The sequence below is a fragment of the Pseudomonas sp. AM14(2022) genome, from assembly GCF_036346455.1.
Taxonomy (GTDB): Bacteria; Pseudomonadota; Gammaproteobacteria; order Pseudomonadales; family Pseudomonadaceae; genus Aquipseudomonas; species Aquipseudomonas putida_A.
This window is the reverse complement of sequence record NZ_JAOTNY010000017.1, coordinates 1-84,468: the sequence shown is the minus strand read 5'-3', so window position 1 is coordinate 84,468 and position 84,468 is coordinate 1. Positions and strand designations below refer to the sequence as shown.

General features: G+C 60.7%; 76 protein-coding genes, 2 tRNA genes, 4 pseudogenes and 1 riboswitch. Of the genes and pseudogenes, 44 read left to right on the top strand and 38 right to left on the bottom strand.

Going from position 1 to position 84,468, the window contains the following annotated elements:
- Positions 1-484, top strand: a pseudogene (locus V3W27_RS25055) (mannuronan epimerase); the annotation flags it as partial.
- A gap of 102 nt (positions 485-586) precedes the next feature.
- On the opposite strand, the gene V3W27_RS25050 reads toward V3W27_RS25055, so the two are convergent.
- The 5 genes from V3W27_RS25050 to V3W27_RS25030 all read right to left on the bottom strand — a co-directional run bounded on the left by V3W27_RS25050 (position 587) and on the right by V3W27_RS25030 (position 10,154).
- A complete protein-coding gene (locus V3W27_RS25050; RefSeq protein WP_330207787.1) occupies positions 587-3,319 on the bottom strand; it encodes a LuxR C-terminal-related transcriptional regulator in 2,733 nt (910 codons plus the stop codon).
- 200 nt (positions 3,320-3,519) lie between these two features.
- Positions 3,520-4,884: a DUF1329 domain-containing protein gene (locus V3W27_RS25045; protein WP_096797152.1), complete on the bottom strand. Its 1,365-nt coding sequence runs from the start codon at positions 4,882-4,884 to the stop codon at positions 3,520-3,522.
- Positions 4,885-4,912: 28 nt separating this feature from the next.
- Positions 4,913-6,802: a DUF1302 domain-containing protein gene (locus V3W27_RS25040; protein ID WP_330207786.1), complete on the bottom strand. Its 1,890-nt coding sequence runs from the start codon at positions 6,800-6,802 to the stop codon at positions 4,913-4,915.
- A 337-nt stretch (positions 6,803-7,139) separates the two neighbouring features.
- Positions 7,140-8,822 (bottom strand): fatty acid--CoA ligase, encoded by a 1,683-nt coding sequence (locus tag V3W27_RS25035; RefSeq protein WP_097086226.1) that lies wholly within the window; start codon positions 8,820-8,822, stop codon positions 7,140-7,142.
- 147 nt (positions 8,823-8,969) lie between these two features.
- Positions 8,970-10,154, bottom strand: a complete 1,185-nt coding sequence (locus V3W27_RS25030; protein ID WP_330207785.1) for an MFS transporter — start codon at positions 10,152-10,154, stop codon at positions 8,970-8,972.
- A gap of 100 nt (positions 10,155-10,254) precedes the next feature.
- Here V3W27_RS25030 and V3W27_RS25025 point away from each other — a divergent pair.
- Positions 10,255-11,019: pseudogene (locus V3W27_RS25025) on the top strand (AraC family transcriptional regulator).
- Positions 11,020-11,136: 117 nt separating this feature from the next.
- Here the strand turns inward: V3W27_RS25025 and V3W27_RS25020 are convergent.
- Positions 11,137-11,766, bottom strand: coding sequence for a LysE family translocator (locus V3W27_RS25020; RefSeq protein ID WP_027612203.1), 630 nt, complete (start codon positions 11,764-11,766; stop codon positions 11,137-11,139).
- A gap of 242 nt (positions 11,767-12,008) precedes the next feature.
- Here V3W27_RS25020 and V3W27_RS25015 point away from each other — a divergent pair, with 242 nt between their 5' ends.
- The 3 genes from V3W27_RS25015 to V3W27_RS25005 all read left to right on the top strand — a co-directional run bounded on the left by V3W27_RS25015 (position 12,009) and on the right by V3W27_RS25005 (position 14,842).
- Positions 12,009-12,974, top strand: a complete 966-nt coding sequence (locus V3W27_RS25015; protein ID WP_247268098.1) for a 2-hydroxyacid dehydrogenase — start codon at positions 12,009-12,011, stop codon at positions 12,972-12,974.
- Between the two features lie 33 nt (positions 12,975-13,007).
- A complete protein-coding gene (locus V3W27_RS25010; protein ID WP_330207784.1) occupies positions 13,008-14,006 on the top strand; it encodes a class I SAM-dependent methyltransferase in 999 nt (332 codons plus the stop codon).
- A 39-nt stretch (positions 14,007-14,045) separates the two neighbouring features.
- Positions 14,046-14,170: riboswitch (yybP-ykoY riboswitch) on the top strand.
- An 87-nt stretch (positions 14,171-14,257) separates the two neighbouring features.
- Positions 14,258-14,842 (top strand): TMEM165/GDT1 family protein, encoded by a 585-nt coding sequence (locus V3W27_RS25005; protein ID WP_330207783.1) that lies wholly within the window; start codon positions 14,258-14,260, stop codon positions 14,840-14,842.
- A 123-nt stretch (positions 14,843-14,965) separates the two neighbouring features.
- Here the strand turns inward: V3W27_RS25005 and V3W27_RS25000 are convergent, their stop codons facing one another.
- Entirely contained in the window at positions 14,966-15,784 is an 819-nt protein-coding gene (locus V3W27_RS25000) for a M48 family metallopeptidase (RefSeq protein ID WP_025109318.1), read from the bottom strand.
- 263 nt (positions 15,785-16,047) lie between these two features.
- Here V3W27_RS25000 and V3W27_RS24995 point away from each other — a divergent pair, with 263 nt between their 5' ends.
- Positions 16,048-18,189 (top strand): methyl-accepting chemotaxis protein, encoded by a 2,142-nt coding sequence (locus tag V3W27_RS24995; protein WP_330207782.1) that lies wholly within the window; start codon positions 16,048-16,050, stop codon positions 18,187-18,189.
- Positions 18,190-18,294: 105 nt separating this feature from the next.
- Here V3W27_RS24995 and V3W27_RS24990 read toward each other — a convergent pair whose 3' ends face one another.
- The 3 genes from V3W27_RS24990 to V3W27_RS24980 are packed head-to-tail and all read right to left on the bottom strand — an operon-like array spanning position 18,295 to position 19,407.
- Complete coding sequence (locus V3W27_RS24990) at positions 18,295-18,918, bottom strand: SOS response-associated peptidase (protein ID WP_007967716.1); 624 nt, start codon at positions 18,916-18,918, stop codon at positions 18,295-18,297.
- 36 nt (positions 18,919-18,954) lie between these two features.
- Positions 18,955-19,215 carry a putative signal transducing protein gene (locus V3W27_RS24985; protein ID WP_003228093.1) on the bottom strand — a complete coding sequence of 87 codons (261 nt, stop codon included), beginning with the start codon at positions 19,213-19,215 and terminating at the stop codon, positions 18,955-18,957.
- A 9-nt stretch (positions 19,216-19,224) separates the two neighbouring features.
- Complete coding sequence (locus tag V3W27_RS24980) at positions 19,225-19,407, bottom strand: CPXCG motif-containing cysteine-rich protein (RefSeq protein ID WP_096797159.1); 183 nt, start codon at positions 19,405-19,407, stop codon at positions 19,225-19,227.
- Between the two features lie 142 nt (positions 19,408-19,549).
- Between V3W27_RS24980 and V3W27_RS24975 the strand changes: the two genes are divergently transcribed.
- A complete protein-coding gene (locus V3W27_RS24975; RefSeq protein ID WP_330207781.1) occupies positions 19,550-20,713 on the top strand; it encodes a 1-acyl-sn-glycerol-3-phosphate acyltransferase in 1,164 nt (387 codons plus the stop codon).
- Positions 20,714-20,856: 143 nt separating this feature from the next.
- Here the strand turns inward: V3W27_RS24975 and V3W27_RS24970 are convergent, their stop codons facing one another.
- Complete coding sequence (locus V3W27_RS24970; protein ID WP_247268102.1) at positions 20,857-21,135, bottom strand: hypothetical protein; 279 nt, start codon at positions 21,133-21,135, stop codon at positions 20,857-20,859.
- Positions 21,136-21,329: 194 nt separating this feature from the next.
- On the opposite strand from V3W27_RS24970, the gene V3W27_RS24965 reads away from it, so the two are divergent.
- On the top strand, positions 21,330-21,536 hold the full coding sequence (locus tag V3W27_RS24965) for a hypothetical protein (protein WP_027612213.1): 207 nt from the start codon (positions 21,330-21,332) through the stop codon (positions 21,534-21,536).
- 189 nt (positions 21,537-21,725) lie between these two features.
- Here V3W27_RS24965 and V3W27_RS24960 read toward each other — a convergent pair whose 3' ends face one another.
- Positions 21,726-22,310, bottom strand: coding sequence for a YajG family lipoprotein (locus V3W27_RS24960; protein WP_003228101.1), 585 nt, complete (start codon positions 22,308-22,310; stop codon positions 21,726-21,728).
- A gap of 205 nt (positions 22,311-22,515) precedes the next feature.
- Here V3W27_RS24960 and V3W27_RS24955 point away from each other — a divergent pair, with 205 nt between their 5' ends.
- Positions 22,516-22,749, top strand: coding sequence for a hypothetical protein (locus tag V3W27_RS24955; RefSeq protein WP_007912834.1), 234 nt, complete (start codon positions 22,516-22,518; stop codon positions 22,747-22,749).
- A 709-nt stretch (positions 22,750-23,458) separates the two neighbouring features.
- The gene (gene mqo, locus V3W27_RS24950) at positions 23,459-24,967 is read left to right on the top strand and encodes a malate dehydrogenase (quinone) (protein ID WP_330207780.1); all 1,509 of its coding nucleotides are present in this window, start codon (positions 23,459-23,461) and stop codon (positions 24,965-24,967) included.
- A 182-nt stretch (positions 24,968-25,149) separates the two neighbouring features.
- On the opposite strand, the gene V3W27_RS24945 is transcribed toward mqo, so the two are convergent.
- From V3W27_RS24945 to V3W27_RS24935, 3 genes are all read right to left on the bottom strand, one after another.
- Positions 25,150-25,437 carry a PA4642 family protein gene (locus V3W27_RS24945; protein ID WP_096797272.1) on the bottom strand — a complete coding sequence of 96 codons (288 nt, stop codon included), beginning with the start codon at positions 25,435-25,437 and terminating at the stop codon, positions 25,150-25,152.
- A 63-nt stretch (positions 25,438-25,500) separates the two neighbouring features.
- Positions 25,501-25,980 carry a hypothetical protein gene (locus V3W27_RS24940; protein WP_330207779.1) on the bottom strand — a complete coding sequence of 160 codons (480 nt, stop codon included), beginning with the start codon at positions 25,978-25,980 and terminating at the stop codon, positions 25,501-25,503.
- Positions 25,981-26,157: 177 nt separating this feature from the next.
- Entirely contained in the window at positions 26,158-26,715 is a 558-nt protein-coding gene (locus tag V3W27_RS24935) for a hypoxanthine-guanine phosphoribosyltransferase (protein WP_016987197.1), read from the bottom strand.
- Positions 26,716-26,876: 161 nt separating this feature from the next.
- Here V3W27_RS24935 and upp point away from each other — a divergent pair, with 161 nt between their 5' ends.
- Together upp and V3W27_RS24925 are read left to right on the top strand one after the other, a co-directional pair.
- Positions 26,877-27,515 carry a uracil phosphoribosyltransferase gene (upp, locus tag V3W27_RS24930; RefSeq protein WP_003228118.1) on the top strand — a complete coding sequence of 213 codons (639 nt, stop codon included), beginning with the start codon at positions 26,877-26,879 and terminating at the stop codon, positions 27,513-27,515.
- A 2-nt stretch (positions 27,516-27,517) separates the two neighbouring features.
- Positions 27,518-28,792 (top strand): uracil-xanthine permease family protein, encoded by a 1,275-nt coding sequence (locus tag V3W27_RS24925; protein WP_003228120.1) that lies wholly within the window; start codon positions 27,518-27,520, stop codon positions 28,790-28,792.
- Between the two features lie 118 nt (positions 28,793-28,910).
- On the opposite strand, the gene hemH is transcribed toward V3W27_RS24925, so the two are convergent.
- Positions 28,911-29,936, bottom strand: coding sequence for a ferrochelatase (hemH, locus tag V3W27_RS24920; protein WP_330207778.1), 1,026 nt, complete (start codon positions 29,934-29,936; stop codon positions 28,911-28,913).
- A gap of 13 nt (positions 29,937-29,949) precedes the next feature.
- Positions 29,950-30,852, bottom strand: coding sequence for a TIGR01777 family oxidoreductase (locus V3W27_RS24915; protein ID WP_330207777.1), 903 nt, complete (start codon positions 30,850-30,852; stop codon positions 29,950-29,952).
- Positions 30,853-31,049: 197 nt separating this feature from the next.
- Here V3W27_RS24915 and V3W27_RS24910 point away from each other — a divergent pair, with 197 nt between their 5' ends.
- The 12 genes from V3W27_RS24910 to V3W27_RS24855 all read left to right on the top strand — a co-directional run bounded on the left by V3W27_RS24910 (position 31,050) and on the right by V3W27_RS24855 (position 41,142).
- The gene (locus V3W27_RS24910; protein WP_330207776.1) at positions 31,050-32,036 is read left to right on the top strand and encodes an NAD(P)/FAD-dependent oxidoreductase; all 987 of its coding nucleotides are present in this window, start codon (positions 31,050-31,052) and stop codon (positions 32,034-32,036) included.
- Positions 32,033-32,248 carry a TIGR02450 family Trp-rich protein gene (locus V3W27_RS24905; RefSeq protein ID WP_027612220.1) on the top strand — a complete coding sequence of 72 codons (216 nt, stop codon included), beginning with the start codon at positions 32,033-32,035 and terminating at the stop codon, positions 32,246-32,248. The genes V3W27_RS24910 and V3W27_RS24905 overlap by 4 nt, the downstream gene beginning before the upstream one ends.
- A 188-nt stretch (positions 32,249-32,436) precedes the next feature.
- Positions 32,437-33,399 (top strand): YbgA family protein, encoded by a 963-nt coding sequence (locus V3W27_RS24900; RefSeq protein WP_330207775.1) that lies wholly within the window; start codon positions 32,437-32,439, stop codon positions 33,397-33,399.
- Positions 33,399-34,340: a MerR family transcriptional regulator gene (locus V3W27_RS24895; RefSeq protein WP_096797277.1), complete on the top strand. Its 942-nt coding sequence runs from the start codon at positions 33,399-33,401 to the stop codon at positions 34,338-34,340. The genes V3W27_RS24900 and V3W27_RS24895 overlap by 1 nt, the downstream gene beginning before the upstream one ends.
- A gap of 11 nt (positions 34,341-34,351) precedes the next feature.
- Entirely contained in the window at positions 34,352-35,797 is a 1,446-nt protein-coding gene (gene phrB / locus V3W27_RS24890; RefSeq protein ID WP_247268108.1) for a deoxyribodipyrimidine photo-lyase, read from the top strand.
- Entirely contained in the window at positions 35,790-36,212 is a 423-nt protein-coding gene (locus tag V3W27_RS24885) for a nuclear transport factor 2 family protein (RefSeq protein WP_027612224.1), read from the top strand. The genes phrB and V3W27_RS24885 overlap by 8 nt, the downstream gene beginning before the upstream one ends.
- A complete protein-coding gene (locus V3W27_RS24880) occupies positions 36,209-36,991 on the top strand; it encodes an SDR family NAD(P)-dependent oxidoreductase (protein WP_027612225.1) in 783 nt (260 codons plus the stop codon). The genes V3W27_RS24885 and V3W27_RS24880 overlap by 4 nt, the downstream gene beginning before the upstream one ends.
- Entirely contained in the window at positions 36,988-38,235 is a 1,248-nt protein-coding gene (locus V3W27_RS24875; protein WP_027612226.1) for an NAD(P)/FAD-dependent oxidoreductase, read from the top strand. Before V3W27_RS24880 ends, V3W27_RS24875 begins: the two co-directional genes overlap by 4 nt.
- Entirely contained in the window at positions 38,232-39,047 is an 816-nt protein-coding gene (locus V3W27_RS24870) for a DUF1365 domain-containing protein (RefSeq protein ID WP_027612227.1), read from the top strand. Before V3W27_RS24875 ends, V3W27_RS24870 begins: the two co-directional genes overlap by 4 nt.
- Positions 39,034-40,299: an SAM-dependent methyltransferase gene (locus V3W27_RS24865; RefSeq protein ID WP_096797281.1), complete on the top strand. Its 1,266-nt coding sequence runs from the start codon at positions 39,034-39,036 to the stop codon at positions 40,297-40,299. The genes V3W27_RS24870 and V3W27_RS24865 overlap by 14 nt, the downstream gene beginning before the upstream one ends.
- The gene (locus V3W27_RS24860; RefSeq protein ID WP_330207774.1) at positions 40,292-40,783 is read left to right on the top strand and encodes a DUF2878 domain-containing protein; all 492 of its coding nucleotides are present in this window, start codon (positions 40,292-40,294) and stop codon (positions 40,781-40,783) included. Before V3W27_RS24865 ends, V3W27_RS24860 begins: the two co-directional genes overlap by 8 nt.
- 53 nt (positions 40,784-40,836) lie before the next feature.
- On the top strand, positions 40,837-41,142 hold the full coding sequence (locus V3W27_RS24855) for a YkgJ family cysteine cluster protein (RefSeq protein ID WP_007967664.1): 306 nt from the start codon (positions 40,837-40,839) through the stop codon (positions 41,140-41,142).
- Positions 41,143-41,273: 131 nt separating this feature from the next.
- On the opposite strand, the gene V3W27_RS24850 is transcribed toward V3W27_RS24855, so the two are convergent.
- From V3W27_RS24850 to hemA, 6 genes are all read right to left on the bottom strand, one after another.
- Positions 41,274-41,792 carry an acyloxyacyl hydrolase gene (locus tag V3W27_RS24850; protein WP_027612230.1) on the bottom strand — a complete coding sequence of 173 codons (519 nt, stop codon included), beginning with the start codon at positions 41,790-41,792 and terminating at the stop codon, positions 41,274-41,276.
- Between the two features lie 112 nt (positions 41,793-41,904).
- On the bottom strand, positions 41,905-42,696 hold the full coding sequence (gene murI, locus V3W27_RS24845; protein WP_330207773.1) for a glutamate racemase: 792 nt from the start codon (positions 42,694-42,696) through the stop codon (positions 41,905-41,907).
- The gene (locus V3W27_RS24840) at positions 42,689-43,444 is read right to left on the bottom strand and encodes a molybdopterin-synthase adenylyltransferase MoeB (protein ID WP_027612232.1); all 756 of its coding nucleotides are present in this window, start codon (positions 43,442-43,444) and stop codon (positions 42,689-42,691) included. The genes murI and V3W27_RS24840 overlap by 8 nt, the downstream gene beginning before the upstream one ends.
- On the bottom strand, positions 43,438-44,268 hold the full coding sequence (gene prmC, locus V3W27_RS24835; protein WP_098965581.1) for a peptide chain release factor N(5)-glutamine methyltransferase: 831 nt from the start codon (positions 44,266-44,268) through the stop codon (positions 43,438-43,440). Before prmC ends, V3W27_RS24840 begins: the two co-directional genes overlap by 7 nt.
- Complete coding sequence (prfA, locus tag V3W27_RS24830) at positions 44,269-45,351, bottom strand: peptide chain release factor 1 (protein ID WP_330207772.1); 1,083 nt, start codon at positions 45,349-45,351, stop codon at positions 44,269-44,271.
- A complete protein-coding gene (gene hemA, locus V3W27_RS24825; RefSeq protein WP_027612235.1) occupies positions 45,348-46,634 on the bottom strand; it encodes a glutamyl-tRNA reductase in 1,287 nt (428 codons plus the stop codon). Before hemA ends, prfA begins: the two co-directional genes overlap by 4 nt.
- Positions 46,635-46,816: 182 nt before the next feature.
- Between hemA and V3W27_RS24820 the strand changes: the two genes are divergently transcribed.
- From V3W27_RS24820 to ychF, 8 genes are all read left to right on the top strand, one after another.
- Entirely contained in the window at positions 46,817-48,541 is a 1,725-nt protein-coding gene (locus V3W27_RS24820; RefSeq protein WP_027612236.1) for a tetratricopeptide repeat protein, read from the top strand.
- A gap of 3 nt (positions 48,542-48,544) precedes the next feature.
- Positions 48,545-49,162 carry a lipoprotein insertase outer membrane protein LolB gene (gene lolB / locus V3W27_RS24815; protein WP_027612237.1) on the top strand — a complete coding sequence of 206 codons (618 nt, stop codon included), beginning with the start codon at positions 48,545-48,547 and terminating at the stop codon, positions 49,160-49,162.
- Positions 49,163-49,165: 3 nt separating this feature from the next.
- Positions 49,166-50,017, top strand: a complete 852-nt coding sequence (gene ispE, locus V3W27_RS24810; RefSeq protein WP_097086251.1) for a 4-(cytidine 5'-diphospho)-2-C-methyl-D-erythritol kinase — start codon at positions 49,166-49,168, stop codon at positions 50,015-50,017.
- Between the two features lie 37 nt (positions 50,018-50,054).
- Positions 50,055-50,129: transfer RNA gene (locus tag V3W27_RS24805), tRNA-Gln, on the top strand.
- 45 nt (positions 50,130-50,174) lie between these two features.
- Positions 50,175-51,116: a ribose-phosphate pyrophosphokinase gene (locus V3W27_RS24800; RefSeq protein WP_003171603.1), complete on the top strand. Its 942-nt coding sequence runs from the start codon at positions 50,175-50,177 to the stop codon at positions 51,114-51,116.
- A gap of 141 nt (positions 51,117-51,257) precedes the next feature.
- Positions 51,258-51,860 (top strand): 50S ribosomal protein L25/general stress protein Ctc, encoded by a 603-nt coding sequence (locus V3W27_RS24795; RefSeq protein WP_095136806.1) that lies wholly within the window; start codon positions 51,258-51,260, stop codon positions 51,858-51,860.
- Between the two features lie 169 nt (positions 51,861-52,029).
- On the top strand, positions 52,030-52,614 hold the full coding sequence (gene pth, locus V3W27_RS24790) for an aminoacyl-tRNA hydrolase (RefSeq protein WP_003228164.1): 585 nt from the start codon (positions 52,030-52,032) through the stop codon (positions 52,612-52,614).
- A 22-nt stretch (positions 52,615-52,636) separates the two neighbouring features.
- Entirely contained in the window at positions 52,637-53,737 is a 1,101-nt protein-coding gene (gene ychF / locus V3W27_RS24785) for a redox-regulated ATPase YchF (RefSeq protein WP_047599160.1), read from the top strand.
- 187 nt (positions 53,738-53,924) lie between these two features.
- On the opposite strand, the gene V3W27_RS24780 is transcribed toward ychF, so the two are convergent.
- Positions 53,925-55,142, bottom strand: a complete 1,218-nt coding sequence (locus V3W27_RS24780) for an MFS transporter (RefSeq protein ID WP_096797288.1) — start codon at positions 55,140-55,142, stop codon at positions 53,925-53,927.
- A gap of 333 nt (positions 55,143-55,475) precedes the next feature.
- Between V3W27_RS24780 and V3W27_RS24775 the strand changes: the two genes are divergently transcribed.
- Positions 55,476-57,533 (top strand): methyl-accepting chemotaxis protein, encoded by a 2,058-nt coding sequence (locus tag V3W27_RS24775; RefSeq protein ID WP_330207771.1) that lies wholly within the window; start codon positions 55,476-55,478, stop codon positions 57,531-57,533.
- 115 nt (positions 57,534-57,648) lie between these two features.
- A tRNA-Met gene (locus V3W27_RS24770) sits at positions 57,649-57,725 on the top strand.
- Positions 57,726-57,834: 109 nt separating this feature from the next.
- Here the strand turns inward: V3W27_RS24770 and V3W27_RS24765 are convergent.
- Positions 57,835-58,944 (bottom strand): DUF2817 domain-containing protein, encoded by a 1,110-nt coding sequence (locus tag V3W27_RS24765; protein WP_330207770.1) that lies wholly within the window; start codon positions 58,942-58,944, stop codon positions 57,835-57,837.
- A gap of 270 nt (positions 58,945-59,214) precedes the next feature.
- On the opposite strand from V3W27_RS24765, the gene ggt reads away from it, so the two are divergent.
- The gene (ggt, locus tag V3W27_RS24760; protein WP_330207789.1) at positions 59,215-61,047 is read left to right on the top strand and encodes a gamma-glutamyltransferase; all 1,833 of its coding nucleotides are present in this window, start codon (positions 59,215-59,217) and stop codon (positions 61,045-61,047) included.
- Positions 61,048-61,127: 80 nt separating this feature from the next.
- Here ggt and V3W27_RS24755 read toward each other — a convergent pair whose 3' ends face one another.
- From V3W27_RS24755 to V3W27_RS28305, 4 genes and pseudogenes are all read right to left on the bottom strand, one after another.
- Positions 61,128-61,760: a LysE family translocator gene (locus V3W27_RS24755; protein WP_103368559.1), complete on the bottom strand. Its 633-nt coding sequence runs from the start codon at positions 61,758-61,760 to the stop codon at positions 61,128-61,130.
- Positions 61,761-61,835: 75 nt separating this feature from the next.
- The gene (locus V3W27_RS24750) at positions 61,836-62,435 is read right to left on the bottom strand and encodes a flavin reductase family protein (RefSeq protein WP_330207769.1); all 600 of its coding nucleotides are present in this window, start codon (positions 62,433-62,435) and stop codon (positions 61,836-61,838) included.
- A gap of 153 nt (positions 62,436-62,588) precedes the next feature.
- A pseudogene (locus tag V3W27_RS28310) lies at positions 62,589-63,026 on the bottom strand (methyl-accepting chemotaxis protein); the annotation flags it as partial.
- Positions 63,027-63,128: 102 nt separating this feature from the next.
- Positions 63,129-63,815, bottom strand: a pseudogene (locus V3W27_RS28305) (PAS domain-containing protein); the annotation flags it as partial.
- Positions 63,816-64,143: 328 nt separating this feature from the next.
- Here V3W27_RS28305 and V3W27_RS24740 point away from each other — a divergent pair.
- Entirely contained in the window at positions 64,144-65,514 is a 1,371-nt protein-coding gene (locus tag V3W27_RS24740; protein ID WP_330207768.1) for a GntT/GntP/DsdX family permease, read from the top strand.
- 6 nt (positions 65,515-65,520) lie between these two features.
- On the opposite strand, the gene V3W27_RS24735 is transcribed toward V3W27_RS24740, so the two are convergent.
- Positions 65,521-66,834, bottom strand: coding sequence for an MFS transporter (locus V3W27_RS24735; RefSeq protein WP_330207767.1), 1,314 nt, complete (start codon positions 66,832-66,834; stop codon positions 65,521-65,523).
- Between the two features lie 310 nt (positions 66,835-67,144).
- On the opposite strand from V3W27_RS24735, the gene V3W27_RS24730 reads away from it, so the two are divergent.
- Complete coding sequence (locus tag V3W27_RS24730; RefSeq protein ID WP_330207766.1) at positions 67,145-68,563, top strand: short-chain fatty acid transporter; 1,419 nt, start codon at positions 67,145-67,147, stop codon at positions 68,561-68,563.
- A gap of 36 nt (positions 68,564-68,599) precedes the next feature.
- Here the strand turns inward: V3W27_RS24730 and V3W27_RS24725 are convergent, their stop codons facing one another.
- Positions 68,600-68,944, bottom strand: coding sequence for a HepT-like ribonuclease domain-containing protein (locus V3W27_RS24725; protein WP_095136792.1), 345 nt, complete (start codon positions 68,942-68,944; stop codon positions 68,600-68,602).
- Positions 68,941-69,231, bottom strand: coding sequence for a nucleotidyltransferase family protein (locus V3W27_RS24720; RefSeq protein WP_103368563.1), 291 nt, complete (start codon positions 69,229-69,231; stop codon positions 68,941-68,943). Before V3W27_RS24720 ends, V3W27_RS24725 begins: the two co-directional genes overlap by 4 nt.
- Positions 69,232-69,379: 148 nt before the next feature.
- Between V3W27_RS24720 and acpA the strand changes: the two genes are divergently transcribed.
- The 3 genes from acpA (at position 69,380) to V3W27_RS24705 (ending at position 73,067) form a co-directional block, all read left to right on the top strand.
- A complete protein-coding gene (acpA, locus tag V3W27_RS24715; RefSeq protein ID WP_330207765.1) occupies positions 69,380-71,074 on the top strand; it encodes an acid phosphatase in 1,695 nt (564 codons plus the stop codon).
- 118 nt (positions 71,075-71,192) lie between these two features.
- On the top strand, positions 71,193-72,374 hold the full coding sequence (locus tag V3W27_RS24710; RefSeq protein ID WP_027612252.1) for a hypothetical protein: 1,182 nt from the start codon (positions 71,193-71,195) through the stop codon (positions 72,372-72,374).
- A gap of 177 nt (positions 72,375-72,551) precedes the next feature.
- Positions 72,552-73,067: an SET domain-containing protein-lysine N-methyltransferase gene (locus V3W27_RS24705; protein WP_330207764.1), complete on the top strand. Its 516-nt coding sequence runs from the start codon at positions 72,552-72,554 to the stop codon at positions 73,065-73,067.
- A gap of 6 nt (positions 73,068-73,073) precedes the next feature.
- Here V3W27_RS24705 and can read toward each other — a convergent pair whose 3' ends face one another.
- Positions 73,074-73,718, bottom strand: coding sequence for a carbonate dehydratase (can, locus tag V3W27_RS24700; RefSeq protein WP_095190641.1), 645 nt, complete (start codon positions 73,716-73,718; stop codon positions 73,074-73,076).
- Positions 73,719-73,858: 140 nt separating this feature from the next.
- Between can and V3W27_RS24695 the strand changes: the two genes are divergently transcribed.
- The gene (locus V3W27_RS24695) at positions 73,859-74,263 is read left to right on the top strand and encodes a hypothetical protein (protein WP_027612254.1); all 405 of its coding nucleotides are present in this window, start codon (positions 73,859-73,861) and stop codon (positions 74,261-74,263) included.
- Positions 74,264-74,375: 112 nt separating this feature from the next.
- Here the strand turns inward: V3W27_RS24695 and rimI are convergent, their stop codons facing one another.
- Positions 74,376-74,828, bottom strand: a complete 453-nt coding sequence (gene rimI / locus V3W27_RS24690; protein ID WP_115987822.1) for a ribosomal protein S18-alanine N-acetyltransferase — start codon at positions 74,826-74,828, stop codon at positions 74,376-74,378.
- Entirely contained in the window at positions 74,821-75,567 is a 747-nt protein-coding gene (locus V3W27_RS24685; protein ID WP_330207788.1) for an energy transducer TonB, read from the bottom strand. The genes rimI and V3W27_RS24685 overlap by 8 nt, the downstream gene beginning before the upstream one ends.
- A 247-nt stretch (positions 75,568-75,814) precedes the next feature.
- On the opposite strand from V3W27_RS24685, the gene mksB reads away from it, so the two are divergent.
- The 3 genes from mksB to mksF are packed head-to-tail and all read left to right on the top strand — an operon-like array spanning position 75,815 to position 80,635.
- A complete protein-coding gene (mksB, locus tag V3W27_RS24680) occupies positions 75,815-77,095 on the top strand; it encodes an Mks condensin complex protein MksB (protein WP_003228202.1) in 1,281 nt (426 codons plus the stop codon).
- Complete coding sequence (gene mksE / locus V3W27_RS24675) at positions 77,085-77,798, top strand: Mks condensin complex protein MksE (RefSeq protein WP_115987819.1); 714 nt, start codon at positions 77,085-77,087, stop codon at positions 77,796-77,798. Before mksB ends, mksE begins: the two co-directional genes overlap by 11 nt.
- Positions 77,795-80,635, top strand: a complete 2,841-nt coding sequence (mksF, locus tag V3W27_RS24670; protein ID WP_150368456.1) for an Mks condensin complex protein MksF — start codon at positions 77,795-77,797, stop codon at positions 80,633-80,635. Before mksE ends, mksF begins: the two co-directional genes overlap by 4 nt.
- Positions 80,636-80,817: 182 nt before the next feature.
- Here the strand turns inward: mksF and V3W27_RS24665 are convergent, their stop codons facing one another.
- The 3 genes from V3W27_RS24665 to V3W27_RS24655 are packed head-to-tail and all read right to left on the bottom strand — an operon-like array spanning position 80,818 to position 84,383.
- Positions 80,818-83,121 carry a PqiB family protein gene (locus V3W27_RS24665; RefSeq protein WP_330207763.1) on the bottom strand — a complete coding sequence of 768 codons (2,304 nt, stop codon included), beginning with the start codon at positions 83,119-83,121 and terminating at the stop codon, positions 80,818-80,820.
- Positions 83,114-83,737: a paraquat-inducible protein A gene (locus V3W27_RS24660; RefSeq protein ID WP_027612260.1), complete on the bottom strand. Its 624-nt coding sequence runs from the start codon at positions 83,735-83,737 to the stop codon at positions 83,114-83,116. The genes V3W27_RS24665 and V3W27_RS24660 overlap by 8 nt, the downstream gene beginning before the upstream one ends.
- Positions 83,724-84,383 carry a paraquat-inducible protein A gene (locus V3W27_RS24655; RefSeq protein ID WP_027612261.1) on the bottom strand — a complete coding sequence of 220 codons (660 nt, stop codon included), beginning with the start codon at positions 84,381-84,383 and terminating at the stop codon, positions 83,724-83,726. Before V3W27_RS24655 ends, V3W27_RS24660 begins: the two co-directional genes overlap by 14 nt.
- Between the last annotated feature and the right edge of the window lie 85 nt (positions 84,384-84,468).

Sequence of the window (84,468 nt, the reverse complement as noted above, 5' to 3'; positions counted from 1 at the left end):
GGAAATCGACACCGTCTATTCCTACGTCGATTACACGCTGGGCGCCAATGTGGAGATCCTGAACCTCGTGGGAGCAGCCACCAAGGGCACCGGCAACGCATTGAACAATGCCATTTATGGCAACGCCGGCAATAACATTCTGGACGGCGGCGCGGGCACAGATACCCTCACCGGTGGTGCCGGTGCCGATACCTTTGTCTTCAGCTCACGCACGGATATGGGGCTGGGCGCCAACCGCGACGTCATCACCGACTTCAACAGCCTGCAAGGTGACAAGATCGATCTGACGAAATTCGACGCCAACCTGCTGACCGCCGGGGTCAATGCTTTCACCTTCATCGGTGGCGCCGACTTCACAGGTGCAGGCCAGTTGCGCTTTGTCGACCATATATTGTCGGGTAACGTCAGTGGCAACGCCGGTGCGGACTTCGAAATTCAGCTGGTCGGTGTCAACAGTTTCAGCGCCAACGATCTGGTGGCCTGACGCGCGCCCCCAATGACCCGGCCGGTAACACAGGCCTGGAACATAAACCCAAAACGCCCCGACTGGTTCGGGGCGTTTTTCATTGGCCGGCGGATATCGCGATCAGCTCAACACACCCAGTTCCTTGGCGCGTGCCACCGCCTGAGTACGCCGCTCAACCCCCAGCTTGCTGTTGATATGGCTGGCATGGGTTTTCACCGTATGCAGCGAAATGAACAGTTGCTCGCTGATTTCCTGATTGGAACAGCCCTGGGCAATCAAACGCAGCACCGCCAGCTCGCGACTGCTGAGTTGTTCGGCAGATCCACATTCAATGACAGGACGGGCAACCACCAGCGGAAAATGCGTCAGCAACTGCTGTCCTGCCAGTGCTGGCGAGTTTTGCAGCTGGCTGCGCAGCCAGTCCGGATGCGCTTTGATCAAGGCGTCAAATGGCTGTATCACGCCGCCCGCCGCCGCTTCCAGCGCCTGGTTCAATGCTTTGCGTGCCTCGGATTCGCGACCACTGCTCAGCAGCAAATTCACTTTCTGCGCCAGCGCCATCACACACAGCAACTGGCGCCCGGTTTGCTGACCGTTTTCCAGCAACACATTCAACCGCCCTTCGGCGAGCATCGGCTGGCCCTTGATCACGTCGAGCAACGCTTGTTGCAATTCCACATGCAGCGGCAGCTGTGGATGAAATTCCGGTGGTGCGGCTGCACGTTCGCCGGTGTAGGTCTGGCCCAGTCGCGCCAGCCAGGCTTCGGCCAGATCGGTACGGCCCTGCGCCAGCCACAGTTCGCATTTGACCAGGGTGATCATTGCCAGATAGTAGATCGGTGGCACATCCCAGATGTGCATCAGGCGCTCGGCTTCGGCGAGTTCGGCAAAGGCCTTGGCAAACTCGCCTGAGCTGCCGTCCAGACGAGCGATCACGCAGTGGCCGATCAACACGCTGATATCACGACAGGCCCGCGCTTCGGCCACACCGCTCAGCAATCGAGTCCGGGCCTGCTGGGGTTGCAAGCGCATCGACAGCAGAAAACCTTCATACAGCGTCAGCCGCGCACGCACCGCGTACAGACGTTGCGCCGACAACCCGCGCAGACGATCAAGACCCTGATGCACCTCATCCAGGGCGCGCAGAATTTCCCCGCGCGATTGCAGGACCCGCGCCCGGTCGTAATGCGCCAAGGCTTCGAACAACGGATTGCCGACCCGCTGCGCCAGCTCGAGGGATTCTCGATTCAAGCCCCGCGCACGCCACAGGTCACCGTCGGCAATCGCCAGATTGGACAAAGTCGACAGGCACATCAGGCGTTGCCCGTAACGTTTCACCGGCAGGCTTTCCAGCGCTTCGCTGCAATAGCGCTGGGTCAGCTCACGATGCCCGCGCCCGCGGGCGATGATGCCGCTGAGCGCCAGCCATTGCGCGAGCATCGACTTCTGCGCAGAGGCCGAAGGCGCCGGCAGGAAACGACTTAAATGACTGGCCAGCTCTTCAGCGGCATCCAGCTGACAGGCCAGCCCGAGCGCCCAGCTATAGAGCACGATCAAGCGTGGCGTGCTGATCAGCAGACTGTCGGGCAAGTCCATTTTCCAGCGCAGCAGCATGCCCACGTTCTGCTCGGCGAGCAGTTGTTCCTCGGACAGGTTCTGCACCAGATTCGCTGCGACATCCAGATGGCCGGCGCGCAAGGCCTGCTCCACCGCTTCGTCGAGCAGCCCTTGAGCATTGAACCAGCGACAGGCGCGCAGGTGCAGGGTCGCCGCCGGCACCAGCGTCTGGGTCACGGGACGGCTGCGCAGCAGATCGGAAAACAAATGGTGATAGCGATACCAGTGACCGTGTTCGTCCAGCGGCACCAGAAATACCTGATGCGCCAACAGAAACCGCAGGATTTCGGCGCTGTCGTGGGCTTCGCGCACCGCGTCGCACAGCTCGCTGCAAAAGCGCTCTTGAGGGGCGGTGTCGTAGAGAAACGCCTGCACCTCGGCCGGCAGGCAATCGATCACTTCTTCCAGCAGGTAATCGCGGATCAGCCCTTCCCCGCCGTTCAGCGCGGGTGGCAACGGAGCCCCGCTGCCAGCCTCGGAGACCGCAAGCAACCAGAAACGCAGTCCGGCCACCCAGCCTTCGCTGCGCTGGATCAGGTTTTCCAGCGCTTCGCCGCGCAATGAACTGCTGTGTCGATCGAGCAGCGTCAGGGCTTCATCGTGGGTCAGGCGCAAGTCCTGCTCATGCAGTTCGAGCAACTGGCGCGACAGGCGCAGACGCGCCAGATGCCAGTCCGGGCGCTGCCGACTGGTGACCATGACCAGCAAGCCATCGGGAAGATGATTGAGGAAAAACTGCAGGCAACGGTCGAGTACCGGGCCTTGGGCGAGATGGTAGTCGTCGAGCACCAGCAACAGCGGCGCCGTCGGTTGCAGTTGCAGGGCCAGCTCATCGAGCAAGCCATCGAGCCATTCTTCGAAGGCGAACGGCTGATGGCGCTGGCGCATCTTCAACAGGCCGAGTGCACGACTGCCCAGATCCGGAAAGTAGTCCTGCAGTCCCTCCAGCAATCGCTCGAGAAACCGCCCCGGATCGTTATCCCGTGGGCTCAATCCCAGCCAGAGACTTTGCCAGTGCCCCGGCAGGCTCTGACAGAACTCCACCGCCAGCGAACTCTTGCCGAACCCGGCCGGAGCGCAGACCAGTAACAGACGTCCACCGAGCCCGGTTTGCAGGCGCTCGCAGAGACGTGGCCGCAAGACGTATCCGTCTGGCAGCGGAGGACGGAAAAAACGTCCGTCCAGTGCCGCGACGGCAACGCTTGCGGGACCCGGAAGTGGGGACAGATCAGTCATGGCCGGCTCTTGTTCGAATGGCGGTTGGCGGCGTAGCAGATGTCCGCAGCCTAGCCTTAAACGTAGCGGTTATGAAGGTTGCTGCTACAAATGGCTACAAAAAGACTGTCGAGAGCCGGCAGCTCCTACAAAATCAACGCCAAAAAAACGCCCCGAACCAGTCGGGGCGTTTTTTCGAGGATGCGGCCTCGGGTCAAAGCTTAGCGGATACCGTCCTGGCCCAGGTTGCCCGGCTGGAATTCGCTCTTGGTGGCAGAGAAACCGAAGTCATACGCTGATTTTTCTTCGTTCTTCATGCCCAGCGCCAGGTAGCGACCCGATTGCAGGTCGTACAGGGCTTCCAGTGCGTACCACGGCACTTGCTTGTCGTAGTAGTCCTCGGCATGCGCCTCGGCTACACGCCACAGCTGACCGCGACCGTCGTAGTGGTCGATGACCGCTGCCTGCCAGGTGTCCTCGTCGATGTAGAAGTCACGTTTGGCATAGATATGGCGCTGACCCGGTTTCAGGGTGGCGACCACGTGCCAGACACGACGCAACTCGTAACGGGTCAGGTCCTGATTGATATGGCCGGCCTTGATGATGTCGGCGTACTTGAGGGTCGGCGAGTCGATCTTGTAGCTGTTGGAGGCAATGTACATCTCTTTCTTGCCTTCGAGCTTCCAGTCGTAGCGATCCGGTGCACCGTTGTACATGTCGAGGTTGTCGGAGGTACGCAGACCGTCCGCGGCAGTGCCCGGGCCGTCATAGGACACTTGCGGTGCCTGACGCACACGACGCTGACCAGTGGCGTAGACCCAGGCCTTGCGCGGCTCCTTCACCTGGTCGAGGGTTTCGTGCACCAGCAGTACGGTACCGGCCAGACGTGCCGGCGCAGTCACTTTCTGCTTGAAGTAGAACAGGATGTTGCCCGGGTTGGCCGGATCGTAGTCCTTCATCTTGTCGCGGAACACGAACTGATCCTGGAAGTACACCAGGCTGAACGAGCCGTTGGTTTGCGGAGTCGCCTGGGTCACCAGACGGGTCACGCTGCCACCGCGATAGCGGGTGATGTGGTTCCAGATCACTTCCAGACCGCTTTTCGGAATCGGGAACGGCACGGCGGTATCGAAGTTTTCCAGACCGTTACCGCCTGCGACCAGATTGGTGGTGGTGGCGTTTTTCTTGATCGCGGCGAACACGTCATCCGGCACGGTCGAGCCGCGATGGGACGGATAAACCGGAATCTTGAAGGTGTCCGGGTAGCGCTTGAACATCGCGTACTGGCCCGGAGCAAGCTTGTCCTTGTACTGCTCGACGTTCTGCGCGGTGATGGTGAACAGCGGCTTTTCACTGCCGAACGGATCGGACAGGAAGCCCTTGCTGTCGACCGTGCCGGCATTTTTCGCCAGCGGTTTCCAGGCCGGGATCGAACCGTCGGCGTTGCCGGCCATTTCGGCGCCCATCGGGGTCAGGCTCTTGCCCAGCTTGTCGGCTTCGGCGGCGGGAACGGCCGCCATGACGCTGGTCGCCAGCAGCGACAAACCCAGAACACCCGCGTGGAACAGACTCTTTGTTATTTTCATATGTGTGTTCGTCCTGAAAAAACTGTGCTTAGAAGTTCACGCCGACGCTCAAGGCCACGAAGTCACGATCGTCCACGGTCGTGTAGTCGCCGCCAAAGAAGTTGGTGTAGGCCAGGCTCGCCGTGTAGGTGTTCTGGTATTCGGCATCGAGACCGAGGCTGATGGCCTTGCGACCTTCCTCGAAGTTGCCGCCAGGGCCTGGCGAGTAACCTTTCACGTCGTGCGACCAGGCCACGTTCGGCTTGAGGTTCACACCGGCAAACACGTCGCTGTAATCCCAAATGGCACGAGCGCGATAGCCCCACGAAGTGGCCGTGGTGAATCCATCGTTGTTGCAGTTGCTGGAAACGTTGTCGCGCGAAGCCCCCGGCCCGGCACCGTTGATGGTGGAGGAGTTGAGGATCTGCGAGCAGGTGTTGAGACCTCCCGTGGCAGGCAGTTCACCCGGGCCGAACACCGGATCGCGGCCGTAACGGGCTTCGGATTTGCTTTCCAGGCCACCGACGTGGGTCACGCCGACTTCACCCACCAGGGTCAGCCGGTTGGCGCCCATCACCTGATCGAAGAAGTGCGTCAGGGTGGTTTGCAGTTGGGTGATTTCTTTACGGTTGTAACCGTGCAGATCCTGGCCCGGCACGCCGTTGAGGACCGACGCATTGGTCAACGCGCCACCCAGCGGACGGACGCCGGCGAACAGGATGTCGGTGGAGTTCAACTGCACCGGCGCATTCGGCCGGTAGCTGACTTCACCGCTCCACGCCGTACCGGTAGGCAGGGTGGTGGAGAAGCTCAGACCGTAGAGGCGGATGTCTTCAGGGTATTCGATGAAGTAGTTCGAGTTGCCTGCGACTACCAGTGGCCCCAGCGCCTGGAACGGCCCCGGCAATGCCGCCACGCCGTTATAGATCGACTGTGGCGCGCCGGTGGCGCTGAAGATCGGCGCACGGCTGTGGTAGTTCATGAAGTAAGCGCCGAACTCGGTGGCCAGCGGGTCGAACATGTACTTGGCGGAAACGCCCCACTGCCCGCTGTCACGCGCGTTGCGGTTGGGCGAACGGCGCACCAGCACGCCCTCTTCGTTGACGTCGACACCAGCGTTGGCCAACGGCCCGAGCGCAATACCCGGAATGGTCGAACGCTTGTTCAGTACCCGCAGGTTGTCGTCGCAACCGGTGGTGACAATGTCCGGCTGCGAGAAAAAGGTGCCGCAGTTGTCGGTCACGGTCTTCTGCCAGTCGATCTGGTAGAAACCTTCAGCCGAGAGGTTTTCGGTGAGGCTCTGGGATACGTAGAACATGTTGACCGGGATCAGACCTTCCTTGATCTCGGCACCCGGACGGCGGAACGCGGACACGTCGATCGGGTTGATCGAGTTGATGCCGCCGCCGATGAAGGTACTTTCGCCCCAGTTCACTACCTGCTTGCCCAGACGCACCGAACCTGGCTCATCGGCAATCGAGTAGTTGTGGTAGACGAAGGCGTCGAGGATCTGCCCGCCGGAAGAACGCGCCGCGACGTCGCGGTTGTGGTTGCTGACGTCCTTGTATTCCAGGTCCTGATTCTGCAGCGCGAAGTCGTACCAGTATTTGCCCCGGACGAAGACCCCGGTGTCGCCGTATTTCAGTTCCAGATCATGGATGCCCTTGAAGATCTTCGAGAAGGCTTGCCCGCTCTTGAAGTTCAGGTGGCCGTTGTCGGAGGTCTGGGACAGGCCCTTGCCGCCGTTGTTGACACCAATAAGGTCCTTGTTCGGCTGCTGGGTCGAGATACTCATGCCCAGGGAGAGCGAGGAGTCGAACTGACCTTCGATTTCACCGACGTTGAAACTGACGCCGAATGCGGGCCCGGCGAGCGTAGAGGCAAGACTGACGGCCAGAGGCAGTTTAGCCCGGCGCCAGAACTGGTTTACTGATGTCATCGACGCTACTCCATGTGCATTATTGTTATGGCAGTGAGTACTTTTAAAAACGCCTGGAAGACCGGGAGCCAGTAGCCACCCGACGTCACTCCAAAATTGCATCGCCCCTGTTCGTGCGTGTGCCCCGTTCTTAAAAATCCTTGAGCGGACTATAGCCAGCAGGGGGTACTGCTTGATCCCTCTAAAGTGTGATTTGCAGCTGCCGGCCACTCTGGAACAGTCCTTTCGCCAGTCCGACACATGTCGGCACGGCAAGGATGGCTGAATTTTTCGATTTAACAAGCCAAGCGCTTGCTTGGTGGGTCTGGCGCGCCGGTTTCGGCGCGCCAGCAGACACTCAAAGTGTCGAAAGGAAGGTGCTGTTGTTGGCCTGCCATTCGGTGATGTCGAGGCGGATGCGCTTCTTGTCGAGCTTGCCGACACTGGTCTTGGGAATTTCCGTAACAAGGGCGATCTGGCTTGGAATCGCCCACTTGCTCAAGTGCCCCAGCTCCACGAACGGCTTGAGGTGTTCCTTGAGCTCGCGCGCCCCGATCTCGTGCCCTTCGCGGATCACCAGCAGTGCAAACGGCCGCTCGCCCCATTGCGGATCGGCGATGCCCACCACTGCTACTTCGCGTACCGCCACATGACGGCTGATCAGGTCTTCGAGGTCCAGCGAGGAAATCCATTCGCCGCCAGTCTTGATCACATCCTTGATGCGGTCGCGGATGTCGATCACGCCCATGCTGTCGAGCGTTGCCACATCGCCGGTGTGCAGCCACCCACCGGCCCAGAGCTCGGCGCCCTTCTGCGGTTCATTGAAATAGCCTTCGGTGAGCCACGGCGCGCGCAGCACCAGTTCGCCCTGGGTTTCGCCGTCGGCGGGGAGGAAGTTGCCCTCGGCGTCGACGATCGCCGCTTCCACCAACGGCCCCGGCACACCGGCCTTGATCCGGTAAGTGGTGCGTTCGTCTTCGGTGCCGGCCATCAACTCGTCGTTCAAATGCGCACAGGAAACCAGCGGCCCGGTCTCCGACATGCCGTACGCCGCCGTCAGCTGAATGCCCCGGGCCTTGGCGGTTTCATACAGCGTGCGATTGAGCGCACTACCGCCGATGACGATTTTCCAGCCGCCGAAATCGGTGCCCTGTGCGCCTTTGGCGTTGAGCAGCATCTGCAGGATGGTCGGCACGCAGTGGGAGAACGTGACCTTCTCCTTGCGCCACAGCTCGACGAGGAATTCCGGGTCGTAACGCCCCGGATAAACCTGCTTGAGCCCGAGCATGGTTGCCACGTACGGCAAACCCCAGGCATGCACATGGAACATCGGGGTGATCGGCATGTACACGTCGTTGGTGCCGAGCAGGCGCACGCTGTCGATCGCGCCCATGATCGTCGACACGCCCATGGTGTGCAGCACCAGTTGCCGATGGGTGAAGTACACGCCTTTCGGGTTGCCGGTGGTGCCGGTGGTGTAGAAGGTGGTAGCGACCGAGTTCTCGTCGAAATCCTCAAAGTCGTATTGCGCACTCGCGGCGGCCAGCAGTTGCTCGTACTCGCCGACCAGGTTCGGCAGCTCGGCGGTCTTTTCCGGCAGATCGGTCAGCAGCAGGGTTTTCTCGACGGTGGTCAGGTGCGGCGCGATGGCCTGGTACAGCCCGACGAACTCGCTGTTGACCAGCACGAAGCGGTCCTCGGCGTGGTTCATGGTGTAGAGGATCTGCTCCGGCGACAGACGCACGTTGATGGTGTGGATCACCGCGCCGATCATCGGAATGGCAAACATGCATTCGAGGTAGCGATGGCTGTCCCAGTCCATCACCGCCACGGTGTCACCCGCCTTCACTCCGGCCGCCGTCAACACGTTGGCCAGCCGCGCCACCCGCTCGATCAGGGTCGGATAGCTGTAGCGCAACTGGTCTCGGTAGATGATCTCGCGGGTTTTCTCGTAACGGGCGCCGGACATCAGCAGCCGTTTGATCAGCAATGGATACTGGTAGGCCCCATCGGCCGGGGGAATGACGCGAGTCTGCAACATATGAATCCCTTTTCTGGCTGCACGGTGTTGGCGTAGAGAGCGTTACTCTAGAGCCGTTATACCCCAGTCAAATCAGCCGAAGGAATGATTTGCACAGCCGTACAAATGCTAGCTTTGCGCCAGCATTTGTCGGTATTTCAGCGCCGTTCAGGCCGTTTGCCCTACAGCCGCTTCTGAAGGCGTCCGTGGGAAAACCAGCGCAGCAAGGGAGGTCAATGCGCCGAAACCCGCCAGAATCACGTAAAGCCCGACAAAACCATGGCGCGGTTCGATGTAGGCAATCAGCGGAATCGCCGTCGCACTGGCGCCGAACGACAGGCAGTAACGCAAGGCGAAGACCCGCGATTGCCACTGCGGCGCGACGAAATTGGCGACCATCGAGTCGTTCACCGTCACCTGACCAAACACCACGAACATGAACGCCGCACCGAGCACGATCACTGCCCAGCCATCGACATACGCCATGGCGTACAACAGCGGCGCCTGAAATAGCGTCAACACAATAAACGGCCATTTCAAGCTGACTCGGTGCAGCACCTGGCCAATGCTCAACTGCGCCACTGCACCAAAGGCATACGCCAGGCTGACCACCACGCCGAGGGTTTGCGGCGAGGCGAACAAGTCATGCAGACGTTCCTGAAACAGCTTCGGGTAGGTCATGGTCGTGGCGTTGAACACCACGCCACCGGTGGCCGTCGCCAGTGCCAGCACACCGAATACCATGAGCATCGAAATCCGCTGCCCGGCAGCGCCCTTCAGTGCGGTGTGTGGACGCTGCGGGATCGGCTCTTCACGCACCTGCACGGCAAAGCCGATTCCCAGCATGATCGCCACTACCCCCGGTAACACAAAGGCCGACCGCCAGCCGAACTGCGCCACCAGCAACCCGGTGATCAGCGCCGAGAACGCCACGCCGAGGTTGCCCCACATGCCATTGATGCCGATCTCCCGGCCGCGATTCTGCGCGTAGGCCACCAGCATCGCGGTGCCCACCGGGTGGTAGATCGCGGCGAAAATGCCGATCAGGGTCAACCCGATCACCAGCATCGTCGGGCTGGTGCTCAGCCCGGTGAAGATCGCCGAGGCGCCGATGCCGAAGAAAAACACCAGCATCATCTGCCGCCGATTCCAGTGATCGCCCAGCCAGCCGGCCGGTAACGAACAGGCGCCAAAGGCAATGAACCCACCCAGCGAAAGGCCGATCAGCGCGGCGTAGTCGAGGCCGAAGGCCTGGGTCATGCCGAGCACGGCGGCGGGAAAAATCAGCATGAACATGTGGTCGATCACATGGGCGGCGTTGACGTAGCGAATGACGTTTCGAGATTGATTCATGGCGGCACGCTTGTGTTTGTTATGGGCGGATTGTTGTCAGCGGCTTTATGCTAAGTTGGCGAAAAAGCGCATACCTGCCAACCAGGTCATCGAATCCGACATGTTGATCAGCCACTTCGAACACGGCCCGGTGAGTGCCTATCCCCGGGATTATCTGGACGGCGCGCACCAGTCGCTGCACCTGCATCGCGAGGCGCAGTTGCTGTATGCCGTCCGAGGGATCATGCGGGTGGTCACCGACCTCGGTGCCTGGGTGATTCCGCCAAGCCGCGCAGTGTGGATTCCGCCGCAAGTCGCGCACGAGATATTCATGTCCGGCGATGTGCAGATGCGCTCGCTGTTCATTGCCCCCGAGCTGTCACCGGCCAGCCTGCAACAGTGCTGCGTGCTGGCGGTGACGCCGCTGTTGCGCGAGCTGATCCTGCGCGCCGTTCAAGGCCCGCCGCACGCGGATAATCCGCTGATCCAGCAGTTGATGCTGGAAGAGCTCGCCAGCCTGGAAAACCTGCCGCTGCACATTCCAATGCCTACTGACCGACGCCTGCAGAACATCTGTCTGGCGTTGCTGCACACACCGGATCACCCCAACACCCTGGAAGACTGGGCGCAGTAGGTCGGCGCCAGCTCACGCACTCTGGCGCGGCTGTTCCAGCGACAACTGAAGATGAGTTTCAACGCCTGGCGCCAGCAACTGCGCCTGATGGAAGCGCTGCCGCGCCTGCTCGCCGGGGACAGCGTGCAGCGCGTGGCGCGGGATCTGGGGTACGGCAGCGCGCGGGCGTTCAGCGCGATGTTTCGCCGGTTGCTTGGGGACAATCCCCGGGAGTACCTGAATAATCTGAGCAAACTCAGCGAGCTTGTGTAAGGCCCTGTGGGAGCGAGCCTGCTCGCGAAAGCGGTCTTTAAGCCACCAGTAATGTCGACTGATCCAACGCATTCGCGAGCAGGCTCGCTCCCACAGTTTTAAGTCGCGGTTCTGAGATCAATGCATCTCGGTAAACGCGATTTTCACGCCGAGAGCGATCAGCACCGCGCCCATGGTGCGGTCGAACCAATGGCCCATGCGGGCAAAACCGGCACGTACACGTTGCTGACTGAACAGCATCGCCACCAGGCAGAACCAGAAAGCGGTCGCAACGGCCAGGTAAACCCCGTAACCCGCCTGCACCGCCAGTGGCGTGTGCGGGTTGATCACCACGGTAAACAGCGACAGGAAGAACAGCGTGGCTTTCGGATTCAGACCATTGGTCACGAAGCCCGAGGTGAACGCGCCGCGCGCGGTGCGCACGCCGGCTTCCTTGTGCAGATCATCGGTAACGGTTTTCGCCGGCTGCGCGCGCAAGGCCTTGAAGCCGATGTACAGCAGGTACGCGGCGGCGGCCCATTTCAAGGCGTTGAACAGCACGATCGACTGCGACACGATCAGGCCGATGCCGAGCAGCGAATAACCCACATGTAGGAAAATCGCCGTGCCCACACCCAGCGCGGTCCAGGTGCCGGCGCGACGACCATGGGTCACGCTCTCGCGCACCACCACGGCAAAGTCCGGGCCGGGGCTGGCCACGGCCAACAGGTGGATCAGTGCAACGGTCAAGAACTCGGTCCAGTACATGGGGGCTCCTCTGGGGGTGATCATCAGCTTGAACACATCGCCTGAATGCTTTTCCCCGTGGGAGTGGGCTTGCTCGCGAATGGCGTTGTGTCAGGCAACCTTTATGGGTCTGACACGCCCTCTTCGCGAGCAAGCCCGCTCCCACAGGTTTTGTGAGCACCTCGGGCACTGCGTAACGTTTTGTTTCATCTGGTAGGCTCGGCAGATTACGCCTTCCGTTCCCAGCACAAAAGGTACAGTTGATGACGAACCCGCGCCGCGCCGTATTCCTCGATCACCCGTCTCTGGATCTCGGCGATCTCGACCTCAGCCCGTTGCGCGCCTGCTTCAGCGACCTGCAACTGTTCGCCCAGACTGCGCCTGATCAAGTCGCCGAACGCCTGCACGGGGCCAGCGTGGCGATCACCAACAAGATCCGCATCGACGCCGCCGCGATGGCCGCCAACCCGGATCTGCAACTGATACTGATCACCGCCACCGGCACCAACAACGTCGATCTGGACGCGGCTCGCGCCCACGGCATCACCGTGTGCAACTGTCAGGGTTACGGCACGCCGTCGGTGGCGCAGCACACGATCATGCTGCTGCTCAACCTCGCCACCCGCCTCGCGGATTATCAAAAAGCGGTCGGCGAAGGTCGCTGGCAGCAGGCCAGACAGTTCTGCCTGCTCGACTATCCGATCGTCGAACTGGAGGGCAAAACCCTCGGCCTGCTTGGTCATGGCGAACTCGGCGGTGCGGTCGCGCGACTGGCCGAAGCGTTTGGCATGCGTGTGTTGCTCGGGCAGATTCCCGGCCGCCCGGCACGCCCGGATCGTCTGCCACTGGACGAACTGCTGCCACAGATCGACGCCCTGACCCTGCACTGCCCACTCAACGAACACACCCGACACTTCATCGGTGCCCGCGAACTGGCGGCGATGAAACCCGGCGCCTTTGTGGTCAACACCGCTCGCGGTGGTTTGATCGACGAGCAAGCCCTAGCCGACGCCCTGCGCAATGGTCACCTCGGCGGCGCGGCCACCGATGTGCTCAGCGTCGAACCGCCAGTCAACGGCAATCCGCTGCTGGCCGCCGACATTCCACGGCTGATCGTCACTCCGCACAACGCCTGGGGCAGTCGCGAAGCGCGGCAACGCATCGTCGGCCAATTGACCGAAAACGCCCAGGCATTCTTCAGCGGTAAGGCGCTGCGGGTCGTCAGTTGATAAACTGCGGCACTTTTTTTCCAGGGAGCAGTTATGGATCCGCGCAGTGAAGTACTGCTTCGTCAGGCCGAGTTATTCCAGGGTTCGCTGTTGTTGGCCGGTTTGCCTGCCGACGATCTGCTCGGGCGCCTGCCCAATGCGTTCGGCTGGTGCTGGCATGCCGGCGATCAGGCCGCTCTCGATGCGCGCTTCGAAGGTCGCAGCCATTTCGGCGTAAACGTGCCGGAGCGCGAGTTCGACAGCGCCGTGGTGTTTTTGCCCAAGTCCAAGGATCTGACCGATTACATCCTCAATGCCGTGGCCGCACGTCTGCCCGGGCGCGAGGTGTTTCTGGTCGGGGAAAAACGCAGCGGCATCGAGGGTGCGTCCAAGCAGCTCAACCCGTTCGGCAAGCAACGCAAACTCGACAGCGCCCGTCACTGCCAACTGTGGCAGGTCACCGTGGCCAACGCGCCTGAAGCAAAATCGCTGGAAAGCCTGGCGCAGACTTATGAGCTGCCGCTGGCCGAAGGCCCGCTTAAAGTCATCAGCCTGCCGGGCGTGTTCAGCCATGGTCGACTGGACCGCGGCAGCGCCCTGCTGCTTGAGCATCTGGACAAACTGCCGAGCGGTCATCTGCTGGATTTCGGTTGTGGCGCCGGGGTGTTGGGCGCGGCGGTCAAACGGCGTTATCCGCACAATCAGGTGACTTTGCTCGACGTCGATGCCTTCGCCGCCGCCAGCAGTCGCCTGACGTTAGCGGCCAACGGTCTGGACGCCGAAGTGCTGACCGGCGACGGTATCGACGCTGCACCGATGGGTTTGAACGCGATTCTGAGCAACCCGCCGTTCCATGTCGGCGTGCACACCGATTATTTCGCCACCGAGAACTTGCTGCGAAAAGCGGCCAAACATCTGAAAAACGGCGGCGAACTGCGCCTGGTTGCGAACAGCTTCCTGAAGTATCAGCCGCTGATCGAAGAGCATCTGGGCGTGTGTGCAATCAAGGCTGAAGGCAATGGTTTCCGGATTTACCGGGCCAAGCGTGGCTGAAAATTTGTTCTTGCTCTATCGGTTTTGCGAAGGCAGAATCCGCTCCGTCCTAGGGGAGTAGTCTCCCACGAGCGCCAAGCTCGTCCGGCATACGTCAACATACTTGATCCTCAGATCATGGCGTATGCGACCCAAGCGTCCGCACCAGACGGATCGCAGGGTTTGACAAGACCTATGACACGCACACCTTACCCGGGGCGGGAAGGCTGTACGTGTCATAGCCGTGTCGACCCGCCCCTTAGGAAATCCTGATGCTGGACTCGTTACTCGTTCCCACCGCAATCGTTGCCTTGGCCGAAATCGGCGACAAGACGCAACTACTCGCGCTGATTCTCGCCGCTCGCTTTCGCAAACCCTGGCCGATCATTGCCGGTATCGTCGCTGCGACCCTGGCCAACCACGCAGCAGCCGGTGCGGTAGGCGCCTGGTTCGGCAGCTTTTTCTCCGATTCGGTGTTGCACTGGATTCTTGCCGCAAGCTTCGCTGCCACGGCGCTCTGGACGCTGGTCCCGGACAAGATGGACGACGATGAAGCGAGCACCGCACGCAAGTTCGGCCCCTTCCTGACCACGCTGATCGCGTTTTTCCTCGCGGAAATCGGCGACAAGACGCAGATCGCCACGGTGATGCTGGCGGCGCAATATCCGGAGCTGTGGCTGGTGATTATCGGCACCACCCTGGGCATGTTGATTGCCAACGTGCCGGTGGTATTGGCGGGTAACTTTGCCGCGGAGAAATTGCCACTGACCTTGATCCGTCGCCTGGCGGCTTCGGCGTTCCTGATTCTGGCGATCGTGGCGGTGTACAAGGCAATGCAGAGCAGTGGCTGGATTTAACCCCGTAAGTCGGTAGACCGAGTTATCGTTCTTCGCGAGCAGGCTCGCTCCCACAGTGGAATGCATTCCAAAGGTGGGAGCGAGCCTGCTCGCGAAGGGGCCATCAGCCTTGCGGCAAAACCATCAGGATTTAGGGGCTTTCTCGTACAACGGCATCACCTTCGGAATCGCTGCCTGCAGCGAGGCGATCCGGCTGGACGAAGCCGGGTGAGTGCTCATGAACTCCGGTGGTGCGCCCTCCGAAGCCTTGCTCATCTTGTTCCACAAGGTGATCGCCGCATTCGGGTTGTACCCGGCGCGGGCGGCCAGTTCGAGGCCGATCAGGTCGGCTTCGTTTTCGTTGGCGCGGCTGTTGGGCAAGGTCATGCCGTAGTTGGCCACGGTGTCGGCCAGCGCCAGACTGTCCTGACCCAGACCGAACAACGCACCGGCACCCTGCTTGGCCATTTCAATGCCATAGGCCTTGGACATCGCCTCACGACCGTGCTCGCGCAGGGCGTGGGCGATTTCATGGCCCATGACCGCCGCGATTTCATCGTCGGTCAGCTTCAGGCTGTCGATCAGCCCGGTGTAAAAAATGATCTTGCCGCCAGGCCCGCAGTTGGCGTTGAGCTCATCGCTCTTGATCAGATTGACTTCCCACTGCCATTGCGCCGCGTCCGGACGGAAGTTCGGTGCCTGGGCGATCAGCCGGTTGGCAATCGCCTGAACCCGCTTGGCCTCCGGGCTGGTCTTGTCCAGTACGCCTTTGCTCGACGCCTCGCCGACGGTCTTCTGATAGGACTGGGCATACATCTGGTCGACCTCTTGCGAGGACAGCATGCTGAACATGTACTGCTTGCGCTCCACCCCAACGGCTCCGCCGCTGGTGGTGTTGACCGACTGACAACCGGCCAGCAACAGCGCTGCGCTCAGTGCACTTACAACCAATGTCTTGTTCATTCAAAAGCTCCCTGAAAACCTGCCGCGTATCGTAGGGGGTGAATTGTATCGACGCCAGATACAACAGACGTGTTGCAGCGTCTTTCGGAAATTTCCCACCGCTGTTGTCGTAAAAAATTCACAGCAACCGGCAAGCCTGCTGCCGCTGCGTCGCGCACCGATCCATTTGCGACATCCTCCGCCCTTTGTTCCGCTCAACGCTCATGGCGCCATGCCTGCTGCCGATACAACAGCGCAGACGTCCTCTTGCGTGCGGAGCTCCCATGAAGTTCAAGTCGATCCAGTTTTCCGTCGCCGCCCTGGCCGGCGCCATCGTCCTCAGCGTGGTTGCCGCGCTGGTGCTGTACGCGCTGTTTTCCGGTGCCCGCACTCAAGACATGGTGCAGCAGCGCACTCAGGCGCAGTTCGAACAAGTCATCGAACAACGCCTGACCTCGTTGGCGCAGACCCAGGTCAGCCAGATCCAGCGCGAACTCGAAGCGCCGCTGCTGATTGCCGGCGGACTGGTGCGGGTCAACGCGCTGCTCGGCACACCGGGCGCCGACGGCCAGCCGCGCCTGAGCGTCAGCCGCGAGCAACTGATCAGCCTGATCAAGGAGAACGTCGAGCAGAACCCGAAGATTCTCGGCACCTACATCGGCTGGGAAAAAAACGCCCTGGACCACAATGACGCGGCCTACGTCGGCAGCGCCGTGACCGGTATCGATCCCGCCAACGGACGCTTCCTGCCGTGGTGGTTCCGCAATACCGACGGCAGTCTGGGCGTGGACAAACTGGCCGATGTCGACGATCAGAAAACCCTGTCCACCGGGGTGCGCGCCAGTGAGTACTACCTCTGCTCCAAGGAAACGAAAAAGCCCTGCGTGATCGATCCGGCGCCGTACAAGGTCGGCGACAAGGTCGTGATGCTCGCCTCGTTCATTGAACCGATCATGCTCAACGGCGCATTCCAGGGCATCGTCGGCGCCGACCTGTCGGTGAACTTCATCCAGGAAATGCTCCTCGGCGCCAACCAGAAGTTGTACAGCGGTGCCGGGCAAATGGCCCTGATCGGCGGCAACGGCCGGATCGTGGCCTACACCAAGGATCCGAGCAAATTCGGTGAAAAGGTCAGCGACATTCTCGACGCCGAGCAGATCGCCAACATGGCCAATCTCAAACGCGGCGAAGTCACCTACTCGGTCAACAAGGACAAGGGCCGCATCGAGCTGTACCTGCCGTTCGGCATCGGCCAGACCGACGCGCGCTGGACCCTGATGCTGCAACTGCCGTTGAACGCGGTGATGGCGGATCTGCAAAAACTTCAGTCCGATCTCGATGCACAGCGCAAGTCCGACACCTTTGGCATGGCCATGGTCGGCCTGATCATTGCCGCCATCGGTCTGCTGGTGATCTGGCTGGTGGGGCACGGCATCGCCCGACCACTGAAGCAGATGGTCGCCATGCTCGATGACATTGCCAAAGGTGAAGGCGACCTGACCCGTCGCTTGAGCAGTGATCGCAGCGATGAGCTCGGCTCGATTGCCAAAGGTTTCAACACCTTCCTCGCCAAGTTGCAGGCGATGATCACGCAGGTGGTGACGTCAGTGCAGAGCGTCAGCGATTCCTCGGAACACACTGCCGACATCGCGATTCGCACCAACATCGGCATTCAGAAACAGATGGCCGAGATCGATCAGGTCGCCACGGCGGTGCAGGAGATGACCGCGACTGCGCAAGACGTGGCGCGCAACGCCACTCAGGCTGCGCAAGCCGCCAGCCACGCGGATCAGGCTGCCGGCCAAGGCATGCAGATCGTCCGTGATACGTCGAACTCGATTGGCGTACTGGCGGTGGAAATCGGCAAAGCGGTGGAGGTGGTGCAGACGCTGGCCAAAGACAGCGAAAACATCAACGCGATCCTCATCGCGATTCGCGGGATCGCCGAGCAGACCAACCTGCTGGCGCTGAACGCAGCAATCGAAGCGGCGCGGGCCGGCGAACAAGGGCGCGGCTTTGCGGTGGTGGCGGACGAGGTGCGCAATCTGGCGCAGAAGACCCAGAAGGCCACCGAAGAAATCCAGAGCATGATCCAGCAGCTGCAACAGGGCACCCGCGATGTGGTGCGGGTCATGGAGGACAGCCAGAACCGCACCGACGAAAGCGTGCAGCACGCGGCGAAAGCGGCCGAGGCGCTGGAGACGATTACTCAGGCGGTGTCGGTGATCAATGACATGAATACGCAGATTGCCAGTGCGGCGGAAGAACAGAGCGCAGTGGCCGATGACATCAACCGTAACGTGATCAATATCGGTCAGGTGGCGAATGAAGTGGCGGGCGGTGCGGATGAGTCGAGTTCGGCCAGTGCCGGCCTGACTAAATTGGCGGAGCAGCAGCGGCGGCTGATCAATCAGTTCAAGGTCTGATCCAAAGGCCCCTTCGCGAGCAAGCCCGCTCCCACAGTAATTTTGCGGCGTTCACAAAACCTGTGGGAGCGGGCTTGCTCGCGAAGAGGGCGGCACAGCATCAACTCAACCCGGGGTCAGGCATTCCGGCCCATTGAGCTTCGGATCATTCACCAGATTCGCCAACACCCGCTCGCGCAATGCCGCCGGCTCACTGGCGAGCAAGCCCTGCAGCACATGCAACGGCGTCGCGGGATCGAGCCAGGCCGCCTGCCCCGCCTCATCGAGAATCAACGGTCGGCGCTGACTGGCCGCCGGCTGCGTGATGACGGCGGTGCTCAGCCACACCTGCTCCTGCACCGGATAGGCCTCCCAGATCGCCGCGAAAAACAGCGAAGAACCCTCCCCTGGCGTCAGCCAGTACGGGCGCTTGCGCAGATTGCCGCGCCATTCGTAGAAACCGTTGGCCGGCAGCAGACAGCGGCGCAGGCGCAGTGCCTCGCGGAACATCGGTTGCTCGGCGACGGTTTCGGCCCGGGCATGCGCCGGGGTACGCGACAGATCGGTCAGCCACGGTGGCGTCAGCCCCCAACGGGCGCGGGCCAGGGTGCGTTGGCCGTCGGCCTCGGCACGCAGCATCAAAACCGAATCATTGGGAGAGATGTTCCACTGTGCCTGCTGATCGGCGGGAAATCCGGGCAGGGCCGCGAAATCGCGGTTCCAGCGAAACAGGGCATAACGTCCACACATGGGGCAACACGACTCAGAAATAAAACGAACACCAGCCTAACAGACCAGCGTCCCGGGGAAGCTCTCCGGTTCATCGCCGGGCAGCGGCAGCGCGGCATTGTACGCGGTGATCAGTTCGCGGGCGTATTCGGCCTGATCGTTTTCGACCGACAGTCCCAGCAGGCCGAAGATCGGCAATTCACCGGTGCCACCGAGCAGATCGCGACCCACCAGATGCGCCTCGATGCCCTCGCTGGCGAGCATGCCCTTGAGCATCTCGCCCTCCATCAGGTTTTCCGGCTCGTAGATTCGCTGCATGCGCGCCCCTCACTCGTTTTCGCTGAAGACTTCCAGAAACCAATCCTCGCCATGCACCTGCAAGACAAACGTGATCGGTCGACAACACACCTGACAGTCCTCGATGTAGGTCTGATCGCCTGCGGACAGGTCCACCGTCGTCTCGACCTCTTCACCACAATACGGACATTCATACAGTGCACTTTCCAGCATCGCGGTCTCCCAGGTGACTTGTGCGTATAATCGCCGGTCTATTTGCAGGGCTATTTTTGTCTGGCTACCTTTTCAGACCGTGCCCCGTTGGTTTTCGATCAAAACCTTTACTTACCCTAGCCGTTTCCAACAAGAGAGCATGATGGGCGAATTCGATGCCATCCGACCTTACGACGACAGCGAAGTACCTGCGGTACTGGCAAGACTGCTCGGCGACAAGGCGTTTCTAGATATCCTCACCCACTTCCGCTTCCCGCGTTTTGCCGGTGCCTTCGGCTGGATGCTCAAACCACTTATAGCCCATCGGCTGCGTCGTGAGTTTGCCGACGTGACCTCCGTGGCCACTTTGCAGGACAAAGTCGAGTTCTACGTCGACCACACCATCGAGCGCGCCACTGATGGCGTGACCTACACCGGTGTCGAGCAATTCAAGTCCGGCAGCGCCTACCTGTTCATCGCCAACCACCGCGACATCGTGATGGACCCGGCCTTCGTCAACTACGCGGTGTACCACGCCGGCCTGCCGACCCCGCGCATCGCGATCGGCGACAACTTGCTGCAGAAACCCTTCGTCAGCGATCTGATGCGTCTGAACAAGAGCTTCATCGTGCATCGCTCGATCACCGGGCGTCGCGAGAAGATGGCCGCGTATCAATTGCTGTCGGCGTACATCAACCACTCGATCCGCAACGATTGCGCCTCGATCTGGATCGCCCAGGCTGAAGGCCGGGCGAAGGATGGCGACGACCGTACCGAGTCGGCGATCCTCAAGATGTTCCACATGAGCCGCAAGGACGAGCCGTTCGGCGAAGTGATTCAGTCGCTGAACCTGACCCCGGTGTCGATCAGCTACGAATACGACCCGTGCGATCAGGCCAAGGCCCGCGAGTTGTACATCCGCGCCACCACCGGCACCTACGCCAAGGCGCCGGGCGAGGATGACGTGAGCATTGCCAAGGGCATCACCGGCTACAAGGGCCGGGTGCACGTGAACTTCGCTGCGCCGATCACCGAGCTGTTCGAAGACACCAAGCAATTGGCGGTCGAGATGGACAAGCAGATTCTCGGCGGTTATCGCCTGTTCCCGGTGCATTACCTGGCATATGCGCAGTGGACCGATGCCGATCCGCAACTGAACGTGCCGAAAGCTGCCGAGCTGTTCCCCGCCGATGAACTGGCCAAGGCGCAGGAAGAATGGCAGCGCCGCCTGGACGCCTGCCCTGAGGAGCACCGTCCTTATCTGGTGCTGCAATATGCAACGCCGGTGCGCAATCAGTACCGAGTGAAGGCTGGGTTACCGTTGTAAACAGGCATAGCGGAGCCCCTGTGGCGAGGGGATTTATCCCCGATGGGTCGCGAAGCGGCCCCAGGATTCTGCCTGAATAATCATGGGCCTGCTGCGCAGGCCATCGGGGATAAATCCCCTCGCCACAAGGTTTTGCATTCACTTCAGAAGCGGGTGCTGATCCAGGAAACGATCAGGGCCAAGCCAAGGCAGGCGAAGCCGAAGCGGTAGAAAAAGCGGTTCATGCGCAATGTCGCCCAATCCAGAATCGGTTCGGCGTTCGGTTGGGCCAGGCGTTGCGCGGCGATGCTGGCCATGGCGCGTTGTTCACGACGGCGGGTCGCGTGCAGCAGCCAACTGCCCGGGAAGGCCAGAGCCAACGCCAGCAGGTTGATCAATTTGGCGGGATGGGCGGTAAACAGCGTCATCAAGTGCAGCGACATCACAGACCTCGGAACTGAATCGGTGTGGCAGGCGCCCGATCGACGACTGCGGCGCGGATTCTACCGAAACCCTCCGCCACCGCCCTAGCCTTTGCGACAAATAACCTGACAATCGACCGATGGCTGTCCTGTGTCACGGCATCGTCATTTACATCGGCCACCATGCGCGCCTCGAAACACACATGGAACGCGACATGCTGCACGCCGAAAACCAGGATCGCCTGTACCTCATCACCCCGACCGACGAACAACAAAGCCTCGTCGGCAGCCTTGCCTTCAATGTTCAGGATCGCCACTGGCTGGTGTATTGCGCCCTCGGCGGGCATCAGCATGCGGATTTGCCGGAGACGGATTTGCTGACGGGCGTGAGCGTGCTCGACTTCTACTCCCAGGCTGCCTGACACACGCCTGTCCCTGTGGGAGGGGGCTTGCTCCCGAAGACTGAGTGTCAGTCCACTTCTGAGTTGACTGATCCACCGCTTTCGGGAGCAAGCCCCCTCCCACACTTGCATGAGTATTCAGATAAATTGTGTGGCCACAAAGCCCGGAGCCATCACTGGCGCCGGGCTTTTTCACATCAACCGCACAGCTTACTCGGCGAGGATCTGACCCACGGTCGGGTCCTTGAACAGACGGGTCAAGGCATCGCTCAACACGTCGCTGACCAGCTTGGTGTTGGTTTCCTGGTTCGGCGCCATGCCGAAGCGCTGGTCCAGCGAAGCGCCGTAGCGGCCGCTGTAGCGACGGTTGCCGCTCTGCACGTCGGAGCGGAAGGTCGCGCCGATGGTGGCTTCGGTCACGTACATGCCTTCTTTCGGCGACTGGTACTTCAGCTCGGTCAGGGTCACGGTCAGTTGCGGCGCGTTCATCCCGTTGCTGGTCGGGGTGAAGCCGAGCAGACGCACGGCGGCTTCAGCCTGCGCCTGCAACTTGGGCAGAATCTGCTCGCGCTGCACGGTGATCGCGCTGGTTTCCGGGTACAGGCCGCCGCGGGTGCCGAGGGTTGGCGACGGACGACCGTCAACCACACGCACCACCACTTGCTGGCCGTGGCCGACCGGGGCCAACTGCGTGGTCAGCTTCGGTTCCGGGCTCAGTTGTTGCGGGCTGTGGGCGCAGCCAACCAGGGTCAAACTGGTCACAGTGATCAAACCGAACAACAGGCGTTGCAACATGCTCTTTTCTCCAGAATCAGGCACAAACAGGACGGCAGTATAGCGGTGTGCCACTGCGGGTCACCAGCACCCGACAGTGAATACTCAAATGTCTGACAAACCCGTGAGAATGCGGTTCCTGTCACAGATTGTTCACCGCCCATACACCTCGGCGTCACGGCCGCCAGGCAAGCTTCAAACCAGTCCTCCAACAAGGTACTCGGCCATGCGCTATCTGATCTCGTTGTTCGCCCCACGCCCACTGCACCGCAGCTTTGCCCTGCTCGATCGCAACGGTCATTGCCAGGCATTCAAGCAGTGCAGCCTGCAACCGATGGGCGATGGTTGGGTGGAAATCGAAGAAATCCGCCTCAACTGGTTGCACCAGCCACTGCCCGCCAGCGCCCGCGTCATAGCGTCGCAGCCCCGCGCACGCGTGCAGGCAATGTTGAGCATCTGACCGGATGCCTAATAAAAGTCATTAAACACGAGCAACTGCCCGCATTTCTTCGATACAATCTCCCCCCGATTATAAGGACGTCTCCTGATCGGGCCCCGCAACACCGTCAATGCGCATGCATCGACACCCAAATCGCCCACAGAGAGCCGCCCACACAGATCGAGTGAAGTTGGCGCGCTTGCCTGTTCTTCCGGCAAAAACCCCGCTTTTCGCGAATCTGCAGAGCTGTCATGACGCTCGGCCACCGCGTTGTTTTGCCCTTGCGGGCAGGGTGCCAGGCCTGGACAGCCCTTTTTTGAGGTTCACGTCTTCAAAAGAGCGTGAAAAAAACGGGTTTTCACAACTTCACAAGAGTGTGGCGAGCAAATGAAAAGTTTTGCGTCTGAACATGCACCATTAGCGTCTGAAACAGCCCAACGACACAGGACCGGGTATACCTCGAACATCGGAGCCTGAAGCCTGTCCGCTACGGATTTGGTTGCACAAAAACGGATGTCTCGACCATAAGTCGAATTGCCAGCCGCGTGCTGAAATGAGTTCATGGAGCTCTTGAAGCCAGGCCGCATGCATCCGTCGAAGTTGCGAAAAATTGCGAAGATTCGGACATGACGAACCTGACCATGGGTATCCGGGGCGCAACTGACCTGCCCCGTCACTCCCTGGCAGCCATGCCGACAATTTGGTGCTGCAGATTTTGGAGACGCGTTAAATGGCGCATAACGAAGCAGTCGACGTAGTTCTGGTTGGGGCCGGCATCATGAGTGCCACCCTGGCAGTACTGCTCAAAGAGCTCGACCCGGCGATCAAGCTGGAAGTCGTCGAGTTGATGGATTCCGGTGCTGCGGAGAGTTCCAACCCGTGGAACAACGCCGGTACCGGCCACGCCGGCCTGTGCGAGCTGAACTACACGCCGCAGGCAGCCGACGGCAGCGTCGACATCAAGAAAGCCGTGCACATCAACACCCAGTTCGAAGTGTCCAAACAGTTCTGGTCGTACCTGACCAAGAAAGGCACCTTCGGCTCGTGCAAATCCTTCATCAGCCCGGTGCCGCACCTGAGCTTCGTTCAGGGTGACAAAGGCGTGTCGTTCCTCAAGGAACGCTTCAACGTGCTGCACAAGCACCACGCCTTCTCCGACATGGAATACACCGAAGACAAGGCCAGGATGGCCGAGTGGATGCCGCTGATGATGCCGGGCCGCTCGCCGGACGAAGTCCTGGCCGCGACCCGCGTGATGAACGGCACCGACGTCAACTTCGGCGCCCTGACCAATCAGTTGCTCAAGCACCTGACCAGCGCACCGGACACCCAGGTCAAATACTGCAAGCGCGTCACCGGCCTCAAGCGTAACGGCGCCGGCTGGACCGTCAGCATCAAGGACGTCAACAGCGGCGCCAGCCGTGAAGTCGACGCCAAGTTCGTCTTCCTCGGCGCTGGCGGCGCGGCTCTGCCATTGCTGCAGGCTTCGGGCATCGAAGAAAGCAAAGGCTTCGGCGGATTCCCGATCAGCGGGCAATGGCTGCGTTGCGACAACCCGGAAGTGGTCAAGCACCACCAGGCCAAGGTCTACAGCCAGGCTGCAGTCGGTTCGCCACCAATGTCGGTGCCGCACCTGGACACCCGTGTGGTCGATGGCAAGAAATCCCTGCTGTTCGGGCCATACGCCGGTTTCACCACCAAGTTCCTCAAGCACGGTTCCTTCATGGACCTGCCGCTGTCGGTTCGCGCCAGCAACATCGGCCCGATGCTGGCAGTGGCGAAGAACAACATGGACCTGACCAAATATCTGGTCAGCGAAGTGATGCAATCGATGGAGCAGCGTCTGGAATCCCTGCGCCGCTTCTACCCGGAGGCGAAAGCCGAGGACTGGCGCCTGGAAGTGGCCGGCCAACGGGTACAGATCATCAAGAAAGACCCGAAAAAAGGCGGCATCCTGCAATTCGGTACCGAACTGGTTGCGGCGAAAGACGGCTCCCTCGCCGCCCTGCTCGGCGCTTCGCCAGGTGCTTCGGTGACCGTTTCGATCATGCTCGAGCTGATCGAGAAATGCTTCCCGGCCAAGGCCAAGGGTGAGTGGGCGGCCAAACTGGCGGAGATCTTCCCGGCCCGCGAGAAGGTTCTGGAAACCGATGCTGCGCTGTATCGCAAGATCAACACGCAGAACAACATCGCCCTGGAACTGGTTGAAGAAAGCAGCGAGACCCCAAGCTTCGCTTGATCTTGCGGCATAAAAAACGCCCCGCACTCAGTGAGTGCGGGGCGTTTTTTTTATGGCCAGTATTTGAAACACTGACCTCTGTGGCGAGGGAGCTTGCTCCCGCTTGAGTGCGCAGCGCTCACAAGAGTTTGGGGCCGCTGCGCAGCCCGGCGGGAGCAAGCTCCCTCGCCACAGGGATGGTGTTAGGCGCGGGATTTTTCGATCAGTTCGATATAGTCCGGGGCATTGCGCTGATCGGCGATCAGGTCAACGAAGGTCTTGCCGTGCTCGTCCTTGCCATCCACGTCGTAACCGGCAGCCACGAAGAACGTCAGGAAGCGCTCGAAATCGTCGATGCGCAGGCCACGGTAGGCCTTGATCAGTTTGTGCAGCGACGGCGAAGTGGCGTCGACCGGTTCAAAATCGAGGAACAGCTTGATCTGCTCATCGCCGATCTCGTCACCAATCACCTGTTTCTTATCTTTACGCATTGCCGACTCCAGCTCGCAGACATTACACGGGGCGGGCAGTTTACCCCTGCCCTGCCACCAGGCTCAACGCGCACGAACGGCCCCGGTGTGCAGATCAGCCCAGATGTGGCCGTTGGCATAACTGAGGAACTGTACATACACGGTGTCGTTGCGCAGCAAATCGATCACCACCCGGTACTGGGCCAGCGGGTAAAACAGGGTCAGGGTTTTGCTCTTGTCGTCATAAGCCGGTTTTTTCAGGCTTTTGCTTTCGCCATCGAAACTGACCAGCACCTGGGCGATGGTTGCGCCCTTGTTCAGCGACTTACCCTTGAGGCGAATCATCAGCGGCGACGTGACCGGAATCGGCTGCTGATTGGACTGGCGTTGCGCACCGACCACCACCGAATAATCGGTGACCTGCAGCAGTTGTTGCTGCTCGGGTTCAGCATCGCGCAGGGTCAGGTCGTCCGGCGGCAGGAATTGACTGTGCATCGGTGCCGCAGACAGCGGCAGGCTGAGGATCAGCAACAGGGCGGCAAGGCTGCGGATCAAGAGGCTCATGGCAGGCTCCGGGGGCGGGGCCGAGCACTCTAGCATGGGGAACGCGGATGGATCAGCACACACAAAACAACTGTGGGAGCGAGCCTGCTCGCGATAGCGTCGTATCAGTCAACATCAACATTGCTGACAGACCGCTATCGCGAGCAGGCTCGCTCCCACAAGGGATAGCGCGGGGTCTTACATGCCTTTAACGGCAAAGATCCCGTTGGCGTTGCGCCAGTAACCTTTGTAGTCCATGCCGTAACCGAAGATGTAGCGGTCAATGCATGGCAGGCCGACGAAGTCTGCCTTCAGGTCAGGACGCGCCTTGCGGTCGTGATCCTTGTCGATCAGCACGGCGGTGTGCACTTTGCGCGCGCCGGCGTGTTTGCAGAAGTCGATGATCGCGCCCAGGGTGTGACCTTCGTCGAGGATGTCGTCGATGATCAGCACGTCGCGGTCGATGAACGAGACTTCCGGCTTGGCTTTCCAGAACAGGTCGCCGCCGCTGGTTTCGTTGCGATAGCGGGTCGCGTGCAGGTAGGACGCTTCCAGCGGGAATTGCAGGTGAGTCAGCAGTTTGCCGGAGAAGATCAGGCCGCCGTTCATCACGCAGAACACCACCGGGTTGCTATCGGCCAGTTGTTCGTTGATTTGTGCACCGACGCGGGCGATGGCGGCCTCGACTTCAGATTCGGTGTACAGGCAGTCAGCCTCTCGCATGATTTGACGGATATGCTCGAGATCAGCGGACATGGCGCTCTCCAGGGGGATGTTTTCGGAAAAGCGGGCAAAGGTACGCATCCCGTGAGGTCGAATCAAGCCTTAATGGACTAACGTACTCAATGTCCTATAGGACATCACCCTCGGATAGATTAATCTAGGCCGTTTTTTTTGCCCGCCGCCGGAGTTTTTCCATGCCCATCCTCGAGATCCGCCACCCGCTGATCCGCCATAAACTCGGCCTGATGCGCCGCGCCGATATCAGCACCAAGAATTTCCGTGAGCTTGCTCAGGAAGTCGGCGCCCTGTTGACCTATGAAGCTACAAAAGATCTGCCGCTCGAATCCTACGATATCGCCGGTTGGTGCGGCACTGTGTCGGTGGAAAAAATCGCCGGCAAGAAGATCACCGTCGTGCCGATCCTGCGCGCCGGCATCGGCATGCTCGAAGGCGTGCTGAGCCTGATCCCGGGTGCCAAGGTTTCCGCTGTGGGCGTTGCCCGCAATGAAGAAACCCTGCAAGCGCACACTTATCTGGAAAAACTGGTTCCGGAAATCGACGAGCGGCTGGCGATGATCATCGACCCGATGCTCGCCACCGGCAGCTCCATGGTCGCGACCATCGATCTGCTGAAGAAAGCCGGTTGCAAGGACATCCGCGCAATGGTGCTGGTGGCCGCGCCGGAAGGCATTGCCGCTGTGGAACAGGCTCACCCGGACGTGACCATCTACACCGCTTCCATCGATGAGCGTCTGAACGAACACGGTTACATCATCCCAGGGCTTGGCGATGCCGGTGACAAGATCTTCGGTACCAAGCAGAAGGACGCGTGAGCATGCAGCAAGAGTTCAACGATCCGCTCTGGCGCACGGTGCTGTCCGGCGCCCAGATGCTGTTCGTGGCTTTCGGCGCCCTGGTGCTGATGCCGCTGATCACCGGGCTTGACCCGAACGTGGCACTGTTTACCGCGGGTCTGGGGACGATCCTGTTCCAGATCGTCACCGGGCGTCAGGTGCCGGTGTTCCTCGCGTCGAGCTTTGCCTTCATCACCCCGATCATTCTCGCCAAGGGCCAATTCGGCCTCGCCGCGACCATGGGCGGCGTGATGGCAGCCGGTTTCGTCTACACCTTCCTCGGCCTCGCCGTGAAAATCAAAGGCACCGGTTTCATTGACCGGCTGCTGCCGCCAGTGGTCATTGGTCCGGTGATCATCTCGATCGGTCTGGCCATGGCGCCGATTGCCGCGAACATGGCGATGGGCAAGGCGGGTGACGGTTCCGAGCTGATCCACTACCAGACCGCGATGATGATCTCGATGCCGGCCCTGCTGACCACGTTGATCGTGGCGGTGTTCGGTAAAGGCATCTTCCGTCTGGTGCCGATCATTTCCGGGGTGCTGGTCGGTTTTGCCATGTCGTTCTATTTCGGCGTGGTCGATACCGCGAAGATTGCGGCGGCGCCATGGTTCGCCCTGCCGCATTTCACCGCGCCGGAGTTCAACTGGCAGGCGATCCTGTTCATCGTTCCGGTGGCGCTGGCTCCGGCCATCGAGCACATCGGCGGCGTGATCGCGGTGGGTAGCGTGACCGGTCGTGACTACCTGAAGAAACCGGGCCTGCATCGCACCCTGCTCGGTGATGGCATCGCCACCACGGCGGCCGGTCTGTTTGGCGGCCCGCCGAATACCACCTACGCCGAAGTGACCGGCGCGGTGATGCTGACCAAGAACTACAATCCGAAAATTATGACCTGGGCGGCGATCTTCGCCATCACCCTGGCGTTCATCGGCAAGTTCGGCGCGCTGCTGCAAAGCATTCCGGTGCCGGTGATGGGCGGGATTCTGTGCCTGCTGTTCGGCTCGATCGCGGCGGTGGGGATGAACACCCTGATCCGTCACAAGATCGACCTCGGTGAGGCGCGCAATCTGGTGATCGTGTCGGTGACCCTGGTGTTCGGTATCGGCGGTGTGCTGGTCGGCACCGGCACTGGCCCGGACGACTTCGGCCTCAAAGGCATCGCGCTGTGCGCGGTGGTGGCGATTGCGCTGAACCTGATTCTGCCGGGCAATGATGGCTGGAAGAACAAGAAGGCCGATGAGCCGCTGATCTAAGGGTCTGGATGCTTGTTGTCTGACAGATAGCTTTCGCGAGCAAGCCCGCTCCCACAGGGGATCTTCAGCGCACCGAAGATCAAATGTGGGGGCGGGCTTGCTCGCGAAGCTTTTGGCTTTAAAGCGCCAACGGCGCTCGTTCACACAGGGTTGCCAACGCCTTCGCCCATTGCGGGTCGTCATTCAGGCACGGCACCAGCACCAACTCCTCGCCCCCCGCTTCGCGGAACTGTTCCTTGCCGCGATCACCGATCTCTTCCAGCGTCTCGATGCAATCGGCGACAAACGCCGGGCACATCACCAGAATCTTCTTCACCCCGCTTTGCGCCAGCTCGTCCAGCCGCGCTTCAGTGTAGGGTTCGATCCACTTCGCCCGCCCCAGACGCGACTGAAACGACACCGACCATTTGCCATCGGCAATGCCCGCGCGCCTGGCGAACTCGGCGGCGGTGCGTATGCACTGGGCGCGGTAACAGGTGGCCAGCACGGCCGGCGAAGCGTTCTTGCAGCAATCCGCGTTTTTCAAGCAGTGATTGCCAGTCGGATCGAGCTTGGTCAGGTGCCGCTCCGGCAAGCCATGGAAGCTAAGCAGCAAGTGATCGTAGTCCTGCTGCAAATGCGGGGTAGCGCTGGCGACCAGCGCGTCGATGTATTCCGGCTGATCGTAAAACGGTTGCAACACTGAAAGCTGCACATCGAGTTTCTTCTCGCGAATCACCCGCTTGGCTTCTTCGATCACCGTGGTCGTGGTGCTGTCGGCGAACTGTGGATAAAGCGGCGCCAGCGTGATGCGCTTGTGCCCCGCCGCCACCAGTTGCAGCAACCTGGTTTCAATCGACGGCTCGCCATAACGCATGGCCAGCTCCACCGGGCCGTGGGTCCACTGGGTGGTCATCTGCTGCTGCAGACGACGGCTGAGCACCACCAGCGGCGAGCCCTCCTCCCACCAGATCGAAGCGTAGGCATGGGCCGATTGCTCAGGGCGCTTGATCAGGATCAGCGACACCAACAGCCGCCGCACCGGCCACGGCAGGTCGATCACGTACGGATCCATCAGAAATTGATTGAGGTAGCTGCGTACATCGGCCACCGAGGTGGAGGCCGGGGAACCCAGGTTGACCAGAAGCAAGGCGTGATCGGTCATGCATCGTCCTATTTCAAAGGCGGCCGGAGAGATCATCCAAAGCCGCGCGCAAATCCGTGAACTGGAAAGTGAAACCCGCTTCCAGCAAGCGTGCCGGCACGGCCCGTTGGCCACCCAGCAACAGCAATGACATTTCGCCAAGCCCGACCTTCAGCGCCAGGGCCGGCATCGGCATGAACGCCGGGCGGTGCAGTACGCTGCCCAGCGTCTTGGCAAACTCGCGATTGCGCACCGGTTTCGGTGCGCAGGCATTATAAGGACCGCTCGCCTGATCGCGGTGCAGAAGAAAATCAATCAGGGCGATTTGATCATCGATGTGAATCCACGGCATCCACTGCCGACCATTGCCCAGCGGCCCGCCGAGCCCGAGTTTGAACGGCAGCAACAGCCGCGACAAAAAGCCGCCCTCGGCCGACAGCACCAGCCCGGTTCGCACCAGCACCACGCGGGTGCCCTGACCTTCGGCACGCTGGGCGGTTTCCTCCCAGGCAATGCACAACTGACTGGCAAAATCGTCGATCACTGGCGGCGAATCTTCGGTCAGCTCGCGTTCGCCGCCGTCGCCGTACCAGCCGACAGCCGAACCGGAGATCAACAACGCCGGTTTCTGCTGCCGTGTTTCCAGCCAGGCCAGCAGGGTTTCGGTGAGGGTGATGCGGCTGCTCCACAGCAACGCCTTGCGCCGATGGGTCCATGGCCGATCAGCGATCGGTGCACCGGCCAGGTTGACCACCGCGTCCAGCGGCTCGTTGCCGAAGTCTTCGAGACGCGAAATTGCACGCACCTGCGCGCCACAGATTTTCGCGACCTTTTCCGGGCGTCGACTCCACACCGTCAATTGATGGCCCTGCCCCGACCAGTGTCGGCAGAGCTGACGGCCTATCAAACCAGTACCGCCGGTCAGCAATATGTGCATGACTTCTTCCTCGCGTGGCGTTTTACCCGGATCACTAGTCTATTTTTATAAGCAGGGATCTTTTCTATCGGGCAGGCTCTATTGTTTAACCATAGGCCAAGCTGTCAGAACGAGAACGCTAGAAGTTATACCAAAAAACAAAATTGTACAGGTTTCATTGACGGCGTAGTCTGTACAGAAAGGTAAACGAGGCCCCTATGACTGTACCTATCGCAATCATCGGCACCGGCATCGCCGGACTCTCCGCCGCGCAGGCGCTGACAGAGGCCGGACACACCGTCCAGCTCTTCGACAAAAGCCGCGGCAGTGGCGGACGCATGTCGAGCAAACGCAGCGACGCCGGTTCGCTGGACATGGGCGCGCAATACTTCACCGCCCGCGACCGGCGTTTCGTCACCGAAGTGCAACGCTGGCAAAGTCTGGGCTGGGTCGCCGAGTGGACGCCGCAGCTCTACACCTTTCAGGGCGGGCAACTGAACCTGTCGCCGGACGAGCAGACCCGATGGGTCGGCACGCCACGCATGAGTGCGATCACCCGGGGTTTGCTCGACGGTCTGGAAGTGCACTTCGCCTGCCGCATCACCGAGGTGTTTCGCGGTGAAGAACACTGGCATCTGCAGGACGCCGAAGGCTTCACCCACGGTCCCTTCAGTCACGTGGTGATTGCAACGCCAGCGCCGCAAGCCACGGCGTTGCTGGCTGCCGCACCAAAACTCGCCGGCGCCGCCGCCGGGGTGAAAATGGACCCGACCTGGGCCGTCGCCCTCGCCTTCGATACGCCACTGGATACGCCGATCGAAGGCTGCTTCGTGCAGGACAGCCCCATCGACTGGCTGGCACGCAACCGCAGTAAACCGGGGCGCGATACCACCTGCGACACCTGGGTGCTGCACGCCAGCAGCGCCTGGAGTCGGCAACACATCGACCTGTCCAAGGAAGCTGTCATCGAGCAACTGCACGGTGCATTCGCCGAACTGTTGCACAGTGCGATGCCCGCTCCGGCCTTCAGCCTCGCCCACCGCTGGCTCTACGCACGCCCTGCGACCGGCCACGAATGGGGCACGCTGGCCGACGCCGATCTGGGCTTGTACGCCTGCGGCGACTGGTGCCTGTCGGGGCGTGTCGAAGGGGCCTGGCTCAGTGGCCAGGAAGCTGCACGCCGCTTGCACGAACACCTGCAATGAATCGCATCAATCCGCAAAAATTGCTGCTGTCGAAGTGGACAGCAGCCCACCCGCAAAACCGCGAAAAACATTTTCTGGTCACCGAACTGTTCCGGGATGAGGAAGGCACGGTGCTGGAGATCGAGTTGCAGGCGGTGCTGACCAAGCGCGCCGAACGCCTCGATTGGCAGACGTTGAAGAACAACGATCACTGGTTACTGGGCTGGCAATAAAGATCCTGTAGGAGTGAGCCTGCTCGCGATGGCGTCGCATCATTCAACATCAATGCTGCCTCCCACAGTCGATCGTGGTTAACCTGGAAAAACTTATACAAATGAGTTGACTTGTACACGCATGAATCTATGCTGAGGAAAAGTTGTACAGAGATAAATATCTGTACAGGAATAGATTCGAGGTGTGCATGTCCGATCTTTCTGCTTCCCGGCCCAAAATCGCCATCAGCGCCTGCCTGATGGGCGCCGAAGTGCGCTACAACGGCGGGCACAAGGAATCGCGGTTGTGCAGCCGCACCCTTGCCGAGTATTTCGAATTCGTGCCGGTATGTCCGGAAGTCGCGATTGGCCTGGGCATCCCGCGCGAACCGATCCGCCTGGTTGGCGATCCCGATACTCCTGAAGCTATCGGTACGGTCAATCCGCAAATCAATGTCACCGAACCACTGGCAGCCTACGGGCAGAAAATGGCCGGCGAGCTCAATGACATCTGCGGCTATATCTTCATGCAGCAGTCGCCTTCGTGCGGTCTGGAGCGGGTCAAGGTCTATCACGCCAACGGCGCGCCGGTGAACGGCGGCGGCCGTGGCATCTACGCTCAGGCGTTCTGTGCGGAGCACCCTGACCTGCCGGTGGAAGAAGCCGGGCGCCTGAACGATCCGGTGTTGCGGGAAAACTTCATCACCCGCGTGCTCGCCTACAGCGCCTGGCAGCAGGTGCTCGAACAAGGCTTGAGCCGCCGCGCACTGACCGAATTCCACTCACGCTACAAATACCTGCTGATGGCACACAACCCTGAGCAATACAAAGCCTTGGGCAAACTGCTGGGCAACATGGCCAAGACCGATCCGGTCGAACTCGGCCCGCGCTATTTCAGCGAGTTGATGAGCGCGTTGAAGAAATGCGCTACCCGCCGCACCCACAGCAACGTGCTGCAACACATCAGCGGCTACCTGAAACAGGCGATCAGCCCGGAAGACAAACAGGAAATGCAGCATGTCATCGGCCAGTACCGCCACGGCATCGTGCCGCTGGTGGTGCCATTGACTCTGCTCAAACACCACTTTCGCCAACACCCGGATCCGTACATTGCGCGGCAGGTTTACTTGCAGCCGCATCCGGAAAACCTCAGCCTGCGAAACGCCATTTGATGAACGACAAACTCGACACCAGCGCCCAGGAAGACCTGGGTGCCGACTTCAAGAAAGCCCTCGACGAGGGCTGGCTGCCGATCCGCGAAGTGGCGCGGCAGACCGGGGTCAACGCCATCACCCTGCGCGCCTGGGAGCGCCGTTACGGGTTGATCGTGCCGCAGCGCACGCCCAAGGGCCATCGCCTGTATTCCAGCGAACATGTGCAACGAATCCTGACCATCCTGACCTGGCTTAATCGAGGCGTGGCTGTCAGTCAGGTCAAACCGTTGCTCGATGCTCCGCAAGCCTTTACCGAGACGGTGGAAAACGACTGGCAACGGCAGCGCCAGTCCTTGCTCGGCGCCGTCATCCAGCTCAATGAGCGCAACCTCGACGACAGCATCAACCAGGCCATGGCCCTGTACCCGCCACGCACCCTGTGCGAGCAATTGCTCCTGCCGCTGCTGGCCGAACTCGAGCAGCGCTGGCAAGGCCAGTTCGGCGCACAGATGGAACGGGTGTTCTTTTATTCCTGGTTACGCAGCAAATTCGGCGCGCGCATCTACCATAACAATCGGCAATTACACGCTGCGCCGTTGCTGCTGATCAATCACTCGGACCTGGCACTGGAACCGCACCTGTGGCTATGCGCGTGGCTGATCAGCAGCGCCGACTGCCCGGTGCAAGTGTTCGACTGGCCGCTACCGGCCGGAGAACTGGCGCTCGCGGTCGATCATCTGCAAGCGCGGGGAGTGCTGCTGTATTCCAGCAAGGCGATGAATCTGGCGCAGCTGCCAAAACTGCTGAATGGCATCGGCACTGCAAAAATGCTCGTCGGACCAACGGTATGCATCCACCAGACCGAGTTGTCCGTAAGAACCCCTGAGATCGCTGATCTGATCCTGGCCGAAGACCCGCTCTCGGCACATCAGGAACTGGTTCAGCGTGGGCTGATTTAATGGAAACCGCGATGCAATTGATCTGGCTGCGCAGCGACCTGCGCCTACATGACAACACCGCCCTCGCGGCCGCCGCAGCGCGCGGTCCGACGGTTGCCGTGTATCTGCTGAGCCCGCAGCAATGGCTGGAACATGACGACGCCGCGTGCAAGGTCGACTTCTGGCTGCGCAACCTGCGTGAGCTGAGCAGTCGCCTCGGCGAGCTGAACATCCCGTTGCTGCTGCGTTCCGCCAATCATTGGGATCAGGCCCCGGCGGTGCTGCTCGAACTTTGTGTGCAATTGAATATTCAAGCTGTGCACGTCAACGAAGAATATGGCGTCCACGAAAGCCAGCGCGACGCCGCGGTGGCGGTGGCCCTGAAAACCAAAGGCATCGCTTTCCACAGCTACCTTGACCAACTGCTGTTCAAGCCCGGCACGGTACTGACCAAAACCGAAACCTACTTTCAGGTGTTCAGCCAGTTCCGCAAGGTCTGCTATGAACGCCTGCACCGCTCGATGCCGGCGCTGGTCAAGACGCCCGGCAAACAGGCAAAGCTGAACATCGACAGCGATCCGGTGCCGGCATCCGTCGCCGGTTTTGCAACGCCGAGCGAGTCTTTGCGCACACTGTGGCCGGCCGGCGAACAGGAAGCCCGGCGCCGTCTCGACACCTTCGCCGACGCGCAGATTGACTACTACCAGAGCGAACGCGACTTCCCGGCCAAACCCGGCACCAGTCAACTTTCCGCGTACCTCGCCGCCGGGGTGATTTCGCCGCGCCAATGCCTGCATGCGGCCTTGCAAAGCAATCAGGGCGAGTTCGACAGCGGCAAGGTCGGCGCGGTGACGTGGATCAACGAGCTGCTGTGGCGTGAGTTCTACAAGCACATTCTGGTGGGCTACCCACGGGTTTCGCGCCACCGCGCATTTCGCCCGGAAACCGAAGCCCTGGCCTGGCGTGATGCGCCGGACGATCTGGCGGCCTGGCAAGAGGCGCGGACCGGTTTGCCGATCATCGATGCAGCCATGCGCCAACTGCTGGAAACCGGCTGGATGCATAACCGCTTGCGGATGATTGTGGCGATGTTCCTGACCAAGAATCTGCTGATCGACTGGCGTGAAGGCGAGCGCTTTTTCATGCGCCACCTGATCGACGGCGATCTGGCGGCGAACAACGGTGGCTGGCAATGGAGTTCTTCGACCGGCACCGATTCGGCGCCGTACTTCCGCATCTTCAATCCGCTGAGCCAATCGGAAAAATTCGACAGCGAAGGCCTGTTCATCAAGCACTGGCTGCCTGAACTGGCCGGCCTGAACAAGAAGGAAGTACACAACCCGGCCAGCGCCGGTGGACTGTTCGGCGTGGCGGATTATCCGGCGCCGATCGTCAATCTCGGGGCTTCGCGCGAACGCGCGCTGGCGGCGTTCAAGAACCTGCCGTCGCGCTCGTCTATGGAAGAAGTTCATGAGTGAATTCCTGCGCCGCTTCGCCCGCCAGTTCGCCGAGTTGAACAAAGACAACTTGCAACGTCTGGGCGAGCTGTACAGCGATGACATTCACTTCACCGACCCGCTGCATGAAGTGCAGGGGCTGGTGCAACTGCGACATTACTTCAGCGAGCTGTACGCCAACGTCAGCGAACTGCGCTTCGATTTCCACGGCTTCGACCAGATCGCTGACGGTGAAGGTTACCTGCGCTGGGTCATGAGTTACCGCCACCCGCGTCTGGCCGGTGGTCAATTGATTCGCGTCGCCGGGTGTTCGCACCTGCTGTGGCGCGACAAGGTTTATCGCCACCGGGATTATTTCGATGCCGGGGCCATGCTGTATGAACATTTACCCGTATTGGGCCGGGTGATCGCCTGGTTGAAAAGGAGAATGGGATGAGTCGTACACCTCCACGGCGTTATTGGCTGACCGGTGCCAGCAGTGGCATCGGCGCAGCACTGGCTGAAGAGATTCTGAAAAGCGGCGCGCATCTGGCTGTCAGTTCGCGTCAGGTGGCACCGCTCAAAGTGCTGTCGCAACGTTATCCGGGGCAAGTGCTGGTGGTGGCCGGCGATCTGACCAACAGTCAGACCGTGCGCGAAATCGGCCAGCAGATCGAACAGGCCTGGGGCTCGCTCGACAGCGTGATTCTCAATGCCGGCACCTGCGAGTACGTCGATGCGCGACAGTTCGATGCCTCGATCATCGAACATGTGGTGCGCACCAACCTGCTCGCCAGCAGTTACTGCATCGAAGCGGCCCTGCCGTTGCTGCGCAAAGGCACCGCGCCGCATCTGATCGGCATGGCCAGCTCAGTCACCTACCTGCCGCTGCCTCGGGCCGAAGCCTATGGCGCGTCGAAGGCCGGGCTGCGCTATCTGTTCGAATCGCTGCGGATCGATCTGGCCGTCGAGGGCATCGATGTCACCATCATCAGCCCGGGTTTTGTCGAAACCCCGCTGACCGCCAAGAATGACTTCCCGATGCCGTTGAGCTGGCCTGTGGATAAAGCGGCGCGGCATATTTTCGCCAAACTCAAGGATCGTCCGCTGGAGATCGCCTTTCCCGCACTGTTCATGGCGGCGCTGTGGCCACTGTCGAAGCTGCCGGCGCGCCTGCAACTGGCGATCGGCAAGCGCATGGTGCGCAGCAACCCACCGCTGCGAGACCCGATATGAAGATTGCCATTGTCGGCAGCGGAATCGCCGGCCTGACCTGCGCCCACCTGCTCAATCGCCGACACGACATCACGGTGTTCGAGGCCAGCGACTGGGTCGGCGGTCACACGCACACCGTGCAAGTGACCGTCGATGGCCGCGAATATGCAGTGGACACTGGGTTCATCGTGTTCAACGACTGGACCTATCCGAACTTCATTCGATTGCTCGGCCAGCTCGGTGTGTCGTTCAAACCGACGGAAATGAGCTTCTCGGTCACCGACCCGGACACCGGTCTGGAATACAACGGCAACAACCTCAACAGCCTCTTCGCCCAGCGCAGCAACCTGCTGTCCCCGGGGTTCTGGGGCATGTTGCGCGACATTCTGCGCTTCAATAAAGAAGCTCAGCGCGACCTCGCCGAACAGCGCATTGCCGCCGATACCACGCTCGACGATTACCTCAAGGCTGGCGGTTATGGCGAACGTTTCATCCTGCATTACATCGTGCCGATGGGCTCGGCGATCTGGTCGATGCCGATGGCCGAGATGCTCAATTTCCCGCTGCAATTCTTTGTGCGCTTCTTCAAGAATCATGGCCTGCTGTCAGTCAGTGATCGCCCGCAATGGCAGGTGATCGAGGGCGGCTCCAGTGCCTACATTGCGCCGTTGACTGCGGCGTTCCACGACAAGATCCGCCTCAGTTGCCCGGTGACGCGCATCGATCGCGATGAACACGGCGTGGTTATCCACAGCCCGGCCGGCATCGAGCGTTTCGACAAAGTCGTGCTTGCCTGCCACAGCGACCAGGCCCTGCAATTGCTCGGCACGCCAAGCCAGGCGGAACGCTCGATCCTCGGCGCCCTGCCCTATGCCGATAACGAAGTCGTGCTGCATACCGATACCCGTCTGCTGCCGACCCGCAAACTGGCGTGGGCCAGCTGGAACTATCGCTTGAGCGGCGCCGGCCATACCCACGCGGCCGTCACTTACGACATGAACATCCTGCAGGGCATTCAGAGCGACACCACGTTCTGCGTCAGCCTCAATCAGAGCGCCGGGATCAGCCCGTTCAAGGTGCTCGCCAAATACACCTACGCCCACCCGCAATTCAGCCTCGCGGCTGTGGCGGCGCAAAACCGCTGGGCCGAACTCGACGGTCAGCAGCACACCCATTATTGCGGCGCCTACTGGGCCAACGGCTTTCATGAGGACGGCGTGGTCAGCGCGTTGCGCGTGGCCGCCGCGTTCGGGGAAAGCTTATGAACAGCGCCCTGTACAGCGGCTGGATTGGTCATCGGCGCTTTTCGCCCAGACGCCACGAATTCCGTTACCGGATCGGTCTGTTGTACCTCGATCTGGCGGAACAGGACGCCGTGTTCGGCCTGTCACCGTTTGCCAGTCGCAGCCGCTTTGCACCGTTTTCGTTTCGCGAAACCGACTACCTGAAAACCTTCACCGGCAGCGGCATGCGCCTGATCGATGCGGTGCGCCAGCAAGTCGGCGTCGCCATCGGCCATCAACCGCAGGGTTCGATCTGCCTGCTGACCCAACCGCGCAGTTGGGGTCTGGCGTTCAATCCGGTGAGCTTCTTTTATTGCCACGAGGCCGACGGGCAACTGGCGGCGATTCTCTGCGAAGTCACCAACACGCCGTGGCGCGAACGTTATCACTACGTGCTGCCGGCCCGCACACCGACCAACCTGCAAGACTTTCACCAGCACTTCGCCGTGGCCAAGGCCTTTCATGTCTCGCCGTTTTTGCCGCGTGACCTCGAGTACCGCATGAGCTTCAGCCCGGCTGCGCAAAAGCTCGGCGTGCACATGGCCGACTGGCAGGGTGAGCACAAGCTGTTCGACGCCACGCTCAATCTGCAGCGCGAACCCCTCGACCGCCACAGCCTGCACCGCTACTTGCGACGTTTTCCGTGGATGACCGCGAAAACCTGCCTGGCGATTTATTGGCAAGCCGTGCGCCTGTTGCTCAAGCGTGCCCCGATTTTTGCTCATCAGGCTGCCGACGGCAGCTTTCAGATCGCCACTGTGCCTCCCAAGGAGCACCGCCATGAAATCCTCTAGCCTGTCGGTCAGTCGCTTCAGCACCAACGGTTTGACCGGTTCGCTGCTGCGTCGCGGCGTTTTGCGGCAACTCAGTCAGCTCAAACACGGGCAATTGCTGGTGGTCGAGGATGGCGAACGCCTGATGTTCGGCACGCCGGGCAGCCACCTGCTCGGCGAAATCCATGTGCAGGATGCAGCGGTGTGGGGCATGGTCGCCGGCAACGGATCGATTGGTGCCGGCGAAGCGTTTATCCACGGTTACTGGAGTTCGCCGGACCTGACGGCGGTCGTGCGCGTGTTCGTCAGCAACCTCGACGTACTCGACGCCATGGAGCGCGGTCTGGCCCGCCTCAGCCGGCCCCTGGTGCAAGGCCTGCACTGGCTCAACCGCAACACGCGCAAGGGGTCGCAGAAAAACATCGCGGCGCACTATGACCTCGGCAACGATCTGTTCGAACAATTTCTCGACCCGACCATGATGTATTCGGCGGCGCAGTTCCTCAGCCCCGACGACAGCCTGGAACAGGCTCAGTTGAACAAGCTGGAACGGATCTGCCAGAAGCTCGCACTCAAGCCCGAAGATCATCTGCTGGAGATCGGCACCGGTTGGGGCAGCATGGCGCTCTACGCCGCGCAGCACTACGGCTGCCGTGTCACCACCACGACGCTGTCGAAAGAGCAGTACGCGTTTACCGCCAGGCGCATTGAAGCACTGGGGTTGCAGGATCGGGTAACGCTGCTGCTCACCGACTACCGCGACCTCACCGGCGAATACGACAAACTGGTGTCGATCGAGATGATCGAAGCGGTCGGTCACCGCTTCCTGCCCACCTATTTCAAGCAATGCGCGCACCTGCTCAAGAGCAACGGCCTGATGCTGTTGCAGGCAATCACCATCCGCGAGCAGCGCTACGAGCAGGCCAAGCGCGGCGTCGACTTCATCCAGCGCTACATCTTCCCCGGCGGCGCCCTGCCCTGCGTGCAGAAGATGCTCGAAGTGGTCAGCCGCGAGACCGACATGAACCTGCTGCACATGGAAGACTTCGGCCTGCACTACGCCCGCACCCTGCGCCTGTGGCACGAAAACTTTCGCCGCGCCCATGGCCGTTTGAGCGAATTGGGTTACGACGATTACTTCCTGCGGCTGTGGGAGTTTTACCTGTGCTACTGCGAAGGCGGGTTTCTGGAGCGCACCATCGGCACCGCGCAACTGCTGCTGGCCAAACCGGCCGCGATGCCGGCGCCGTTGCTCGGACGCTTCGATGCTTGAGCGGCTGACCAATGCCGTGCTGTTCCAGGTCGGCTGGCTGGCCTGCGTGCTCGGCGGCGACAGTCTGTGGCTGCTGCTGGCGCTGGCGGTGCTGGTGATTCATCTGGGCTGGATCAGCAGTTGGGCGGAGGAAGGTCGTTTGATCCTCAGCGTGGTGCTTGTCGGTACAGCCGTAGACAGTCTGTTGCGCGCTGCCGGCGTGTTCGAATTCCAGGACCTGTCGCCACTGATTCCGCTGTGGCTGATGCTGCTCTGGGCCTTGCTCGCGACCACGTTGCGTCACTGCCTGCAATGGAGCGCCCGCCCGTGGTGGCTGGCCAGCGGACTCGGTGCAATGGGCGGCGCCGTGTCCTATTACGGCGGCGGACAGCTGGCCGGCGTGCAATTTCCTTACGGTGAAGTGCCGACCCTGATCGGCATCGGCCTGCTGTGGGCGCTGCTGTTTCCGCTGCTGCATGCCATGGCACGGCGCCTGAGCCACTGAGCGTCTGTCAGGCCTTTCACACAGCAACCGGTGGCTGCCTTACACTGCGCAGCATGAAAACCATTCCCCACCAGCAAATCACCGAGCCAGCGGTCACCTGTTCGACCTGCGCAGCGTGCTGTTGCCAGCTCGAAGTGATGCTGATCACCGACACCGGCGTGCCTGAGCGCTTTATCGATACCGATGAGTGGGGTGGTGAAGTGATGCTGCGTCTGGACGACGGCTGGTGCGCGGCGCTGGATCGCGACAGCATGATGTGCACGATCTATGAGAAACGTCCGCTGATCTGTCGCGAATTCGAGATGGGTGCACCGGAGTGCATTGAAGAACGCAAAGGCATTGCCACTGCTTACCGTTGATTCCGAAAAACACCACTGAAACAAATGTAGGAGTGAGCCTGCTCGCGATTGCGGAGTACCAGTCAAACAAATGTTGGCTGACACTCCGCAATCGCGAGCAGGCTCACTCCTACAGAGGTTATTTGTAGCGCTTACAGCGGCATCGTGTAATGCAGCGCGTAGCTTTCTACACCGTCGTTGCTGCTGGCCAGGCCGGCGTTGGAATAGTGTGTTGCACGAATCCCCACTTCATGCCCGCCATTGAAGCGCAGACCAAAACCGATGCGGTCTTCGAACTGGAAAGAGCCGCCGATGTTGTTGCTTTCATATTTGGTGTTGGAGAACGCTGCGACACCAATGCCCGCTTCAACATACGGTTTGACCGACTGACCGGCAAACTCGTAAACGAATACCGGGGAGAACGACAGGCTGTTGTTGCTGGAAGTCTTGTCACCTTCCCAGTAAGTGTAAGCGCCGCTCCAGTAACCGGTCAGGCGACCGACATCACTTTGCAGCCAGCTCTTGTCCCAATCGAAATTCATGCCCAGGCGATAAGTCATGGTCGAATCGCTGGTCGCACCCACTGCAAATTCAACACCTGCAGCTTGCGCGGTAATACTTTGCCCCATCAGTGCGGCCGCAATCGCGGCCAAGCAGAATAGTCGCTTCACTTTGAAACTTCCTTTTCCGGAACGATCGTTTGGTTTTCTAGATAACTCATCGCTATAGAAGCTAGCGCCTGATTAGAAGTTCAGCTGTTTTTTTAGTTATTTCACATTTTTTTTACAAGCTGAATTTTTCGACGTCGCCGGCAACCTGACCCAACAGGGGCAGGGTCTTGCGGAAGAACGCGGGGTCGGCACTGGTCCAGAATCTGACCGGGCGGTTCGGCCCTTCGGCCAGCAGATCACGTTCGGCCAGCAACCGTTGCAGTTGCCGCGCTACGGCTGCGCCAGTGTCAATCAGGCTGATGCTGTCGGGAATCATCGTCTTGAGCATCGGCTTGAGAAACGGATAGTGAGTGCAACCGAGAATGATCGTGTCGCAACCGTTGGCCAGCAGCGGATCGACGTAGTGCTGCAGCAACGTGCGCAACTCGGCGCTGTGCAGATCACCGCTTTCAATCAGTTCCACCAGACCGGGGCACGGCTGGGTGATGACGCGAACGTCAGCGGCGAAGCGGTCGAGCAACGCGGCGAACTTGGCACTCTGCAACGTGCCGGTGGTGGCGAGTACGCCAACCACACCGCTGCGGGTGGCGGCAGCTGCGGGTTTGACCGCTGGCTCCATGCCAACGATCGGCCACTCGGGGAAATCCCGGCGCAGATCGGCAACTGCGGCCACCGTCGCCGTGTTGCAGGCGATCACCAAGGCCTTGGCGCCCTGCTCCCGGAAAAAGCCGGCCATCACATTGCAGCGCTGGCGGATGAACTCCGGAGTTTTCTCGCCGTAGGGAATATGCCCGCAATCGGCGAAATACAGCAGTGATTCATGGGGCAGCAAATGCTGGATTTCAGCCAGTACCGACAAGCCGCCAACACCGGAGTCGAACACCGCGATCGGCGCCTCACGCATGCTGCGAACCACAGACGCTGCAACCCGGATCACGCTTGACCCGCAATTCACGGAAGCGCGAACCCAAGGCATCGATCAACAGCAAACGACCCACCAACGGTTCGCCAAAACCGACCAGCACTTTCAACGCTTCAAGCGCCTGCAGGCTGCCGACCAGCCCCACCAGGGGCCCGACCACACCGGCCTCGCTGCACGTCAGTTCGGCTTCGCTGCCATGCCCGTACAGACAGTGGTAGCACGGACTTTCCGGGCGGCGCGGGTCGAACACCGACAACTGCCCTTCCAGACGAATCGCCGCGCCGCTGACCAGCGGTTTGCGCGCTGCCACACACGCGGCGTTGACCGCCTCGCGGGTGGAGAAGTTATCGGAGCAGTCGAGCACCAGATCCACCGCCGACACGGCGGCGGCCAGGGAATCCTCGTCCAGCGCCTGACGATGAGGCACCAGTTTAATCTCGGGATTGATCGCGCTCAGGCGCTTGAGCGCCGAGTCGACCTTGCTCATGCCGACGCTGTCGGTGTCATGAATGATCTGGCGCTGCAGGTTGGTCAGGTCGACCGTGTCGAAATCCGCCAGATGCAACTCACCGACACCCGCCGCCGCCAGATACAGCGCGACCGGGGCGCCGAGACCGCCGAGGCCGACGATCAGCACGCGGCTGTCTTTCAGCTTCAGTTGCCCATCGATATCGATGTGTTGCAGCAGAATCTGCCGGCTGTAGCGCAGCAATTCCTGATCATTCAGCACGGCAGGCGCCCCAGGCTGATCCGTTGATGGCCGCCCAGATCGGTGCGGCTGTGGACTTGTTCAAAACCACGGGTGAGCAACAGATCACGCACGGCTTCGGCTTGATCATAGCCGTGTTCGAGCATCAGCCAGCCGCCGGCTTCCAGATGATCCGGAGCCTGGGCGACAATCAGGCGCAGATCGTCGAGCCCGTCGACACCGGCCACCAGCGCACTGGCCGGTTCGAAGCGCACGTCGCCCTCGACCAGATGCGGGTCGGCAGCCGCGATGTACGGCGGGTTGCTGATGATCAGATTGAAGCGCTGGCCTTCGAGGGCGCTGAACCAGTGGCTGCTCAGCACCGTGGCGTTGTTCAGGTTCAAGCGCTGACGGTTGCGTTCGGCAAGGGCCACGGCTTCCAGCACGCGATCCACCGCCGTGACGTTCCACGCCGGGCGTTCGCTGGCCAGGGCCAGGGCAATCGCGCCGCTGCCGGTGCCCAGATCGAGGACTTTCGCCGGCGTTGCCGCCAGCAGTTCCAGTGCGGCCTCGACCAGCAACTCGGTGTCTGGGCGCGGGATCAGAGTGTGCGGCGCCACTTCCAGATCGAGCTTCCAGAACCCCTGCTGACCAAGGATGTAGGCCACCGGCTCGCCACTTCGACGCCGTTGCAGGTACTCGGTAAAAATCAGCACCGCTTCGCTGGGTACGATGCGCTCGGGCCAGGTGTGCAGGAAGCTTCGCGATTTGCCCAGTGCCGCGGCCAGGAGCAATTCGGCATCCAGGCGCGCGGTGGGCGAGTCCGGCAGTTCGGCGGCGCGCAACAGACTGGCAATGATGGTCATTTATTCACCTATCGCTGCAAGCTGGTCGGCCTGGTATTCGGCCAGCAAAGGCTCGATCACCGCCTCAACGCCACCGGCGAGGATCTCATCAAGGGAGTACAGGGTCAGGTTGACGCGATGGTCAGTGACCCGGCCCTGGGCAAAGTTGTACGTGCGAATGCGCTCGGAACGGTCACCGGAACCCACCAGCAACTTACGCTCGCTGGCAATCGCATTCGCCGCCGCTGCGGTTTGCTGATCGTTGAGCTTGGCCGACAGCCAGGCCATCGCCCGGGCACGGTTCTTGTGCTGGGAACGTTCTTCCTGACACTCGACGACGGTGCCGGTCGGTATGTGCGTGATGCGGATCGCCGAGTCGGTGGTGTTGACGTGCTGACCACCGGCCCCGGAAGAACGATAAGTGTCGACACGCAGATCCGCCGGGTTGATCTCGATGGCTTCGCGCTCGTCCGGTTCGGGCAATACCGCCACGGTGCAGGCCGAGGTGTGGATACGGCCTTGGGATTCGGTGGCGGGTACACGCTGTACGCGGTGCGCGCCGGACTCGAATTTCAGCTTGCCGTAAACGTTGTCGCCTTCAATGCGGGCGATGACTTCTTTATAGCCACCGTGCTCGCCTTCGTTTTCCGAAAGAATCTCCACACGCCAGCCACGTCGCTCGGCGTAACGCGAGTACATGCGAAACAGATCGCCGGAGAAGATCGCCGCCTCGTCGCCACCGGTACCGGCGCGAATTTCAAGAAAGACGTTACGCCCGTCATTGGGATCCTTGGGCAGCAACATGCGCTGCAGATCATCTTCCAGCCTGATCAGCAATTCCTTGGCTTCGCGGACTTCTTCCACGGCCATTTCACGCATGTCCGGGTCGCTGTCCTTGAGCAGCGCCTGGGCGCCTTCAAGATCACTTTGTACGCCGAGCAGCTTTTTGTAGCCTTGTACCACCGGCTCGAGTTCGGCGTATTCCTTGGAATAGGCGCGGAATCTGGCCTGATCGACAATGACTTCGCCGTCGCCGAGCAGCGCGGTCAGTTCCTCGAAACGGTCCTGGAGGGTGTCCAGCTTGTTGAGCAGTGACGCTTTCATTGCGGTTTTTTATCCGAAAAACTATCCGGTGAGCCCTCGAGGGCAAAGAGTTCCTGGGCCATGGCCAGCGCATCGAGGCGGCCTTCGGCAGAAAGCTTTTTCAATTGCACGCTGGGCGCATGCAGCAGTTTATTGGTCAGGCCGCGGGCCAGTTGCCCGAGCACATCTTCGGCGTTGCCGCCGTTGGCCAGCAGACGCAGGGCTTTTTGCAGCTCCTCGTCGCGCAGGCGTTCGCTTTGTTGCCGATAAGCCTTGAGCACATCGACCGCCGCCAGCTCACGCAGACGCACCATGAAATCGTCGGCGCCGACCGAGACCATCTCTTCCGCCGCCTGGGCTGCGCCCTGACGACTCTTGAGGTTCTCGGCGACCACTTCGTGCAGATCGTCGACGCTGTACAGGTAAACGTCGTCGAGTTCGCCGACTTCCGGCTCGATGTCGCGGGGTACGGCGATGTCGACCATGAAGATCGGCTTGTGCTTGCGCTGCTTCAGCGCACTTTCGACCGCGCCCTTGCCGAGAATCGGCAACTGGCTGGCGGTCGAACTGATCACGATATCGCTGCGCACCAACTCCGCCGGAATGTCCGAGAGCAGCACCGCGTGGGCACCGAACTGCTCGGCCAGCAGGCTGGCACGTTCCAGCGTACGGTTGGCGACCACGATGCGCTTGACCCCCAGCTCATGCAAATGGCGGGCGACCAGCGTGATGGTCTCGCCAGCGCCGATCAGCAAGGCCTGGCTGCGTTGCAGATCGCTGAAAATCTGTTTGGCCAGGCTGACGGCGGCAAACGCCACGGACACCGGGTTTTCGCCGATGGCGGTGTCGGTACGCACTTGCTTGGCGGCATTGAATGTCGCTTGAAACAGCCGCCCCAGCAGCGGGCCGATGGTCCCGGCCTCACGCGCCACGGCGTAGGCCGATTTCATCTGGCCGAGAATCTGCGGTTCGCCCAGCACCAGCGAGTCGAGCCCGGAGGCGACGCGCATCATGTGACGAACTGCCGCATCATCTTCATGCACATAAGCACTCGCGCGCAGCTCATCGAGGCTTAAATGGTGATAATCGGCCAGCCAGCGCAGAACCAGATCAGCCGAAACCTGATCCTGTTCTATATACAGCTCACTGCGATTGCAGGTGGAGAGGATCGCAGCTTCGCGGCTGTCGGTGAGTCGGCAGAGCTGCTGCAAGGCCTCCACCAGCTGCTCAGGGGTAAAGGCCACGCGCTCGCGGACGTCTACTGAAGCAGTCTTGTGGTTAATACCGAGTGCAAGGAAGGCCATTCAAGGTCGCTGATGGTGACGTGAAGCCGGCAATTGTCCTACTTCGTCAGATTCAGAACAACTACCGCTGACTATTGTCCCAATTGTCGGCCACTATAAAGGCCACATTCGAGACTCGGTTATGTTTGGCCGAAGGCTTGTGTCATGATGATCCGACCGCAGGTTAGTCGTCCTTCTCCTATATGAATAGATCTTCCGCGTTGCTCCTTGCTTTTGTCTTCCTCAGCGGCTGCCAGGCCATGGCACCCGTTTCGCCGGACGGTACCCCGCCGGTCGAAGACACCACGCCCGCGCCTGAAAAACCCAAGGTTTACAGCTCGTTCAGCGAGGAAACCGTTTTCAGCCTGTTGAGCGCCGAACTCGCCGGCCAGCGCAATCGTTTCGACATTGCCCTGGACAACTACGTGACCCAGGCGATCAATACTCAGGACCCGGGGGTTTCCGAGCGCGCGTTCCGCATCGCCGAATACCTCGGTGCCGACCAGCCTGCGCTGGACACCGCCCTGATCTGGGCAAAAAACGCTCCGGACGACCTCGAAGCGCAACGCGCCGCCGCCGTGCAACTGGCCCGCGCCGGGCGTTATGACGACTCCATGGTTTATATGGAGAAAGTCCTGCAGGGCAAGGGCGACACCCATTTCGACTTCCTCGCGCTGTCGGCCGCCGATACCGATCAGGAAACCCGCAACGGCCTGATGAAAAGTTTCGACCGTCTGCTACAGCGCCACCCGAAGAACAGCCAGCTGATTTTCGGCAAGGCCCTGCTGCTGCAACAGGACGGCGACAATAAAGCCGCTCTGACCCTGCTCGAAGACAATCCGCCGGAAGAAGGCGAGATTGCGCCGATCCTGCTGCGCGCGCGTCTGCTGCAAACCATGAATCGTGGCGACGAAGCCCTGCCGCTGTTGCGGAAAAGCATCAAGAAATACCCGGACGACAAGCGCCTGCGCCTGACTTATGCGCGCACGCTGGTTGAACAGGACCGGATGGATGACGCCAAGGTCGAGTTCTCCACCCTCGTTCAGCAATACCCGGAAGACGACGAACTGCGTTATTCGCTGGCACTGGTGTGCCTGGAAGCCAAGGCCTGGGACGAGGCCAAGGGTTACCTGGAAGACCTGATCGCCCGGGAAAGCCACGTTGACTCGGCGCACCTGAACCTGGGTCGCATCGCCGAAGAACGCAACGACCCGCAGGGCGCGCTGATCGAATACGCGCAGGTCGGCCCTGGCAATGACTATCTGCCGGCGCAACTGCGTCAGGCCGATATTCTGATGAACAACGGCAAGACCGCCGAAGCCCAGAGCAAACTCGCCGCCGAACGCGATGCCCAGCCGGATTACGCGATCCAGCTGTATCTGATCGAATCCGAAACCCTGTCGGCCAACAAACAGGACGACAAGGCTTGGAAAACCCTGGATAAAGCGTTGCAGCAATACCCGGACGATCTGAATCTGCTCTACACCCGGGCCATGCTCGCGGAAAAACGCAATGATCTGGCACAGATGGAAAAAGACCTGCGCCTGATCATCAAGCGCGACCCGGACAACGCCATGGCGCTCAATGCGCTGGGCTACACCCTGTCCGATCGCACCACCCGCTACGCTGAAGCCAAGGCCCTGATCGAACAGGCGCACCAGATCAATCCGGAAGACCCGGCGGTACTCGACAGCCTCGGCTGGGTGAATTTCCGCATGGGCAATCTGGACGACGCCGAGAAATATCTGCGTCAGGCGCTCGAGCGTTTCCCGGACCACGAAGTCGCCGCGCACTTGGGCGAAGTGTTGTGGGTCAAGGGCAATCAGCGCGAGGCCAAACAAGTCTGGGGCAAGTACCTCAAAGATCAGCCCGACAGCACCATCCTGCGCAGCACCATCAAGCGCCTGACCGGATCCGAGACTCTTTAACTCATGTTTTTGCGCCACGTTATTGTTTTCAGCTTCATCGCCCTGCTCGCCGGTTGCGCGGGCTTCGGCGCTCGCGAATCGGTCGAGGGCCACGGCAGTCCGGCTCAGTGGGCCGCGAACAAACAACAGCTGGCCGGCCTCGACGGCTGGCAGATCGACGGCAAGATCGGCATTCGCGCGCCGAAAGACTCCGGCAGCGGCACGCTGTTCTGGCTGCAACGTCAGGACTACTACGACATTCGCCTGTCCGGCCCGCTGGGTCGTGGCGCGGCACGTCTGACCGGGCGCCCGGGCAAGGTTTCGCTGGAAGTCGCCAATCAGGGCCGCTATGACTCCGAGTCACCGGAAGCGCTGCTCGAAGAGCAACTCGGCTGGAAGCTGCCGGTATCCAATCTGGCCTGGTGGGTCCGTGGCCTGCCGGCCCCCAGCAGCAAAAGCCGTCTGACCCTCGATAACGACAGTCGCCTGGCCAATCTGGAACAGGACGGCTGGAAAGTCGAGTACCTCAGCTACGCCGAGCAAAACGGTTACTGGCTGCCCGAGCGGATCAAGCTGCATGGCACCGATCTGGACGTGACGCTGGTGATCAAGACCTGGCAACCGCGTAAATTGGGGCAATAAAGCATGACCGCTCCACGCCTGACGCTGCCGTCGCCGGCCAAGCTCAACCTGATGCTGCACATTCTCGGACGCCGCGCGGACGGCTACCACGAATTGCAGACGCTGTTTCAGTTTGTCGATTACGGCGACGAAATCACCTTCGCCGTGCGCGATGACGGCTTGATTCATCTGCACACCGAATTCGCTGGCGTGCCCCACGACAGCAACCTGATCGTGCGCGCGGCGAAAATGCTTCAGCAACAGTCCGGCTGTACACTCGGCATCGACATCTGGATCGACAAGGTGCTGCCCATGGGCGGCGGCATCGGTGGCGGCAGCTCGAATGCGGCGACCACCCTGCTCGGCCTCAATCACTTGTGGCAACTGGGCTGGGATGAAGATCGCCTCGCGGCATTGGGCCTGTCGCTCGGCGCCGACGTGCCGGTTTTCGTCCGTGGTCACGCGGCATTTGCCGAAGGCGTGGGCGAGAAACTGACCCCGGTCGACCCCGAAGAACCGTGGTATCTGGTGCTTGTGCCGCAAGTCTCTGTAAGTACGGCAGAAATTTTTTCCGATCCTTTGTTGACACGTAACACGCCGCCCATTAAAGTGCGCCCCGTTCCCGAGGGAAACAGTCGAAATGACTGCTTGCCGGTGGTTGCAAGGCGTTATCCAGAAGTACGTAACGCATTGGATTTGTTAGGTAAATTTACCGAAGCAAAACTCACCGGAACTGGAAGTTGTGTGTTTGGGGGCTTCCCAAGCAAAGCTGAAGCTGATAAAGTCTCGGCCCTTCTGACAGAGACCCTTACAGGGTTTGTAGCGAAAGGAAGCAACGTTTCGATGTTGCATCGCAAGCTGCAAAGTCTGCTCTAAAAGGAATCAAGTGCCAGGCACTTGAAGCAACAGATACAGGGGCGTCGCCAAGCGGTAAGGCAGCAGGTTTTGATCCTGCCATGCGTTGGTTCGAATCCAGCCGCCCCTGCCATTTTCTATACTCATCCAGGTTACCCTCAGCCTCTAGGTACTGCGCGTGTCCAAGATGATGGTCTTTACGGGGAACGCTAACCCCGATCTGGCTCGGCGTGTTGTACGTCAGCTGCATATCCCTCTCGGTGACATCTCTGTCGGTAAGTTCTCCGACGGCGAAATTACTGCCGAGATCAATGAAAACGTTCGCGGTAAAGACGTTTTCATTATTCAGCCGACTTGCGCTCCGACCAACGATAACCTGATGGAACTGGTAGTGATGGCTGATGCCTTCCGCCGCTCCTCGGCTACTCGTATTACTGCTGTTATTCCTTATTTTGGTTATGCCCGTCAGGATCGCCGTCCGCGTTCCGCACGTGTGGCTATCAGCGCGAAAGTCGTTGCTGACATGCTTACCGTAGTCGGCATCGACCGTGTTCTCACGGTTGATCTGCATGCTGACCAGATTCAGGGTTTCTTCGATATTCCGGTAGATAACATCTACGGCTCCCCGGTTCTGGTGGATGACATTGAAGATCAGCGCTTCGAAAACCTGATGATCGTGTCCCCGGACATTGGTGGCGTCGTGCGTGCACGGGCTGTTGCCAAATCCCTGGGCGTGGATCTCGGGATCATCGACAAACGCCGTGAGAAAGCCAATCACTCTGAAGTGATGCATATCATCGGTGATGTCGAAGGGCGTACCTGCATTCTGGTCGATGACATGGTCGATACCGCCGGCACTCTGTGCCACGCGGCCAAGGCCCTGAAAGAGCATGGCGCAGCCAAGGTCTTTGCCTACTGCACACACCCTGTGCTGTCGGGTCGGGCCATCGAGAATATCGAAAATTCCGTGCTGGACGAGCTGGTGGTGACTAACACCATCCCGCTGTCCGCTGCAGCACAAGCCTGTGCACGTATCCGTCAACTGGATATCGCACCGGTTGTTGCCGAAGCGGTTCGCCGCATCAGCAATGAAGAATCGATCAGCGCGATGTTCCGTTAAGGGCCCTGCCCTTCTCGAAATGTCTCGTTGACGAAAAGCGCCCCGCCCCGGCATTCCTGTCGGGGCGGGGCTTTTTTGCCCATACCGTGTTTGGCGCTGGTCGCAAACGCCACTCGGTCATGGCTATTTTGGAGATACAAAATGAACGATTTTACTCTGAATGCTGAAGTGCGTTCCGACCTGGGGAAAGGTGCGAGCCGCCGCCTGCGTCGTCTCGCCGCTCTGGTTCCAGCTGTTGTTTACGGTGGCGACAAAGCCCCTGAATCCATCAGCATGCTGGCCAAAGAAGTTGCCAAACTGCTCGAAAACGAAGCGGCTTACAGCCACATCATCGAGCTGAACGTTGGTGGCAAGAAACAAAACGTCGTCATCAAAGCCCTGCAACGTCACCCGGCCAAAGGCCACGTGATGCACGCTGACTTCGTACGCGTTGTAGCTGGCCAGAAACTGACCGCTATCGTTCCTGTGCACTTCATCAACGAAGCTGCTCCAGTGAAGAAAGGCGGCGAAATCTCGCACGTTGTTGCCGAGATCGAAGTTTCCTGCCTGCCAAAAGACCTGCCTGAGTTCATCGAAGTCGACTTGGCTGACGCTGAAATCGGCACCATCGTTCACCTGTCGGACCTCAAAGCTCCTAAAGGTGTCGAGTTCGTTGCTCTGGCACACGGCGATGACAAGGCAGTAGCCAACGTCCACGCTCCACGTGTTGCTCCAGAAGCTACCGAAGAAGGCGCAGCAGAGTAATTTCACTCTGTTCGTCGGAGTGAGTGAAACATCGCGGACTGGAACGTAGCGAGAAAGCGGGCGAGAACGCGGAGTTTACATTCATGGTAAATGAGCAATTTTCGTCCACTTTCGCCGCCTTCACTGATCGCGGCGATGTTAACCACCACTCCAAGGAAGGGCCCCTATCGTGACTGCCATCAAACTGATCGTTGGCCTGGGTAATCCAGGCGCTGAATACGAACAGACCCGGCATAACGCAGGGGCCCTTTTTGTTGAGCGTATCGCCGCCGCGCAAGGTGTGAACCTTGTGGCCGATCGCAAATATTTCGGCCTGACCGGGCGCTACTCGCATCAGGGTCAGGATGTTCGTCTGCTGATTCCCACCACCTACATGAACCGCAGCGGCCAGGCCGTGGCGGCACTCGCCGGTTTCTTCCGCATCAAGCCTGAAGAAATCCTGGTGGCGCACGACGAACTCGACCTGCCTCCGGGCGTCGCCAAGCTCAAGCAGGGCGGCGGCCATGGCGGTCACAACGGGTTGCGCGACATCATCGCGCAACTGGGCAATCAGAATACTTTCTACCGCCTGCGGCTTGGCATCGGCCACCCGGGCGTCGCCAGTATGGTTTCAAATTTCGTCCTGGGTCGTGCGCCACGCGCCGAACAGGAAAAACTCGATGCCAGCATCGACTTTGCCCTCGGCGTGCTGCCGGATATCCTCGCCGGTGAATGGAACCGCGCGATGAAAAACCTGCACAGCCAGAAGGCCTGACTCTAATCCGAGGGGAAACACCATGGGATTCAATTGCGGCATCGTCGGCCTGCCTAACGTCGGCAAGTCCACCCTGTTCAACGCCCTGACCAAATCCGGTATCGCGGCCGAGAACTTCCCCTTCTGCACCATCGAGCCGAACAGCGGCATCGTGCCGATGCCGGATCCGCGCCTGGAAGCCCTGGCGGCCATCGTCAATCCGAAGCGCATCCTGCCGACCACCATGGAATTCGTCGACATCGCAGGCCTGGTGGCCGGCGCCTCGAAAGGTGAAGGTCTGGGCAACAAGTTCCTGGCCAACATCCGCGAAACCGACGCCATCGCTCACGTGGTGCGCTGCTTCGAAGACGACAACGTGATCCACGTGTCCAACAGCGTCGACCCGAAGCGCGACATCGAAATCATCGACCTGGAACTGATCTTCGCCGACCTCGACAGCTGCGAGAAGCAACTGCAGAAAGTCGCGCGCAACGCCAAGGGCGGTGACAAGGACGCCGTGGTTCAGAAAGCTCTGCTTGAGCAACTGATCGCGCACTTCACCGAGGCCAAGCCTGCGCGCAGCCTGATGAAGAACATGAGCGCTGACGAAAAGTCGGTGATCAAGGGCTTCCACCTGCTGACCACCAAACCGGTCATGTACATCGCCAACGTCGCTGAAGACGGTTTCGAGAACAACCCGCACCTGGACGTGGTCAAGGCCATCGCCGAAGAAGAAGGCGCCATGGTGGTTCCGGTGTGCAACAAGATCGAAGCGGAAATCGCCGAGCTCGATGACGGCGAAGAGAAAGACATGTTCCTCGAGGCCTTGGGCCTGGAAGAGCCTGGCCTGAACCGCGTGATCCGCGCCGGCTACGAAATGCTGCACCTGCAGACCTACTTCACCGCCGGTGTCGAAGAAGTCCGCGCCTGGACCGTCCGCGTCGGTGCCACCGCACCACAAGCTGCTGGCGTGATCCACACCGACTTCGAGAAAGGCTTCATCCGCGCCGAAGTCATCGCCTACAACGACTTCATCCAGTACAAGGGTGAAGCCGGTACCAAGGAAGCCGGTAAATGGCGCCTGGAAGGCAAGGACTACATCGTCAAAGACGGCGACGTGATGCACTTCCGCTTCAACGTGTAAGCGACACGCCCAAGAAAAAGCCGCGTTTGATACGCGGCTTTTTTGTGCCTGACAGATTTGTTTGCAACACCACCAATCCCCCTGTGGGAGCGGGCTTGCTCGCGAAGGCGGTGGGTCAGCCACATTAATATCGACTGATATACCGCCTTCGCGAGCAAGCCCGCTCCCACCGTTGGAATTGTGTAGGTCAGGTTTTTTTGGTGCGTGGCAGGAAGATCGCCAGCACGCCAAACAACGGCAAAAAAGAGCACAGGAAATACACGTACTCGATACCGTGCACATCCGCCAGATGCCCCAGCAGCGCAGCACCAATCCCGCCGAAACCAAACATCAAGCCGAAGAACACCCCGGCGATCATCCCGACATTGCCCGGCACCAGTTCCTGCGCGTAAACCACAATCGCCGAGAACGCCGAGGCGAGAATGAAGCCGATCACCACGCTGAGGACAGTGGTCCAGAACAGATCGACGTGCGGCATTAGCAACGTGAACGGCGCCACGCCGAGGATCGAAAACCAGATCACCGCCTTACGCCCGATCTTGTCGCCGATCGGCCCGCCAAAGAACGTCCCCGCCGCCACTGCTCCGAGAAACAGGAACAGGTGCAGTTGCGAACTGGCCACCGACAGGTCGAACTTCTCGATCAGGTAAAAGGTGAAATAGCTGGTGAGGCTGGCCATGTAGAAATACTTGGAAAACACCAACAGCCCCAACACCACCAGCGCACTGATCACCCTGCCCTTCGACAACCCGTGAGTCGCCGCCTGCCCGGCCTTGAGCTTGAACAGGTTCAGGTGATGGGCGTACCAGCGGCTGATGCGATACAGCACGAACAGCGCAAACACCGCGAACAGACCGAACCACGCCACGTTGCCCTGACCGAACGGAATGATGATCGCCGCCGCCAGCAACGGGCCGAACGCAGAACCGGCGTTACCACCGACCTGGAAGGTCGATTGCGCCAGACCAAAGCGTCCGCCCGAGGCCAACCGCGCGATCCGCGAAGCCTCGGGGTGGAAAGTCGAGGAGCCGATACCGATCAGCGCCGCCGCCAACAGAATCAATGGAAAACTGCCGACCACCGACATCATCACGATGCCAATCAGCGTGCAGATCGAACCTGCCGGCAACAGCCACGGTTTCGGATGGCGGTCAGTGTGATAACCGACCCACGGCTGCAGCAACGATGCTGTCAGTTGAAAGGTCAAGGTAATCAAACCGACTTGGGTGAAGCTCAAACCATAGTTGGCCTTGAGCATCGGATAGATCGACGGCAGCACCGACTGAATCAGGTCGTTGATCAAATGCGCCAGCGCCACTGCGCCGATGATACGCATCACCAACGGGCTGCTTTGCGGAGGAGCGGACGCCGAGGCAGCGGCGGTCTGAACGTTGCTGATAGCCATGAAAGTTTCCGTACAGCAGATGGGAGCACGCAGGCAGGTGCGTCAATGTGCCATTTTTCGGTGCGCCAGCGCCATCCCCTTAGCCAGCTAACTAACTGACTGACCGTCGCACGCAAAGTGATAGCTCAACGCCATGGTCTGAATCTTGCCTTGCTTCTCCCTTCGAACGCGGCGGCCTTACAAAGGCCTCCGAGAATGGGAAGTTTCGCTACAGAGCCGGCCTACAGAGCGGGCGAGAGTGAACTTTCGAGGCCTTTTAGCAGGGCACGACATCCAGGTCACACGACCGCGATGCACGCCATTGGTGCGTGGTGTCCAGAGGAGTCATGAGGCATGCAGGCTTTCTTGTCACCGGGGATCAAATTGCTGGGGCGGTTTGGCTTCGCACGTAAATTCCAGTTGTTGTTTCTACTGTTCATTCTGCCGTTGGCCGGCAGCCTGTTGATGATCGGCCAGGACTATCGCGACAGGCTCAACCTGATTTCCGGCGAACGCGCCGGCGTACGCCAGTTGCTCAGCCTTGATGCGCTGGACAACCTGCTCGCCGCCCAGCGTGACCGCGCCGCCCGTTGGCGCGCCACCGAAACCAATCGCCAGCCAACCCCGGCGACCCTCGCCGCCATGGCGGCGTTTGACGCGGTGCAACCAGCCGTCCAGCAAGCCACCAGTGATTTGGGCAACGCGCTGAAAAATGAAGGTGCCGAAGGCGAAACCCTCACCCGCTATCAAGCCCTGCAAACCGCGCTCGGCGGTCTGGATTCGAAAAGCCTGAGCGGCGTCGGTTGGTGGCCGGACGGTTACGACCGTTTCACCAATGCTCTCAGCGCCCTGCAAGCCTTGCGCGAGCAAATCGTCATGGACAACCGCCTGACGCTGGCGCCATGGCTGGAAACCTATCTGCTGACGCAGATCTCCACGCAGCACGCACCGGATCTGATCGAGCGCGTGGGTCGACTCGCCGCCGTCGGTCAGGCTTCGGTGGTCTCGGGACAATTCACCCTGCAAAGTCGCTTGCAGCTGCGCGATCTGCGTGGCCGCATCGGCGACGCCCGCGAGCAGCTTGTCAAAACGGCAGGCCTGCTCGAAGCGCGCCTGCCGAGCGATCTGCAAACCTGGGCCGGTCAATACCACGACAGCCTCAAGCGTCTGGACGCTGGGCTGAAGGTGCTGGATGACGGCGTGTTCGGCGGCAGCATTACCCTCAAGCCTGAAGACTTCGAACGCAGCCTCGATGCTCTGCTGGGTGATCTCGCCTCGTTGCGCCAGCAATCGCTGCTGTCGCTGGATCAGCGTCTGGACGCCTACCACGCCTCGGCGATTCGCCAGTTCATCGTGGTCGCCGCCGTGTTCGGTTGCCTGTTGCTGGCGGCGCTGTACCTGTTCGTCTGTCTGCAGGCTTCGATCCGCCGCAGCGCCAGCGGCATTACCCTGCTGGCCGAGGCCCTGCGTGACGGCAATCTCAGCCTGCAAGTGCCGGTGGTGGGCCGCGATGAGCTGGCGGCGATCAGCACCGCGCTCAACGTCGCGGTGGTGCAACTGCGCGCGAGCATGCTCGGGGTCGATCACGAAACCTCACAACTGAGCCACGCGGTGCGCAGCCTCAACGATCATTCCAGCGGCGCGCTGAGCGAAGTCGAGGCGCAGCAATTGCAGATCAGCCAGATCGCCGCCGCTGCCACGCAACTGGCCGCCACTTCGCAAGGTGTGGCGCAGAGTTGCGAACAGGCTTCCGGCAGCGCCCAGCACACCCGGCGCATCGCCGCCGACAGTAGCCGCGACAGCCAGCGCACCACGGCGAGCATTCAGCAGCTCAATCAACGCCTCAACGAAACCGCAGCGGCACTCGGTCGAGTCAGCGAACAGGGCCAGCAGATTCAACTGGTGGTCGACACCATTCGTGGCGTCGCCGAGCAGACCAATCTGTTGGCGCTCAATGCCGCAATTGAGGCGGCACGGGCCGGCGAACAGGGACGCGGCTTTGCCGTGGTCGCCGATGAAGTTCGCAGCCTGTCGCAGCGCACCCAGTCATCGACCGCGCAGATTGCCGGCACGGTCGATAGCCTGCGCGCCACGGTCAACGAAGCGGTGAGCCTGATGGAGGCCGCGTGCGGCCAGGCACAATCGGATGCTGAAGCCGTGACCGGTCTTGGTGAACGTCTTGGTGAAATCGCCAGCGCGGTGCAAAGTGTCACTGACACCCTGGCGCAGATCGCCACCGCCGTTGAGGAACAGGCGAGCACCGCCGATGAAGTCAGCGGCAATATCCAGCAGGTCGATCAGGCGGCGATGCGTTTGCTTGAAGGTGCGCGGGCGGTGAACCTCGCAGCGGACACGCTGAGCCAAGGCAGCCATGCGTTGAGCGCCAATACCGCGAGATTCCAGCTGCGTTGACACCCTGCCCGGCCCCGATTTCCGGGGTCGGAGGATAAGCGGTTGAAAATAAGAAGAAATATTTTAAATTTACGCTTGACGCTTTTCCATTTCAGGGGAATAATGCGCGCCACTTGGCTACATAGCTCAGTTGGTTAGAGCATAGCATTCATAATGCTGGGGTCCGGGGTTCAAGTCCCTGTGTAGCCACCAAGTACTAAAAACGGCTTACCGAAAGGTAGGCCGTTTTTTAATGCCTCGAGAAAACCGCCCTCTGTGATGAGGAGATAAATCCCTAACCACAATGCCAATCCTGACCTATTCAGGTCTGCTCTGCCGACAGGGCCATCAGCCCCTTCGCCCAGATCTGCCGAGTGCGCAGCCCCACCATCGCCCTCCAGTCCGGATCCACCGGATAAAACTGCTCCAGCAGTCTCAACTTGATTGCCCGCCCCGTCGCATCCAGCGGATCACCATGCAGATGGAGCCAATGGTCATCGCGCAAATGCCGATGCACGTCTGGCCCCGGATACGTTCCGCATTCGATCACGAAGGGCATCAATTGCACGCCCGGCAACGCATTGAGCAATGCCTGCGAGGTGTACCCGGTAGCCGTCGCGGCGACACCGGTTTCGCTCAACGTTTCGGCGCCGGTGTGCAAGGTGTACAACCATGGGCCGTAGATCGACTGTGCTTGCGCCAACGCCGGGTAAGGCACCTGGGTGATGGTCAGCAACATCGGATGACCGTATTCGCCGGCGCCGGTGTGCAGGTCGAAACACATCACGACTTCCGCACCGGTCAGATGCGCATCGATGATCTGGTGCAAGGTGCGATTCGACCAGCTCGGCGCGCGGCCGCCATAGAACAGTCCATCGGGATGACTGTGCTGACCGCCCTCGACAATCGACATCACCGCCGGCCAGCCGTGTTCGGCAATCTGTGCGTCGAGCAAAGCGTCGGTGCGCTGACGCTCGGGGCCGTGCAAATCGGTGCAGGCGTAGATCTCGTGCAGCGTGGCGTAGGCGCGGTTGTCCGGTAGCGGCTCGGTGAAATCCAGGTGATTGCGGTTGAGGTCGATATTGTCTTCGTTGACCCGCCGCAGCCACGCCGTACCCCACGGGTTGATCAGGTGAATCATCACTACCGCGACATCCTTGGGCAGCGAGCCCGGCACGAAGGTCTTCAGCCAGTCGATCTGGCAATCCGAACCGTAATAGCCCTCAACTCCGTGAGTGCCGCTGAGCGCCACCAGCCGGCGCTTTGCCTGCGGATTACCGAGCACCGCGACATCAGTGCTCAGCGGTTCGCCGAAAGGGCCACAGCGCGGATGGGCGTAGGAGGTGAGCGTGGCTCCGGCAGCTTGGGCGGCGGTCAGAAATTGTTCGCGTTGATCGCGGTAACTGGACTCGGTTGGAAACTCGCTGTGCATATCGGCCTCTTGTGTTTTTTATGGCTTGACCTTTGTAGGAGTGAGCCTGCTCGCGATAGCGGTGGGTCAGTCAACTTGGATGTTGAATGTTATGACGCCATCGCGAGCAGGCTCACTCCTACAGGGGGATATTTGCGGTCGTTCTATTGAGTTTGACCCTAGCGAACATCCGCCCGGAAAAGAAAGACAAAAATGCCCACCGGTTTGCGTCGCGACCGAGCGGTCGATAAAGTCCGTCAGACCTTTCACCCCACGGACGGAGAGCCCCACGTGTTTCCAGCCCTGCCCCTGAGCCGCTTTCGCCTGCCTGCCCTGACGCTGATCATCAGCGCCCTGACCCTCACCGCGTGCAACGCCCCGCCCTCCTCGACCTTGCCGCTGGCGCCGGAGGCCGCTTCCGGTTACCGCACCGATCTGCAGACTCGCCACGCCAGTCAACATATGGCCGCTGCCGCCAATCCGCTGGCCGCCGAGGCCGGTCGCGAGATGCTGCGCAAGGGTGGTTCGGCCATCGACGCGGCGATTGCCATGCAAGCAGTGCTGACTCTGGTAGAACCGCAATCCTCCGGGATCGGTGGCGGTGCGATGATTGTGTTGTGGGACGGCAAACAGGTGCGCACCTACGACGGACGCGAAACCGCCCCGGCGGGTGCCAGCGAGAAGCTGTTCCTGCAGGCCGACGGCAAACCGATGCCATTCCCGCAGGCGCAGATCGGCGGGCGCTCGGTGGGCACTCCGGGCGTGCTGCGTGCGCTGGAAATGGCACACAAACAACACGGTCGCCTGCCGTGGGCCACGCTGTTCGAACCGGCGATCAAACTCGCCGAGCAGGGCTTTGCGATTTCACCGCGCCTGCATTCGCTGCTGGAATCCGACCCGGTAATCCGTAAATCGCCGGACATGGCCGCCTACTTCCTCAACCGCGACGGCAGCGTCAAAGCCATCGGCACTCGTCTGCAGAATCCGGCATTGGCCGCCGTGCTCAAGCGCATCGCCAACGAAGGCCCGGACGCGCTGTACAAAGGCCCGATTGCCGAAGAGATCGTCGCCAAAGTGCAGGGCCACGCCAACCCCGGCAGCCTGTCGCTGAATGATCTTCAGCACTATCAGGCCAAGGAGCGCGCGCCGCTGTGCACCGACTACAAGCGCTGGCAGGTCTGCGGCATGCCGCCGCCGTCGTCGGGCGGGATCGCCGTGGCGCAGATTCTCGGCACCTTGCAGGCGCTGGAAAGCCGCGACCCGCGTCTGTCGCTAACACCGCTCAAACCGGTGAAAACCGACAAACCCGCCGGCATCGAACCGGCACCGCAAGCCGTGCACCTGATCGCAGAAGCCGAACGCCTGGCCTACGCCGACCGTGCGCAATACGTCGCCGACACCGACTTCGTCCCGGTGCCGGTCAAAGGCCTGGTCGACCCGGTTTACCTCGCCAGCCGCGCCAGCCTGATCGGCGAACGCAGCATGGGCAGCGCCAAGCCGGGCACACCGCCAGGCGTGCAGGTGGCCTACGCGCCGGATCGCTCGCCGCTGCGCATCTCCACCTCGCAAGTGGTCGCCGTGGATGATCTGGGCGGCGCGGTGTCGATGACCACCACCATCGAAGCGGCGTTCGGCTCGCACCTGATGGTGCAGGGCTTTTTGCTGAACAACCAGATGACCGACTTCTCGTTCATCCCCGAAGAGAACGGGCAGAAAGTCGCCAACCGCGTCGAACCCGGCAAACGCCCACGCTCGTCGATGGCGCCGACGCTGATCTTCGACCGCAACAGCGGCGAATTCCTCGCCAGCGTCGGCTCGCCGGGCGGTTCGCAGATCATCGAATACGTGGCCAAGACCACCGTCGGCCTGCTCGACTGGAACCTCGACCCGCAAAGCGCCATCAGCCTGCCCAACTTCGGCAGCCGCAACGGCCCGACCGAACTGGAACAAGGCCAGTTCAGCCCGGCGTTGATTCAGGCGATGAAGGATAAGGGACATGTTGTGAATGAAATCGACATGACCAGCGGCACGCAGGCGATCGTGCGGGTCAAGGATGCGCAAGGGAAAGCCTCGCTGGAAGGTGGCGCGGATCCACGGCGTGAGGGGGAAGCGTTGGGGGATTGAGGTTACGCAGGAAAAACAAAAGGCTTACCGCGAGGTAAGCCTTTTTTATGCAACGGGTTTAACGCGCAATATCACCCGGCTCAGCGATTAGCCACCAGATGCGCCCCAAACAGCAGATAACAACCACCGGCCAAGCGATCCAGCCATTGCCGTGAACGCTCGTAAACACTGGCGATTCGGCGGCTGGCGAAGAACAGCGCGACGCTGCAATACCAACTGAACGACAGCGTGGCCATGGTCAGCACGGCCAGCGTCAGCAGTAGCGGCGGGACGTGGGCCGGCATCGCGGTGGCGAAGATGGTGGCGACGAACAGTGCCGACTTGGGGTTGGTCATGTTGCCCAGAAAGCCTCGCCCGTAGGCGCCGAGCAGGGTCTGTTGCGACTCATCCAGCGTACCGGCGGCAATCGGCGCTTTGCGTTTGAACTGCTTGAGGCCGAGCCAGATCAGGTAGCAGCCACCGGCGATCTTGAAGCTCAGGTACAGGGTTGGCGCCGCGCTGAACAAGGTCTGAATACCCAAACCGCCGGCCAGGCCCCACAGCACGGTTCCGCTGGCGACGCCGAGCGCCGCGACCACACCATGACGGCGCGAGCGGCTGACCGCCAATTGGGCGATGTTGAAAAAGTTCGGGCCGGGGGTGACCACCGCGACCGTCCACAACAGCGCCAGCGACAGCAACGGGGCGAGATAGCTGGAAAGCGAAAGGTCCATGGGGCGAGCGCCTGATTGGTTCGACAATGCCCCACACCTTGCTACATCCGGCGCGCGTTTTCCATCAGATGCAGGTCACAGCGGCAGGGTTTTACCGTCCACCGCATCGCCAATCGTCAGGAAATGCCCGCCGGCCACGTGGTGCAGCGTGCGCAAGCCATCATGCCCGTCGAAATGCCAGCGCCCGTCGCTGAACACCCGCTCATCGGCCTGGGCGGCGATGACTTCGGCGAGGAACAGGTCGTACTGCTCGTGGTTGCGCGGCTCCGGCAGCAAGCGGCATTCGAGCCAGGCCACGCAGCCTTCGAGCAACGGCGCCTCAACGGTTTCACCGGCGAAGGTTTGCAGGCCATAAGCCTGAAACTTGTCCTGCCCCTGATTCTGCTGGATCTCCAGACCCGAGGTATTGCCGACGGTTTGCACGATGTTAGCCTGATTGACGCACGGCACGTTGAGCACAAAAGTGCCGGACGCTTCGAGCAACTGGCGGGTCCAGGTGGACTTGTCGAGGACGACCGCAACTTTCGGCGGTTCGAAATCCAGCGGCATCGCCCAGGCGGCGGCCATGATGTTGCGCTGGCCGTCATGGGCAGCGCTGACCAGCACGGTCGGCCCGTGATTGAGCAGACGATAGGCTTTGTTCAGGGGCACCGGGCGGCGGTGGGAAGCACTCATGGGGATCTGCTCCGGGGAAAAAGGAGAAGATTGTAGCGCCATCTTCAACTGTAGGAGTGAGCCTGCTCGCGATCGCAGTAGTTCAATCAACATGGATGTTGAATGTCAGACCGATATCGCGAGCAGGCTCACTCCTACAGGGTTTAGTACAGGTCAGTTAGACAGTTGATTGGCAAACTGGCCGACCGCATCCACCACTTTCTGCGCGCCGTCCTGGATCTCGACGATCACCGTGCCCGCTTCCGCCGCCAGCGCCAGGCCCTGCTCGGCCTGCAGCTTGCCATCGGTCATCAGGGCCACGGCGTTGCGCGCCATTTCCTGGTTCTGCCGCACCACAGTGACGATCTCTTCGGTCGCCTGACTGGTGCGCGAGGCCAGTTGCCGCACTTCGTCGGCCACCACCGCAAAGCCCCGGCCCTGTTCCCCAGCGCGAGCCGCCTCGATGGCGGCGTTGAGCGCCAGCAGGTTGGTTTGTTCGGCAATGCCACTGATGGTTTTGACGATGGTACCGATCACCTGCGACTGCTCGTTCAGCGCCTCGATGCCCTCACCGGCCGCCTGCATGTGGCGCGACAGATCACGCATCACATTCACTGCCTCGGTGACCACCGTGGTGCCACGTTGCGCAGTGCTGTCGGTTTGCTGCGAAGTGCTGTAAGCAATGCTGGCCGCGTCGGCAACCGCTTGTTCGCGGTTGACCTGATCGGTAATCACCGTGGCGAACTTCACCACTTTGTACAGTTTGTTGTTGGCATCGACCACCGGGTTGTAGGACGCCTCCAGCCACACCGTACGACCATGGCTGTCGACCCGCTTGAAGCGGTTGGCGACAAATTCGCCGTTGTTCAGGCGACGCCAGAAATTCTGGTACTCGGCGCTGTTGTATTCCTCAGGGGTGCAGAACATCCGGTGATGTTTGCCTTTGATCTGCGCCAGGCTGTAACCCATGCCCTGCAGAAAGCGCTCGTTGGCATTCAGCACATTGCCATTGAGGTCGAACTCGATCACCGCCGTCGAACGCACCAACGCGCCGATCAGGTTTTCGTGTTCGCGGGAGGCTTCGATGGTGCGGGTCAGGTCGCTGGAGAAGATCGAGAAATGCTTGATCCGCCCGTCCGAAGAGCGCACCGGCTGCACGATGGAGCGCAGCCACGCCTCTTCGCCATTACCACGCAACAGGCGCACGGCTCCGGCGAAATGTTCGCCACGGGTCAGTGCGGCCTTGAAACGATGATGAAAGTCGTCGGCCTTCACGTGCGCCGGAACGATGTCATCAATGGCGCGCCCCACCAGATCCTGGCTCTTGTAGAGCATCTCGCCGAGGAAGTTCTGATTGACCGACTGAATCCGGCCATCAGGTTCCAGAGTCAGCACCAGCATCTCGCTTTCCAGGCTTTCCTTCACCTGCAGCAGGCTGGAGAGTTCTTCACGAAGAGTGGCCAGCTCTTGCTTGAGGCGGTTGTTGAACATGGGAAAGTACCGATAGGCAGGGTAGAAAGCGGGATGCAGCTTAACCATCGGCCTTGGAAAACTTTTCTGAAGAGCGTTTGAGACCGGTCAGTCAAAAATAATCTCAATAGGCCATTGCTCTGACTATCACCGCGCAGACCGGTTACAAAAGCCGCCGCTCTGGCCCGGCCACTTCAGGTATTCTCGGTAAAAATTGCAACAACATGTTGCAGGTAACCGCCCGATAAGGAGTGCCGTTTTGGATTTATCGACCGCTGCCTGGATGGTGCATGACACCCGCCTGATTCTTTGCTGCCTACTGGCGATTGCGACGATTATCGTGTTGATCAGCGCCACCAAACTTCCACCTTTTCTCTCGATCCTGATCGGCACTTTTATTGCCGGTGTCGGCGCCGGTCTGCCACCAGAAGACGTGGCCAAGGCGTTCAGCAAAGGCGCCGGGGCGATTCTCGGAGAAGCGGGGATCATCATTGCCTTGGGTTCGATGCTTGGCGCACTGATGGCCGAGTCCGGCGCTGCCGACCGTATCGCCTCGACGCTGCTCGGGCTGGGCAAAGGCAAGTCCCTGCCGTGGGTCATGGCGTTGGTGGCGATGGTGATCGGCCTGCCGCTGTTCTTCGAAGTGGGGCTGGTGATGATGGTGCCGATCATCTTCGTCATGGCCCGTCGCTCGGGTCAGCCATTGTTGAAAATCGCCATTCCGGCGCTGGCCGGGATGACCACCCTGCATGCACTGATGCCGCCGCATCCCGGGCCGCTGATCGCGGTCAGCGCATTGCATGCCGACCTTGGGCTGACCATGTTGCTGGGCTTCAGCATCGCGATTCCGGCGGTGATTCTGGCGGGGCCGCTGTACGGCAACTGGCTGTCGAAACGCATGCACGTCGATGAGCCGGCAGAGCTCGGCGCACTGTTCAGCGCCCCGCCGAAAGCGCCGCGCCAGCCGAGCTTCGGCCTGTCGCTGCTGATCATTCTGTTGCCGGTGCTGCTGATGCTCGGCAGCACCCTGGCCAAAGTCGCGATGCCCCCCGAAAGCAGCGTCGCCCTGACACTGAAGTTCCTCGGCGAACCGTTGGTGGCGCTGGGCATTGCGGTGATAGCGGCGGTGATCTGCCTCGGCTGGGCCAACGGCATGCCGCGCGAACAGGTCGGCGGCACCCTGCGTAAAAGCCTCGCGCCGATTGCCGTGTTGCTTCTGACCATCGGCGCTGGCGGCGGCTTGAAGCAGACCTTGCTGGACGCCGGTGTCAGCCAGACCATCAGCAAAGTCGCCGAAGGTGCGCACCTGCCCTACCTGCTGCTGGCCTGGCTGATTGCCGTGGCACTGCGTCAGGCTACGGGTTCGGCGACCGTCGCGACCACGACGACAGCGGGGATTCTGGCGCCGATGATGGCGGGGCTCGCCGCGACGCAAAGCTCACTGGTGGCGCTGGCGATTGGCGCCGGCTCCGTGTTCTTCTGCCACGTGAATGACGCCGGCTTCTGGATGGTTCGCGAGTACTTTGGCTTGCAACTCAAACAGACCATCTGGGTCTGGTCGATCCTGCAAACCATTGTCTCGGTGGTAGGACTGGCCGGGACGTTGCTCTGGTGGCACTGGCTGACTTGACACTCGTCAGGAACAGGGCGCCACGGCTTGGCGCCCGACACTGCTCATGCGCGAACCGAAATACGCCGCGCTGACAATGCCGACTGCGCCCATCACCGCACAGAACATCACGCAGATCCACGGACTCCACGGCATCAGACCAATCAGCAACAGCGGTGTGATGCTCGCCCACGCGGCGTAGGCAATGTTGTAGGTGAAGGAGATGCCCGACACGCGAATCCGCGCCGGAAACAGTCCGACCATCACCGATGGCACCGCGCCGACCACACCGCAGGCCAGACCGGCGATGGCATACGCCAGCCCCACCCAATTGCCGCCCATGATCAGACAGCTATAAAGCACACCAATGCCCAACGGCAGCAGCAGGCTATAAAGCATGACCGTGCGCCAGGCACCGATGCGGTCGACCAGCAACCCGGCAATCACACAGCCGATGTTGAGGAAGACAATGCCCAACGCGCTCAGGGCAAAGGTGTGACTGGCGCTCATGCCGAAGGTTTTCTGCATCATGGTCGGGGTGATGACCACGAACACCACCACCGCCGACGTCAGCACACAGGTCAGCAGCATCGCCGGCAACATCGCCAGACGATGCTCGCGCAGCACCGTGCGCAGCGGCAGTTCGACCCGCGCTTCACGCTGGGCTTCCATGGCCATAAACACCGGGGTTTCGCTCAACCAGCGGCGCAGGTAGACACCGATCACGCCGAACACACCACCGAGCAGGAACGGATAACGCCAGGCGTAATCAAGGATTTCCGCCGGGGTGAACACCTGCGCGAGGAACGTCGCGGTCAGCGCGCCAATCAAGTAACCAAAGGTCAACCCGGCCTGCAAAAAGCCCAGCGCGTAACCGCGATGCCCGGCAGGCGCGTGCTCGGCGACGAACACCCAGGCGCTCGGAACTTCCCCACCCACCGCCGCGCCTTGCAGGATGCGCAGCGCCAGCAACAGCAGCGGCGCGAAATAACCGATCTGGGCATACGTCGGCATGATCCCGATCAGCAGGCACGGCAGCGCCATCATCAGGATGCTCAGACTGAAAACCTTTTTCCGGCCCAGACGATCGGCGAAATGCGCCATCAGAATTCCGCCCAGCGGGCGCGCCAGATAACCGGTGACAAAGATCCCGAAGCTTTGCAGCAGACGCAGCCACTCGGGCATTTCCGGCGGGAAGAACAATTGGCTGAGGGTCAGGGCGAAGAACACGAAAATGATGAAATCGTAGATCTCCAGCGCCCCGCCGAGGGCCGCAAGGCCGAGGGTCTTGTAGTCGGAACGGCTGAACGGCGCCGGTCGCGCTGTGGATTGGGCAGTCATGGCAAAGAACTCTGGCAGGCAAAAAACCAAGGCGCCCATGGTCTACGCAAATCTGCCTGGGGACAACCCGTTAGACCATAGTCCCGGTTTCGCAAAACCAGCTCACAAAACAGCCTGGCTTGATTTACTGTTTAGACCAGTCTCCAGCCGCACCTGGTGAAAACCGGTGGGAGCGGGCTTGCTCGCGAATGCGGTGTGTCAGTCAAATCAGCGTCGACTGACACAACGCATTCGCGAGCAAGCCCGCTCCCACCAAAGCACTTATCGCCCTGCAGACCCACAATAACCATAAAAATCCGAGGTACTCCCTGTGGCCGTTGATATCGAAGATAGCCGCTCTGCGCGCTTTGCCTTGCGCTGTTCAAGCTTTGCCGAACGCTGGTTCCCCGACTCCTGGGTATTCGCCGCACTGGCGGTGATCATTGTCGCGCTGGCCACTTTGGCCATGGGCGCCAAACCCACCGATGCCGCGATGGCGTTCGGCGACGGGTTCTGGAGCCTGATCCCGTTCACCATGCAAATGGCCTTCGTGGTGATTGGCGGCTACGTCGTCGCCAGTTCGCCGCCAGCGGTCAAGCTGATCGACAAACTGGCGCGCATCCCGAAAAACGGCCGCTCTGCCGTGGCCTGGGTCGCGCTGATCTCGATGGTCGCCTCGCTGTTGAACTGGGGCCTGTCGCTGGTGTTCGGCGGTTTGCTGGTGCGCGCCCTCGCCCGCCGCACCGATCTGAAAATGGATTACCGCGCGGCCGGTGCAGCGGCGTATCTGGGCCTGGGCGCGGTCTGGGCGCTGGGCCTGTCATCGTCAGCAGCGCAACTGCAGGCCAACCCGGCCAGCCTGCCGCCGGCGATCCTGTCGATCACCGGGGTGATTCCGTTCACCCAGACCATCTTCCTCTGGCAGTCCGGCGCCATGCTGCTGGCGCTGATCGTGATTTCGATCATCGTTGCTTACGCCACCGCGCCCGGACCGAACTCTGCGCGCGACGCCAAGGATTGCGGCATCGACCCGGCGTTCAACCTGCCACCGCTGCAACCGCGCACCCGGCCCGGCGAATGGCTGGAGCACAGTCCGCTGCTGATCATTTTGCTGGTGTCGCTGGCGGCCGGTTGGCTGTTCCACGAGTTCTCGAGCAAACCGGCGATCACCGCGATTTCCGGGCTGAACACCTATAACTTCCTGTTCATCATGCTCGGCGCCCTGCTGCACTGGCGTCCGCGCAGCTTCCTCGATGCGGTGGCCCGCGCGGTGCCGACCACCACTGGCGTGCTGATCCAGTTCCCGCTGTACGGCTCGATCGCCGCGCTGCTGACCACGGTCAAAGGCGCCGATGCGCAGACGCTGGCGCATCACATCTCGACCTTCTTCGTCAGCATCGCCTCCCACGACACCTACGCGTTGCTGATGGGCGTGTACTCGGCGATTCTCGGTTTCTTCATCCCGTCCGGCGGCGGCAAGTGGATCATCGAAGCGCCGTACGTGATGCAAGTCGCCAACGATCTGCAATACCACCTCGGCTGGGCGGTACAGATATACAACGCCGCCGAAGCCCTGCCGAACCTGATCAACCCGTTCTACATGTTGCCGCTGCTGGGCGTGCTCGGCCTGAAGGCGCGCGACCTGATCGGCTTCTCGTTCGTGCAATTGCTGGTGCACACGCCGCTGGTGCTGTTCTTGCTGTGGGTGCTGGGGACGACATTGGCGTATACGCCGCCGGTGATGCCGTAGATTGACGAGGTTGCACCTGCCTCATGGCAGGTGCAATCAATGTTGCTCGCAGGGCAGGAATCTCAACAGCTCAGGCAAAGCAACCTGAACCGTGTCCCAGACGACATCCAGATTGATGTCGAAGTAGCCATGAGCGATCCGGTTACGCATCCCGCGCATGCTGCGCCAGGGAGTTTGAGTGTTCTGAGCCGCGAATTCCGGAAACCGATCCATTATTTTGGTTGCCGCCTCGCCAATGATAACCAGGCTCATGATGACCGCTTGTTGCGTCCGTTTGTCGTCGACGAATTCTTCCTTGCTCAGACCTTCGACGAAGACCAGCGCATCGCTCGCAGCTTGACGCATATGTTCAAGGTAATCGCCCAGCCGGTTCTCGATCATACGGGACGGGCCTGTTCAAGAACCTGCTGACGAAATTTCAGCGGAAGGTCCCCCGGTGTCAACAGGTCGACGGTAACGCCCAGCAAATCTTCAAGCTCAACCTGAAGCCCGCCGAGATCAAACAAGGTGGCACCGGGCAATGGATCGACCAACAGATCAAGGTCACTGCCTTCCATATCGGTACCCAGCACCGTTGAGCCGAACACGCGCGGATTGGCCACACGGAATCTGCCGACAACCTCACGAACGGCAGCTCGTTGCAGATCAAGAGCAATGGAAGGCTTCATGGTTCACTCAGGCCAGTTTCTATATCGCAGCAGTCTAGCAGTGCCGAGGGGCCGTAGACACCGCACCATTTTGTAACCCAACCGTCACATTCAATTGTTAGCGTCCGCCCGAAACAAACTGAAACAATTAAGCTGAACGGGCTGACAGATGAAAGACGAGATTGACGGCACTGACGCACCTGAATCCGACAACCCCACCGACACCAGCCGCCGCCGCTTCCTCGGCGGTGTTGCCGTCCTCGGCGTGGGGGCCACGCTCGCCGGCTGCGGTAACGCCAGCAACCCGCCGGGCAAACCGGTCGAGCGCCCGCTGACGCCAGCCGAGCTGGACAAGGCCCTGCGCGAGCAGGTGAAAACCGTGGTGGTGATCTACGCCGAGAACCGCAGCTTTAACAATCTGTTCGGTGATTTCCCCGGTGTCGAAAAGCCGCTGTCGGCGCTCAAGCCTGCCGATTACCAGCAACGTGACCGCGACGGCAGCCTGTTGCAGACGCTGCCGCCAGTCTGGGGTGGCGTGCTGCAGATCGGCCCGCAAACGCTTGATGGCGTGACCTACCCCAGCGCCACGCAGTTTCAGGAAAACTTGCCCAACGCGCCTTTCGCCCTCAAGGGCCCGAACGGCGAAGACTTGCCGTTCGGTCTGGTGACCCGCGATTTGTGGCACGTGTTCTATCAGAACCAGATGCAGATCAATGGCGGCAAGAACGATGGTTTTGTCGCCTGGGCCGACTCCGGTGGTTTGACCATGGGGCACTACGCCCAGAGCCGCTACTCGCTGCGCCTGTGGGATGTGGCGCAGGAATTCGTGCTGTGCGACAACTTCTTCCAGGGTGCCTTCGGCGGCTCGTTCCTCAACCACCAGTACCTGATCAGCGCCACCGCGCCGTTCTATCCGGACGTAGCCAATTCGGTGGCCAAGTCACAGATCGCCGCCCTGCAAAGCGATGATCCGACTGACCCGCGCCTCAAGCCACTGGAACAGTCACCCGCCAGCGCCATGACCGGCCCGCCGCAGTTCGGCCCGAGTGCGCTGACCCCGGACGGCTTCGGCGTCAACACCCTCGCCCCGCCGTACTGGCCGACGTGGATTCGCGATCCGGAGCGTCCGGCGTACTCCAAGCCGGATCTGCCCAATGTGATGGTGCCGCAGACCCACGAGCATATCGGCGACAAACTGTCGAAGAAGAATGTCGACTGGGCCTGGTATGCCGGCGCCTGGCAGGCGACGCTGGAGCAGTACAAGGACTCGGGCGGGATTCCGAAGATCCCCAACTTCCAGTACCACCACCAGCCGTTCAACTACTTCAAGCGGCAAGGCCCGGAGAACCCGCAAGAGCGCAACAAACGCCTGCGCGATGCCGGCCTGGGCGATGAGTCGAGCAGCAACAAGTTCTTCGCCGATGCCGAGGCCGGCAAGCTGCCGGCGGTAACTTTCTACAAACCGCAGGGCAACCTGAACATGCACGCCGGTTATGCCGACGTGGCTTCAGGCGACCGGCACATCGTCCGCGCCCTGAAGGTGCTGCGCGAAAGTCCGCAGTGGAAAAACATGGTGGTGGTCGTGACGGTCGATGAAAACGGCGGCTGGTGGGATCATGTGGCGCCACCCAAGGGCGATCGCTGGGGCCCGGGGTCGCGGGTGCCGGCGCTGGTGGTGTCGCCATTTGCCCGCAAAGGCACGGTGGATCACACGGTTTACGACACGGCGTCGATCCTGCGCCTGATCACCCGAGTGTTCCAACTGGAAACCCTCGACGGCCTCAAGCAGCGCGATGAGGCAATGATCGCCCGTGGCCAGAAACCGATGGGCGATCTGACCAACGCCCTGCATTTTCAGGCCTGAAAACCCCGTCCTGCGGGCTGACGCAAAAATCCGTGAATGACCGCTTCTCTGTGCAACACGGCTGATCCAATATGAAGCGCCCCGAACCCGGGGAACCCACGCTGAAAAGGATCTGAGCATGTTCAAACTCGCAGGATTTACCCCCGCAGTTCTCACCCTCGCCGCGCTCACCCTGAGCGCGGCTGCCCACGCCGATGTCGACCTGAAGCTGGGCAGCACCGAGCGCGTCACCCGCCTCTTCGCCTACCCCAACAATTGCAGCGTGATCTGTTATCGCAACTGGTCCCTGGAGCAGACCGTCGCCCATTACCTGAGCCAGAGCGTGCAGCGCGATGGTTACAGCAATGCCAAAGTCTTGGTGAAGAACGATAACGGGCAGATTTACGCCGAGATCAGCGGCGTGCCCAAAGGTTACGACAAGCCGCTGTCGGCGCTGCTCGATGCCGGTGATCTGGCCTATAACGGCGCCAGCAAGCTCAATGCCGATGGCAAATGGGCGTACAGCTGGTATCTGTTCCTGCCGCTGGGCATGGCCCTGGAAAACCGCAAGAGCGTCGAACTGCTGCACTTCCCGCCGGACTATTCGCTGACTCAGGCGCAGGATTACCTGCGCTCGAACACCACCGACCGCTGGGCCACGCTGCTGACCGTCAACGGCATTCCGGCCGAGCAGACGCCGGCCTATCAGACCATCATCGACATCGCGCCAATCGCCGCGCCGTCCAACGCAGGTAGTGATCTGGAGGGCGTCTACGACTACTTCAAGGATTATCAGACCACGCTGGTCAAGCAGTTCAGCCAGACCAGCGCCGGCACCACCCTGCCGATGGTCGCGTTCGGGGCACCGGTGCGTAACTGGATCAAGCAGCAATACGGCCCGACCGTGGCCGTATTGGGTCTGGCGACCATCAGCCCGAGCGCGGGGGTGAACGTGCCGGTGCTGGGATCGAACCATCCGAGCTACATCTGGTACGCCGCCGACCCGGCCAGCTATGACGGCGATGAGGCCAAGGCCGATGCCGCCGGTTTGAAGGTCATGGGTCAGGACTTGAGCGCCGCTTGCTGGCAAGCCGGGATGGGCAGTAAACCGGGCACCGATGCGAAAGCCCTGCTCAACAGCTGCACGCAGACCTGGCAAGTGACGCAAAAGGGCAAGACCTGCGAACTGTTCTACACCTCGATCCGCAACCTGACCCCGGCACAGGCCGCCGCCAAGTGCTCGACCACGCCAATCAAGGCCCAGTTGCAACAGCTTCAGGGCGAATTGCCGGCCACCGCCGTTCCTGCACCACACCTCTGATCCGCTGAAAAAGCTTCCCGTGTCAGTCAATGCTGACGCGGGGAGCAGCCAATCACGCCTGTCAGATCTGACAGTAGACAGTTTGAGGGATACACCGGAATATTGGATCCAAACATGTTGCAGCGCTGACAGGACGTCAGACCAGGGAAGTCGCAGCATTTGCCGACAGGGACCGTTATGAATAATCAGGCCCATCAACACAACATCCCACGCGACGCACCCGGCATCTACCCGTTTGCCGGATTGCCGGTGCGTCTGGGTTTCCCATCCACCGAGGATTTCGAAATCGTGCACGACCACCACGGTCACGCGGCAGTCGTGGCGCGCCGGGCGTTCTTGCGCATCACCCGGATGTGTCGGGTTTCCGGGCAACTGCTGCCCTATCGTTGTCGACAGACGCGCCAGTTACTGGCCGGCATCCATCTCTACGATCCGCGCTTTTGCGGGTTGCTCGAACACGCCTGCGATCCGAATGTGTTTCTGGACATGAGTGAGCTGTGGCTGTGGGCACTTCGCGACATTCAGCCGGGTGAACGCCTGACCATCGACTTCGCCGCCACCGAAGACCGTTTGCTGCAACAGTTCGCCTGCACTTGCGGCTCGCCGCGCTGTCGGGGGTGGATCACCGGCTACGATGAACCACCCACGATCGAGGGCCAGGAATTTTTGCAGGACTGGTGGCACGCGCACTGATAGGGATTACACCGCCCCGACCGGACGCAGACGGTATTGCGGCGGCAGTTGCTCGAAACCGCTGATGGTGGTGTTCAGGCTTTTCCAGCGACCGTCCTTGATGCCGTAGATGCAGCCGTGAATCGACAGGCTCTGGCCGCGATGCCAGGCGTTCTGGATGATGCTGGTGTGGGCGACGTTGGCCACTTGCTGGACGACGTTGAGCTCGCACAGCCGGTCGACCTGCTCTTCCTCGGTCGGCAGCTTGGCCAGTTCTTCACGTTTTTCGTAGTACAGGTCGCGGATCGAGCGCAACCAGCCATCGATCAGACCGAACTGGCGATCCTGCATCGAGGCGCGCACACCGCCGCAGCCATAGTGGCCGGTCACGAGGATGTGTTTGACCTTGAGCACATCAACCGCGTACTGGATCACCGACAGGCAATTGAGGTCAGTGTGCAGCACCACGTTGGCGACGTTGCGGTGTACGAACAGATCGCCCGGCAGCATGCCGACGATCTCGTTGGCCGGCACCCGCGCGTCGGAGCAGCCGATCCACAGATATTCCGGTGTCTGCTGGCGCGCCAGCTTGGCGAAGAAATCCGGGTCTTCCTTGGTGATCGCGTCAGCCCAACGCTCGTTGTTATCAATCAGGTCTTGTAAGTCGTGCATGGTTAAGGCCTCAAGAAAGATGCGCAGGTATGACAGACGACCGCCCGTCGGGGTCACGCAAGAACCGCAGGTGTTTTTCTTTGGAATTCTCGGGTGCCCGGTGAGTCCACTCAGTAAGGCCCACAGTATGAGGATTTGCCATGACTGATTCACGACGTCCGTTCGATGCGGTGCAACCGGAACCCATCGATGACAACGAAGACCGCATGGGCTCGGTGCATGAGCTGGATTTCGATGAAGACGAACCCAGCGCGAAAATCGGTGACGAGATTCCGGAACGTGAACGCGAGCAACTGATGCCCGCTGAACGGGTGCGCGAGGCCGGGCTTACCGGTGCATCGACGGCTGATCATGAACCGACCGACGATGACTTGAGCCCGGAAACACTGATTCATGAAGATGGCGCACGCGATGCCGAAGAGGCTGGCGAGGGCAATCAGGCCGATTGGGATCTGAGCATTGTTGATGAGGATGACATCGGCGGCGGCAATGGTCTGGATGAGGCGGAGCTGGCGCGGCGTGATCCGCTGGATGGCAATCGCTGATCTGTATTGCCTGTAAGGACGCCTTCGCGAGCAAGCCCGCTCCCACAGGGAATTGAGACTCGGCTCAAAACCAATGTGGGAGCGGGCTTGCTCGCGAAGCTTTTAAACAAGATCAGTCGACCAGGGTGCAGGCCATCACTACGGCGTCTTCGCGCCCGCCCACCGCCGGATAATAATCGCGACGCCGGCCAATCTCGTTGAAGCCATAGCGCTCGTACAACCTGAACGCAGCAGTATTGCTGTCGCGCACTTCCAGGAAACATTCCCGGGCCTCAGCCGCATACGCCCGCGACATCAGATGTTCGAGCAGCGTGAGCCCCAGCCCACGCCCCTGATTCTCCGGTTTGACCGTGATATTCAGCAGATGCGCCTCGTCGAGAATGATCTGCACCACCCCGTGGCCGACCTGCTGCTGGCCTTCGAACATCAGCCAGATTTGGTACTTACCCAGCCCGTCGAGAAAAATCCCGCGGGTCCAGGGATGGCTGTACGCCGCGTATTCGATCTTCAATACCGCGTCCAGGTCCGCCTCGGTCATCGGGCGGAACGATACAGCTTCACTCATTCGATGGTTTCCAGCGCGCCATCAGCCGACGCATGGCTTGCCACACAGCGGCCTTGCGCTGTGGCTCTTCCATTAACAATTCCAGACCTGGGATGGCCCATGCCAGGCCCAGGCCTTCAATCTGCAATTCACTGTTGAACGCTTCAGCGTCCGCTTCACCGGCAAAGCGCACCGCTGGCAGGCCGATCAGCCACAGGCAGGCACAGGGTGCCGCTTCCATTTGTACCGAGAGGAAGCCCTGAACAAAGTCGCGCGCCGCTTCCGGGCCCTGATCCATAGTGCCGCGGTTCAACCACGGCCAGCGCACCGGCTCGCCGACGATTTGTGGCGCATCCGGCAAACCGGCGGCGCGCAACATATCTTTAAGCAGCAGATAGGCCGGATCGCGGCTCTGGAACGCTTCGCCTGTGGGTAACTCGACCAGCAGCAGGCAAGCCCCGGCGCGCAGCAATTGCAGGGCAAAACGCGGTGGCGGCACGGGCGCGGGCTTGGCGACAACCGGCGCCTCTTCGACCTCTTCCACTGGTTTGGCGCCATTGCGGGTACTGGCGAGCGACGGGCGCGGTACTTCGATCTTCGGCCGTTCGACCGGACGGGCGGCAGGCTGCACCGGAGCTTCGGCCTGCACAACCGGCATCGGCGCCACCTCTGGCTCAGGCTCGGGCATGTCCAGCAGCTCGGGCCGCGACGGGGCGGCGAAAGGCAATTCGGTGCGCGGCAGCCAGTTGACCACCTGCATGGCGTTCAAATAGGCGCGGCGGCGGGACTCGATAAGCAAAGGGTCGGCCACTTGTGGATAACTGAAAGTGTGCTGATTCTACCGCCCTTCGCTCAAGATCGCCCGTTGTTGATCGATAGTCTTTCACGAGGCGCTTTACCCACGCTCTTTAATACAAAGAATGCGACAGCCCGTCCCGAGAGTGAAGCGCATCCCTCGTGATGCAGTACAATCGCCGCTTTTAATCGCCAACCAGCCGGCCATTCCGATGATCGAACCCAAGCGCGTCTTGCGCGCCCTCGCTGAACACTGGGCACTTCTGGAGCCACTGTGCGAGCACTTCGACCAGGGCACCCTGAGCCTCAACGAACTGCGCACGCAACTGGCCGCCCAACAACTGGACAGCACGCCGCAGGACATAACCAGCCTGCTCGACGTGTGGATTCGCCTGGACATTCTGGTGCCCGTGGCGAAAAGCCCGAACCGTTTCGAGCTCAACGCGCAGATCCACGACTTCCTTGCCTACCTGCGCCGTGAGCACCGTCTGGGCCTGTGCCTGGAGATCGAAGCCTATCTGCGCCACCTCGAACGTCTGGCCGGCTACATTCAGGACGCGTTCGATGTGCGCGACGGCAACGACCTCGCCCGTCAACTGCGTTTGCTCGACATGCGCGTGCGCGATGTGCTGAAGAAACTCGACAACGACGAACAGGCACTGGTGGCCGTGGCCGAACGGGCCAAGACCAGCGACCGGCAGATTCCGCTGCGTCAGCGTTACGCCGAAGTGCTGGCGACCTGGGACGAATACGTCGAGCCGATGATCGATCTGGTGAACGCCGACGGCGCCTTCGAACAAGGCGTGCGCAAGGTCGAAACCGTGCTGCTGAAGATGCTCAGCGAACAGCAGCGCCTCGGCCATCTGGTCGATGACGACATGCTGCTGCGCACCCACGCACGCATCCTCGAAATGCAGACCAGTGCCCAGCTGACCCTGCGTCATGCCCGCGAACTGCTGCTGCCGCTGCGTGAAGAAGCGCGCCGCCACAACGCGGTGACCCGTGGTGCTGCGCTGGCGCTGGCGGCGATTCGCCGCAAAGGCATCGATGCCGTGCCGCAAGCGGCGATGCCGCTGTTCACCCGGCCGCAAAGCACCTTCCTCGGCAGCGCCAGTCAGGTCGAAGCCTACGTCTACGCCCTGGCGCGTTTCGAGCCGAAACCGGCGCGTTTCCCCAAGGCGCACAAGACCCAGAAATCCGGCGATGCCCCGCGTGCACCGCGCACCGTGCGCGAGATGGTCGAGCGTTGCGAAGAGTCCCTGCCAATGCCGGATCTGATGACCTGGCTGCTGGAGCAGGAACCGGACGGCGCCACCGACGAATTGCTTTACTGGTTCTCGCGCCTGTCGCGGGAAAAACGCTTCAAGCGCGAGCGTCTGGAACGCCGCGAATACCACACTCACGAGCACCAGGTCAGCCTGCGCTCCTTCGCCCTGCTCTCGGCCCGCGACTCCGCCGCCGAGGATTCTGCGAGCATCCCCAATGCATCTTGATCTATCCGAACTGTCCCAACTGGCGCCGATCTTCCGCGAGCTGTTCAAGGGCTATCACGTCAGCCGTCGCGACCCGGAACTGTACGCGCAACTGTCGAACTTCCAGGATCAATACCGCACGCTGTTCAAGGCGCTGGGGTTCGAACTGGTCTGCGACACCCGTGGGTTCTATTACTTCGTGCCGGACATGGCCGCTGCGGCGGTGAACAAGACTGCTCAGCGTCTGGCGCTGTTCACCTTCATTCTCGTCGAGCATCTGGCCGATCAGGGCCGCGATCCGATCGCCGTGCTCGACGGTGGCAGCCTCGGCCGTGAAGAGCTGCCGTCGTTGCTGGACAAATACCGCGACCTGTTCATCCAGGCCGAAGTGCAGACCGTCGAAGAACTCGAAGAAAAAATCATGCGTCGCATGACCCAGCTCGGTTTCGCCGGCGAAGAAAACGGCGTGTACCGTTTCCTGCCGCCGATGCACCGTTTCCTCGATGTGTGCTTGTCGGTGCAGCAGGACCGCGATCTGGCGGCCAGCGTACACAGCGTACTGCCGCTGCCGGCACCGGTGCTGATCGACGAAGAAGCCGAAGCCAAATTCCTCGAGACCGACGATCCGCTTGATCTCAGCGAATTTGAGGAAGAGAGCGAAGAAGAGAGCGAAGAAGACGCACTGGCCCGCGCCATTGCCGAAGAACAGGAGTCCGATGCATGAGCCAGGAACGCTACGGCATCCGCCGCTTTGCCCTTTTGAACACCGCCGGTTACAGCCTCGGCCTGTTCCCGCTGGAAGAACCGTTGTCGGTCTACGGCGCGAACAACCTCGGGAAATCGGCGTCGATCAACGCCTTGCAGTTCCCGATTCTGGCGCGCATGTCGGACATGAGTTTCGGCAAGTACAGCCTGGAGCAATCGCGGCGTTTCTACTTCGCCTCCGACACCAGTTACATCCTCGTCGAAGTCAATCTACCGCACGGCCCGCACGTGATCGGCGTGGTCGGCCGTGGCCCGGGCGGTGGTTTCGGTCACCAGTTCTTCGCCTACGCTGGCAAGCTCGACCTGGCGCATTACCAGAAGAACGACACTTGCCTGCGTCAAAAAGAACTGTTCAGCAACCTTGAGAAAGAAGGCCTGAAAGCCTACGAACTCAAGCCGGACGAACTGCGTCGTTTGCTGGTGGGCGGGCACACCTCGATCCCGCTGGATCTGACCCTGATTCCGCTGCGCTCCACCAGCGAGCAGAGCCTGAAGACCTTCCGCGCGCTGTTCATCAACCTGCTGCACATGCGTGAAATCACTGCGGCCAAGCTCAAGCAGTTGTTCCTCGATGCCTTCGAGCACAGCCTGCGTTCCGGCAGCGTCGACTACATCGCCGCGTGCGAAGAAGCCTTCCGCGATGTGCGCCGGATGGAGCAGGACTACAACTCGCTGGTCGCCGCCGGGCCGCTGGTCGAAGCCTTGGCCAACGGCGTGAAGCAGCGCGATGTGCTGCGCGGCAAACTGCATCGCCTGTCGCCGCTGCTCGATTCGTTACTTGGCACCTGGTCGGATTACGCCACGGCACGCAAGGAAGAGCTGACGATTCAGGCCGAGCACTACCGTCGCGAGCAGGACGATCTGCAAAACGATCAGCGCGGTGGCACGCAGGAACTGATGCGCCTGGAGCGGGAAATCTCGGGCATCCAGCGCTGGCTCGGCGAGTTGTCGGTGCTGAAGAACCGCTTCGCGCTGGTCGATGACGTCAAAGTGCTGGAGCAGCAACTGCTCGCCGCCAAGGACGCGCACGACGAACTGGCCGGTGCGCTGGCACAGTCCCGGCAGTTCAGCGCCGAGGATCTGGAAGAGCGTCTGCGCGATCTGGAAAAACGCCTGAAGTCGGTGAAGCAGCAACTCGATCACGCCGACAACAACAGCTACGCCCGCCTGCGTGAAGAATTCTCGCAGCAGGACGTCGAGCGCCTGATGCGCCTGTTCAACAGCGCGCTGTTCAGCCTGCCGCTGGGCGAGCACGGCATCACCCTCGACGAGGATGGCGAGTGGGTCAAATCGGTCGAGCTGATTCTCGACGGTTTCAAGGGCGAGCGCTTCGAAGTGCCGGGGCTGTCGATCGACATCTCGCACATCGAGCCGCCGGCTCTGCAAGCGCTGGCCGACCGCGCCGCGCTGCGTGACCAGAAAGAGCGTCTGGAAAAAGAACTCAAGCAACTCAAGACTCAGCAAGCCGTGGCCGCCGACCGCGCCGCGAGCAAGACCCAGACCGAAGCGCTGTACCAGCAAGTGCTGGATGCGCAGAAAGCCCTGGAAGATTTCCGTCGCACTCAAACGCTGAGCGCCGAAGAAGGCGACAAGCTTGAGCAACTGGCGCAGATGGAAGCGGCGCAGGACGAACTCAAGCGTTCCAGCGATGCGTTCACCGAGCGCGTCCAGCAACTGTCAGCCAAGCTGCAACTGGTCGGTCGGCAGATCGCCGACATGGAAGCCAAGCAGCGCACTCTCGACGACGCCCTGCGCCGCCGTCAGTTGCTGCCGGCGGACCTGCCATTCGGCACGCCGTTCATGGATCCGGTCGACGATTCGATGGACAACCTGCTGCCGCTGCTCAACGATTATCAGGACAGCTGGCAGGGCTTGCTGCGCGCCGACGGTCAGATCGAAGCGCTGTACGCGCAAGTACGCCTCAAAGGCGTGGCCAAGTTCGACAGCGAAGACGACATGGAGCGCCGTCTGTCGCTGCTGATCAACGCTTACGCGCACCGTACCGATGAAGCCCTGACGCTGGGCAAGGCCCGGCGTGCGGCGGTCACCGACATCGCCCGGACCCTGCGCAACATCCGCAGCGACTACGACAGCCTCGAACACCAACTGGCGCTGTTCAACCGCGAGATCAACAAGCGTCAGGTGTCCAACCTGCAGAGCTTCCGCATCGTCCTGGCGCCGAACAAGGAAGCGCTCAAGCACATCGATCAGATCATCCACAGCGCCGGTCAGTACGAAGAAGGCGAAACCCTGTCGGTGTTCGATCTGAGCCAAAGCGCGGAACAGGACAACAAGAACGAAGAGGCCAAGGAGTACCTGGCGCGGCTGGTGGCGGCGAACCACAACCAGCTCGGCCTCAAGGACTTGTTCGAACTGGCGTTCGAGATCACCAAGGTCAACGGTCAGCCGGTGATTCACACCGACATCGACGGCGCGGCGTCCAACGGCACCACCATGACCATCAAGGCGCTGACCAACATGTACTTGTTGCTGCACTTGATGGATCGCGATCTGGCCGGTCGCGTGCGCCTGCCGTACTACCTCGACGAGGCGGCGGACATCGACGAGAAGAACCAGGCAGCGCTGCTGGAAACCAGCCTGCAATTGGGCTTCGTGCCGATTCTGGCGAGTGTGAAGCCGCAGGTCTGCGCCAGTGTCGCCATCGACCTGGAAGGCGGCAGCGGCCCGGCGGGGATCTACATCGACGAGGCGGACTGGAAGTACATCCGCCGGCATGATGTGGTGAAGGCCACCGTCAATGTGCAAGCCGGTGAGCCGGAGCTGGATGAGGTTTGATCGACTTTAGCTGAAAACCAAAAAGGGCCGCGATCTGTTGGGATCGCGGCCCTTTTTTATGGCTGGGGATTTGTGCTGACTTTTAGTGCCCTATCGCGAGCAGGCTCACTCCTACAATTTGGAACGCGTTCCCCTGTAGGAGTGAGCCTGCTCGCGATGGCGCCACTTCAGGCACCACAGAATTACTTACCGAGCGAAATCTTCGGCGCCCAGGTCAGCCACTCATCCTCAAACTTGTCGAACAACGGGAACGTTTGCTCAGGCCGTGCCGGGTTGCCCATGCGCTCACCGTCCGGCGTAGCGAAGGCAATGCCTCCCTGAATCGCCGTCTCCAGCGACTCCGTGCGCACCGTCAGACCATTGAACAAGCCGATGTCGAAACCGACACCGCTGGTGTTCCAGAATCGGCTGCCACTGCGCACCAACGGCGCGTATTTCGGCTCGATCAAAATATGCACCAACACGCGATCAGCAGTCTGGCCCAGTTCATAACCGGTGACCTTGCCCACGGTGATTTCGCGGTAGGTCACGGGTACGCCCGGTTTCAGCGAGCCACGGCGCGCGGCGCTCAACACCAGACTCAAGCCAGCCTCCTGCTTGCTCAGTTCCGGCGGACTGGCCAGCGCAACGAAGTTCTTCTGCGGGCCGAGATTTTTCGCCGCCGGCTGCACTTCCACATATTGCCCGGTGACCAGGGTTTCCAGATTCTGGGTCTTGATCAGCCCCAACTCCGGCTTGACCACCCAGAACTGACTGCCGACCCGCGCAATGCGCTCCGGTACTTCGGTGATCCGCGCGGTAATCATCACGGCTTGCAAATCGTCGGTCAGATCGACGTCTTCAATCTTGCCGACATCCAGGCCTTTGAAACGAATCGGTGTGCCCGGACGCAAACCATCGGCGCGGTCGACCTTGATCGTCACCAGCGTGCCTTTCTGGTTGGCTTCATCATGGTTGGCGAACAGACGGAAGCGTGGAATACGCTTTTGCAGCGGCGCCTTGGCTTGCGGTGTTTCGAAAGCAATACCGCCGGCCATCAATGTCTGCAAAGACTCGCTCTTCACTTGAATACCACCTGTCAGACCACCGGTGAGGGTGATGCCGCTGACATTCCAGAAGCGTGTCGACGCGTTGACCAGGTTTTCGTACTCCTTCTCGATATGCACGCCGATGACGATTTGCTTTTTGGTCTTGGAGAACTGATAGCTCTGTACCGAACCGACCTTGACCTGTTTGTACAGAATCGGACTGCCGACTTCGATCGAACCGAGAACATCGGTGAACAGCACCAGGTGCAGACCCGGCGAACGCAGATCCAGCGGCGGCGCTTTTGGCCGCGCCTCGAATTCGCGTTTCGGCGCGGCACCTTTGTCGCCCGGACGCACGGCAATGTAGTTACCTTTCACCAACGCTTCGAGTCCGGTGATACCGGCCAGGGAAATCGACGGTTTGACCACCCAGAACTGCGTGCCTTCGACCAGATAGTCTTCGGCCAGAGGATCGAGCGTCAGCTCGGCGGTGGCGCTGTTCAGATCCGGATCGATTTTCAACGCTTTCATGTTGCCGACCTGAATGCCCTTGTACATCACCGGCGTACGGCCGGCCTGCAAGCCTTCGAAGTCACTGAGTTTGACCTTGACCCGAATACCGGCAGCGGCGGCGTCGAAGTCCTCATAGAGACGGAACGGCAGGCTTGGATCGGTGGGCGGACTGTCCTTGCGATTCTCTGGTGTGGCGAAGGCGATACCCCCGGCTACGATGCTCGCCAGAGATTCGCTGCGTACCTTCACCCCGGACAGGTTGGCGTCGATGCTGATGCCGCTGGCATTCCAGAAACGTGTGTGTTTGCGCACCAGTTTGGCGTAGGTCGGCTCGATGAACACTTTGAGCTCAACGGTGCTCTGGTCTTCAGACAGCACGTAGCTTTTGATCTGACCGACCTTGATCTGCTTGTAGAACACCGGGCTGCCGCGGTTCAGCGAACCGAGGCGATCGGCCTTGATCGTCAGGTGCAGGCCGGGCTTGGAGTCCGATAGCGGCGGCTCTTCGGCCAGCGCCTTGAACTTGCGGGTCGGCTCGCCTTCACCGGGACTGATGGCCACGTAGTTACCTGAAACCAGGGTTTCCAGACCGGTGATGCCGGCCAGGGTCACGCTCGGTTTCACCAGCCAGAAGCGCGTGCTGGTCTTGAGGTATTGCTCGACGTCCTTGTTCATCTCGACGGTGGCAATCACCCCTTTGGAATTGCCCTCGTCATCAAGTTTGAGCGTCTTCACCTTACCCACCGGCATGCCCTTGTAGACCACTTCGGTCTTGTTGGCCTGGATGCCTTCACCGCTTTCGAAACGCACCTGAATCTCGATACCGGTTTCGTTATAGGCACGCCAGCCGAGCCAGCCACCGATGATCAGGGCAATCAGAGGCAGTACCCAAATGGCAGACCAGTTCGAGGCCGGTCGGGTTTTCGCTACAGGCAAATCAGTCATGGTCGTCGTCCGACTCCGTGTTATCCCAAATTAGTCGGGGATCGAAAGTTACTGCGGCAAGCATCGTCAGAATCACCACACTGGCGAAGGCGATGGCGCCAAGGTTGGCTTCGACACTGGCAAGCCGGCCGAAGTTGACGACCGCCACCAGAATGGCGATCACAAAGATGTCGAGCATCGACCAACGACCGATGAACTCGATGAAGCGGTACATCCAGATCCGCTGCCGCGCGGACAACGGCTGACGCCGCTGCACCGAAAACAGCAGCAGTGCGATGCCCACCAGTTTGAAGGTCGGCACCAGAATACTGGCGATGAACACCACGGCGGCAATCGGGATCATGCCGTGCTGCACCAACTGGATCACGCCGGACATGATGGTGCTGGGATCGCCCTGCCCCAGCGAACTGACCGTCATGATCGGCAACACATTGGCCGGGATGTAGATAATCGCAGCCGTGATCAGCAGGGCCCAGGTTCGGGCCAGACTGTTCGGACGACGAGCGTGAACCAGCGCACCGCAGCGGGTGCAGGTCTGCTCGTCGGTGTCCGCATCCCGTTTGTTCAATTCATGGCATTCGGTACAGATCAGAATGCCCGCATCAATCGCCCGCATGGGCATCCTCTCCTGATAATGCCTGCCAGATCTGGTGCGGTGACATCACCACTTCCAGCCAGACCTGGACCAATAACAAGCCGATGAAACAGGCCAGACCGAGGCCGACGGTGATGGCCGCCATGTCCGCCAGTTTGACGATCGCCACGAGGACGCCCATGAGGTAGACCTCGAGCATTCCCCAGTCTTTGAGGTGGTGATAAATGCGGTAGAGCAATAAGCCGTAACTGCGTCCGACGTTGAATCGAATCGTCAGCAAAACGAATAACTGGCACAGCAACTTCAGCAACGGAATAGCCATACTGCACAGGAATACAACGATCGAAACGCCCTGCATGTCCGTATTGAACAAGCCGAGCACGCCGCTCCAGACCGTATCCTGCGAAGATTGTCCGAGGATATTGAGTTGCATGATGGGTAAAAAGTTTGCCGGGATGTACAGCAATAATGCTGCGATCACCAAGGCAAGGCTGCGCTGCACCACATTATGGCGATGGGCGTACAACTCGTAACCGCAGCGCGGGCAGAGTGCTTTCTCGCCATGGGCGAGCTTGGGCTTGCGCATCAGCAGGTCGCACTCATGACAGGCCACCAAGTCTTCCAGCGGTAAATCTGACAGCCCTTGGGCGTCAACCGGATCTGACATAAAGGCTCTGGCTCCGAAAAAGATGGGGGTTATTCTAGTGTTCTGATTCGAAAATAACTGTGCAAAATTGTTCGCTGCCTAAGTA

Excerpts from the sequence above, each read along its gene's own strand:
- V3W27_RS25050 (WP_330207787.1), bottom strand. The coding sequence starts at position 3,319 with ATGACTGATCTGTCCCCACTTCCGGGTCCCGCAAGCGTTGCCGTCGCG.
- V3W27_RS25045 (WP_096797152.1), bottom strand. The coding sequence starts at position 4,884 with ATGAAAATAACAAAGAGTCTGTTCCACGCGGGTGTTCTGGGTTTGTCG.
- V3W27_RS25040 (WP_330207786.1), bottom strand. The coding sequence starts at position 6,802 with ATGACATCAGTAAACCAGTTCTGGCGCCGGGCTAAACTGCCTCTGGCC.
- V3W27_RS25035 (WP_097086226.1), bottom strand. The coding sequence starts at position 8,822 with ATGTTGCAGACTCGCGTCATTCCCCCGGCCGATGGGGCCTACCAGTAT.
- V3W27_RS25030 (WP_330207785.1), bottom strand. The coding sequence starts at position 10,154 with ATGAATCAATCTCGAAACGTCATTCGCTACGTCAACGCCGCCCATGTG.
- V3W27_RS25020 (WP_027612203.1), bottom strand. The coding sequence starts at position 11,766 with ATGTACTGGACCGAGTTCTTGACCGTTGCACTGATCCACCTGTTGGCC.
- V3W27_RS25015 (WP_247268098.1), top strand. The coding sequence starts at position 12,009 with ATGACGAACCCGCGCCGCGCCGTATTCCTCGATCACCCGTCTCTGGAT.
- V3W27_RS25010 (WP_330207784.1), top strand. The coding sequence starts at position 13,008 with ATGGATCCGCGCAGTGAAGTACTGCTTCGTCAGGCCGAGTTATTCCAG.
- V3W27_RS25005 (WP_330207783.1), top strand. The coding sequence starts at position 14,258 with ATGCTGGACTCGTTACTCGTTCCCACCGCAATCGTTGCCTTGGCCGAA.
- V3W27_RS25000 (WP_025109318.1), bottom strand. The coding sequence starts at position 15,784 with ATGAACAAGACATTGGTTGTAAGTGCACTGAGCGCAGCGCTGTTGCTG.
- V3W27_RS24995 (WP_330207782.1), top strand. The coding sequence starts at position 16,048 with ATGAAGTTCAAGTCGATCCAGTTTTCCGTCGCCGCCCTGGCCGGCGCC.
- V3W27_RS24990 (WP_007967716.1), bottom strand. The coding sequence starts at position 18,918 with ATGTGTGGACGTTATGCCCTGTTTCGCTGGAACCGCGATTTCGCGGCC.
- V3W27_RS24985 (WP_003228093.1), bottom strand. The coding sequence starts at position 19,215 with ATGCAGCGAATCTACGAGCCGGAAAACCTGATGGAGGGCGAGATGCTC.
- V3W27_RS24980 (WP_096797159.1), bottom strand. The coding sequence starts at position 19,407 with ATGCTGGAAAGTGCACTGTATGAATGTCCGTATTGTGGTGAAGAGGTC.
- V3W27_RS24975 (WP_330207781.1), top strand. The coding sequence starts at position 19,550 with ATGGGCGAATTCGATGCCATCCGACCTTACGACGACAGCGAAGTACCT.
- V3W27_RS24970 (WP_247268102.1), bottom strand. The coding sequence starts at position 21,135 with ATGTCGCTGCACTTGATGACGCTGTTTACCGCCCATCCCGCCAAATTG.
- V3W27_RS24965 (WP_027612213.1), top strand. The coding sequence starts at position 21,330 with ATGCTGCACGCCGAAAACCAGGATCGCCTGTACCTCATCACCCCGACC.
- V3W27_RS24960 (WP_003228101.1), bottom strand. The coding sequence starts at position 22,310 with ATGTTGCAACGCCTGTTGTTCGGTTTGATCACTGTGACCAGTTTGACC.
- V3W27_RS24955 (WP_007912834.1), top strand. The coding sequence starts at position 22,516 with ATGCGCTATCTGATCTCGTTGTTCGCCCCACGCCCACTGCACCGCAGC.
- mqo (WP_330207780.1), top strand. The coding sequence starts at position 23,459 with ATGGCGCATAACGAAGCAGTCGACGTAGTTCTGGTTGGGGCCGGCATC.
- V3W27_RS24945 (WP_096797272.1), bottom strand. The coding sequence starts at position 25,437 with ATGCGTAAAGATAAGAAACAGGTGATTGGTGACGAGATCGGCGATGAG.
- V3W27_RS24940 (WP_330207779.1), bottom strand. The coding sequence starts at position 25,980 with ATGAGCCTCTTGATCCGCAGCCTTGCCGCCCTGTTGCTGATCCTCAGC.
- V3W27_RS24935 (WP_016987197.1), bottom strand. The coding sequence starts at position 26,715 with ATGTCCGCTGATCTCGAGCATATCCGTCAAATCATGCGAGAGGCTGAC.
- upp (WP_003228118.1), top strand. The coding sequence starts at position 26,877 with ATGCCCATCCTCGAGATCCGCCACCCGCTGATCCGCCATAAACTCGGC.
- V3W27_RS24925 (WP_003228120.1), top strand. The coding sequence starts at position 27,518 with ATGCAGCAAGAGTTCAACGATCCGCTCTGGCGCACGGTGCTGTCCGGC.
- hemH (WP_330207778.1), bottom strand. The coding sequence starts at position 29,936 with ATGACCGATCACGCCTTGCTTCTGGTCAACCTGGGTTCCCCGGCCTCC.
- V3W27_RS24915 (WP_330207777.1), bottom strand. The coding sequence starts at position 30,852 with ATGCACATATTGCTGACCGGCGGTACTGGTTTGATAGGCCGTCAGCTC.
- V3W27_RS24910 (WP_330207776.1), top strand. The coding sequence starts at position 31,050 with ATGACTGTACCTATCGCAATCATCGGCACCGGCATCGCCGGACTCTCC.
- V3W27_RS24905 (WP_027612220.1), top strand. The coding sequence starts at position 32,033 with ATGAATCGCATCAATCCGCAAAAATTGCTGCTGTCGAAGTGGACAGCA.
- V3W27_RS24900 (WP_330207775.1), top strand. The coding sequence starts at position 32,437 with ATGTCCGATCTTTCTGCTTCCCGGCCCAAAATCGCCATCAGCGCCTGC.
- V3W27_RS24895 (WP_096797277.1), top strand. The coding sequence starts at position 33,399 with ATGAACGACAAACTCGACACCAGCGCCCAGGAAGACCTGGGTGCCGAC.
- phrB (WP_247268108.1), top strand. The coding sequence starts at position 34,352 with ATGCAATTGATCTGGCTGCGCAGCGACCTGCGCCTACATGACAACACC.
- V3W27_RS24885 (WP_027612224.1), top strand. The coding sequence starts at position 35,790 with ATGAGTGAATTCCTGCGCCGCTTCGCCCGCCAGTTCGCCGAGTTGAAC.
- V3W27_RS24880 (WP_027612225.1), top strand. The coding sequence starts at position 36,209 with ATGAGTCGTACACCTCCACGGCGTTATTGGCTGACCGGTGCCAGCAGT.
- V3W27_RS24875 (WP_027612226.1), top strand. The coding sequence starts at position 36,988 with ATGAAGATTGCCATTGTCGGCAGCGGAATCGCCGGCCTGACCTGCGCC.
- V3W27_RS24870 (WP_027612227.1), top strand. The coding sequence starts at position 38,232 with ATGAACAGCGCCCTGTACAGCGGCTGGATTGGTCATCGGCGCTTTTCG.
- V3W27_RS24865 (WP_096797281.1), top strand. The coding sequence starts at position 39,034 with ATGAAATCCTCTAGCCTGTCGGTCAGTCGCTTCAGCACCAACGGTTTG.
- V3W27_RS24860 (WP_330207774.1), top strand. The coding sequence starts at position 40,292 with ATGCTTGAGCGGCTGACCAATGCCGTGCTGTTCCAGGTCGGCTGGCTG.
- V3W27_RS24855 (WP_007967664.1), top strand. The coding sequence starts at position 40,837 with ATGAAAACCATTCCCCACCAGCAAATCACCGAGCCAGCGGTCACCTGT.
- murI (WP_330207773.1), bottom strand. The coding sequence starts at position 42,696 with ATGCGTGAGGCGCCGATCGCGGTGTTCGACTCCGGTGTTGGCGGCTTG.
- prmC (WP_098965581.1), bottom strand. The coding sequence starts at position 44,268 with ATGACCATCATTGCCAGTCTGTTGCGCGCCGCCGAACTGCCGGACTCG.
- prfA (WP_330207772.1), bottom strand. The coding sequence starts at position 45,351 with ATGAAAGCGTCACTGCTCAACAAGCTGGACACCCTCCAGGACCGTTTC.
- hemA (WP_027612235.1), bottom strand. The coding sequence starts at position 46,634 with ATGGCCTTCCTTGCACTCGGTATTAACCACAAGACTGCTTCAGTAGAC.
- V3W27_RS24820 (WP_027612236.1), top strand. The coding sequence starts at position 46,817 with ATGAATAGATCTTCCGCGTTGCTCCTTGCTTTTGTCTTCCTCAGCGGC.
- lolB (WP_027612237.1), top strand. The coding sequence starts at position 48,545 with ATGTTTTTGCGCCACGTTATTGTTTTCAGCTTCATCGCCCTGCTCGCC.
- ispE (WP_097086251.1), top strand. The coding sequence starts at position 49,166 with ATGACCGCTCCACGCCTGACGCTGCCGTCGCCGGCCAAGCTCAACCTG.
- V3W27_RS24795 (WP_095136806.1), top strand. The coding sequence starts at position 51,258 with ATGAACGATTTTACTCTGAATGCTGAAGTGCGTTCCGACCTGGGGAAA.
- ychF (WP_047599160.1), top strand. The coding sequence starts at position 52,637 with ATGGGATTCAATTGCGGCATCGTCGGCCTGCCTAACGTCGGCAAGTCC.
- V3W27_RS24780 (WP_096797288.1), bottom strand. The coding sequence starts at position 55,142 with ATGGCTATCAGCAACGTTCAGACCGCCGCTGCCTCGGCGTCCGCTCCT.
- V3W27_RS24775 (WP_330207771.1), top strand. The coding sequence starts at position 55,476 with ATGCAGGCTTTCTTGTCACCGGGGATCAAATTGCTGGGGCGGTTTGGC.
- V3W27_RS24765 (WP_330207770.1), bottom strand. The coding sequence starts at position 58,944 with ATGCACAGCGAGTTTCCAACCGAGTCCAGTTACCGCGATCAACGCGAA.
- V3W27_RS24755 (WP_103368559.1), bottom strand. The coding sequence starts at position 61,760 with ATGGACCTTTCGCTTTCCAGCTATCTCGCCCCGTTGCTGTCGCTGGCG.
- V3W27_RS24750 (WP_330207769.1), bottom strand. The coding sequence starts at position 62,435 with ATGAGTGCTTCCCACCGCCGCCCGGTGCCCCTGAACAAAGCCTATCGT.
- V3W27_RS24735 (WP_330207767.1), bottom strand. The coding sequence starts at position 66,834 with ATGACTGCCCAATCCACAGCGCGACCGGCGCCGTTCAGCCGTTCCGAC.
- V3W27_RS24725 (WP_095136792.1), bottom strand. The coding sequence starts at position 68,944 with ATGATCGAGAACCGGCTGGGCGATTACCTTGAACATATGCGTCAAGCT.
- V3W27_RS24720 (WP_103368563.1), bottom strand. The coding sequence starts at position 69,231 with ATGAAGCCTTCCATTGCTCTTGATCTGCAACGAGCTGCCGTTCGTGAG.
- acpA (WP_330207765.1), top strand. The coding sequence starts at position 69,380 with ATGAAAGACGAGATTGACGGCACTGACGCACCTGAATCCGACAACCCC.
- V3W27_RS24710 (WP_027612252.1), top strand. The coding sequence starts at position 71,193 with ATGTTCAAACTCGCAGGATTTACCCCCGCAGTTCTCACCCTCGCCGCG.
- V3W27_RS24705 (WP_330207764.1), top strand. The coding sequence starts at position 72,552 with ATGAATAATCAGGCCCATCAACACAACATCCCACGCGACGCACCCGGC.
- can (WP_095190641.1), bottom strand. The coding sequence starts at position 73,718 with ATGCACGACTTACAAGACCTGATTGATAACAACGAGCGTTGGGCTGAC.
- V3W27_RS24695 (WP_027612254.1), top strand. The coding sequence starts at position 73,859 with ATGACTGATTCACGACGTCCGTTCGATGCGGTGCAACCGGAACCCATC.
- rimI (WP_115987822.1), bottom strand. The coding sequence starts at position 74,828 with ATGAGTGAAGCTGTATCGTTCCGCCCGATGACCGAGGCGGACCTGGAC.
- V3W27_RS24685 (WP_330207788.1), bottom strand. The coding sequence starts at position 75,567 with ATGCAGGTGGTCAACTGGCTGCCGCGCACCGAATTGCCTTTCGCCGCC.
- mksB (WP_003228202.1), top strand. The coding sequence starts at position 75,815 with ATGATCGAACCCAAGCGCGTCTTGCGCGCCCTCGCTGAACACTGGGCA.
- mksE (WP_115987819.1), top strand. The coding sequence starts at position 77,085 with ATGCATCTTGATCTATCCGAACTGTCCCAACTGGCGCCGATCTTCCGC.
- mksF (WP_150368456.1), top strand. The coding sequence starts at position 77,795 with ATGAGCCAGGAACGCTACGGCATCCGCCGCTTTGCCCTTTTGAACACC.
- V3W27_RS24665 (WP_330207763.1), bottom strand. The coding sequence starts at position 83,121 with ATGACTGATTTGCCTGTAGCGAAAACCCGACCGGCCTCGAACTGGTCT.
- V3W27_RS24660 (WP_027612260.1), bottom strand. The coding sequence starts at position 83,737 with ATGCGGGCGATTGATGCGGGCATTCTGATCTGTACCGAATGCCATGAA.
- V3W27_RS24655 (WP_027612261.1), bottom strand. The coding sequence starts at position 84,383 with ATGTCAGATCCGGTTGACGCCCAAGGGCTGTCAGATTTACCGCTGGAA.